The organism is Pseudonocardia sp. ICBG162 (genome assembly GCF_020496225.1).
Lineage (GTDB): Bacteria > Actinomycetota > Actinomycetes > Mycobacteriales > Pseudonocardiaceae > Pseudonocardia > Pseudonocardia alni.
This window is the reverse complement of sequence record NZ_JAHLJD010000013.1, coordinates 1,034,529-1,149,871: the sequence shown is the minus strand read 5'-3', so window position 1 is coordinate 1,149,871 and position 115,343 is coordinate 1,034,529. Positions and strand designations below refer to the sequence as shown.

80 protein-coding genes, 1 tRNA gene, 6 pseudogenes and 2 other annotated features (2 of these 89 cut by a window edge) are annotated in these 115,343 nt (G+C 73.6%); of the genes and pseudogenes, 55 read left to right on the top strand and 32 right to left on the bottom strand.

Going from position 1 to position 115,343, the window contains the following annotated elements; all coding sequences use genetic code 11:
* The 4 genes from KPL60_RS08395 to KPL60_RS08380 all read left to right on the top strand — a co-directional run.
* Positions 1-827, top strand: partial view of a LuxR family transcriptional regulator gene (locus KPL60_RS08395; RefSeq protein WP_226365462.1) — the final stretch only. The gene continues 2,083 nt to the left of window position 1, outside the view; only the last 827 of its 2,910 coding nucleotides appear in the window; the start codon falls outside the window, past its left edge; the stop codon is at positions 825-827.
* A gap of 73 nt (positions 828-900) precedes the next feature.
* The gene (locus tag KPL60_RS08390) at positions 901-1,674 is read left to right on the top strand and encodes a DUF5995 family protein (protein ID WP_226356536.1); all 774 of its coding nucleotides are present in this window, start codon (positions 901-903) and stop codon (positions 1,672-1,674) included.
* Positions 1,675-1,718: 44 nt separating this feature from the next.
* A complete protein-coding gene (locus tag KPL60_RS08385; RefSeq protein WP_226356537.1) occupies positions 1,719-2,426 on the top strand; it encodes a response regulator transcription factor in 708 nt (235 codons plus the stop codon).
* A 27-nt stretch (positions 2,427-2,453) separates the two neighbouring features.
* A tRNA-Pro gene (locus tag KPL60_RS08380) sits at positions 2,454-2,527 on the top strand.
* A 368-nt stretch (positions 2,528-2,895) separates the two neighbouring features.
* On the opposite strand, the pseudogene KPL60_RS08375 reads toward KPL60_RS08380, so the two are convergent.
* Together KPL60_RS08375 and KPL60_RS08370 are read right to left on the bottom strand one after the other, a co-directional pair.
* A pseudogene (locus KPL60_RS08375) lies at positions 2,896-4,152 on the bottom strand (IS3 family transposase).
* Positions 3,737-3,868 (bottom strand) — a sequence feature (AL1L pseudoknot). Its footprint overlaps the pseudogene before it by 132 nt.
* Positions 4,153-4,926: 774 nt before the next feature.
* Positions 4,927-5,928 (bottom strand): hypothetical protein, encoded by a 1,002-nt coding sequence (locus KPL60_RS08370; protein ID WP_226365461.1) that lies wholly within the window; start codon positions 5,926-5,928, stop codon positions 4,927-4,929.
* 537 nt (positions 5,929-6,465) lie between these two features.
* Between KPL60_RS08370 and KPL60_RS08365 the strand changes: the two genes are divergently transcribed.
* Positions 6,466-6,801, top strand: a complete 336-nt coding sequence (locus tag KPL60_RS08365; protein ID WP_226356728.1) for a helix-turn-helix domain-containing protein — start codon at positions 6,466-6,468, stop codon at positions 6,799-6,801.
* A gap of 4 nt (positions 6,802-6,805) precedes the next feature.
* On the opposite strand, the gene KPL60_RS08360 is transcribed toward KPL60_RS08365, so the two are convergent.
* From KPL60_RS08360 to KPL60_RS08330, 8 genes and pseudogenes are all read right to left on the bottom strand, one after another.
* Positions 6,806-7,711 carry a shikimate dehydrogenase gene (locus KPL60_RS08360; RefSeq protein WP_226356542.1) on the bottom strand — a complete coding sequence of 302 codons (906 nt, stop codon included), beginning with the start codon at positions 7,709-7,711 and terminating at the stop codon, positions 6,806-6,808.
* Positions 7,708-8,682, bottom strand: coding sequence for an MsnO8 family LLM class oxidoreductase (locus KPL60_RS08355; protein ID WP_226365460.1), 975 nt, complete (start codon positions 8,680-8,682; stop codon positions 7,708-7,710). Before KPL60_RS08355 ends, KPL60_RS08360 begins: the two co-directional genes overlap by 4 nt.
* On the bottom strand, positions 8,679-9,572 hold the full coding sequence (locus KPL60_RS08350; protein WP_226356544.1) for a hypothetical protein: 894 nt from the start codon (positions 9,570-9,572) through the stop codon (positions 8,679-8,681). Before KPL60_RS08350 ends, KPL60_RS08355 begins: the two co-directional genes overlap by 4 nt.
* An 11-nt stretch (positions 9,573-9,583) precedes the next feature.
* Positions 9,584-11,002: an ABC transporter ATP-binding protein gene (locus KPL60_RS08345; RefSeq protein WP_308016700.1), complete on the bottom strand. Its 1,419-nt coding sequence runs from the start codon at positions 11,000-11,002 to the stop codon at positions 9,584-9,586.
* A gap of 77 nt (positions 11,003-11,079) precedes the next feature.
* Positions 11,080-11,196 (bottom strand): annotated as a pseudogene (locus KPL60_RS34585) (ABC transporter ATP-binding protein); the annotation flags it as partial.
* The gene (locus KPL60_RS08340; protein WP_075306002.1) at positions 11,193-12,053 is read right to left on the bottom strand and encodes an ABC transporter permease; all 861 of its coding nucleotides are present in this window, start codon (positions 12,051-12,053) and stop codon (positions 11,193-11,195) included. The gene KPL60_RS08340 and the pseudogene KPL60_RS34585, both read right to left, overlap by 4 nt.
* A complete protein-coding gene (locus KPL60_RS08335; protein WP_226356547.1) occupies positions 12,050-13,018 on the bottom strand; it encodes an ABC transporter permease in 969 nt (322 codons plus the stop codon). Before KPL60_RS08335 ends, KPL60_RS08340 begins: the two co-directional genes overlap by 4 nt.
* A 69-nt stretch (positions 13,019-13,087) precedes the next feature.
* Entirely contained in the window at positions 13,088-14,710 is a 1,623-nt protein-coding gene (locus tag KPL60_RS08330; protein ID WP_226365459.1) for an ABC transporter substrate-binding protein, read from the bottom strand.
* A 389-nt stretch (positions 14,711-15,099) separates the two neighbouring features.
* Between KPL60_RS08330 and KPL60_RS08325 the strand changes: the two genes are divergently transcribed.
* Positions 15,100-17,754 carry a BTAD domain-containing putative transcriptional regulator gene (locus KPL60_RS08325; protein ID WP_226365458.1) on the top strand — a complete coding sequence of 885 codons (2,655 nt, stop codon included), beginning with the start codon at positions 15,100-15,102 and terminating at the stop codon, positions 17,752-17,754.
* A gap of 161 nt (positions 17,755-17,915) precedes the next feature.
* Positions 17,916-20,597, top strand: coding sequence for a LuxR C-terminal-related transcriptional regulator (locus KPL60_RS34580; RefSeq protein WP_226365457.1), 2,682 nt, complete (start codon positions 17,916-17,918; stop codon positions 20,595-20,597).
* Here KPL60_RS34580 and KPL60_RS08315 read toward each other — a convergent pair.
* Complete coding sequence (locus KPL60_RS08315) at positions 20,581-21,648, bottom strand: 3-dehydroquinate synthase (protein WP_226356551.1); 1,068 nt, start codon at positions 21,646-21,648, stop codon at positions 20,581-20,583. The genes KPL60_RS34580 and KPL60_RS08315 overlap by 17 nt on opposite strands.
* Positions 21,645-22,103 (bottom strand): type II 3-dehydroquinate dehydratase, encoded by a 459-nt coding sequence (locus KPL60_RS08310; RefSeq protein ID WP_226356552.1) that lies wholly within the window; start codon positions 22,101-22,103, stop codon positions 21,645-21,647. The genes KPL60_RS08315 and KPL60_RS08310 overlap by 4 nt, the downstream gene beginning before the upstream one ends.
* 210 nt (positions 22,104-22,313) lie before the next feature.
* Between KPL60_RS08310 and KPL60_RS08305 the strand changes: the two genes are divergently transcribed.
* From KPL60_RS08305 to KPL60_RS08265, 9 genes and pseudogenes are all read left to right on the top strand, one after another.
* Positions 22,314-23,480 (top strand): DegT/DnrJ/EryC1/StrS family aminotransferase, encoded by a 1,167-nt coding sequence (locus KPL60_RS08305; RefSeq protein WP_226356553.1) that lies wholly within the window; start codon positions 22,314-22,316, stop codon positions 23,478-23,480.
* The gene (locus KPL60_RS08300; RefSeq protein WP_226365456.1) at positions 23,477-24,574 is read left to right on the top strand and encodes a Gfo/Idh/MocA family protein; all 1,098 of its coding nucleotides are present in this window, start codon (positions 23,477-23,479) and stop codon (positions 24,572-24,574) included. The genes KPL60_RS08305 and KPL60_RS08300 overlap by 4 nt, the downstream gene beginning before the upstream one ends.
* Entirely contained in the window at positions 24,571-25,257 is a 687-nt protein-coding gene (locus tag KPL60_RS08295; RefSeq protein WP_226365455.1) for an HAD-IA family hydrolase, read from the top strand. The genes KPL60_RS08300 and KPL60_RS08295 overlap by 4 nt, the downstream gene beginning before the upstream one ends.
* 51 nt (positions 25,258-25,308) lie before the next feature.
* A complete protein-coding gene (locus KPL60_RS08290; protein WP_226365454.1) occupies positions 25,309-38,238 on the top strand; it encodes a type I polyketide synthase in 12,930 nt (4,309 codons plus the stop codon).
* 2 nt (positions 38,239-38,240) lie between these two features.
* Positions 38,241-43,439, top strand: a pseudogene (locus KPL60_RS08285) (type I polyketide synthase); the annotation flags it as partial.
* Between the two features lie 5 nt (positions 43,440-43,444).
* Positions 43,445-46,525: pseudogene (locus tag KPL60_RS08280) on the top strand (type I polyketide synthase); the annotation flags it as partial.
* Positions 46,512-47,285, top strand: coding sequence for an arylamine N-acetyltransferase (locus KPL60_RS08275; RefSeq protein ID WP_226356559.1), 774 nt, complete (start codon positions 46,512-46,514; stop codon positions 47,283-47,285). The pseudogene KPL60_RS08280 and the gene KPL60_RS08275, both read left to right, overlap by 14 nt.
* The gene (locus KPL60_RS08270) at positions 47,282-48,850 is read left to right on the top strand and encodes a bifunctional 3-(3-hydroxy-phenyl)propionate/3-hydroxycinnamic acid hydroxylase (protein WP_226365451.1); all 1,569 of its coding nucleotides are present in this window, start codon (positions 47,282-47,284) and stop codon (positions 48,848-48,850) included. The genes KPL60_RS08275 and KPL60_RS08270 overlap by 4 nt, the downstream gene beginning before the upstream one ends.
* Positions 48,847-50,037 (top strand): 3-deoxy-7-phosphoheptulonate synthase, encoded by a 1,191-nt coding sequence (locus KPL60_RS08265; RefSeq protein ID WP_226365450.1) that lies wholly within the window; start codon positions 48,847-48,849, stop codon positions 50,035-50,037. Before KPL60_RS08270 ends, KPL60_RS08265 begins: the two co-directional genes overlap by 4 nt.
* A 10-nt stretch (positions 50,038-50,047) precedes the next feature.
* Here KPL60_RS08265 and KPL60_RS08260 read toward each other — a convergent pair whose 3' ends face one another.
* Positions 50,048-51,472 carry an MFS transporter gene (locus tag KPL60_RS08260; RefSeq protein ID WP_226365449.1) on the bottom strand — a complete coding sequence of 475 codons (1,425 nt, stop codon included), beginning with the start codon at positions 51,470-51,472 and terminating at the stop codon, positions 50,048-50,050.
* A gap of 276 nt (positions 51,473-51,748) precedes the next feature.
* Here KPL60_RS08260 and KPL60_RS08255 point away from each other — a divergent pair, with 276 nt between their 5' ends.
* From KPL60_RS08255 to KPL60_RS08240, 4 genes and pseudogenes are all read left to right on the top strand, one after another.
* Complete coding sequence (locus KPL60_RS08255) at positions 51,749-52,639, top strand: ROK family protein (RefSeq protein WP_226365448.1); 891 nt, start codon at positions 51,749-51,751, stop codon at positions 52,637-52,639.
* Between the two features lie 50 nt (positions 52,640-52,689).
* Positions 52,690-53,394, top strand: coding sequence for a thioesterase II family protein (locus KPL60_RS08250; RefSeq protein ID WP_226365447.1), 705 nt, complete (start codon positions 52,690-52,692; stop codon positions 53,392-53,394).
* A gap of 193 nt (positions 53,395-53,587) precedes the next feature.
* Complete coding sequence (locus KPL60_RS08245) at positions 53,588-53,974, top strand: DoxX family protein (protein WP_226365446.1); 387 nt, start codon at positions 53,588-53,590, stop codon at positions 53,972-53,974.
* Between the two features lie 462 nt (positions 53,975-54,436).
* A pseudogene (locus tag KPL60_RS08240) lies at positions 54,437-55,693 on the top strand (IS3 family transposase).
* Positions 54,721-54,852, top strand: a sequence feature (AL1L pseudoknot). (Overlaps the previous pseudogene by 132 nt.)
* Positions 55,694-55,776: 83 nt before the next feature.
* Here the strand turns inward: KPL60_RS08240 and KPL60_RS08235 are convergent.
* Positions 55,777-56,787: a response regulator transcription factor gene (locus tag KPL60_RS08235; RefSeq protein WP_226365445.1), complete on the bottom strand. Its 1,011-nt coding sequence runs from the start codon at positions 56,785-56,787 to the stop codon at positions 55,777-55,779.
* 341 nt (positions 56,788-57,128) lie between these two features.
* On the opposite strand from KPL60_RS08235, the gene KPL60_RS08230 reads away from it, so the two are divergent.
* From KPL60_RS08230 to KPL60_RS08200, 7 genes are all read left to right on the top strand, one after another.
* Positions 57,129-58,277, top strand: coding sequence for a glutathione-independent formaldehyde dehydrogenase (locus KPL60_RS08230; protein WP_226365444.1), 1,149 nt, complete (start codon positions 57,129-57,131; stop codon positions 58,275-58,277).
* Position 58,278: 1 nt separating this feature from the next.
* Positions 58,279-58,848 carry a type 1 glutamine amidotransferase domain-containing protein gene (locus tag KPL60_RS08225; protein ID WP_226365443.1) on the top strand — a complete coding sequence of 190 codons (570 nt, stop codon included), beginning with the start codon at positions 58,279-58,281 and terminating at the stop codon, positions 58,846-58,848.
* A complete protein-coding gene (locus KPL60_RS08220; protein ID WP_226365442.1) occupies positions 58,845-59,330 on the top strand; it encodes a hypothetical protein in 486 nt (161 codons plus the stop codon). Before KPL60_RS08225 ends, KPL60_RS08220 begins: the two co-directional genes overlap by 4 nt.
* The gene (locus KPL60_RS08215) at positions 59,327-60,502 is read left to right on the top strand and encodes a zinc-dependent alcohol dehydrogenase (protein WP_226365441.1); all 1,176 of its coding nucleotides are present in this window, start codon (positions 59,327-59,329) and stop codon (positions 60,500-60,502) included. The genes KPL60_RS08220 and KPL60_RS08215 overlap by 4 nt, the downstream gene beginning before the upstream one ends.
* 246 nt (positions 60,503-60,748) lie before the next feature.
* The gene (locus tag KPL60_RS08210) at positions 60,749-61,438 is read left to right on the top strand and encodes a hypothetical protein (protein ID WP_226365440.1); all 690 of its coding nucleotides are present in this window, start codon (positions 60,749-60,751) and stop codon (positions 61,436-61,438) included.
* Positions 61,439-61,455: 17 nt separating this feature from the next.
* Entirely contained in the window at positions 61,456-61,890 is a 435-nt protein-coding gene (locus KPL60_RS08205) for a hypothetical protein (protein ID WP_226365439.1), read from the top strand.
* An 834-nt stretch (positions 61,891-62,724) separates the two neighbouring features.
* Positions 62,725-63,573, top strand: coding sequence for a GAF and ANTAR domain-containing protein (locus KPL60_RS08200; RefSeq protein WP_226365438.1), 849 nt, complete (start codon positions 62,725-62,727; stop codon positions 63,571-63,573).
* An 82-nt stretch (positions 63,574-63,655) separates the two neighbouring features.
* Here KPL60_RS08200 and KPL60_RS08195 read toward each other — a convergent pair whose 3' ends face one another.
* Positions 63,656-64,672: an NAD-dependent formate dehydrogenase gene (locus KPL60_RS08195; RefSeq protein ID WP_226365437.1), complete on the bottom strand. Its 1,017-nt coding sequence runs from the start codon at positions 64,670-64,672 to the stop codon at positions 63,656-63,658.
* Between the two features lie 260 nt (positions 64,673-64,932).
* Here KPL60_RS08195 and KPL60_RS08190 point away from each other — a divergent pair, with 260 nt between their 5' ends.
* From KPL60_RS08190 to KPL60_RS08180, 3 genes are all read left to right on the top strand, one after another.
* On the top strand, positions 64,933-65,514 hold the full coding sequence (locus KPL60_RS08190) for a universal stress protein (protein WP_226365436.1): 582 nt from the start codon (positions 64,933-64,935) through the stop codon (positions 65,512-65,514).
* Between the two features lie 104 nt (positions 65,515-65,618).
* The gene (locus KPL60_RS08185) at positions 65,619-66,230 is read left to right on the top strand and encodes a flavodoxin family protein (protein WP_226365435.1); all 612 of its coding nucleotides are present in this window, start codon (positions 65,619-65,621) and stop codon (positions 66,228-66,230) included.
* A gap of 198 nt (positions 66,231-66,428) precedes the next feature.
* Positions 66,429-66,893 carry an STAS domain-containing protein gene (locus KPL60_RS08180; protein WP_226365434.1) on the top strand — a complete coding sequence of 155 codons (465 nt, stop codon included), beginning with the start codon at positions 66,429-66,431 and terminating at the stop codon, positions 66,891-66,893.
* A 528-nt stretch (positions 66,894-67,421) separates the two neighbouring features.
* Here KPL60_RS08180 and KPL60_RS08175 read toward each other — a convergent pair.
* Positions 67,422-67,646: a hypothetical protein gene (locus KPL60_RS08175; RefSeq protein ID WP_226349876.1), complete on the bottom strand. Its 225-nt coding sequence runs from the start codon at positions 67,644-67,646 to the stop codon at positions 67,422-67,424.
* A gap of 232 nt (positions 67,647-67,878) precedes the next feature.
* Here KPL60_RS08175 and KPL60_RS35070 point away from each other — a divergent pair.
* Together KPL60_RS35070 and KPL60_RS08165 are read left to right on the top strand one after the other, a co-directional pair.
* Positions 67,879-68,163 (top strand): annotated as a pseudogene (locus tag KPL60_RS35070) (helix-turn-helix transcriptional regulator); the annotation flags it as partial.
* Positions 68,164-68,260: 97 nt separating this feature from the next.
* Complete coding sequence (locus KPL60_RS08165) at positions 68,261-68,704, top strand: hypothetical protein (RefSeq protein WP_226366084.1); 444 nt, start codon at positions 68,261-68,263, stop codon at positions 68,702-68,704.
* Between the two features lie 225 nt (positions 68,705-68,929).
* Here KPL60_RS08165 and KPL60_RS08160 read toward each other — a convergent pair whose 3' ends face one another.
* The 8 genes from KPL60_RS08160 to KPL60_RS08125 form a co-directional block, all read right to left on the bottom strand.
* Entirely contained in the window at positions 68,930-70,270 is a 1,341-nt protein-coding gene (locus KPL60_RS08160) for an MFS transporter (protein WP_226365433.1), read from the bottom strand.
* Positions 70,267-71,949 carry an AMP-binding protein gene (locus KPL60_RS08155; protein WP_226365432.1) on the bottom strand — a complete coding sequence of 561 codons (1,683 nt, stop codon included), beginning with the start codon at positions 71,947-71,949 and terminating at the stop codon, positions 70,267-70,269. The genes KPL60_RS08160 and KPL60_RS08155 overlap by 4 nt, the downstream gene beginning before the upstream one ends.
* On the bottom strand, positions 71,946-72,317 hold the full coding sequence (locus KPL60_RS08150) for a hotdog domain-containing protein (protein WP_226365431.1): 372 nt from the start codon (positions 72,315-72,317) through the stop codon (positions 71,946-71,948). Before KPL60_RS08150 ends, KPL60_RS08155 begins: the two co-directional genes overlap by 4 nt.
* A 56-nt stretch (positions 72,318-72,373) precedes the next feature.
* Positions 72,374-73,723: an enoyl-CoA hydratase/isomerase family protein gene (locus KPL60_RS08145; RefSeq protein ID WP_226365430.1), complete on the bottom strand. Its 1,350-nt coding sequence runs from the start codon at positions 73,721-73,723 to the stop codon at positions 72,374-72,376.
* A gap of 1 nt (position 73,724) precedes the next feature.
* Positions 73,725-75,284 (bottom strand): DUF6537 domain-containing protein, encoded by a 1,560-nt coding sequence (locus KPL60_RS08140; RefSeq protein WP_226365429.1) that lies wholly within the window; start codon positions 75,282-75,284, stop codon positions 73,725-73,727.
* Entirely contained in the window at positions 75,245-77,311 is a 2,067-nt protein-coding gene (locus KPL60_RS08135; protein WP_226365428.1) for a hypothetical protein, read from the bottom strand. The genes KPL60_RS08140 and KPL60_RS08135 overlap by 40 nt, the downstream gene beginning before the upstream one ends.
* A gap of 107 nt (positions 77,312-77,418) precedes the next feature.
* The gene (locus KPL60_RS08130; RefSeq protein WP_226365427.1) at positions 77,419-78,180 is read right to left on the bottom strand and encodes a Crp/Fnr family transcriptional regulator; all 762 of its coding nucleotides are present in this window, start codon (positions 78,178-78,180) and stop codon (positions 77,419-77,421) included.
* Positions 78,181-78,237: 57 nt separating this feature from the next.
* Positions 78,238-79,644 (bottom strand): pyridoxal-dependent decarboxylase, encoded by a 1,407-nt coding sequence (locus KPL60_RS08125; protein WP_226365426.1) that lies wholly within the window; start codon positions 79,642-79,644, stop codon positions 78,238-78,240.
* A gap of 111 nt (positions 79,645-79,755) precedes the next feature.
* Here KPL60_RS08125 and KPL60_RS08120 point away from each other — a divergent pair, with 111 nt between their 5' ends.
* A complete protein-coding gene (locus KPL60_RS08120; RefSeq protein ID WP_226365425.1) occupies positions 79,756-80,214 on the top strand; it encodes an Lrp/AsnC family transcriptional regulator in 459 nt (152 codons plus the stop codon).
* 77 nt (positions 80,215-80,291) lie between these two features.
* On the opposite strand, the gene KPL60_RS08115 is transcribed toward KPL60_RS08120, so the two are convergent.
* Positions 80,292-80,882: a TetR/AcrR family transcriptional regulator gene (locus KPL60_RS08115; RefSeq protein ID WP_308016697.1), complete on the bottom strand. Its 591-nt coding sequence runs from the start codon at positions 80,880-80,882 to the stop codon at positions 80,292-80,294.
* The gene (locus KPL60_RS08105; RefSeq protein WP_226365424.1) at positions 80,879-81,496 is read right to left on the bottom strand and encodes a TetR/AcrR family transcriptional regulator; all 618 of its coding nucleotides are present in this window, start codon (positions 81,494-81,496) and stop codon (positions 80,879-80,881) included. Before KPL60_RS08105 ends, KPL60_RS08115 begins: the two co-directional genes overlap by 4 nt.
* 362 nt (positions 81,497-81,858) lie before the next feature.
* Between KPL60_RS08105 and KPL60_RS08100 the strand changes: the two genes are divergently transcribed.
* From KPL60_RS08100 to KPL60_RS08060, 9 genes are all read left to right on the top strand, one after another.
* On the top strand, positions 81,859-83,406 hold the full coding sequence (locus tag KPL60_RS08100; RefSeq protein WP_226365423.1) for a class I adenylate-forming enzyme family protein: 1,548 nt from the start codon (positions 81,859-81,861) through the stop codon (positions 83,404-83,406).
* An 89-nt stretch (positions 83,407-83,495) separates the two neighbouring features.
* Entirely contained in the window at positions 83,496-84,254 is a 759-nt protein-coding gene (locus KPL60_RS08095) for an SRPBCC family protein (protein ID WP_226365422.1), read from the top strand.
* Positions 84,251-85,672 carry an aldehyde dehydrogenase family protein gene (locus KPL60_RS08090; protein WP_226365421.1) on the top strand — a complete coding sequence of 474 codons (1,422 nt, stop codon included), beginning with the start codon at positions 84,251-84,253 and terminating at the stop codon, positions 85,670-85,672. Before KPL60_RS08095 ends, KPL60_RS08090 begins: the two co-directional genes overlap by 4 nt.
* Entirely contained in the window at positions 85,669-86,814 is a 1,146-nt protein-coding gene (locus KPL60_RS08085) for a Zn-dependent alcohol dehydrogenase (protein WP_226365420.1), read from the top strand. Before KPL60_RS08090 ends, KPL60_RS08085 begins: the two co-directional genes overlap by 4 nt.
* Positions 86,811-87,608, top strand: coding sequence for an MBL fold metallo-hydrolase (locus KPL60_RS08080; RefSeq protein ID WP_226365419.1), 798 nt, complete (start codon positions 86,811-86,813; stop codon positions 87,606-87,608). Before KPL60_RS08085 ends, KPL60_RS08080 begins: the two co-directional genes overlap by 4 nt.
* Before the next feature lie 9 nt (positions 87,609-87,617).
* Positions 87,618-88,382 (top strand): SDR family NAD(P)-dependent oxidoreductase, encoded by a 765-nt coding sequence (locus KPL60_RS08075; RefSeq protein WP_226365418.1) that lies wholly within the window; start codon positions 87,618-87,620, stop codon positions 88,380-88,382.
* Positions 88,383-88,418: 36 nt separating this feature from the next.
* Positions 88,419-90,809, top strand: a complete 2,391-nt coding sequence (locus KPL60_RS08070; protein ID WP_226365417.1) for a xanthine dehydrogenase family protein molybdopterin-binding subunit — start codon at positions 88,419-88,421, stop codon at positions 90,807-90,809.
* Complete coding sequence (locus KPL60_RS08065) at positions 90,806-91,630, top strand: xanthine dehydrogenase family protein subunit M (protein ID WP_226365416.1); 825 nt, start codon at positions 90,806-90,808, stop codon at positions 91,628-91,630. Before KPL60_RS08070 ends, KPL60_RS08065 begins: the two co-directional genes overlap by 4 nt.
* Positions 91,627-92,151 carry a (2Fe-2S)-binding protein gene (locus KPL60_RS08060; protein WP_226365415.1) on the top strand — a complete coding sequence of 175 codons (525 nt, stop codon included), beginning with the start codon at positions 91,627-91,629 and terminating at the stop codon, positions 92,149-92,151. The genes KPL60_RS08065 and KPL60_RS08060 overlap by 4 nt, the downstream gene beginning before the upstream one ends.
* Before the next feature lie 58 nt (positions 92,152-92,209).
* Here KPL60_RS08060 and KPL60_RS08055 read toward each other — a convergent pair whose 3' ends face one another.
* The 3 genes from KPL60_RS08055 to KPL60_RS08045 all read right to left on the bottom strand — a co-directional run bounded on the left by KPL60_RS08055 (position 92,210) and on the right by KPL60_RS08045 (position 94,869).
* Complete coding sequence (locus KPL60_RS08055) at positions 92,210-92,356, bottom strand: DUF1059 domain-containing protein (protein WP_226349873.1); 147 nt, start codon at positions 92,354-92,356, stop codon at positions 92,210-92,212.
* Between the two features lie 123 nt (positions 92,357-92,479).
* Positions 92,480-93,637 (bottom strand): acyl-CoA dehydrogenase family protein, encoded by a 1,158-nt coding sequence (locus KPL60_RS08050; protein ID WP_226365414.1) that lies wholly within the window; start codon positions 93,635-93,637, stop codon positions 92,480-92,482.
* Positions 93,637-94,869 carry an acyl-CoA dehydrogenase family protein gene (locus KPL60_RS08045; protein ID WP_226365413.1) on the bottom strand — a complete coding sequence of 411 codons (1,233 nt, stop codon included), beginning with the start codon at positions 94,867-94,869 and terminating at the stop codon, positions 93,637-93,639. The genes KPL60_RS08050 and KPL60_RS08045 overlap by 1 nt, the downstream gene beginning before the upstream one ends.
* 153 nt (positions 94,870-95,022) lie before the next feature.
* Between KPL60_RS08045 and KPL60_RS08040 the strand changes: the two genes are divergently transcribed.
* The 6 genes from KPL60_RS08040 to KPL60_RS08015 all read left to right on the top strand — a co-directional run bounded on the left by KPL60_RS08040 (position 95,023) and on the right by KPL60_RS08015 (position 104,525).
* Positions 95,023-95,847 carry a mycofactocin-coupled SDR family oxidoreductase gene (locus tag KPL60_RS08040; RefSeq protein ID WP_226349870.1) on the top strand — a complete coding sequence of 275 codons (825 nt, stop codon included), beginning with the start codon at positions 95,023-95,025 and terminating at the stop codon, positions 95,845-95,847.
* A gap of 14 nt (positions 95,848-95,861) precedes the next feature.
* On the top strand, positions 95,862-97,316 hold the full coding sequence (locus KPL60_RS08035) for an aldehyde dehydrogenase (protein WP_226349869.1): 1,455 nt from the start codon (positions 95,862-95,864) through the stop codon (positions 97,314-97,316).
* A gap of 34 nt (positions 97,317-97,350) precedes the next feature.
* Positions 97,351-98,874 carry a class I adenylate-forming enzyme family protein gene (locus KPL60_RS08030; RefSeq protein WP_226349868.1) on the top strand — a complete coding sequence of 508 codons (1,524 nt, stop codon included), beginning with the start codon at positions 97,351-97,353 and terminating at the stop codon, positions 98,872-98,874.
* Positions 98,875-98,987: 113 nt separating this feature from the next.
* Positions 98,988-100,538: an aldehyde dehydrogenase family protein gene (locus KPL60_RS08025; RefSeq protein WP_226365412.1), complete on the top strand. Its 1,551-nt coding sequence runs from the start codon at positions 98,988-98,990 to the stop codon at positions 100,536-100,538.
* A gap of 94 nt (positions 100,539-100,632) precedes the next feature.
* Positions 100,633-102,900 carry a molybdopterin dinucleotide binding domain-containing protein gene (locus KPL60_RS08020; protein ID WP_226365411.1) on the top strand — a complete coding sequence of 756 codons (2,268 nt, stop codon included), beginning with the start codon at positions 100,633-100,635 and terminating at the stop codon, positions 102,898-102,900.
* Complete coding sequence (locus KPL60_RS08015; RefSeq protein ID WP_226365410.1) at positions 102,897-104,525, top strand: 4Fe-4S binding protein; 1,629 nt, start codon at positions 102,897-102,899, stop codon at positions 104,523-104,525. Before KPL60_RS08020 ends, KPL60_RS08015 begins: the two co-directional genes overlap by 4 nt.
* Positions 104,526-104,598: 73 nt before the next feature.
* Here the strand turns inward: KPL60_RS08015 and KPL60_RS08010 are convergent, their stop codons facing one another.
* The gene (locus KPL60_RS08010; RefSeq protein WP_226365409.1) at positions 104,599-105,519 is read right to left on the bottom strand and encodes an alpha/beta fold hydrolase; all 921 of its coding nucleotides are present in this window, start codon (positions 105,517-105,519) and stop codon (positions 104,599-104,601) included.
* The gene (locus KPL60_RS08005) at positions 105,516-106,412 is read right to left on the bottom strand and encodes an enoyl-CoA hydratase-related protein (RefSeq protein ID WP_226365408.1); all 897 of its coding nucleotides are present in this window, start codon (positions 106,410-106,412) and stop codon (positions 105,516-105,518) included. Before KPL60_RS08005 ends, KPL60_RS08010 begins: the two co-directional genes overlap by 4 nt.
* A gap of 239 nt (positions 106,413-106,651) precedes the next feature.
* Between KPL60_RS08005 and KPL60_RS08000 the strand changes: the two genes are divergently transcribed.
* From KPL60_RS08000 to KPL60_RS07980, 5 genes are read left to right on the top strand one after another with little or no spacing between them, the layout of a single operon-like run.
* Positions 106,652-108,106 (top strand): aldehyde dehydrogenase, encoded by a 1,455-nt coding sequence (locus KPL60_RS08000; RefSeq protein WP_226365407.1) that lies wholly within the window; start codon positions 106,652-106,654, stop codon positions 108,104-108,106.
* Positions 108,103-108,906 (top strand): crotonase/enoyl-CoA hydratase family protein, encoded by an 804-nt coding sequence (locus KPL60_RS07995; RefSeq protein ID WP_226356740.1) that lies wholly within the window; start codon positions 108,103-108,105, stop codon positions 108,904-108,906. The genes KPL60_RS08000 and KPL60_RS07995 overlap by 4 nt, the downstream gene beginning before the upstream one ends.
* Positions 108,906-110,123, top strand: a complete 1,218-nt coding sequence (locus KPL60_RS07990; RefSeq protein WP_226356741.1) for a thiolase family protein — start codon at positions 108,906-108,908, stop codon at positions 110,121-110,123. The genes KPL60_RS07995 and KPL60_RS07990 overlap by 1 nt, the downstream gene beginning before the upstream one ends.
* Positions 110,120-110,539: a Zn-ribbon domain-containing OB-fold protein gene (locus tag KPL60_RS07985; RefSeq protein ID WP_226356742.1), complete on the top strand. Its 420-nt coding sequence runs from the start codon at positions 110,120-110,122 to the stop codon at positions 110,537-110,539. The genes KPL60_RS07990 and KPL60_RS07985 overlap by 4 nt, the downstream gene beginning before the upstream one ends.
* A gap of 36 nt (positions 110,540-110,575) precedes the next feature.
* Positions 110,576-111,175 (top strand): TetR/AcrR family transcriptional regulator, encoded by a 600-nt coding sequence (locus tag KPL60_RS07980; RefSeq protein ID WP_226356743.1) that lies wholly within the window; start codon positions 110,576-110,578, stop codon positions 111,173-111,175.
* An 11-nt stretch (positions 111,176-111,186) separates the two neighbouring features.
* Here KPL60_RS07980 and KPL60_RS07975 read toward each other — a convergent pair whose 3' ends face one another.
* Positions 111,187-111,834: a TetR/AcrR family transcriptional regulator gene (locus tag KPL60_RS07975; protein ID WP_226356744.1), complete on the bottom strand. Its 648-nt coding sequence runs from the start codon at positions 111,832-111,834 to the stop codon at positions 111,187-111,189.
* A 271-nt stretch (positions 111,835-112,105) separates the two neighbouring features.
* Between KPL60_RS07975 and KPL60_RS07970 the strand changes: the two genes are divergently transcribed.
* Both KPL60_RS07970 and KPL60_RS07965 read left to right on the top strand, forming a co-directional pair.
* Positions 112,106-114,508: a CaiB/BaiF CoA-transferase family protein gene (locus KPL60_RS07970; RefSeq protein WP_226365406.1), complete on the top strand. Its 2,403-nt coding sequence runs from the start codon at positions 112,106-112,108 to the stop codon at positions 114,506-114,508.
* A gap of 117 nt (positions 114,509-114,625) precedes the next feature.
* Positions 114,626-115,343, top strand: the 5' portion of a protein-coding gene (locus tag KPL60_RS07965) for a cytochrome P450 (protein WP_226356749.1). It continues 539 nt past the right edge of the window; 718 of the gene's 1,257 nt are visible here — the first part of the coding sequence; it begins with the start codon at positions 114,626-114,628; the stop codon falls past the right edge of the window.

The window sequence follows — 115,343 nt, the reverse complement described above, 5'->3', positions numbered from 1 at the left end:
GCCTGCCCAAGCAGCGGCTGCCGCTGCTGATCCTGCGGGCCGGGCTGGAGATGTGGCGGGGCAACCCGGAGCTGGCGTTCGCCCACGTCGGGAAGGGGCTCGACGTCGTCGAGTCCGGCATCGACGACGTCTTCGCGGTCGCGCCGCTGCTCTGGCACGGTGCCCGCGCGCACGCCCAGGCCGTCCTCGCCGGACGTCCCCCCGACGCCAGCGGGCTGCGACGGCTGCGCCGCCACCGGCGCGACCTCGTCGACCGCGGGGACCGCTCCGCCCCCGCGCTGCGCGGGGTGATCGCGAGCTACGAGGCCATGTGCTCCGCCGAGGACGCCCGGATCACCGCCGGGTCCGACCCGGGCACCTGGCGGGGCGTCGCCGACCTGCTCGACGGCCTCGGCCAGCCCTACCCGGGCTCCTACGCCCGGCTGCGCAGCGCCGAGGCGCTGCTGGCGGGCCGGCGCACCGAGGACGGCACCGCGGACCTGCGCCGCGCCGCCGAGCTCGCCGCGGGCCTGCGGGCCGGTCCGCTGCTCACCGAGATCGCCGAGGTCGCCCACCGGGCCCGGATCGAGGTGCCCGAGCTCGCCGCGGTCGCGACGGACGGTCATGCCCCAGTCGCCGTGGACGGCCCGCTGGCCCGGCTCACCGACCGGGAGCGGGAGGTGCTGGAGGTCCTCGCCGACGGCGCCACCAACAAGCAGATCGCGGCCCGGCTGTTCATCACTCCGAAGACGGTCGGCGCCCACCTCGCCTCGGTCTTCGCCAAGCTCGACGTCACCAACCGCACCAGCGCCGCGGCGGTCCTCCGCGAGCACCGCACCGACATCTAGGTCATTCGCCCTGTACCTTCGCCGGGCCCGCTCGACCAGGCTGATCACCGGATCGAGCGACACGGAGGCAACGATGACGGCCACCATCGAGACGCCCTCCGGTGAGGGCACGGCCCCGGCGGGCCGGGCGCGCGTCGCTGCGCTGCTCGCGACGCCACCGGAGACGATCGACGGCGTCGTCGCGCACCTGGAGCACCTCCAGGAGATCCTCGAGTGCGAGTACGGCCCCGGCGACGGCGTCGCCTCGTTCAACCGGCTCTACCTGCGCATCACCCGCGGCATCCGCGACCAGCTCGACGACGACCTGTTCGCCGACCGGGACTTCCTGGTCCGGCTCGACGTCGAGTTCGCCCGCCGCTACTTCCGGGCCCTGCACGCCGAGGCGACCGGGGGGACCCCGCCGCGGTCCTGGGGGGTGCTGCTGGAGCGCCGCCACCACGAGCGGATCTCCCCGGCGGAGTACGCGGTGGTCGGGGTGAACGCGCACGTCAACTTCGATCTGGCGCCCGCGGTCGTGCGTACCTGCACGGTCCTCGGGCGCAGTACCCCCGGCCCGGCCGAGCGGGCCGACTACCGGGCCGTGAACGACGTGTTCTCCCTGCACATGGTCCGCCTGCTCGACGGCTTCGACCGGAAGGAGCCCGGCGAGATCTCGCTGTCCGAGCAGCTGCTCGGCTGCGTCGCCGACGTGCCGGTGGTGCTGGCCCGCGACGTCGCCTGGCGGCAGGCCCTCGAGCTGTGGGAGCTCCGCTCGCGGCCGATGGAGTACGAGAACGAGGTCGCGGCGCTCGACCGCCGGACCGCGCTCCTGGGGCGTGGCCTGCTCACGCTGGGAGCCCTGACGTGACACCCGCCCGAGTGGGGGGCGGGCGGGTGTCACACCCCCGGCCGGTGGCGGTCGCGCCGCTCGGGACGGTGCTGATCATCGACGACCACGAGCTCGTCGGGTCGTCGCTGGCGCTGGCCCTGCGCGCCGAGGGCGAACCGGCCTCGTTCCGCCCCGCCCACTCGCACGTCGACGTGCACCGCGCGATCGCCGGGGTCGAGCCCGGACTGCTGGTCCTCGACCTCGACCTCGGCCGCGACGCCGAGGGCCGCCGGATCGACACCATCCCGCTCATCCCGGGGCTGCGCGCCCAGGGGTGGCGGGTTCTCGTGCTCTCGGGCAGCTCCAGCCCCACCCGCATCGGCGCGGCCCTGCACCAGGGCGGCTTCACCTGGGTGTCGAAGACGGCCTCGATGCCCGCACTGGTCGTCGCGATCCGGGAGGCCCGCGTCGGGCGGTCGCTGCTGCACGCCTCCCACCGCGACGAGCTCGTGCAGCGCTACGTCGAGTGGGACCGCCGTCAGCGCGCCGTCCGCGGACGCATCGCGACCCTGACCCGCCGCGAGCGGGAGGTCCTCGAACTGCTCGCCGGTGGGGTGCGGGCGCACGCCATCGCCGAGCACTTCGTCGTGTCGCTCCCGACGGTCCGCACGCAGGTCAGGGCGGTGCTCGCGAAGCTCGACGTCGGGTCGCAGCTGGAGGCCGTCGCGCTCGTGCGCAGCGTCGACGCCACGGACGACACCCCCGGTGGGGTGCTGCCGTGGGTACGGTAAGGTTCTACGTGCCCCGCGAGGGGTGGCCGGGACGTGGCGCAGCTTGGTAGCGCACTTGACTGGGGGTCAAGGGGTCGCAGGTTCAAATCCTGTCGTCCCGACGGTCGGAATGAGGCGGTATCACCTTCGGGTGGTGCCGCCTTCTCTGTATCTGACCTGCTGAATCGTCGGGTCCGATGATCCTCGGATGATCGTTCTATCTGATCATGGTTGAGTCCATTGTGGTCTCATCGTGGAGCAAACGTGGAGCACGCTGCTCCCCGGTGCGAAATGGGGTCAGGGTTCTGCTCCACGATTGTTGTGCCGTTCGGGTGAATCTGGTGCGGTGTGCTGCGGTTGGGTGCAGACCGGTGCCGGACCGTGAGCGCGCGCTCGTGGTGGTCGATCGGGTGTGGGCGTCGGGTAAAGGGGTCGGACCCGGGAACCGGTGGTGGCTTCGCCGCCCGGCAGGGTGTGAACCGCCCCGGGTTCAGTGGAGGCTGGGTTCTGCCCGTTCAGCATGCTGCTGCGGGGCGTGATTGCGGTAGTAGGTGGCTTCGGCTTCGGTCGGTGTGATCATCCCGAGTTGGCCGTGCAGGCGCCGATGGTTGAACCAGTCGATGTACTCAAGGGTGGCGATCTCGAGGTCGTCCACGCCGCGCCACGGGCCCCGCGGACGGATCAACTCGGTCTTGAACAGGCCGTTGAAACTCTCCGCCAGAGCATTGTCGTAGGAGTCCCCGCGACTACCGACCGACCCGACCGCGCCTGCCTCGGCGAGGCGTTCGGTGTAGCGGATCGCCAGATATTGCACCCCGCGATCGGAGTGGTGCACCAGCCCCGAGATGTCGGCCTGTTGCAGCTCACGACGCCACAACGCCATCTCCAGAGCGTCGAGGGCCAGGTCGGTGCGCAGATGCCGGGCCAGTTGCCAGCCGACCACCATCCGGGAATACACATCGACGACGAACGCGGCATAGACCCAGCCCGAGAACGTGCGCAGGTAGGTCAGATCCGCCACCCACAACCGGTTGGGCCCTGGCGCCCGGAACCGGCGTTCAACCAGATCCGCCGGCCGCTGCGCGCCGTGCTCGACAACCGTGGTGCGCACCGTGCGGCCCCGGACCGCACCGCGAATCCCGAGCTCACGCATCAGGCGCTCGACGGTGCAGCGCGCCACCCGGGTGCCTTCCCGGTTGAGCGCGGCCCAGATCTTGTCCGCCCCATAGACCCGGTAGTTCTCGGCGAACACCCGCCCGATCTCAACCTTGAGGACCTCATCGCGGCGCGCCCGCAACGAGAGCGGACGGGTCTTGGCCGCGTAGTAGCTGCGGGGCGATCGGCACGCCGGCCGCGGCCAGCACTGTGCAGATCGGCTCGACCCCGAACCGGTCGCGATGGGTGTCGATGTAGTCGATCACTTGCTGCCGCTGGGGCGGTCGAGCTCCGCCGCGAAGAAAGCCGACGCCGTGCGGAGAATCGCGTTCGCCCGCCGCAGCTCAGCGTTCTCCTTCTCCAGAGCCCGGATCCGGTCCCGCTCCGAGGTCGACGTCCCCGCCCGCACGCCCTGATCGATCTGGACTTGTTTGACCCAGCCCCGCAACGTGTCCCGATTGATCCCCAGCTGCTCCCCGACCCGGGTGCACGCCGCGGTCACGTTCACCTGCTCCTCGCCCTCGACCAGGTCCAGGACCAACCGGACCGACCGCTCCCGAATCTCATCGGGGTACTTCTTCGGCGCTGGCATGACTCCAACCCTTCCGTGGGTTCAGAGCCTCCATCAAGACCGGGGCGGTTCACCCTCCCGGACGGCCGGGCCTGACCTTCCACGGACTCCGCCACAGCCACAAAACCTGGATGATCGCCGACCAAGTCCCCGACATCGCCCAAGCCCGACGCCTCGGACACATACTCGGCGACAAGATCGCCCAGACCTACTCCCACATCGCCGCAGAAGTCGACGCACGCCTCCTCCAAGGACTCCAAGACCGATGGGAGAAGGCGGTTGCTGAATGCGGAGAAGTCCCGGACTGGCGTACGGCGCCCCACCGGATGAGTGCTGATTAACCGACCTGGTGTGCAATCCGGACGCGATTCGACGGACGACTTCGCATCACCGTCGTGGCGACGCCGCTTGACTCGATGCTTCGTTAGCGAACTGGCTGAATCTAGGGATGGCGGAGTTTCGTTTAGTACGATTTATCTCATCGTCCGGTGCGACGGAAAGCCACAAGGGCAAGCGGTGCGAGTAGCATGATGGCTCCAGTTGAACAAATTGGAGCATGGGTCTGTCGATGAGCGAGCGACGACGGTGACCCGAACATGTACGGTGGAATGACGTTGTCGTCCGCGGGGCGGGTAGCGGCGCTGGCGTGGGCGGAGCGGGAGGGGACCGGCGAGGCTGGCATGTGACCCCGCTCGGTCGGGTGAAGCACCGGCTCGAATCGAGCTTGTGTTCGATCGCCACTTTGGGGGCGGCCCAGTCGCCGACGGGGGGAAGCACCGGCGGCCTAGCCTCCTTCTACGCGTCGGGGCTGCGCAGGGGGACTGGTCCAATCATCGTCGTCGTGCTGGCGGCCGCGACAACAGTGCCGAAGGTGTCGGCACTGAGCTCCTCCGTCGATGCCTCCAACAGGTGCGGCTGTGCGAAGACCACCATGGAGTCGAGGGCATCCTCAACGGTGAGGTCTCGGCGCTCCGCCCACGCCCGCCCGACTTCGCGGTGCTGCGGGTTCGGGAGGTTCTTCGCCTCGGGCGGGCTGAAGTCGTCCACCATGAGCACCTGAACGATGCGCATGCCCTCGTGGAACGTCTGCATGAACGAGTAGTCGTGCGGGATGGGGCAGATGACCAGGCCCTTCCCTTCGTCGAGACGCACCGCATCCGACTTCTCACCCTGCGCAGGCACGATGGCAATGCGCAGGCCCTCCGCGGTTTCGAGACGACGCGGCTGGATCTTGATGGTGGTGCCGACCCAGTGCTCGCGCTCGGGCGACCCGAGGAAGAGATCGGCCTTCCAGAGGCCCTGGATGCTCCGGGGGAGGGCGGGGTGCGTGCTCTTGCGTCGGAACGCTGCTGCCAGGTTGTTCATATGCCGGGCGAGCTTGATCGGCTGTCCGCGCTTGCCGGACAGGACTCGGCTCTCGGCGGTGATGAGATCGCGCTTCGTGTCGATGATCTGCTTGGCGCCGTCTTTCTCGATAGCGAAGAGGATCGATGCCGGGGCGCCCTGTCGAATGCGGCACAGCGCGAGGGCGTCGGTGACGCGCTCCGTGACTACCGGCTCATGCGTGGCGACCGCCTCGTGGATGGCGTACTCGAACGCCACTCCGAGATCGCCATCGTTGGCCTTCCGGACGCGACCGAGGTGCTTCAGCTTGATGCCCTTGGGGCCGCCATGCGGTTCGAGCTGTTCCGCGGACACCGAGTGGAGGAGTCCGGCAACGATCGGGCGTGTGACGGCGATGAGGGCCGATACGTCGTCCGCGACCGGATTGGCCTGCCGTTCCTGGCGTAGTTGCATGTGTCCCCTGGACGTCGTCGCGACCTTATCGAGTGGTCTGGTGCGGTATGACCGTTGACCGCCCGGTGGCCGGTGAGGGTAGTCGGGTGGCCAGGTGTAGCAACCGCTCGCCCATTTGGATGCACCCGCTGGGAGAACGCCGCGCCTACCGGTGTACGGCTTGAACTCTCGGCAGGCCGGTCTGATGAGCGAGAGCAGCAGCATGCACGCCGATCCCAGGACGTGACCCGGGTTCCTGCACTTCTGCAGGTGGCGCGATCTCGTGGAGGGGGACGTGGACGATCAGTTTGCGCTGTCCCGGATTCCGAACCGTCCGACCATGCGTGCGTCGGCGCTGTTGTCAGCTCCAGCAGGGCATTCGGACCCTGTGAGGTGGTAGGTGACGACGTCGTCGTGATCGCCATGATTGCCTCGTTCTGCTGTGGATCCGCCGCTTGGTTACGTACAATTACAGAGGTGTCGAGTAGTGACCACGAGGCGGCGGCCGACCAGAGCGGTCGCACCGGGCCAGCCGGCGGGCATGACGCCGTCCGCCATGTGTGCCCGTTGAACGAGGTCCTGGACCGGGTCAGCGGGAAGTGGGCGATCGGCGTCCTCACGCTCATCGGCGCGGAGGAGGTCGCGCGCTTCACCGAGCTCGAGCGCGGCATCCCGGGCATCAGCAGACGGATGCTGACCTTGACGTTGCGGAACCTCGAGCGGGACGGGTTGCTGACCCGCACGGTGTACGCGACGGTGCCGCCCAGGACGGAGTATCGGTTGACCGAGGCGGCTCGGGAGCTCGCGCAGACCCTGTCGCTGCTCACCGACTGGGCCAAGCGGCACCAGACGCACATCCAGGTGTCCCGCCTCGACTACGACGGGGCCCACTGACCTCTCACGGGTGAGTCGCCTCGAACCGCCTCAGCATGCGGTCGGCGTCGGCCCGTCGGCCGGTGAGGACCTCGAACCCGTCCGCCGCCTGCAGCACGACCATCGGCCCACCCCCCAGCACGCGGCAGCCTGCCCGCTCGGCCCCGATCAGCAGGGCGGTGCGGCGTGGCCGGTAGACGATGTCACTGACCCACAGACCTGGGTGGAGCGCAGACGTGGGCACCGGATGTCCCTCGTGGCCGGTCATGCCGACCGGCGAGGCGTTCACGATCCCGGTGACGTCGGTGAGCAGAGCGGGCAGGTCGTCGGGCCGACCCGTGCGTACGGTCCGGTCCCGGTGTCGTCGTCGGAGCGTCGCTGCGAGCGCCGACGCCCGGTCGTGGTCGATGTCGACCACCCAGAGGTGTGCGACGCCGATCGAGAGCAGCGCGTGGGCGACCGCCGAGCCCGCCCCACCGGCACCGACCAGCACGACGGAACGCAGGTCGTCGTCGGTCAGTCCCCCTGGCAGACAGGTACGGAGGCTCCGCGCGTACCCGGACCAGTCCGTGTTGTGACCGATCGCGTGTCCCTGGTCGAAGACGACGGTGTTGACCGCGCCGATGGCGGCCGCGTCGGGGGTGATCGCGTCGAGGAGGGGGATGATCGTCTGCTTGGCCGGGTGGGTGACGGTCACCCCCTGCCAGCCCGCGGCCCGGACCTCCCGCAGGACACCGCCCAGGACCTCGACACCGTGACCGAGTTCGTCGAGATCGAGGAGGGCGAACGCCGCCCGGATGCCGTGGGCGGCGGCCTCGGTCTCGTGCAGCAGGGGTGAGGCGGACGTCGTGATGCCGGACCCGATCAGTCCGGCCCGGTAGGTGGTCGATGGGCTCCCCAGGAGCTCGGGGTCGAGCACGGTCGTGGTCATCGCGACGGGCCGGCCACGGCGGAGCGGATGCGGTCGCCCTCGCCGAGCGCGGCGACGATGCGGCCGAGACTGCCCAGCTTGTCCTCGCCGTCGGTCAGGTTGGAGGTCAGCATGAGCTCGTCTGCCCCGGTGGTCTCGGCCAGTGCGTGCAGGCGTCGTCGCACCGTCGCCGGCGAACCGACGGCCTGCTCGTCGAGCAGCCGGGCGGCGTCGTCGAGCTGCTCGGAGGTCCAGGGCAGGGCGGCCGCCACGTCGGGAGCGGGGAACGGGCTCCGAGGGTCGAGCCCCGCGACACCGAGCGCGGGTGCGAGCGCAGGGGCGACGAGCCACCGGGCGTGGGCGTCGTCCTCGCGGCAGACGGTGTGGACGGTGAGCATGGCGTGCGGGACGGAGCGGGTGGGCCCCGGACGGAAGTTGCTCCGGTAGGTCTCCAGCGCCCGGACGGCGTCGGTGGGGCCGAAGAAGTGGTGTGCGAAGGCGTACGGGAGACCCCGCTCGGCGGCGACGAGTGCGCTGGCGACGCTCGAGCCCACGAGCCAGACCTCGGCGGGGGCGCTCGCGTGCGGCAGGGCCGATCCGAGCGGGTCGGTCAGATGGCCGCCGAGCTGGTCGAGCTGCGCGTCGAGGGAGACCGTGGTGCCGCCGCCCCGCCCGACACCGAGATCGATCCTGCCGGGGTACAGGGCTGCGAGGACCCCGAACGCCTCGGCGACGGCCCGTGGCTGCCGCCCGGAGAGCAGGACGGCTCCGGAACCGATGCGCAGGGTGCGGGTCCGTGCGGCGATGGCGGCGATGAGTACCTCGGGGGTGGAGCTCGCGATGCCGGGCATGCCGTGGTGCTCGGCGACCCAGAACCGGGTGAAGCCGAGCCGGTCGGCGCGGCGGGCGAGGTCGACGGTGGTGGCGAGTGCCCGTTCCGGGGACTGCCCCTCACCGACCGGGGCGAGGTCGAGCAGGGACAGAGGAATCATCGGGGGCCTCCGGAGCGGACGCCCGCCGGGCCGGGGAGGGCGCCGACGGCGACCGTGAGTTCGGAGACCTGGACGGCCTGGGCGCGGACCTCGGCGTCGGTGACACCGCGACGGCGGTCGTGCAGGCGCTGGGCCTGTTCGACGGCCTGGTCGGCCCGTCGTATCGCGGCGGCGGTGGCGGCGGTCGTGCCGTAGGTCGTGCGGGCGGCGAGGGCGATGTCGAGCAGGACGAGGTCGAGGGTGGGGGCCAGCAGCCCGTTGTAGGGGCGGGGCTCGAACCGCTTGTCCACGTGTCCCAGGGCACCGGTCCAGGGGATGTCCGCGTCGCTGACCTCGATGCGGGCGCCATCGTGACCCGGGACGCTGATCCCCGGGTGGGAGGTGTAGGCGAGAGCGCTGATCGGTGTCGCCACGTCGGAGCGGGCGCCCTGCAGAATGGTGATCGTCGAGACGTCGGCGCCCACGGCGGGTGCGATGCGGCCGTCGAAGAGCATGGCCTCGCCGTCGTCGACGACGGTGAGCTCCGCGGCGCAGGGGTCGGACGCGCCGCAGTAGAACCACCTGCTCCGGGTGGAGACCTCACCGATGTGGTCGATCTTCTCGTCGGTGCCGATGAACTCGGCGATCCAGTACCAGACGTAGTGGCGTCCGAGCAGCTCGGCGATGGTGGGGTCGACGCGGGCGATCTCACGGACGACCCGGTGCGCGACGCGCCACGGTTGCTCCGCGCCGCCGTGGCGGGCGGGACCGAGCAGGGTGGTCAGGCCGTTGTCGGCGAGTGCGGCCACGGCGTGCCGGCGACGAGCGGCTCCGTCGGTGTCGGGCAGGTCCTCGGCGAAGGAGCGAGCGACCTTCTCCCACCAGGCGGCATCATCGGCTGTGTCGGGCACGGGTGCACTCCTCAGGGGTGGGACGGCGTCGTCACCGGCCGGTGGCGACGGGGATCGGGGACCGCATCGAGCAACGCCCTGGTGTAGGCGTCCTGCGGGTCGGACAGGACCGTGGCGGCAGGCCCGTGCTCGACGAGACGGCCGGTGCGCATGACGGCGACGTCGTGGGCGATCTCGCGCGCGACGGCGAGATCGTGGGTGATGAACAGGTAGCCGATGCCCCGGTCACGCTGCAGCCCGGAGAGCAGATCGAGGATGCGTGCCTGGACGGACACGTCGAGTGCCGAGACCGGTTCGTCGAGGACGACGAGCTCGGGGTCGAGGGCGAGGGCCCGCGCGACGGCCACCCGCTGGCGCTGACCGCCGGAGAGCTCCGCAGCCCGCCGGTGGAGGGCGTCGGCGGGGAGGTGCACGACGTCGGCGAGCTCGGCCGCACGTCGTCGACGATCGGCGGAGCTGCCGATGCGGTGCGCGTGCAACGGGTCCGCGATGATCGCCTCGACGGTCAGGCGCGGGTTCAGCGCCGTGAACGGGTTCTGCTGCACGAGCTGGACCCGGCGGCGCAGCGCGCGCAGCTCGGGCCCACGGGTGGTGGTGACGTCGAGACCGTCGAGGGTGATCCGGCCGGTGTCGGCGTCGACCAGCCGCAGCACCAGCCGTCCGACGGTCGTCTTCCCGGAACCGGACTCGCCGACCAGCGCAAGGGTGCGCCCGCGGGAGACGGTGAGGTCCAGCGCCTCGACCGCGGGTCGCTCGGCCGCCCGGCCGGTGCGGGACGGGTAGGTCTTGCCGACCCCGTCGAGCACCAGGAGCGGCGGCTCGTCGGCGTCGCGACCGACACGCTCGCTCACGCCGTCGCGCCGCGGTGCGGCGGCGGCCAGCTCGCGGGTGTAGGGGTGGCGCGGAGCGTCGAACACCTGGGCGGGATGGCCGGACTCGACGAGCTCTCCGGCCCGCATCACCAGCACCCGGTCCGCGCGCTCGGCGGCGACCGCGAGGTCGTGGGTGACGAGCAGCAGGCTGGTGCCGCTCTGCGCAGTCAGGGCCGCGAGATGGTCGAGGATCTGCTTCTGGACCGTCACGTCCAGCGCGCTGGTGGGCTCGTCGGCCACGATCAGCGCCGGGCCCCCGGCCAGCGCGGCCGCGATGAGGACCCGCTGGCGCATCCCCCCGGACAGCTCGTGCGGGTACCGGTGCGCGACCCGGTCCGGATCGAGTCCGGCACGGGCGAGCGCCTCCCGGGCGAGGGCCGCGGCTGCGCGCCCCGTGGCGAGACCGTGGATCTCCAGGACCTCGGCGACCTGCCGTCCGACCCGCATGACGGGATCGAGCGACGCGCCGGGGTCCTGGGGGACGAGGGCCACGGTGCGGCCCCGCAGCCGGCGCAGCTCACGGTCGTCCGACGCGGCGAGGTCGGTGCCGCGAACCACGACCCGTCCGGCGGTGACCGCCGCCCCGGGGGCAGCAGTCCGAGCGCGGCGTGGGCCAGGGTGGACTTGCCCGAGCCGGACTCGCCCACGAGCGCGACCGTCTCACCCGGGTCGACGTGGAAGGACACGCCGCGCACGGCCTCGACGGACCCGTAGCGGACCGCGAGACCCTCGACCGTCAGCACCGGGTTCATCGCGGTCTCCGTCCGACGAGCAGCGACAGCCGGTTCGCGGCCAGCACGGTGGCCACGATCGCCAGGCCGGGAAAGGTGGTGAGCCACCACGCCGTGCGGAGGGAGTCGCGACCGGCGGCGACCATGGCCCCCCACTCCGGGGCGGGGGGCTGGGCGCCGTAACCGAGGAAGCCGAGCGCGGACACGGACAGGATGGCGGCGGCGAGCTCGAGGGCGGCGAGGGCGAGCAGTGGGGTGACGGCGTTGGGGAGGACGTGGCGCAGGGTGAGCCGCAGCGGCCGGTTCCCGCTGACCTGCGCGGCCTCGATGTAGGGGGAGGTCCGTACCTTGAGGACCTCCGACCGCAGGACCCGGGCGATGCCCGCGATGCTGCCGAGCGAGACGGCGAACGCGACCGCGGCGGTACCCACGCCGAGCACGGTGATCAGCGCGAGCGACAGCAGGATCCCCGGCACGGCGAACAGGACGTCCACCACCCGCATGACGACGATGTCGACGGCCCCGCCCGCCAGCCCGGCCAGCAGCCCCAGCGCGGAGCCGAACAGCACGCCCATCGCCACCGCGAGCACCGCCGTGCGCATCGTGAGCCCGGTGCCGTGCACCACGCGGGTGTAGAGGTCCCGCCCCACCGCGTCGGTGCCCAGCCAGTGCTCGGCCGAGGGAGGTTCCAGCTTCAGCGCCGGCACTCCGGCGAGTGGGTCCCCCGCAGCGAGCAGGTGCGGGACGAACACCGCGACCGCGACCGCGAGCAGCCATCCGCAGGCGAGGACCAGGCCCATCGGCGGCCGGCGACGACGGCGTCCCCCGGCCGGTCGCTGCGGTGCCGTGACGGGGGGATCCTCGAGGGCGAGCGTCATGCCGCACCTCCCGGCACCGAACGGGCCGGCCGTCGGCCGGCGACCCGGATCCGGGGGTCGAGGACCGGGTAGAGCAGGTCGACCACCAACCCGGTCAGCACGAACACGATCGCGGCGAGGACGACGACGCCCTGCACCACCGCCACGTCCTGCTGCTCGACGGCCTGTGCCACGACCCGGCCCAGACCGGGCCGGGAGAACACGGTCTCCACGACCACCGCCCCCGACAGCAGCCCGCCGACGATCAGCCCGGTCATGGTCACGGTCGGCAGAGCGGCGTTGCGCAGGGCGTGCCGCAGCAGGACCCGGCCGGTTCCGGCGCCGCGGGCGCGGATGGTGTGGATGTAGGGCTCGGCCAGCGTGGCGTCGAGGCTGCGGGTCAGCAGCTGGGCGATCGTGGCGCCGGTCGGGACGGCCAGCGCCACCGCCGGCAGCACCAGCGAGGCGGGGCCCTGCGCACCGAACGCGGGGAACAGCGGTATGCCGAAGGCGAACCACTGGATGAGCAGCAGCCCGAACCAGAAGGCCGGAACCGCGACCCCGAGAGGCGGGAGCACGCCGAGCAGCTGGGCGAGCCACCGCCGACCCGTCCCGACGGTCACCAGCGCCAGCACGGTCCCGCCGACGACGGCGACCGTCAGCCCGGCGGCCGTCAGCTGCAGTGTCGAGAGCAGGGCCTCGCCGACCACGTCGAGCACCGGACGGTTGCTGACGACCGAGTGCCCCCAGTCCCCGACGGCCGCGGCGCCCAGGCGGGTCGCGTACTGGACGACGAGTGGACGGTCGAACCCGTACTCGTGGCGCAGACCGTCGAGCTGGGCTGGGGTGAGGAACCCGACGCCCGTGCCCGCCATCAGGGTCACCGGGTCCCCGGGCAGCACGTAGAGCACCGCGAAGGTGATGGTGTAGGCGGCCCAGACCACCAGCAGGGCCTGCCCGAGGCGGCCCAGGACGTAGCGAGTCAAACGGAGCGCTCCCAGTTCGTGACCGTCAGGGGATCACCGGCTCCCGTGCGGGCGGGAGCCGGTGATCGCTCAGGTGGGGTCCTTCCAGGCGCCGACCAGCAGGTCGGGCCGCGAGTCCGCGCCGAGCACCACGCCGTGCACACCCCTGGTGGTGGCGACGATCCCGGTGTTCTCGTAGACCGGGACCTGGTAGTACTGCTCGGCGATCCGCTTCTGCACGTCCGCGAGCACCCCGAAGCGGACGGCCTGGTCGACGGAGGCGAGCTGGCGGGTCAGCAGGCCGTCGAGGGTCGGGTCCTTCACCTTGTAGAAGTTGGTGCCGCTCGCGGAGTACACGGTGCGCAGGATGTCCGGGTCCGACGCGCCGCCGGCGATCCACGCCGCGTCGAACGCGCCGCTCTGCCAGGCGGCCAGGAAGTCCGGCGCCGCCCCACCCGAGAGCACGAGCTCGACGCCCGCGGCGCGGAGCTGCTGCTGCAGCACCTCGACCGCGCTCTGGGTCTGGCCCGACGTGTTCATGTAGATCAGCTTCAGGGACAGCCGGTTCCCGTCCTTCGCCCGGATGCCGTCCGGGCCGGCAACCCACCCGGCGGAGTCCAGGTCGCGCCCGGCCGCGGCCGCGTCGAACCCGAACCACGAGCTCTGGTCGGACCACCCGGGGGTCGCCGCGGACAGGATGCTGGTGCCCACCGCGAACTCGTCGGTCACCGCGGTGTCGCGGATCTGCCCGGCGTCCACGGCGTGGGCGATGCCCCGCCGCACGGCGAGGTCACCCGTCGCGGGCCGGGACACGTTGAAGTAGAGGCCGTTGACGTAGCCCGGCGTGGAGCGGCTCACCACGGTGCCCGCCCCTTCCAGCTCGCCCACCGCCGTCGGGTCGACACCGTTGATCACATCGACCGAGCCGGAGGTCAGGCTGCCCGACCGGACCGTCGACTCGGGCACGACCGTGAAGTCGATCGCGTCCAGGTGCGCTGCCCCGGTGGTGGCGAACCCGGCGGGTGCCCACGCGTAGTCGGGCCGCCGCACCAGGGTGGTGGAGACGTCCTTGGTGTAGTTCTGCAGGACGAACGGACCCGAGCCGACCACGCCCTTGCCGGTCGCGCGCTCGTCGTAGGGGATCCTCGTCGTCGCCTGCGACACGATGCCGAGCATCACGCCCGCCGTGTTGGCGGGGAACGCGGCGTTCGGTGTGGAGAACCGGACCGTCACGGTGTCGGCGTCGACCGCGTCGGTGGTCCGGTAGCCGCTGAAGAAGCTTGCCGTGCCGGGACTCTTCGCCTTGTTCGCGACCAGGTCGTCGAAGGTCGCCTTGACGTCGTTCGCGGTGACCTTGCTCCCGTCGGAGAACGTGGCGTCGTCACGCAGCTCGAAGGTGAACGCCGTCGCGTCGGCGTTGCTCGACCAGCTCTTCGCCAGCCACGGTTCGAGCTTCTTGCTGTTCGGGTCGAGGTACAACAACGAGTCGAACAACTGTCGGGTGACCGTCCACGAGTCGTTGCCGGCATTGTTGCCGGACGGGTTGAACGACAGCGGATCGGTGCTCAGGGCGTAGGTGAGCCTGCCGCCACTGACCGGTTCGCCGGTCGGGGGCGTCCCGCTCGCCGCCGGGCCGGTCGAGCAGGCGCTGAGCAGAACGGCGATGGCTGCCAGGGCGGCGCCCGCGCCGAGTGTGGCGCGTCGAATGGACACGGTCGGTGGTCTCCTCGTGCGGGAAAGGGTGCCGGCGGCCCAGTCGAGAACTCGGCTCGGCGGGACGAGGGGCTGGATTTGCGCCGACGCTACGTGAGCGGACGGCGACGAAACCCCTGTCCGGGCCCCTACCGACCCCTATCGACATTGTCCGGTCACATTCCCTGGTGTTCCGCGATCCGGGATTGTCGTCGTCGGGCGGCCACGGATGGGGGACGGGCCGTTATCGTGTCCTCGCGCGCCCGGGAGCACGGCCGCGACGACGGCCGACGAGAGGACCGACGCGATGTCGACCCACGCGCGATGTGCCGGCACCGGGACCACCGGCCCGAGTGCCGTCCGTCCCGGACCGTCATCGGGTACATCGGAGTTCGCGTCGGGAGTGTCGGATGCAGTTCAACGTGCTGGGGTCGATCGAGCTCCGCTCCGCCGGTAGAGCGCTCGCGCTCGGTGGGGTCCACCAGCGGGCGACGCTGGGCTACCTGCTGCTGAACGCGAACCGTACGGTGGCGACGAGCCGCCTGGTCGATGCGCTGTGGGGCGAGGACCCGCCGCCGACGGCCCGCAAGATGCTGCAGAACGCGGTGTCCGGGCTGCGGCAGCGGATCGCCGAGGCCGCGAGTGGCGCGGTGGAGGTGGAGCTGGTCACCCGGGCGCCGGGGTACCTGCTGCGGGTGCCGGAGACCCGGGTCGACATGCTGCGGTTCCAGGCGCTGACCGAGTGGGGGCGGACCCGGCTGGCCGTGGGCGACTGGGCGGGGGCCGCGCAGGCACTGCGGGACGGGCTGGGCCTGTGGCGCGGTCCTGCGTTCGCCGACCTCGCCGAGACGGGCATGGACTGGCCGGAGCTCGCCGCCCTGGAGAAGGCCCGGCTGGCGGCCTTCGAGGACCGTGTGGAGGCCGAACTCGCCCTCGGTCGGCACCAGGAGATCCTGCACGAGCTCGAAGCCGCCCGTGATGCCGAGCCCGCTCGTGAGCGGCTGTGCGGCCAGCTGATGCTGGCGCTCTACCGCTCGGGTCGCCAGACCGACGCCCTCGACGTGTTCCGTCGGGCCCGCAGCGCGCTGCGGACCGAGTACGGGCTGGACCCCGGTCCCGAGCTGCAGGAGCTGGAGCGGGCGATCCTGCACCACGACGAGGTGCTCACCCCGGTTGCGGCGCCCGGGGACACTCCGGCCCCGGCCGAACCGGCCACGCCTGCTGGTGTGCCCGAGACGGGTGCCGGTCCCGGGACGGTGTACGAGCGCAAGTGGGTCAGCGTGTTGCTGGTGCGGGCGGAGCCCGTGGACCGGGACGACGACCCCGAGGCGGTGGCCGAGCGCGCACGCGAACTGCGGGCGGTGCTGGAGGCGGAGGTGGGCATCTTCGGCGGGACCCTGCACAGTCGGCTGGGCACGACCTGGCAGGCGGTCTTCGGTCTGCGCCGCACCCACGAGGACGACGCCGAGCGGGCGATCCGGGCGGCCTGCTCGATCAGGCGCCGGCTCGACGGCAGCGCCGGACCCGTGGGACCTCGCGCGCGCGCCGGGTTCGCCGTCGCGACCGGCGAGGCGCTCGTGACCGCCCGGGCAGCGGGCGACGCGGAGGTGACCGGCGAGGTGGTCGACGGCTGCCTGCAGCAGCTCGCCGACCTGGGCCCGGGTGAGGTGCGGGTCTGTGCTGCAAGCCGGCTGGCCAGCCGGGGCGCGGTCGCCTACGCCCCGGACGGTCAGGTCCTCGGGGTACGACCGGAGCACGAGAACGCCACGTTCAGCGGACCGTTCGTCGGGCGCACCGCCGAGACGGCGATGCTGACACAGCTGGTCGAGGAGGTCGTCCGGGCCCGGCTGCCGCAGTCGGTGATGCTGTTCGGCGAGCCGGGCGTCGGGAAGAGCCGCGTGGTCCGCGAGTTCCGCACCCTGGTGGAGGGACGGGCACAGGTCGTCACGGGCCGGACACCGCGGTTCGGGTGGAACGCGCCGGTCACGCCACTCGCCGGCGTCGTGAAGGAATGCTGCGGCATCTCGGCCGCCGACGACGGCCCGACCGGGCTCCGCAAGCTCACCCGCGCCGTGCACGGCCTCGCCGACGACGCCCGCACGGCCGAGTGGATGGTGTCGGGCCTGCGCCCGCTCGTCGAGCTGTGCGAGAGCACCCGCGCCCCCGTCGAGGTCGAGCAGGTGGCGGCGGCGTGGATCCGCTTCATCGAGGAGTTCGCGCGGCGCAGGCCGCTGGTCGTCGTCCTCGAGGACCTGCAGACCGCGGACGCGGCGCTGCTCGACCTCGTCGAGGGGCTCGACCGCAGGCTCGGCCCGGTGCCGTTGCTCGTGCTGGCCACCGCGCGACCGGAGCTGGTCCGCCGGCGCCCGGGCTGGGGTGGCGGCACCACGGCCACCACGGTCCGGACCGTGGGACCGCTGTCCGACGACGAGATCCGAGAGCTGGTCGGGCTGCTGGACCGCCGCCTGCGCGAGGAGGCCGCGCCCGGAGGGACGGGCGGGTCGCCGCTGGTCTGCGGAGCCCAGCTCGTCGACCGGGTCGGCGGCAACCCCTTGTTCGCCAGCGAGTACGTCCTGATGCTGCGGTCCGACATCGAGGGCCGGGCTCCGGTGATCCCCACGCTCACGATCCCGTCCGCGGACGGCGGGGAGCCCGGTGAGCCGGGGACCGGGCGGATCCGGATCCCGCATGCCGTCCACACCATCCTGGCGGCGCGCCTGGACACGCTCCCGCAGCGGGAGAAGTCCGTGCTGCAGGACGCCGCGGTCATCGGTACCGAGGTGTGGGTCGGGCCGCTCCGCGAGATGAGCGGCGCCGACGAGCAGGAGGTCGCCGCCGTCCTCGACCGGTTGGAGCGGCACGGCCTGCTGATGCGCAGCGGACGGCGCCCCGACACCGGAGAGCTGGTGTACGCCTTCCGGCACCCCCTGCTGCGGCACGTGGTCGTGTCCCAGCTGCGTCGCCGGGACCGCCTCGAGCGGCGGACCCGGTGGGCGACGGCTCGTGGCCGCGCGTACGCAGGGGCCGAGACTCCCGTCCCGACGCGGGGTCGGCTCTCGGGGTGAACCCGGACCACGGCGGGCGATGACGGGACAGTTCCCGCCCAGTGGGTGCCCTCGGTGACGATCGGGGCGCGGGTCAGCCGATGGTGGCGAGGGCAGCGGCGTCCTGCGACGTCCGGCGTGTCACGACCCGCAACCCGGAGTGACGTGAAGGAGTCGTGGTCGTGGTCGGACGGGATGTGGTGGACCGCCGGATCGGGGAGCTGCTGGGCGGCGAGCCGTGTGGTGGATGCGCGCTCCTGGTCGAGGGGCCGGTCGGCGTCGGACGGACCGCGGTGCTGCGGGCGATCGCCGACCGTGCCGCGCAGCGCGGCCATGCCGTGCTGTCGGCGACCGGCTCGCGCGCCGAGCGGACCGTGCCGCTCGGGTTCGCCCGGCAGCTGGCCCCCCGCCGGTCACCGGACCCGGTGACGCCCGAGGACCGGGTGCTCCGGTTCGCGTCGCTGGCCGGGGACATCGTCGAGCAGGCGGGGGGAGCCGACTCGCGGCTGATGCTCGTGCTCGACGACCTCCAGCTCGCCGACCCCGAGTCCCTGGAGTTCGTGCTGTTCCTCCTCCGGCGGATACCCGCACGCCAGGTCGTGCTGGTCGCCGCGTTGCAGACCCCGGTCCCCGCCGCGGCGGACTCCGTGGCCTTCGTCGCGGAGCTGTCCCGGACGTTGCGGGTCGAGCGCCTGCGCATCGACCGCTTCTCCCCGGACGAGGTACGGGAGCACCTGGCCGCGCGCCTGGGCGCGGAGCGGGCGGCGGAGCTGGCCGGGCGCGCGGTCGCGCTGTCGGGCGGCAGTCCGCTGCTGCTCGACGCGCTGGTCGAGGACCACGTGCGGGGGGCCGCCCCGGCGTTGGAGGGGTACGCCCGGGCGGTCGCCGGCGGGATCCATCGCGGTGGACCCGTGGTGACCGAGGTGGCAGCCGCGCTGGCCGTCCTCGGACACTTCTGCTCGGCCCCGGCCGACTCGGTCACGGAGATCGCGCGGGTCGCCCAGGTCGGCCGGGAGGCCGCGGAGGTGTCCCTGCAGACCCTCGCGCAGGCGGGGCTGCCCGCCGAGCCGCGGTTCCCGGACGCCGCGGTGCGCGACGCCGTGCTCGATCGCGTCGACCCGGCGCGCCGGGCCGACATGCACCTCGCGGCCGCGGGTGTGGCGCACGAGTCCGGGCGGCCCGCCACGGTGGTCGTCGACCACCTCCTGGCGGCGGCGGACCGGTGCCGACCGGGCGCTCCGTGGGCGGTCGACGCGCTCGTCGAGGCGGCCGACCGGGCGGTGCTCGACGACGAGCCCGAACACGCGGCCCGGTGCCTGCAGGTGGCCCGGCGCCACGGCGCGGCGGAGCGGACGGCGTCGCTCGCGGCCCGGCTCGCCGCGGTGCTGTGGCGGGTCCGTCCGCTCGCGGCGCTGCCCCCGCTCGACGAGGCGCTGCGCCGGGGCGTCGGCGACCACGACGCCGCGGAAGCCGTGCGGCAGCTGGCGTGGCACGGCCGCATGGCGGAGGCCACCGCGCTCCTGGCGGACCTGGCGCGGCGCGCCGAACTGGACACGCCGACGCTGTCGGCGTTGGAGACGTGGGCGCGCCACCGCGCCCCCGGGGCGATCGCGGTGCCGAGGCAGCCGTGGGCGGGCCGGGCCCGGGAGACCCGGGTGCGGCCGGAGACCGACCCGTGGCTGCAGTCCGCGGCCCTGCTCGCCGACGCCCTCGAGCACGGGACCCCCGGTCACGTCGTGACACACGCCGAGATCGTGCTGCGCGACGTGCGGCACGGCCGGGGGAGCACCTGGTCCGAGGAGGCGATGGTGCTCGCTCTCGAGGTGCTGGCCCGGGCCGGCCGGGCGGCCGACGCGCTGGCCCGCGGGGAGCAGCTGCTGGCCGAGGGGCAGCCGGTGACGGGGCAGGCGAGGACCGCGGCGGTGCTGGCCGCGATCGCCCTCGAGCAGGGCGACCTCGCCGCGGCCACGCGGTGGGCCGCCGACGCCCTGCGCGTCCTGCCCGTGGCCGCGTGGGGGATCGAGGTCGGGGCGCCGCTCGGCGTGCTGGTGGATGCACTCGTCGGGACCGGGCGGCTCGACGAGGCCGCCCGGTGGTTGGTGAGCACGGTTCCGGCGGCGATGGACGTGGGGCTCGCGGGGTTGCGCTACCGCCTCGGCCGGGCCCGGTTCCGGATGGCGACGGGGCACCCCGCGGCGGCCTTGGCGGACTTCACCGAGTGCGGGGCGATGCTCACCCGCTGGGGACGTGACGTCGCGGGCGAGTCGGTCGCATGGCGCCTCGGGACCGCGACGGCCCGGCTGCAGCTGGGAGAGTCCGCCGAGGCGCGCCGGATCGCCCACGAGCTGGTCTCGACCCGGGACCCACGGACCCGCGCGTCCGCGTTGCGGGTACTCGCCGCGGCGAGCGCGGCGGAGCGTCGGATCGGCATGCTCACCGAGGCCCTGGAGCTGTTCGAGTCGGTGGGCGACATCGTCGGGCAGGCCTTCGTCCTGTCGGACCTGAGCGAGGCCTACCGCGCGGCGGAGGAGATCCGCACCGCACGGCTGACGTCGCGGCGTGCCCTGCATCTGGCCCGGGTCGCCAGCGTCGCCCCGCTCGTGCGGGAGCTGGAGCACGTCAGCGGGGCCGACCAGAGCGACACCGACGGTCCCGGGACCGTGGCCTCCGCCCTCTCGGACTCCGAGCGGCGGGTGGCGGGTCTGGCCGTGCGGGGCTACTCGAACCGCGAGATCGGGGCGCGCCTGTTCATCACGCCCAGCACGGTCGAGCAGCATCTGACCCGGGTCTACCGCAAGCTCGGCGTGCGCCGGCGTCGCGACCTCCCGCCGGACCTGTGGGCCGAGGTCAACCGGGCGAGCTGACCGGCCCGGTCCCGGCGGGGAGCGGGGAGGACGGCATGGCCCGCAGGGCCCGGGTCACCACGTCGACCGGGACGTCCGGCACCAGCTCGGGTCCGGCGGGCCCGTCGAGCACGAACGTCAGGCCGTGCGCGACCGCCTTCTTGTCCGAGCGCATGAGGGTGACGAGTCTGTCGACGCCGACCCCGTCCGGCAGCGTGGTCGGCAGCCCGTAGTGCGCCACGACCTCCCGGTGCTCGGCGGCCCGCGCCGCGTCGATGCGGCCGAGCTCGTGTGCCAGCACCCCGGCGAACACCGTACCGACCGCGACCGCCTCGCCGTGGCGGAGCCGGAACCCGGTCGCCACCTCCAACGCATGGCCGAGGGTGTGCCCGTAGTTGAGGACGTGACGGCGCCCCGCGTCCCGCTCGTCGCTCGCGACGACGGCGGCCTTCATCGCCACGCTCGTCGCGATCTGCTCTGCCAACGGTCGCCCGCGCAGGTCGCCGGTGCCGATGAAGTGGGCCCGGGCGATCTCGCCGAGCCCGTTGGTGTGCTCGCGGGCGGGAAGCGTGCGCAGGTAGTCGGTGTCGCACAGCACCGCGGCGGGCTGCCAGTAGGCGCCGACGAGGTTCTTGCCCTCGGGCAGGTTCACCGCGGTCTTGCCACCCACGCTCGCGTCGACCTGCGCCAGCAGCGACGTGGGCAGGTGGATCACGGGGACGCCCCGGTGGTACAGCGCGGCGGCGAGCCCGACGACGTCGGTCGTGGTGCCACCGCCGCAGGACACCACCGCGCCGGCCCGCGTGAGCCCGGCCGCGGCGAACTCCCGGCACAGGGACTCCACCTGGCCGAGGGTCTTGTCGTGCTCCCCGTCGGTCAGCGTGACCTCGACCGCCGGCACTCCGGGCGGCGGCACGGCCCCGGCAGGCCGGGCCGAGACGACCACGACCCGGTCGGCGCCGAGCCCGGACACGATGCGGGGCAGAAGATGCCGGACCCCGGATCCGATGTGGACGTCGTAGGAGCGGGCACCGAGGTCCACCCGCACCCGGTGCGCGTCGTCGCGGCTCACCGTGTGCCCGCCCCCGGCTCCGGAGCAGGGACCAGGTCGAGCAGTGCCCGGGCGGCGAGCCGGTAGCCGGTCGCGCCGAGCCCGACGATCACCCCGGCCGCCAGCGCGGACAGGATCGACTCGTGGCGGAAGGTCTCCCGGGCCCAGACGTTGGACAGGTGGACCTCGACCCATGGCCGCGGGTAGGCGGCGAGGGCGTCGCGCAGGCTCCAGCCGTGGATCATCAGGGCCCCGGGGTTCACGATCGCACCCACCGTGTCGTACCTGTCCTGCACCGCGCGGACCAGCTCACCCTCACCGTCGAGCTGTACCGACTCCACGGTCCAGCCTCGGCCGGCGACCTCGGCCGCCACGTGCTCGGCGATCTGGTCCAGCGTCGTCGTCCCGTAGATCTCCGGCTGTCTCGTCCCCAGCGTTCCCAGATTGGGCCCGTTCAACAGAAATAGCGATGGCACGGTTCTCCTCGCGGATGGTGTCGTAATGCACGAACAATTCTAGGAGAATCTTCCGGGGTTGGCGGCCGAGGCGATGAAATAGGGGTTCCTAGGGGGCGTTAGGGGCGGTGACGCCCCGATTTACCAGGGTTACTCTCGAATGGTCCCGGCAGGTGTCGGGCAGTTTCCCGCGATGTCGCGCATTCCACCGTCAGAGAGAAGTGATGCGTCATGGCCGACCACCTGCAGCCCGCGCCGGAGCTCCCGGCGTGGCCTCAGTACTCCGATTCCGAACGGACCGGTCTGATCCGGGCACTGGAACAGGGGCAGTGGTGGCGGATCGGGGGCAGCGAGGTCGACTCCTTCGAGCAGGAGTTCGCGCAGTACCACGGATCCGAGCACGCGCTCGCCGTGACCAACGGCACCCACGCCCTCGAGCTCGCCCTCGAGGTCCTCGGCGTCGGGCCGGGCACCGAGGTGGTGGTCCCCGCGTTCACGTTCATCTCGTCGTCCCAGGCGGCCCAGCGGCTCGGCGCCACGGCGGTCCCGGTCGACGTGGACCCGCAGACCCTCAACATCGACCCGGACGCGGCCGCCGCCGCCATCACGCCGCGGACCCGGGCGATCATGCCCGTGCACATGGCAGGCCTGGTCGCCGACATCGACGCCCTGAACAAGATCGCCGCGGACAGCGGGGTGTCGATCGTGCAGGACGCGGCGCACGCCCACGGCGCCCGCTGGCGGGGGAAGCGGATCGGTGAGCTCGGCTCGGTGGCGGCGTTCAGCTTCCAGAACGGCAAGCTGATGACCGCGGGCGAGGGCGGAGCCGTCCTGTTCCCCGACGCCGGGCTGTACGAGGAGGGCTTCGTCCGGCACAGCTGCGGGCGACCGCGGACCGATCGCGGCTACTTCCACCGCACCTCCGGGTCCAACTTCCGGCTCAACGAGTTCTCGGCGAGCGTGCTGCGGGCCCAGCTGGAGCGGCTCGACGGCCAGATCGAGACCAGGGAGCAGCGGTGGCCGCTCCTGCGCTCACTGCTCGCCGAGATCCCGGGGGTCGTACCTCAGGCCGACGACGAGCGCGCCGACCGGAACCCGCACTACATGGCGCTGTTCCGGCTGCCGGGCATCGGCGAGGAGCGCCGCAACCTGCTCGTCGACCAGCTGGTGGCGCGCGGCCTACCGGCCTTCGTCGCGTTCCGCGCCGTCTACCGCACCGCCGCGTTCTGGGAGACCGGCGCCCCGGACGAGAGCGTGGACGACCTCGCACGCCGCTGCCCGAACTCGGAGGAGATCACCGCCGACACCGTCTGGCTGCACCACCGGACCCTGCTCGCCCCGGAGGCCGACATCGAACGGGTCGCCGCGATCGTCGCCGAGACGGTGGCGGCACTGTGAGCGCAGCCGTCCGGGTCGCCGTCGTCGGTGCCGGGTGGGCGGCGCGGTCCATCTGGTTGCCCAGGCTCGCCTCGCTCCCCGGCTACGTCGTCACCGCCCTGGTCGACGCGGATCCCCGGGCGTCGGCGGCCGCTGCGGACCTGGCCCCCGCGGCGGCCCGGTACACCGGCGCCGACCAGCTCGATCCCGCCGCGATCGACCTCGCTGTCGTGGCGGTGCCCAACCACGCCCACGCCGCCGTCGCGAGCGGTCTGCTGCGGCGCGGGATCGCCGTCTTCGTGGAGAAGCCGGTCTGCCTGGACGCTGCACAGGCCGCCGAGCTGGCCGAGGCCGAGCGGGTGGGCGGGGCGGTGCTGCTCGCCGGCAGCGCCGCCCGCTACCGGGCCGACGTCCGTGCCCTGGTGGATGCCGCGGCCACGGTGGGCGAACTGCGCCACGTCGACCTCTCGTGGGTCCGTGCGCGGGGTGTCCCGGACGCGGGCGGCTGGTTCACCGACCGTCGGACGGCAGGCGGCGGCGCGCTCCTCGACCTGGGATGGCACCTCCTCGACGCCGCGACCCCCGTACTGGGACGGCTGGAGGCCGAGCACGTCGCGGCCGCGGTGTCCGGCGACTTCGTCAACGATCCCACCCGGCGGGCGGGATGGCGCCCCGACGCCGACACCCGCGAGCGGGCCCACGGTGACGTCGAGGACACCGTGCGCGCCTTCCTCGTCACCGGGTCCGGCGTGTCCGTGTCCCTGCGCGCGAGCTGGGCCTCGCACGAGGTGCGGGACACGACGGTGCTGACCGTCGAGGGGAGCCGGGCCGTCGTGCGGCTGCGGGCGACCTTCGGCTTCAGCCCCCATCGCGAGGGCGGATCGACCCTCACCACCACACGGGCCGGGGTGACCACCGAGCTCGACCCGGTCGACGAGCCGATCGGGAGCGAGTACGACCGCCAGCTCGTCGAGCTGCCGGCGCTGCTGCGCGACCCGAGCAGCCGCGGGGTGGCCATCGCGGAGGCCGAACGGGCCGTCGCCCTGATCGACCGGATCTACACCTCGGCCCGGGCCACCGAGCCGACCACGCTGGGAACGGGGAGCCGACCATGACGGTGCACACCGAGTCGTCGCACGTCCTCACGGTCGTCGGACCGACCACCCCCGCCGACGCCGTCGTCTTCGACCTCGACGGAGTCCTGGTGGACAGCTTCGACGTGATGCGCGAAGCGTTCGGCATCGCCTACGCCGAGGTCGTCGGACCGGGAGAGGCTCCGTTCGCCGAGTACAACCGGCATCTCGGCCGGTTCTTCCCCGACATCATGCGGATCATGGGGCTCCCCCTGGAGATGGAGGAGCCCTTCGTCCGGGAGAGCTACCGCCTCGCGGACCGCGTGTCGCTGTTCCCCGGGGTCGCCGATCTGCTGGCCGAGCTGGACGCCCGGGACGTGCCGCTCGCGGTCGCGACCGGCAAGGCGGGGGTCCGTGCCCGGTCCCTGCTCGACGGGCTGGGGGTGCTCGGCAGGTTCCGCCACGTGATCGGGTCGGACGAGATCAGCCGGCCGAAGCCCGCCCCGGACATCGTGCTCCGCGCGCTCGACCTGCTCGACGTCGCGCCGGAGCGGGCCGTGATGGTCGGTGACGCCGTCACCGACCTGCGCAGCGCACGCGGGGCGCGGGTCCGCTCGGTCGCCGCGCTCTGGGGCACGACCGAGGAAGCGGCGCTGCGGGCCGAGGGGCCGGACGTGGTCGCCACGGTCCCGACCGACGTGTTGGCGCTCGTCCGAGCCGCCTGAGCCCGACACCGCAGAGACGAGCCGCCGCGGCGGCCGGAGAGAACGAGGACCATGCGAAGCGATCTGATCCGCCCGCTGCCGGAGACCCTGCTGGCGCACGCGGCGGAGTCCGGCACCACCGTCGCTTTCCGGGACGCGCGCCGCGCGGTCACCTACGCCGAGCTCGAGGCCCGCACGGCGCGGCTCGCCGGGCACCTGGCGTCGGGCGGGGTGGGCCGCGGTGACCGGGTGGCGATCCTGCTGGGCAACGCGGTCGAGGTGATCGAGGGCTACCTCGCCGCGACCCGGGCGGCTGCAGTGGGTGTCCCGCTGAACCCGCAGGTCAGCGCGAGCGAGCTCGACCACCTGCTCGGGGACAGCGGAGCGCGGGTCGTCGTGACCGACCGGGCGCGGGCAGCCCTCGTGCGCCGCATCGCAGCGCGCGACGTCCGGGTCCTGGTGACGGGGGAGGGGCGGCTCCCCGACGGCACGGAGTCCTTCGAGGCGCTCGCCCGGACCGCGCCCGCGGTGTCCGCCCGCGACGACCTCGACCTCGACGAGCCGGCGTGGATGCTCTACACCTCCGGGACGACCGGGCTGCCGAAGGGCGTGCTCTCGACCCAGCGCAACGCCCTCTGGTCCGTCGCGTCCTGCTACGTGCCGATCCCCGGACTCTCGGCCGAGGACCGGGTGCTCTGGCCACTGCCGCTGTTCCACAGCCTGTCCCACATCGCGGGCTTCCTCGCCGTGGTCTCGGTGGGGGCCACCTCCCGCATCCTGGACGGGTTCGCCGCCGACGAGGTCCTCGCCGCTCTGCGGGAGGACCGAACCACCTTCCTGGCCGGCGTCCCGACCGTCTACCACCACCTGGTCGCGGCGGCTCGCGACACCGGCTTCACCGCTCCGGACCTGCGCATCGGGCTCGTCGGTGGCGCCGTGACCACCGCCGCGCTGCGGGCCGACGTCGAGGAGATCTTCGGCGTGCCGCTGCTCGACGCCTACGGCAGCACCGAGACCTGCGGCTCCATCGCCATGGTCCGGCCGGACGGACCACGGGTCGACGGCTCGTGCGGGCAGCCGGTGCCCGGGCTGGAGGTCCGGCTGGTCGACACGACGACGGGTGCGGACACCGCGACCGGCGCGGAGGGCGAGGTGTGGGTGCGCGGGCCCAGCGTCGCGGTGGGCTACCACCGCCGGCCCGAGGAGACCGCAGCGGCGTTCGGCGGCGGGTGGTACCGCACCGGCGACCTGGCCACACAGGACGGAGCCGGGTTCCTGACGGTCACCGGCCGGATCAAGGAGCTGATCATCCGGGGTGGGGAGAACATCCACCCCGTCGAGGTCGAGACCGTGCTGCGGCGCGGTGCCGGTGTCCGGGACGTGGCCGTCGGCGGCCGCCCGCACCCCGTGCTGGGCGAGGTCCCCGTCGCCTACGTGGTGCCAGGGCCGGACGGTCGCGACGGCCTCGACCCGGGCGCCCTCCTCGCGGCCTGCCGCACCGAGCTGTCGCCGTTCAAGGTGCCCGAGGAGATCCGACTGATCGCCGAGATCCCGCGCACCGCGTCGGGAAAGGTGACCCGCCACCTGCTCCTCGAGCGGCCCTCCCGGCTGGTCGCGACCGGTGCGAGCCACCACGAGCACCTCCTGCGCGTCGAGGACGGGCGCCTGGTCCGCGTGCCCGCCGGCGACACCGGCCCGGCGGCCCGGATCGCCGATCCCGTGCTGGTCACGGGCGCGGACTCGGCCGTGGCCGCGGCGGTCGCCACCCACCTCGTCGGTGCGCACGGGGTGCGCGAGGTCGTGCTGCTCAGCGACTGGGGCCAGGCCGACGGCGCCGGGCCGCTCGCCGAGGAGCTGCGCCGCCAGGGCGCCCGGGTCGTCGTCGTGGCCGGCTCGCCGAATGACCCCGAGCTGGTGCGCGTCGCCGTCGGCGCCGCGGGCGGTCGGTTCGGCACCGTCGTCCAGACACACCCGACCGCCGACCCGGGGCGGGTCGCGGCGGTCCTGGTGGACGTCGCGGCCTCGGCACCGGAGACGACCCTCGTGGTCCTGACCGCGCTGGCCCCGGGTGACGGCTACGGCACCGCAGGGGCCGCTCGCGCCCTGTCCGAGTGGGCGGCGGCCCGGCGTGGTGGCGGACTCCCCACCACGGTGCTCGCGGTGGGGCCGACGGCTCTCGACCCCACCGTCCTCGACACCCTTCCCGACACGGCACCCGGCCTCGGGGCGACCGTGCCGCTGGAGCCGGCGGAGCTGCTGTCGGCCTTCGATGCCGCCCTCGACCAGCCCCCCGGCGACTCGGTGATCCTGCGGCTCGACGAGCGCGCGGCGGCGGAGGTGCCCACACTGCGCCACCTCGTCGTCGAGCAGACGGGCCCGGGTTCGGGTGAGGGCCGGGCCCGGCTCGACGGGCTCACCGCGGCCGAACGGCGCCGGACGCTGGTCGGGGCCGTGCGCTCGGCCGCGGCCGAGCTCCTCGGCGTGCGCGACCCCGCCGACCTGCGCCCCGACCGGCCGTTCCGGGAACTCGGCCTGAGCTCGCTCGCCGCGGTCCGGCTGCGGACCGTCCTGGCCGCGCACTTCGGTGTCACCCTGTCCGCGACGGCGGCCTTCGACCACCCGACCCCGGACGCACTCGCCGACCACCTCGACGAGGTGCTGCGCGGCGGTCGCACCTCCTCCGTGGCGGTCCGGGAGCGGACGGCCGCGCCCGGCGAGCCCATCGCGATCGTGGCCGCGAGCTGCCGTCTGCCCGGTGGTGTGACCTCGCCCGAGGACCTCTGGCGGCTCGTCGCGGAGGAACGCGACGCGATCGGCGACTTCCCGGTCGACCGGGGCTGGGACGTCGAGGGCCTCTACGACCCCGAGCCCGGCCGTCCCGGGCGCACCTCGGTCCGACGCGGCGGGTTCCTCTACGACGTCGCCGACTTCGACGCGGACCTCTTCGGCATCTCCCCGCGCGAGGCCGCCGCGGCCGACCCCCAGCAGCGGTTGCTCCTGGAGCTGGCCTGGGAGGCCTTCGAACGCGCGGGGGTGGACCCGCGGTCGCTGCGTGGTGCCGACGTCGGCACCTTCACCGGCGTCATGCACCACGACTACGCGAGCCGCCACGACCAGGTCCCCGACGAGGTGGCGGGCTACCTCGGGATCGGGACGGCGGGCAGCGTCGCCTCGGGGCGGATCGCCTACACGCTGGGGCTGGAGGGGCCCGCGATCACGGTGGACACCGCGTGCTCGTCGTCGCTGGTCGCGTTGCACCTGGCGGTGCAGTCGCTGCGCAGCGGCGAGAGCACGCTGGCCCTGGCGGGCGGGGCGGCCGTGATGGCGACCCCGGGTGTCTTCCTGGAGTTCTCCCGGCAGCGCGCGCTCGCCCCGGACGGACGGTGCAAGGCCTTCGCCGACACCGCGGACGGGACGGGCTGGTCCGAGGGGGCCGGGCTGCTGCTGCTCGAGCGGCTGTCCGACGCGCGCAGGCTGGGCCATCCGGTGCTGGCCGTGGTGCGCGGCACCGCGGTCAACCAGGACGGCGCGTCGAACGGGCTGACCGCGCCGAGCGGCCCGTCGCAGGAGCGGGTGATCCGTGCGGCCTGGGCCGACGCCGGTCTCTCCGGGGCCGACGTCGACCTCGTGGAGGCCCACGGGACGGGGACGACGCTGGGCGACCCGATCGAGGCCCAGGCGCTGCTGGCCACCTACGGCCGGGAGCGGACGGCGGACCGGCCGCTGCACCTCGGCTCGCTGAAGTCGAACATCGGGCACACCCAGGCGGCCGCGGGCGTCGCCGGGATCATCAAGGTGATCGGTGCGCTGCACGCGGGGACGCTGCCCCGCACCCTCCACGTCGACCGGCCGTCCGCACAGGTGGACTGGACGAGTGGAGCCGTCGAGCTGCTCACCGAGGCTCGGCGGTGGACCGCGGCGACCGGGCCCCGGCGCGCCGCGGTGTCGTCGTTCGGGGTCAGCGGGACGAACGCGCACGTGATCGTCGAGGAGGTGCTCGACCCTGCGGTGGTGTCCGCGCCGCGGGTGGCACCTGCCGCCGTCCCCTGGATCGTCACCGGGCGGGGCGACGCGGCTCGGGAGGCGTTCGCGTCCCGGCTGCGGGCCGCGCTGGACACCGAGGACGCGGCCGGGAAGGAGCACACGCTCGCCGATGTCGGGTGGTCGCTGGCCACCGCGCGCGCGACGCTGGACCATCGCGGGGTCGTGGTCGCCTCCACCACGGGGGAGGCGCTGGCCGGGCTCGACGAGCTCGCCTCGGGCGCGCCCGCCGCGGTGGTCACCGGGGTCGCGGACGTCGCGGGCCGGACCGTGTTCGTGTTCCCCGGGCAGGGTGCGCAGTGGGTGGGGATGGGCACGGAGCTGGCCGAGTCCTCCCCGGTGTTCGCCGAGGCCGTCGACGAGGTCGCGGCCGCGCTGGCGCCGCTCGTCGACTGGGACCTGTGGGCGGTCCTGCGGTCCGAGCCGGGCGCACCGTCGCTGGAGAGGGTGGACGTGCTGCAGCCGGCGTCCTTCGCGGTGGGGGTCGGCCTGGCCCGGCTCTGGGGAGAGTTCGGGATCGTGCCGGACGCCGTCGTCGGGCACTCCCAGGGTGAGGTCGTCGCCGCGCACGTGGCCGGGGTGCTCGGCCTGGCCGACGCCGTGGAGGTCGTGGTCGCGCGCAGCCGTGCGATCGCCTCGGGGCCGGCGGGTCACGGGGGGATGCTCGCCGTCTCGCTCGCCGAGGACGAGGCGGTGGCCCGGGCGAGGGGCCGCGTCGAGCTCGCCGCGGTCAACGGACCCTCCGCGGTCGTGCTCGCGGGAGAGCGGACCGCCGTCGCGGACCTGGCCGCCGAGCTGGAGGCCGACGGTGTCCGGGCCCGGGTGATCCCGGTGGACTACGCGTCGCACACCGCGGCGGTCGACCCGACCCGGCCGGAGATCCTCACCGCGCTGGCCGGCATCCGGCCCGGCCGGGCCCGGATCCCGTTCTGGTCCACCGTGGAGGACGGGTGGGTCTCCGGCGAGGAGCTCGACGCCAGCTACTGGTTCCGCAACCTCCGCAGGCCGGTCCGCTTCGGTGCGGCCGTGGACGGGCTGGTGGGCGCCGGGTTCGCCGCGTTCGTCGAGGTGAGCCCGCACCCCGTGCTGACCTACCCGATCGAGGCGGGCCTGGAGCGCCTCGACGTCGCCCGTGCCGTCGTCACCGGCACCCTGCGCCGCGACGACGGCGGCCTCGGCCGGTTCCTGCGATCGGCGGCGGCGCTGTTCGTGCGGGGGCTGCCGGTCGACTGGGCGCCGGTCTTCGCGGGGACGGGTGCGGTGCGCGTCGACCTGCCCACCTACCCGTTCCAGCGGGAGCGGTTCTGGCTCGGGTCGACGGCGCCCGCCGGGGTGGCGGCGGCCGGGATCGAGGCGGCGGACCACCCGCTGCTCGACGCCGTGGTCCCCCTCGCGGGCCGCGACGCGAGCCTCGCCGTCTCGCGGCTCTCCGTCCGGGACCATCCCTGGCTCGCCGACCACGTGGTCGACGGCGCGGTCCTGCTGCCCGGCACGGCGCTGCTCGACGCGGTGGCCGCGCTCGCCGACCGGCTGGGCGCACCCGTGGTCGAGGAGCTCACGGTCTCCGCACCGATCGTCGTCCCCGCCGCGGGGGCGATCGACCTGCAGGTCGAGGTCGGCCCGGAGGAGGGTGGACGGCGCGCGGTGGCCGTGCACGTGCGGTCGCGGCCGGAGGAGCCGTGGGCCGAGCACGCCACCGGCACCCTCCTGGCCGACACACCCGCGCCGCGCGCGGAGACGACCGCCTGGCCGCCGGCGGGGGAGCCGGTCGAGGTCGCCGGGCTCTACGAGCGGCTGACCGTCGACTACGGGCCGGGCTTCCACGCGGTGCGCGCCGTGTGGCGCGACGACGAGCGGGTGCACGCCGAGATCACCCTGCCCGACGCGGTCGACGCCGCGGGCTACGGCCTCCACCCGGCGCTCCTCGACGCCGCCCTGCACCCGGTGCCGGTGACCGACCTGCTCGACGCCGGCCGGGGCGCGCGGCTGGCCTTCTCGTGGGCAGGCGTCCGCCGGTACGCCACGGGAGACCGGACACTGCACGTCACCCTCGTGCCCGCCGGGCCGGATGCGATCTCGCTCCGTGCGACCGACCCGTCCGGCGCCCCGGTGCTGGAGGTCGACCGGCTCGTCCTGCGGCCGGTCCCGGCGGCACGCGACGACTCGCTGTTCGAGATCGCCTGGGTGGTGGCACCCGGCGGTGACAATCCCGGCGAGCTGCGGCTCATGGCCCCGGACGAGGACCCGGCGGGCCTGGGGACCCCGGTCCTGGTGCCGGGGACCGGCCCGGTCGGGCCGAGCGTGCCGGAACGGGCGCGTGCCGCGGGGCTCGGTGCGCTGACGGCGCTGGCGAGGTGGCTGGGCGACGAGTCCGTGACCGACGTCGTCGTCGCCGTGCAGGCCGGTGACCCGGCGGGGGACGTCGTCGCCGGGCTCGTGCGCTCCGCGCAGTCCGAGCACCCCGGCCGGATCCGCCTGCTGGAGCTGGACCGGGTCGACGAGGCGGCCGTCCGGACCGGCCTCGCCGTCGACGGCGACGAACCGCGGGTCGCCGTCCGGGACGGGATCGCCCTCGTGCCGCGCATGCGCCGGGTGCAGGTGCCGGACGCCCGTCCGGCCGGCCTCGCGGGCGGCGCGGTGCTGGTGACCGGGGCGACCGGCGGGCTGGGTCGGCTGGTCGCCCGGCACCTGGTGACCGCACACGGGGTGTCCGAGCTGGTCCTCGTGACCCGCTCCGGAGTGCCGGACGCACAGCGCGAGGAGCTGGTCCGCGCCGGTGCCTCGGTGCACGTGGTGACCGGCGACGCGGCGGACCGCGCGGTCCTCGCGGAGGCCCTGGAGCTCGTCGGGGACCGGCTCGTCGGCGTGGTGCACGCCGCGGGGATCGTCTCCGACGGTGTCCTCGCCGCCCTCGACGCGCAGCGGTGGGACCGGGTCGTGCGCACGAAGGCGGACGCGGCCTGGCACCTGCACGAGCTGACCGCCGGTCGGGACCTGGCGGCGTTCGTCCTGTTCTCGTCGGCGGCGTCGACCTTCGGCGGGGCGGGACAGGCCAACTACGCGGCGGGCAACGCGTTCCTGGAGAGCCTCGCGGCCAGGCGCCACGCCGCCGGGCAGCCCGCGACCGCGCTCGCCTGGGGTCTGTGGGAGCAGCAGGCGGGGATGGGCGGCCGGCTCGCCGAGGCCGATCTCGCCCGGATGGCCCGGGTCGGCACCGTGGCGCTGTCCGACGAGGAGGGTCTCGCGCTGTTCGACCGGGCCCTGGCAGGTGACGCGCCCACACTGGTGCCGATCCGGCTCGACCTGGCCGCGGTGCGCGCCTCCGGCGAGGTGCCCGCGCTCCTGCGCGAGCTGGCCCCCCGCCGGGCGACCGTGCCGAGGACGGAAGGCCTGGCCGGACGCATCGCCGGTCTCCCCGAGAAGGAGCGGGCCGCCGCCGTCCTCGACGAGGTCCGGACCCACGTCGCGGACGTCCTCGGCCACGGTGCGGCGACGGCGGTCGACGCCGCGCGCGCGTTCAAGGACCTCGGGTTCGACTCGCTCACCGGGGTGGAGCTGCGCAACCGGCTCACCGCGAGCACGGGCGTGCGGCTCCCGGCCACCGTGGTGTTCGACCATCCGACCCCGGAGGCGCTGGCCGCGCACCTGCTGACCGAGCTCGTCGGCCTGCGACGTGGCGTGCCCACCGCGCCGACGCGTCGCGTCGCGACCCCGGACGACGACGCGGTCGCGATCGTCGCCGCGGGCTGCCGGTTCCCCGGCGGCATCACCTCCCCCGACGCGCTCTGGCGGTTCGTCGAGGCCGGGGGCGACGCCATCGGTCCCTTCCCCACCGACCGCGGCTGGGACCTGGACGCGGTGTTCGCGGCCGATCCCGACCGCGCGGGCACGACGTACGTCCGAGCGGGCGGCTTCCTCGACGACGTCGCCGGGTTCGACGCCGAGTTCTTCGGCATCAACCCGCGCGAGGCACTGGCGATGGACCCGCAGCAGCGGCTGCTGCTGGAGGTGTCCTGGGAGACCCTGGAGCGGGCGGGCATCGACCCGGCCGGGCTGCGCGGCAGCCCCACCGGCGTGTTCGTCGGCACCCACGGTCAGGACTACGGCACGGGTGACCAGCGCGGCGCGGGGGCCGACGAGGGCTACCTGGTGACCGGCAACGCGGGCAGCGTGCTGTCCGGCCGGATCGCCTACGCGCTCGGCCTGGAGGGGCCTGCTCTCACCGTCGACACGGCCTGCTCGTCGTCGCTGGTGGCGCTGCACCTGGCCACCCGCGCGCTGGCCGCGGGCGAGGTCTCGCTGGCGCTGGCGGGCGGGGTGTCGATCATGTCGACGCCCGACGGCATCGTCGGGTTCTCCCGGCAGCGCGGGCTGGCCGAGGACGGGCGCTGCAAGGCGTTCGCCGAGGGTGCCGACGGCTTCGGGATGGCCGAGGGAGTGGGGGTGCTGCTGCTCGAGCGGCTCTCCGACGCGCGCAGGCTCGGCCATCCCGTGCTGGCGGTGGTGCGCGGCAGCGCGGTGAACCAGGACGGCGCGTCGAATGGGCTGACGGCCCCGAACGGACCGTCCCAGGAGCGGGTCATCCGGGCCGCCTGGGCGGACGCCGGCCTGGCCGCGGCGGACGTCGACGTCGTCGAGGCGCACGGGACCGGCACCGCGCTCGGCGATCCGATCGAGGCCCAGGCGCTGCTCGCCACCTACGGCCGGGACCGTGCGGACGCGGCACCGCTGCTGATCGGGTCGGTCAAGTCGAACATCGGCCACACCCAGGCCGCCGCCGGTGTCGCGGGCGTCATCAAGATCGTCGAGTCGCTGCGGCACGGCCGGTTGCCCGCGACCGCGCACGTCGACCGGCCGTCGTCGCACGTGGACTGGACGAGCGGAGCCGCGGAGCTGCTGACCGCGCCACGGGAGTGGCCCGCGGGGGAGCGGACGCGGCGGGCGGGGGTGTCGGCCTTCGGGGTCAGCGGCACCAACGCGCACGTGATCCTGGAGGAGCCGCCGGCCCCCGAGACACCCGAGGCTCCCGAGCCGGTCGAGGAGCGGCCCGCCGCGACGCCGGTGCCCTGGCTGGTGTCGGGGCGGACCGAGCAGGCGTTGGCCGCGCAGCAGGCGCGGCTCGCGGACCTCCTCGACGAGCGTCCCGACCTCGCCCCCGCGGACGTCGCGCTGTCGCTGGGCCTGCGGTCGGCGTTCCACCACCGCGCGGTGGTCCTGGCGGCCACCCGCGAGGACGGGGTCGCCGGGCTGCGGTCGGGCGCCGAGGTCCTCACCGGGGAGGCCGACGTGACGGGCAAGCGGGTGTTCGTCTTCCCCGGCCAGGGCACGCAGTGGGTGGGCATGGGCGTGGAGCTCGCCGCGGCGTCGCCGGTGTTCGCCGCGGCACTGGACGAGGTGGCCGAGGCGCTCGCCCGGTACGTGGACTGGGACCTGTGGGCGGTGCTGCGCTCCGAGCCGGGAGCGCCGTCACTGGACCGGGTCGACGTGGTGCAGCCGGCGTCGTTCGCCGTCGGGATCGCTCTCGCGGGGCTCTGGCGTTCGCTCGGGGTGGAGCCCGACGCCGTCGTCGGGCACTCGCAGGGCGAGGTCGCCGCCGCGTACGTGGCCGGGGCGCTCACCCTGGACGACGCCGTGCGGGTCGTGGCGCTGCGCAGCCGGGTCATCGCGCAGCGGCTCGCCGGCCGCGGCGGCATGGTCTCCGTCGGTCTCCCCGCCGCCGACGCGGCCGAGCGGCTGCGGGCCTGGCCCGAGCTCGAGACCGCCGCGGTCAACGGCCCGGGCTCCGTCGTGGTGGCAGGTCCTCCGCAGGCCCTGGACGAGGTGGTCGCGGTGCTCGACGCCGACGGTGTCCGGGTGCGCCGGATCCCGGTCGACTACGCCTCGCACACCTCGGCGGTCGAGGCGGTCGAGGCCGACCTCGCCGCGGCACTGGCCGGGCTCGCCCCCCGGGCGGGCTCGGTGCCGATCTGGTCCGGCGTGGACGGTGGCTGGGTCTCCGGCGAGGCCCTCGACGCGGCCTACTGGTACCGCAACCTGCGCAGCCCGGTCCGCTTCGGGGAGGCCGTCGCCGGGCTGGTCGAGGCAGGGCACCGGGCGTTCGTCGAGGTCAGCGCCCACCCGGTGCTCACCTTCGACGTCGCCCAGGAGCTCGACCTCCACGACCAGCCGACGGTGGTGACCGGCACCCTCCGGCGCGACGACGGCGGTCCGGCGCGGTTCCTCGCCGCCACCGCGGCGCTCGCGGTCCGCGGGATCGGCGTCGACTGGTCCCCCCTGATCGAGGGCGCCCGGCCCGTCGCACTCCCCACCTATGCGTTCCAGCACCAGAGGTTCTGGCTGGACGCGGTGCCCGGCGGTGTCGGTGACGTGCGCACCGCCGGCCTCGACCCCGTGGAGCACCCCCTGCTCGGCGCGGTCGTCGGTCTGCCAGGGGCGGGCGGTGCGGTGGCGACCGGTCGGGTCTCGCTCGCGACCCACCCGTGGCTGGCCGACCACGCGGTCACCGGCACGGTCCTCGTGCCCGGTGCCGCGATCCTGGAGCTCGTCGCGCGGGTCGCCGACGAGGCCGGCCTGGCCGCCGTCGACGAGCTGGTGGTGGAGGCCCCACTGCTGCTGCCGGAACGCGGTGCCCTGCAGCTGCGGGTGACCGTGACGGCCGACGGCGGGATCGAGCTGCACGCCCGGACCGAGGACACCGGGCCCGACGGCGTATGGACGCGCCACGCCCGCGGCCGGGCGGTCACGGAGCCGTCCCCGGCGCCGGCGGACCAGGGCACGGTGCCCATGCAGTGGCCGCCCGGCGACGCCGAGCCCGTCGAGCTGGACGAGTTCTACCCGCGGCAGGCGCAGGCAGGGCTGGAGTACGGGCCGGCGTTCCGGGGCCTGCGGGCGGCGTGGCGGCGCGGCACCGAGGTGTTCGCCGAGGTCGCGCTCCCGCCGGAGCTGCGGGGCAGCTCCTTCGGGTTGCACCCGGCGCTGTTCGACGCCGCCCTCCAGTCGGCGAACCTGGGGGCCGCTCCCCAGGCCGGATCCGACGAGGTGCTGCTGCCCTTCGCATGGCACGGGTTCGCGCTGCGGCGGACCGGCGCGACCACGCTGCGGGTGTACGCCGCACCGAGCGCCGACGGCGTGCAGGTGAGTGTCGCGGACCCGACGGGCGCACCCGTGGCGTCGTTGCGGTCGCTGGTCCTGCGGCCCGCGCCGCGGGCCGGCCTGACACCGCGGGCCGGGGCGCTGTACCGCACCGAGTGGGTGCCCGTCACGGCGTCCGGCGGTGGTGACACGCCGCCCGTGCTGGACCTGAGGCCGGGCGCGGTCGGGACCGTCCTGGACCGGGTGCGGGCACTCACCGAGTCCGCCCTCGCCGGTGTCCAGACCCACCTCGCCTCCTCCGCGGCGGAGCCCCTGGTCGTCCTGACCGGTGGCAGCGACGACCCCGCGGCCGCGGCCGTCTGGGGACTCGTCCGGTCCGCGCAGACCGAGCACCCCGGACGGTTGGTCCTCGTCGACACCGACCAGCCGGAACCGCCCCTGACCACCCTGGTCGGGGCGGGTGAGCCCCAGCTGCGCCTCCGCGACGGGCAGCTCGCGGCGCCCAGGCTCGTCCCGGTGCCGTCCGCGCCCGCCACCCGGGGGTTCGGCGCGGGCACCGTGCTCGTCACCGGAGGCACCGGAACCCTGGGCGGCCTGGTCGCCCGGCACCTGGTCACCGACCACGGGGTGCGACGGCTGCTGCTCACGAGCCGCAGCGGGCCCGGTGCGCCCGGCGCCCGGGAGCTCCGGTCGGAGCTCGTGGCGCTGGGTGCGGAGGTGTCCCTCGTCGCCGCCGATGTCGGGGACCGGGCACAGGTCGCCGCGCTGCTCGATGCCGCGCCGGATCTGACGGGTGTGGTGCACACCGCGGGAGTGCTCGACGACGGTGTGGTCGAGAGCCTCACCCCGGCTCGGCTCGACACCGTGCTCCGTGCCAAGGCGGACGCCGCATGGCACCTGCACGAGCTGACCGAGGGTCGGGACCTCGCCGCCTTCGTGCTCTTCTCCTCCGGGGCGGGCACCTTCGGCAGCGCGGGCCAGGCGAACTACGCGGCCGCCAACGGCTTCCTCGACGGGCTCGCCCGACGGCGGGCGGCCGCCGGGCTCCCCGCCCTCTCGCTGGCGTGGGGGTTCTGGGAGCAGGCCAGCGCGCTCACCGGTGAGCTCGGCGACGCCGGGCGGGCCAGGTTGGCGCGCGGCGGCGAGGCCGGGCTGTCGAACGGGGAAGGCCTCGCCCTCCTGGACGCCGGCCTGGTCGCGGGGGAGGCCGCACTGGTCGCGACGGCGCTGGACCTCGGCGCGGTCCGGCGGCTCCCGGACGTCCCGCCCCTGCTGCGGGGGCTCGTCCGAGCCCCACGACCGACCCGCCACGCGGCACCGGACGGCGGTGACACCCCGGTGGACCTGCGGACCCGGCTCGCGGGCCTGGAGCCCGCGGCCAGGGAGCGTGCCGTGCTGGACCTCGTCCGTGGCCTGGCCGCGGACGTGCTGGGCCACGACGGGCCGGCGGCGGTGCGGCCCGGCCGGGCCTTCACCGAGATCGGCATCGACTCGCTCACGGCCGTGGAGCTGCGCAACCGGATCGCCGCGGCCACCGGCGAACGCCTTCCGGCCACGGCGGCGTTCGACCACCCGAACCCGGCCGCCCTCGCCGCCGTGCTCCGGGAGCGCCTCGGGGTCGACACAGGGTCCGAGGCAGGGGCCGACGCGGGGTCCGATGCGGGGTCCGCCCCGCCGCCGGACCCGGCCCTCGCCGAGCTCGACCGGCTGGAACGGGCGCTGGCAGCGGCCGACGGCGGCGTCCGGGAGCAGGTCGGGCTCCGGCTCGCCGAGCTGGCCCGCTCCTGGGCCGGGCGCACCGGTCCGGACGTCGAGACCGACACCGACGACGAACTCTTCGCGCTCCTCGATCAGGAACTGGGACGGTAGCGATGGCGGACGACGACAAGCTGCGCGAGTACCTCAAGGCCACGCTCGGCGAGCTGCGCCGGACGCGGGCCCGGCTGCAGGAGCTGGAGGACGCGCGCTCCGAGCCGATCGCGGTCGTGTCGGGCGCCTGCCGGCTGCCCGGCGGGGTGCGGACCCCGGAAGACCTGTGGCGGCTGGTGGCCGAGGGCCGCGACGCGATCGCGCCCTTCCCGGTCGACCGCGGCTGGCCGCTGGACGCGCTGTTCGACGACGACGCCGACCGGGTCGGCACCACCTACGCCACTGAGGGCGGATTCCTCGACGAGGCGGGCGGCTTCGACGCGGCGCTGTTCGGCATCTCCCCACGCGAGGCACTGGCGATCGACCCCCAGCAGCGGCAGCTGCTGGAACTGGCCTGGGAGGCCTTCGAACGGGGGCGGATCGACCCGACCTCGCTCCGCGGCGCCCCGGTCGGCGTCTACGCGGGCCTGATGTACCACGACTACGCGGCGAACCGGATCACGCTGCCGGAGGGACTGGAGGGCTACTTCGGGATCGGCAACTCGGGCAGCGTCGCCTCGGGCCGGATCTCCTACACCCTGGGCCTGCAGGGTCCGGCGCTCACCGTGGACACGGCGTGCTCGTCGTCGCTGGTGGCGGTCCACCTCGCGGTTCGGTCCCTGCGCTCGGGGGAGACCGACCTCGCGCTCGCCGGTGGCGCCGCGATCATGGGCACCCCCGAGGTGTTCGTGGACTTCGCCCGCCAGCGCGGCCTGGCCCGCGACGGGCGCTGCAAGGCGTTCGCCGACGGCGCGGACGGCACCGGCCTGGCCGAGGGCGCCGGGCTCCTGCTGCTGGAGCGCCTCTCCGACGCCCGCCGCCACGGCCACCCGGTGCTCGCGGTGATCCGCGGGACCGCGGTCAACCAGGACGGGGCCTCGGCCGGGCTCACGGCACCGAACGGCCCGTCGCAGGAGCGGGTCATCCGCGCCGCGCTGACCGACGCGGGCCTGACCACCGCCGACGTCGACCTGGTCGAGGCGCACGGCACGGGCACACCGCTCGGGGACCCGATCGAGGCCCAGGCCGTCCTCGCCACCTACGGGCAGGGCCGCAGCCCGCGGCGGCCCGTCCACCTGGGCTCGGTCAAGTCCAACCTCGGCCACACCCAGGCCGCGGCGGGGGTCGCCGGGATCCTGAAGGTGATCGGCGCGCTGCGCCACCGGACGCTGCCCAGGACCCTGCACGCCGAGATGCCGACGTCGAAGGTCGACTGGTCCGACGGCGACGTGGCGCTGCTCACCGAGAACAGGGACTGGGCCTCGCCGGACGGGCCCCGGCGGGCGGCCGTGTCCTCGTTCGGGGTGAGCGGGACGAACGCCCACGTCGTGCTCGAGGAGGTGACGCCCGAGGAGGCGCCCCGCACGGCACCGACGGGCGCGCCGGTGCCGCTCGCGATCTCCGGGCGATCCGCTGCGGCACTGCGGGCCCAGGCGGAACGCCTGCTCGCCGTCGCCGACCGGGACCCGCGCGCCCTCGGGTTCGGCCTCGCGACCACTCGGGCCGCCCTCGACGAGCGCGCGGTCGTGGTCGCGGCGAGCGCCGAGCGGACCGCCTCGGGCCTGCGCGCGCTCGCCGGCTCCCGGCCCGCGGCGAACCTGGTGACCGGCCGCGCGGACGTCGACGGTCGCACCGTCCTGGTCTTTCCCGGTCAGGGTGCCCAGTGGTCCGGGATGGGCGCCGCGTTGCTCGACGAGTCTCCCGTGTTCGCCCACGCCTTCGACGAGGCGGCCGCGGCCCTGGCCGAGCTGGTCGACTGGGACCCGGTGGCCCAGGTGCGGGCGGTGCCCGGACCGACCCGGGTCGACGTCGTCCAACCGCTGTCCTTCGCCGTGGCCGTGGGGCTGGCCGCGCTGTGGCGGGCCCACGGCGTGGTGCCGGACGCGGTCGTCGGCCACTCCCAGGGCGAGATCGCCGCGGCGTACGTGGCGGGCGTCCTGTCCCTGTCGGACGCGGCCCGGGTCGTCGTCGCGCGCAGTCGTGCCATCGCCGCGGGCCCGGCCGGGGGCGGCGGGATGCTGGCGGTCGGACTGCCCGAGGCGCTGGCGCGGAACCGGGCCGCGGGGCGGGCCGAGGTCGCCGCGGTGAACGGACCCTCGTCGGTGGTGCTCGCGGGCGAGCGGGCGGCCCTCGACGACCTGGCCACCGAACTCGACGCGGCGGGGGTGCGGGTCCGTCGCATCCCGGTCGACTACGCCTCGCACACCGCCGCGGTGGACCACACCGAGACGGAGATCCTGCGGGCTCTCGACGGGCTGCGACCGGGGCGGCCGCTCGTGCCCTTCTACTCCACGGTCGACGGGCGTTGGGTGCGGCCGGGCGAGCTCGACGGCGACTACTGGTACCGGAACCTGCGCCGGACCGTCCGGTTCGCCGAGGCGGTCGAGGCACTGGTCGCGGACGGGCACCGGGCGTTCGTCGAGGTCAGTCCGCACGCCGTGCTGACCGGCGCGATCGAGGAGGCGCTCGACGCGGCGGGCGAGCCGTCGGTGGTGACCGGGACGCTGCGCCGCGACGACGGCGGCCTCGACCGGTTCCTCGCCTCGGCCGCACAGCTCTGGATCCGTGGGGTCCCGGTGGACCTGCGGCCCGCGTTCGGTGCCGAACCCCCCGGGCCGGTCGACCTCCCCACCTACCCGTTCCGTCACGAGCGGTACTGGCTGCGCCCCGGCGACGGCCGGAACCTCCACCACCCCCTGCTCGACGCCGTGGTCTCGCTGCCCGAGACCGGTGGCGCGGTCGGATCGGGGGTCCTCTCCCTGTCCCGGCACCCCTGGCTGGCCGATCATGCGGTCGAGGGCCGGGTCCTGCTCCCCGCCACCGGGCTGCTGGAGCTCGTGCTGCCCGCAGCCGAGGAGTCCGGGTCCCCGGTCGTGGAGGAGCTGCTGGTCGAGGAGCCGCTGACGCTGCCGGACCGCGGCGCGGTCGAGGTCCGGGTGACCGTGGGCGAGGTCGACGGCACGGGCAGGCGTCCGGTCGGCGTCCATGCCCGACGACAGGACGGCCCGGACGACTGGACCCGCCACGCCCGCGGCTACCTCGGTGTCGGCGAGCACCCGCCCGGACAGGTCCTCGCGGACCCCGGGGAGCGGATCGCGCTCGACGCCTTCTACACCGACCTCGGTGACCGGGGGTACGGGTACGGCCCCGCCTTCCGCGGTCTGCGGGCGGCGTGGCGGACGACCGACGCGGACGAGATCGTCGTCGACGTCGCCCTGCCCGCGGAGGCGGTGACCGACGGTCCCCCGTTCGTCGTGCACCCTGCGCTGCTCGACGCGGCCCTGCAGGCCACCAGCCTCGTGCGGCCCGCCGAGGCCCGCCGTCGGTTGCTCCCCTTCGCCTGGGAGGGCGTGCGGGTACACGCGACCGGGGCCACCGCCCTGCGGGTGCGCGTGCGGCGGCTCGGCCAGGACGTCTTCGCACTCGTGGCCACGGACCCGGCGGGCGGGCTCGTGGCGACGGTCGAGGCGCTGACACTGCGGCCCGCCGCGGAGGCGACCCTGCGGCCCGCCGCGGAGGCGACCCTGCGGCCCGCCGCGGAGGCGGGACCGGCCCCGGTCGACGACCTGTACCGGGTCGTGTGGCGCCCGCTCGTCCTGGCAGGCGCGTCGGCCACGGACCTGCCGCCCGTCGTCGACCTCACCGCCGCGGACCCGGGAGCACCGCCCGCCGCCGCCCGGGCCGCCGCGACGACCGTGCTCGACGCGCTGCGCGCCGTCGAGGGTCCGGTGGTCGTCGTGACCGGCGCGGACCTCGACGACCCGGTCACCGGGGGCGTGTGGGGCCTGGTGCGCACCGCGCAGTCGGAGGAGCCCGGCCGGATCACGCTGGTCGCCGCCGCGGACGCCGCGGACCCCCTGCTGCCCGCCGTCGTCGCGTCGGGGGAGCCGCAGGTGCTGCTCCGCGCAGGCGAGGCCTTCGTGCCCCGGCTCGCCCGCGCGTCCGCCGGGGGCGCCGGTCGCCCGTGGGACCCCGACGGGACGGTGCTGATCACCGGCGGCACGGGCACCCTCGGAACCGCCGTGGCCCGGCACGTCGCCCGCACCCGTGGCGTCCGGCACCTCGTGCTCGTCGGCCGCACGGCGACGGAGGACCCCGCGCTGCGGGCCGAGCTGGCCGAGATCGGCACGCAGGTGCGGTTCGCCGCGGCCGACGTCGCCGACCGGGCGGCACTGGCGGCCGTGCTCGCCGCGGTCCCCGCAGGCCATCCGCTGACGGCGGTGGTCCACGCGGCGGGTGTGCTCGACGACGGCGTGCTGACCGCACTGACTCCCGAGCGGGTGGACGCGGTGTTCCGGCCCAAGGTCGACGGCGCCTGGAACCTGCACGAGCTGACCCGGGACGCCGACCTGGCGGACCTGGTGCTGTTCTCCTCGGGCGCCGGCACGTTCGGCACCCCGGGGCAGGGGAACTACGCGGCGGCCAACGGGTTCCTCGACGGGCTCGCCGCCCTGCGCCGCGCCGCGGACCTCCCCGCCGTCTCGCTGGCCTGGGGGTTGTGGTCGGAGACCAGCGGCCTCACGGCCGGGGCGGACCGCCGCCGGCTCGACCGCGCGGGGCTGCGCGGGCTCTCGACGGAGGAGGCGCTCGCGCTCTTCGACGCGGGCCTGGGCGGTGCGGACCCGGTGGTGCTGCCGACCCGTTTCGACGTCGCGGCCCTGCGCGGACAGGCAGCGGACGGGACGTTGCCCGTCCTTCTGAGAGACCTCGTCCGGGCCCCGCGCCCCACCGCCCCCACGGGCGCCGCCGGGACGCCGTCCGCACCCCCGGTGTCGCTGCGGGACCGACTCTCGGAGCGGACCGACGCCGACCGGGTGCGCGAGCTCGTCGAGCTGGTCCGCAGGCAGACCGCGGCGGTGCTCGGCCACGCCGACATCGACGCCGTGGCCGCCACCCAGGCCTTCCGTGAGGCCGGGTTCGACTCGCTCGCCGCCGTCGAACTGCGCAACCGGCTGGCCGCCGCGGCCGGGGTGGCACTGCCCGCGACGGTGGTCTTCGACCATCCGACGCCCACGGCGCTCGCCCGGCGGCTACGCGACGAGCTGTGGGGCGAGCCCGCACCGGACGTGCCGGCGGCCGCGGCGCCGGGCGAGATCGACCTCATCGAGTCCATGCAGGTCGACGACCTGATCGCACGAGCGTTGGGAGGTGCCGGCCGATGACCGACGACCGGTTGGTGGCGGCTCTGCGGGCCGCGTTGGTGGAGAACGAGCGGCTGCGCAGCGGCGCGGTGACGCGCGCGGAGCCCATCGCCGTCGTGGCGGCGGCCTGCCGGCTGCCCGGCGGTGTCCGTTCACCGGAGGACCTGTGGGAGCTCGTCGCCGCGGGCCGGGACGCGGTCGCGGAGTTCCCGACCGACCGCGGCTGGGACGTCGAGGCCCTCTACGACCCCGACCCCGGCGCGGCGGGCCGCTCGTACGTCCGGGAGGGCGGCTTCGTCGACGGCGCGGGGGACTTCGACGCCGGCTTCTTCGGCATCTCCCCGCGCGAGGCGCTGGCGATGGACCCGCAGCAGCGGTTGCTGCTCGAGCTGTCCTGGGAGCTCGTGGAACGGGCCGGCATCGACCCCACGTCGCTGCAGGGCAGCGACACCGGGGTCTACACCGGTGTGATGTACCACGACTACGCCTCCGGACTGCGCGAGGTGCCCGAAGGGTTGGAGGGCTTCCTCGGTACGGGCAACTCCGGGAGCGTGGTGTCCGGGCGGGTCGCCTACACCCTCGGCCTGCAGGGGCCCGCGATCACGGTGGACACGGCCTGCTCCTCCTCGCTGGTCGGCGTGCATCTCGCGGCGCAGGCGCTGCGGGCCGGCGAGTGCTCGCTCGCACTGGCCGGCGGTGTCGCCCTCCTCTTCGGACCCGCGCCGTTCGTCGAGTTCTCCCGCCAGCGCGGGCTGGCCCCGGACGGACGCTGCAAGGCCTTCGCCGACGCCGCGGACGGCACCGGCTGGGCCGAGGGGGCCGCGGTGCTCCTGCTCGAACGCCTGTCCGACGCCCACCGCAACGGCCACCCCGTGCTGGGGCTCGTCCGGGGCTCCGCGGTCAACCAGGACGGCGCGTCGAACGGGCTCACCGCCCCGAACGGGCCCGCCCAGCAGCGGGTGATCACGCGGGCGCTCGCCGATGCCGGACTCGGCCCGGCCGACGTCGACGCCGTCGAGGGGCACGGGACGGGGACCACGCTGGGCGACCCGATCGAGGCCCAGGCCCTGCTGGCCACCTACGGGCGCGACCGGCCCGCCGACCGGCCCCTGCTGCTCGGCTCGCTCAAGTCCAACATCGGCCACACCCAGGCGGCCGCCGGGGTCGCGGGGATCATCAAGATCCTCGAGGCGCTGCGGCACGGTGTCCTGCCGGCCACCCTGCACGTGGACCGGCCGTCGTCACAGGTGGACTGGTCCGGCGGCGCGGTCGAGCTGCTCACCGAGGCACGGCGGTGGCGACCGGGTGGGAGCCCGCGTCGGGCCGGTGTGTCGTCCTTCGGGGTCAGCGGCACGAACGCGCACGTGATCGTGGAGGAGGCCCCGCCCGGGCCCGTGGACGACGGCCCGACGGGCCCGCCACCCGAGACGGTCCCGCTCGCGGTGTCCGGCGTCGACGGCGAGGGACTCCGGGCCCAGGCCGCCCGGCTCGCGGACGCCCTGGACGTCGGAGAGGCCGGGCTCGCCGACGTCGCCCTGTCCCTCGCCACCGACCGGGCGGCTCTGGCCCACCGCGCCGTCGTCGTCGCCGGGTCCCGCGCGGAGGCGGTCTCGGGGCTGCGTGCGTTGGCCGTGGGCGACCCGGCCCCCCGGTTGGTCACCGGGTCCGCCCGGGTCGACGGCCGGATCGCCCTGGTCCTGCCCGGCCAGGGCGCGCAGTGGGAGGGCATGGGCGCCGAGCTCCTGACCTGGCCGCGCTTCGCCGAGGTGGTCGACGAGGTGGCCACGGCGCTGCGCCCGCACGTCGACTGGGACCTGCGCGCGGTGCTGACCCGGGCACCGGGCGCTCCCGGTCTGGACCGGGTGGAGGTGGTCCAGCCGGCGTCGTTCGCGGTCGGGGTGGCGCTGGCCCGGCTCTGGGAGTCCTTCGGGCTCCGCTCGGACGCGGTCGTGGGCCACTCACAGGGCGAGATCGCCGCCGCCACCGTGGCCGGTGCCCTGTCGCTCGCCGAGGGCGCGCTCGTCGTCGCGGCGCGCAGCAGGCTGATCGGGCAGACGCTGTCCGGGCACGGGGGCATGGCCTCGCTGGCACTCACCCCCGACGAGGTCGCGGACCGGCTCCGGCACCGGGCGGGCGAGCTCGAGATCGCTGCGGTGAACAGCCCGCGGTCCGTCGTCGTCGCCGGTGATCCCGACGCGGTGCGCGAGCTGGTCGCCGAGGTCGACGCCGAGGGCGGCCGGGCCCGGCCGGTCCCCGTCGACTACGCCTCGCACACCGCCCACGTCGAGAAGATCGAGACCGAGCTGCGCGAGGCGCTGGCGAGTGTGCGCCCGCAGGCGTCGACCATCCCCTTCTACTCGACCGTCGAGGGGGCCTGGGTCGACGGCACGGCCCTCGACGCGGACTACTGGTACCGCAACCTCCGACGACCCGTCGGCTTCGCCGACGCCACGTCGGCGCTGGTCGCACAGGGCTACCGGGTGTTCGTCGAGGCCGGCGCCCACCCCGTCCTGACCAGTGCGGTCCAGGAGAGCCTCGACGGGACCGGCGCGGTCGCGGCCGTGACCGGCTCCCTGCGCCGCGACGGCGGCGGACCCGCTCGCTTCCTGACCTCGCTGGCCACCCTGCACGTCCACGGGGTGCCCGTGGACTGGTCCCCGTTGTACGCGGGCACGTCCACCCGCCCGACCACCCTGCCCACCTACGCCTTCCAGCGCCGACGGTACTGGCTCGATTCGGAGAGTCCCCAGGTGACGACCACACCCCGACCGGAGACCGACACCGTGACCGACACCGACACCGACACCGACACCCTGACCGCCGGGCCGGATCTGGCCGTGCTCCCCGAGGACGAGCTCGTGGCCGCGCTGACCGAGATCGTGCGCGCCGCCGCCGCCGCGGTCCTCGGGCACCCCGGGCCCGAGGCCGTCGCACCGGACGCGGTGTTCTTCGAGACGGGGTTCACGTCCCTGACCGCGGTGGAGGTGCGGGACCGGCTGGCGGCGCGGACGGGCCTGGAGCTGCCCTCGCTGCTGATCTTCGACCACCCCACGCCGCAGCTGCTCGCCGACCACCTCGCACAGGAGCTCGCCGATGTTCGACGTTGACCGCTATCTCGCCGTTCTCGGGCAGCCGAGTCGCCCCGAACCGACCCGCGAGGCGCTCGCCCTGCTGCACCGCCGCCACCTGGCGACCCTGCCGTACGACAGCTCGCTCAACGCGGGCCGGGGGCTCGACCTGTGGGCCGGGATCGACATCGACGTCGACGCGGTCTTCGACGAGATCGTCACCGGAGATCGCGGCGGCGTCTGCTACGAGCTCAACGGCCTGTTCCGGGAGCTGCTGGCCCGGCTCGGCTACGAGGTGGGAGTGCTCGCGGCCGGGATCCGGCAGGCCGACGGCTCGTTCGGCCCGGACCTCGAGCACGTCCTGTCCTTCGCACGGGTCGAGGGCGAGCTGCTGCTGGTCGACGTCGGGTTCGTCGGGCCCTCCTACCTCGAGCCACTGCGGGTGAGCGAGCAGGTCCAGCACCAGTCGGGCGCCGACTTCCGGGTCGTCCCCGACGGCGGCTACCAGGTGGTGCAGCGGCGTGGCCGCGTCGGTGACTGGCAGCCCGTCTACCGGCTGCACACCGACCCTCGCGACCTGGCCGAGTGGCAGCGGCCGGACACCGGGCTGGAGGAGTTCGCCCGCCTCCTCGCCGGTGCGGGCACGGTCGTGCGGGGCCGGGCCACCGACAACGGCCAGAAGATCCTCATCGGGCGCAGGCTGCTCGTCGTCGACGACGGGAAGGACACACTGCGCGGACTGGTGACGCAGACGGACCTGGACGAGGCCGTGGCGGACATCCTGCGCCGCCCGAGGTGAGCGGGCCGCTGCAGGCCGACGTCGTCGTGGTCGGCTTCGGCCCGGTGGGGCAGGTGGCGACCCTGCTGCTGGCGCGCCCCGGACGCCGGATCGTGGTGCTCGAGCGTTGGCCCCGGCCCTACCCGATGCCGCGCGCGGTCTCCTTCGACGGCGAGTCGGGCCGGATCCTCGCCGCCACCGGCATCGGTGACCGGCTCGCCGAGGTCACGGAGCCCTCCCGGGACTACGTCTGGCAGAACGGCGCGGGCACCGTCCTGTTCGAGGTCGACGTCTCCGATCGCGGCCGGTCGGGCCACCCGGACTCCAGCGCGGTGTACCAGCCGGGCCTCGAGTCGGCCCTGGCCGAGCGCGCCGAGTCGTCGCCAGGGGTCACCGTGCTGCGGGGCCACGAGGTGATCGCCCTCGACCAGGACGCCGACCGGGTACGGGTGGTGACCGCGGGGCCGGACCCGCTCGAGGTCGAGGCCTCGTGGCTCGTCGGGTGCGACGGGGCCAACAGCACCGTGCGCGCGGCCCTCGACCTCCCCGTGACCGACTTCGGCTACTTCGACGACTGGCTGACCTGCGACGTCACCGTGCACGACGGACGGGTCCTCGAGCCGAACAACCTGCAGGTCTGCGACCCCGCCCGCCCGCGCACCGCGGTGTCGGCAGGACCCGGTCACCGGCGGTGGGAGTTCATGCGGCTGCCCGACGAGGACCCGGCGGACTTCGGCACGGCCGACTCGGCGTGGCGGCTGCTGGGGCTGTTCGGGCTCGACCCGGGCAACGCCACCCTCGACCGGCACGCCGTCTACACGTTCCAGGCGCGGTTCGCGAACGACTGGCGCTCCGGGCGGGTCCTGCTCGCCGGGGACGCCGCGCACCTGATGCCGCCGTTCGCCGGGCAGGGCATGTGCTCGGGGCTGCGGGACGCAGCGAACCTCGCGTGGAAGCTCGACCTCGTCCTGCGGGGCGCGGCCGCCGACTCGCTGCTGGACAGCTACACCGTCGAACGCCGGGCGCACGTGCAGCACGCCATCGGCATGTCGATGAACCTCGGCCGGGTCATCTGCCAGACCGACCCGAAGGCCGCCGCGGACCGCGACACGGCGATGGCAGCCGCGGCCGCGCGCCGGCGCGGGACACCGGCCGAACCCGCGGTCACCGCGCTGACCCGAGGCGTGCTCCGCAGGGACCCCACCGGGCTGGGCGGCGTGCTCGGCCCCCAGGGAACGGTCACGCGCGACGGCGTGACCGGGCTGTTCGACGACGTTGTCGGCACCGGGTTCGTCCTGCTGTCGACGCTGCCGGTCGAGGAGCTCCTCGATCCGGCACGGCGCACCCGGCTCGCCGGGCTCGGTGCCCACCTGGTGCAGGTCGCCCCGGCCGGGAGCGACGCCGCGGGCGTGCTCCAGGACCACGACGACGTGTACCTGCCGCTGTTGGCCGACGCCGGCGCGGTCGCCGCGCTGGTCCGTCCGGACTTCTACCTCTTCGGCGGGGCGAGCGACACGACCGGGGCGCGAGCCCTCGTCGACGACCTCCTCATCCACCTCGGTTCGGAAAGGCTCTCCCCGGTATGACCCCCCTGGCCCCCGTGCTGCCGACCGACCCGCTCGGTGCTGCCGCCGCGCGCATCGCCGCCGCCACCGCGCGACCCGCGCTCCAACAGCCCGACTGGCCCGACCCGGGCCGGGTCTCGGCGGTCCGTCGTGCCCTGGCGCTCATGCCGCCGCTCGTCGCCGCCGACGAGGTCGACGGTCTGCGCACCCACCTCGCCGAGGTCGCGCGCGGCGAGGCCCTCGTCGTACACGGCGGTGACTGCGCGGAGACCTTCGACGGCAACACCCGCGAGCACCTGCTGGGCAACCTCGCGACGCTGGGCGCCGTCGCCGACGTGCTGCGCGGCGGCGCGACCACCCCGGTCGTGCGGATCGCCCGGATGGCGGGGCAGTACGCCAAGCCGCGCTCGAACTCCTCGGACGCCGACGGCCTGCCGGTCTACCGGGGGGACATCGTCAACTCGGCGACCGGGACGCGCGCCGCCCGCGCGGCCGACCCCCAGCGGATGCTGCGCGCGTACGCGGACGCGGCGAGCGTCCTGGACCGCATCCGGACGCACCCGCAGGAGGTGTTCGCCGGTCACGAGGCGCTGCTGCTGGACTACGAGTCCGCCCTGGTCCGACGCTCCACGGCCGGCCTCTACGGGGGATCGGGTCACTTCCTCTGGATCGGCGAACGCACCCGGCACGTCGACGGCGCGCACGTCGCCCTGCTCCGCCTGCTGGACAACCCGATCGGGATCAAGATCGGGCCGGGAGCGACACCCTCCGAGGTCCTGACCTACCTGGGGCTGCTCGACCCGGGCCGCCTCCCGGGGCGGCTCTCGCTGATCGTCCGGATGGGCGCCGAGCGGGTGGCGGAGGCGCTCCCGCCGATCCTGGCGGCCGTCGCGGCCACCGGACACCCGGTCGCGTGGTTGTGCGATCCGCTGCACGCCAACACCGAGACCTCCGCCTCGGGGCTGAAGACCCGCCGGCTGGACCGCGTGCTGGCCGAGGTGCGCGCCTACGCCGCGGCGCACCGGGCAGCGCGCACCCACCCCGGCGGGCTGCACCTCGAGCTCACCGGTGACGACGTCACCGAGTGCGTCGGCGGTGCCGTCGCACCCGGTGACCTCGCCGACCGCTATCGCACCGCCTGCGACCCGCGGCTCAACCGCCCGCAGGCGGTCGAGGTCGCCGCGGTCGCCGCGCACGAGTTCGGCTGAACGGCCCCGCTCACGCGCTCGTCGCCTGCTGCTGGGGGGCGGTGCGCGAGGGGCGCAGGATGGCCGCGGCCAGGCCCACTCCCACGAGGGTGACCGCTGCGGCCACCCATCCGGCGAGCCGTAGTCCCGCGACGACGGCGTCCGGGGTCGCGTCGGGTTCCAGTCCGACGCTCGCCACGGCGACCAGGGCGGCGAGGCCGACCGCGGAGCCGAGGTACTGCGAGGTCGAGGCCAGGGCGGAGGCGACGCCCTGCTGGTCGGGTGCGACGCCGGTGGAGACGGAGACGAACAGCGGTGGGAACGCGAGCCCGGCGGAGGTGCCCCAGAGCAGCACGCCGGGCAGGACGGCCCAGTAGGAGCCGCCGACCGACATGCCGAGGGCGAGCACCACCAGTGAGGCGGTCACGCCGGTCATGCCGATGACGAGGGTGCTGCGGATGCCGAGCCTGCCCAGCAGCAGGGGGACCAGTGTCATCGATGCGAGCAGGCTGCAGATGCTGAGTGGCAGGAAGGCGAAGCCCGCGGTCAGCGGGGAGTAGCCCAGGACCGTCTGGAGGTAGGTGGTGAACAGGTAGTACTGGGTGCCGACGGTTCCCATGAACACGAAGATCACCGCGGTGGCGGCGACGACGTTGCGGTTGCGGAACAGGCGCAGGGGCACGAGCGGGTCGCGGGTGCGGGACTCCACGAGCACGAACAGGCCCACCAGCACGAGACCGAGTACGAGCGCGCCGACGCCGCGCGGGGTGAGCCAGCCGATCTCCGGACCCGAGACCAGGCCGAGCACGACGAGGGTGAACCCCGCGGTGGCGAGGACGGCGCCGGGCAGGTCGAACCCGCCGGCACTCGTCGTGTGGTCGCGGCTGAGCAGGGTCGGCGTCGCGGCGAGCGCGATGGCCATCAGGGGCACGTTGACGAAGAAGACCCATTCCCAGCCGAGCAGGCTGGTGAGCACCCCGCCGCCGAGGGCGCCGACCGCGGCGCCGGTCGCGCCCGCGGCTCCCCAGACCGCGAGGGCCTTGTTGCGTGCGGGGCCCTCCGCGAAGTGCGCGGTGACGAGCTTGAGGGTGGACGGGGTCAGCAGCGCCGCACCGAGCCCCTGTACCGCGCGGGCGAGCACGAGCACGGTCGGGCCGCTCGCGAGGCCCGCGACCAGCGAGGACAGTCCGAAGACCACGAGCCCGGCGACGAACATGCGCCGCGCTCCCAGCCGGTCCGCGGCCCGCCCGCCGAGCAGGAGGAAGCCGCCGAGGACGACGGTGTAGGCGCTGACGACGGTCTGCAGTGACTGTTCGGTGAAGCCGAGGTCGCGGCCGATCTCCGGCAGCGCGACGAAGACGATGTCGAAGTCGATCGCGGTCATGAACTGGGCGAACGCGAGCAGGGCCAGGGTGAGCCCCGGCCGGGGGACGGTGCGGGACGGAGCGGTGGACACGGGGGTCCCTTCGTCGAGACGGGTGTGCGTCTCGCAGCATCGGTGGGCAGCGCGACCGGCAGTAGAGGGAACATTCGGGTCGCTTGGGGAACAGCGATGTGACCGTCCTGGTCGGCGCGGGCCCGACGACGTCGCTGTGGCCCGGATCACCGAACGTGCCCGGCCGGTGACCATGGGATGAGCCCGCGATGGGCGTCGCCGCCGATGCTGACCTGCGACGGCGACCCCGAGCAGGTGAGGACGGACGATGCCCGACACACCCGTGCGGTGCGACCGGTGAGCATCCTGGCGATCGACATCGGCGGGACGAAGGTGGCCCTGCGTCGCGAGGGAGCCGGAACCCCACCGCACGAGACGGTCGTGCGGTGGTCAGAGGGGGCGAGCAGGTCCGACGATCTCGCCCTCCTACGCGCAGCGGTGGCCACGATGGGGAGCGGATCCCGCGCCGTCGGCGTGTCCCTCCCCGCGACCGTCGCCGTGTCGGGGACCGTGACGAGCTGGCCGAACCGCCCGAGCTGGGTGGGCCTGGACTGGGCCGGGTTCGTCGCGGATCTGTTCCCCGCGACCCCCACCGCGACCGCGGACGACGGAGATCTCGCGGCGCTGGCCGAGGCCGAGCACGCCGGCCGGTCGGATGTGGTCTACCTCGGGGTGGGGACCGGTGTGGGTGGCGGGATCGTCTCCGACGGCCGGCTGCTCCCTCGGTCGGGACGCGGATCCTGCGAGGTGGGGCACATGATCGTCGCGCTCGACGGCCCACGGTGCGACTGCGGCAGACGCGGATGCCTGCAGGGGATCGCATCCGGGCCCGCGGTGCTGCGGGCCGCGGGCGCCGCGTTCGGACAGGAGACCGGCCCTGAGCAGCTGCTCGACGGATGGCGCGCCGGTGCCCCGTGGGCGGACGGGGCGGTCCGGGCGGCGGGTCGGGCGTTGGCCGCCGCGGTCATCGGGGTGGGGGAGCTGCTGCGGGTCGATCTCGCCGTGATCGGCGGAGGGTTCGCCGCCGGTGTCACGGACCTGGCAGCCGTCGTCGCGGACGAGGTGGCGGGACACGCGCGGGTGGGGCATCCCGTCCCGGAGGTACGTGCGGCCGCGCTCGGGGGGACGTCGTCCCTCCACGGGGCGCTGTCGCTGGCCAGGTCCCTCCGGGCCGAGGCCGTGCCGTGAGCCCGGCTCCCGGGCCCGCGTTGGCGGCGGCTCGCCCCTGGCTGGTCCCCGTGCGTGACGTCGACCCCGCGGCGCCGTTGCTCCTGTGCTTCCCGCACGCGGGCGGTACCGCCGCCTACTTCCACCGCTGGTCGGTCGAGCTGGCGCCGGACGTGGCGGCCCTCCCCGTCCACTATCCGGGGCGTTTCGACCGCCGGTCCGAGGCCGCCCCCGACGACCTCATGACCCTCGCCACCGCGGTGGCCGATGTCGTCGCGCCGCTCGCCACGTCGCGGCGCACCGTCCTGTTCGGGCACAGCATGGGCGCCGTGGTCGCCCACGAGGTGAGCCGGGTGCTGCAGGCCCGCGGTGCACCGTGCGCCGCCCTGGTGGTGTCCGGACGACGGTCACCGCGGCCGGCCTGCACCGAGCGGTTGCCGGCCGACGACGAGGCCGTGCTCGCGGACGTCCGGCGGCTCGGCGGCCGCGGAACGGCGTTGCTCGACGATCCGGACGTGCGCGCGGCCTTCCTCCCGGTCATCCGCGGTGACTACCGGCTCCTGGACCGCCACCGGTTCCGGCCGGGCCCGCCGCTGGACATCCCGGTCACAGCGGTCGTCGGGGACGCCGACCCCCGCGCGACGGCCGCCGACGCGCACGGGTGGGGCGCTGTCACGACGGGGCCCTTCCGGCTGTTCACCCGCCCCGGCGGGCACTTCTACCTCGACAGCGACACACCGTTCCTGTTCGAGATGGTCAGGAGACTGCTCGACTGACCTGCTCCCGAGCCGATCCCGGCGCCGGGTGGTGGCTCCGATGGCCGTGTCGGCCGTGTCGATGGGCCGAGTGGACGAGCGATGACCCGGCGATGGGCGGTGGATGGGCCGCGGATCGGAGCATGGGCTCGACCGTCTGCGTCACCTGCGGTCCGACCTCGGGACGACACGTCCCGGACGAAGGGAGTCCTCCATGCGCGTCGCACTCGGTGTCCTGTCGGTACTCGGCGCGATCGCCTTCCTCGCCATCGGCGGCGGCAAGATCGTCTCGACGGCGACGTTCGTGGACCAGCTGGGTCTGCCGGCGGCGCTGGTGGTGGTCATCGGACTGCTCGAGGTCGCGGGCGCGCTCGGCCTGCTGGTGGGGCTCCGCGTGCGTGCCATCGGACTCGCCGCGTCCACCGGCCTCCTGCTCCTGCTCCTGGGCGCGGTCGGCTTCCACCTGCTGCGCGGTGACCTGATCCCGGCAGGCACGTCCGCGCTCTTCCTGCTCGTGGTCGCGGGCGCGCTGACGGCGCTCCACACGCTCCTGGCGCGTCCGGTGTCCGCTGCCCGGACGACCACGGAGCCCGCAGCCTGACCCTTCCGGGTACGGGAACCGGCGGTACCGCAACCGCGAAGGCCGCCCGGCCCGGTCTTAGTGTCTACCCTGCTCGCCCTGCTCGGCCCCGGAACGCAGTCGAGTGCCCAGTACTCGCAGCGGCGTGGAGCCGGAGGCCGGGGCATGGAAGGTCTGGTCGATGGCGGCGGTCATGCCAGTCTCATTGATGGCGACCAGTGTCGATGGTGCCGTGGACTCGCAGGGGCCCACGGTGAGGACTCCGCGGCCTGGTGTCGCAGCGGTCCCGGACGTCATGAGCCAGGGCTGTCCGATCGACCGTGCTTGCGTGAAGATCATTTACTGATCGATTGGCGCAATCGTGGAGCAAGGATGGTGAACGGGGCCGAGTTCGTTGGTATCGAACGGCGCCGTACTGCGCCACGTGACCTTGAACCGCCCCGGTCTTGATGGAGGCTCTGAACCCACGGAAGGGTTGGAGTCATGCCAGCGCCGAAGAAGTACCCCGATGAGATTCGGGAGCGGTCGGTCCGGTTGGTCCTGGACCTGGTCGAGGGCGAGGAGCAGGTGAACGTGACCGCGGCGTGCACCCGGGTCGGGGAGCAGCTGGGGATCAATCGGGACACGTTGCGGGGCTGGGTCAAACAAGTCCAGATCGATCAGGGCGTGCGGGCGGGGACGTCGACCTCGGAGCGGGACCGGATCCGGGCTCTGGAGAAGGAGAACGCTGAGCTGCGGCGGGCGAACGCGATTCTCCGCACGGCGTCGGCTTTCTTCGCGGCGGAGCTCGACCGCCCCAGCGGCAGCAAGTGATCGACTACATCGACACCCATCGCGACCGGTTCGGGGTCGAGCCGATCTGCACAGTGCTGGCCGCGGCCGGCGTGCCGATCGCCCCGCAGCTACTACGCGGCCAAGACCCGTCCGCTCTCGTTGCGGGCGCGCCGCGATGAGGTCCTCAAGGTTGAGATCGGGCGGGTGTTCGCCGAGAACTACCGGGTCTATGGGGCGGACAAGATCTGGGCCGCGCTCAACCGGGAAGGCACCCGGGTGGCGCGCTGCACCGTCGAGCGCCTGATGCGTGAGCTCGGGATTCGCGGTGCGGTCCGGGGCCGCACGGTGCGCACCACGGTTGTCGAGCACGGCGCGCAGCGGCCGGCGGATCTGGTTGAACGCCGGTTCCGGGCGCCAGGGCCCAACCGGTTGTGGGTGGCGGATCTGACCTACCTGCGCACGTTCTCGGGCTGGGTCTATGCCGCGTTCGTCGTCGATGTGTATTCCCGGATGGTGGTCGGCTGGCAACTGGCCCGGCATCTGCGCACCGACCTGGCCCTCGACGCTCTGGAGATGGCGTTGTGGCGTCGTGAGCTGCAACAGGCCGACATCTCGGGGCTGGTGCACCACTCCGATCGCGGGGTGCAATATCTGGCGATCCGCTACACCGAACGCCTCGCCGAGGCAGGCGCGGTCGGGTCGGTCGGTAGTCGCGGGGACTCCTACGACAATGCTCTGGCGGAGAGTTTCAACGGCCTGTTCAAGACCGAGTTGATCCGTCCGCGGGGCCCGTGGCGCGGCGTGGACGACCTCGAGATCGCCACCCTTGAGTACATCGACTGGTTCAACCATCGGCGCCTGCACGGCCAACTCGGGATGATCACACCGACCGAAGCCGAAGCCACCTACTACCGCAATCACGCCCCGCAGCAGCATGCTGAACGGGCAGAACCCAGCCTCCACTGAACCCGGGGCGGTTCAGGACGAGGTCCTCGTCCACGCCCGCGGCCCGGCAGACGGTGCCCCGCCCCGGCGTCCGGGGCGTCGACTCAGACGCGCGGATGAGGCGGGACGTAAAGGCCCTCCCGTTCGGCACGGACTGCGGCGAGTGTGCGCGTCGGTGCCTCGAGTTTGTCGAGGATGTGCTCGAGGTGGGCCGCCACGGTGCGGGGAGCCACCGCCAACGCGTGTGCGATCTCGTGATTGGAGCACCCCTCCACCAGCAGGCCCAAGACCTGGAGCTCACGCGGAGTCAACCCCCGGAGCCCGGATCCGGGGGTCAGCAGGGCGAGGCCGGTCAACGCCGGCGGGGTGTCCTCGGGCGCCCTGAGGGCGGTCACGCGCACGTGCCCGCCGGTCGTGGCCGGCCCGTTCGCCGGCCAGAGGAACGAGGAGTGCACGTACCCGTCGTCGATGCGCTCGCGGGCGACGGTCAGAACGGGCGAGGACGGGCTCAGCAGCGGGTCGTCCGCAAGACCCGGCAAGGGTCGGTAGCCCCCGTCGCGGCAGAGCAGGACACCGGCCGTGGCTCCGCGCACCAGACCTACGGCACTCAGGAGCGACCGCATCGGGTCGATGCCGTGTGCGAGAACAGGCCCGAGCCGACCGAGTCTGCGTCGCGTGACCGGGGACGGTGGATGCCGGTCGTCCGACAGCAGCGCCAGAAAGCCGACGTGCCGGCCCGTTGATGTGAAGAGGCCCAGGGCCAGCGCTTCGTTGATCCCGGACGGGGTCAGGAACTCGCCCCATGTCGCTAGCTCCTGTGCAGGGCAGGACAGGTACGACGGGCTCAGCGGGGGGCGTGCCCGATCCGTTGCGGTGACCTCGATGTCGCGTGCCGTGAGTGGCCCGGAGAGGAACTCCACGATCGGGCGGTCGAGGTCGAGGCTGGCCACGGAGTGGTACCCACTACCCGCCGGGTCGGCGAGCGCCAACCAGGCACCGTCGAACGGGACGAGCAGTCGCAGTGCCTCGAGAAGGTTCTGCGCACGTTCCGGGGTGGTGCCGGGCGAGGAGGCAGCCTCGGCCAGGAGCAGCTCTCCGGCCCGGTGCGAGCCCATGTGTCCTCCCAGGATGGTGCCTGTGGCTTCGCCCGCGCACCGGATGGCTGCCCGGTCGATGGGGACGGGTGGGGCGGGGCACCGGTCTTCTCGTCGGTCGCTTGGATGCGGGCGGAGCCACTACCCGGGGCGGGGCGAGGGAAACCCGCGGGCCGGAACGTCCCCCCGCCACGCGGCCCACGGTAGGACGTGGTGAGGGCCCGCGACCGCCTCTCATACCGGCCGGTCTGCCGCGCCGGTATCGGCAGGTCTGCCACTACCGGGCCTCGCGCTGCCGCCGCTGCAATGGGGATTCGCCGGGCCGGTGGCGGTCGGGTACATCGACGACGAAGGAGGCCGGCGTGCGAGCAGTGGTCTACGAGGGCCCGCGGCAGATCAGTGTCAAGGACGTCCCGGACGCGCGGATCGAGCGTCCGACCGATGTCCTGGTGCAGATCACGTCGACGAACATCTGCGGCTCCGATCTGCACATGTACGAGGGCCGGACCGACTTCGAGCCCGGTCGTTGGTTCGGGCACGAGAACCTGGGCCAGGTGATCGAGGTCGGTGACGGGGTCGACAAGGTTCGGGTGGGGGAGTACGTCGTCCTGCCGTTCAACATCGCCTGCGGGCACTGTAAGAACTGCGAACGGGGGCTCACGAACTACTGCCTGACCGCGCAGCCCGAGCCGAGCATGGCCGGCGCCGCCTACGGCTTCGCCGACATGGGCCCTTGGGCGGGCGGCCAGGCCGAGCTGCTCCGCGTGCCGTGGGGCGACTTCAATTGCCTGCGGCTGGGGGAGGACGCCCAGGAGCGTCAGGCCGACTACGTGATGCTCTCCGACATCTTCCCGACGGGCTACCACGCCACCGAGATGGCGGTTGTCGAGCCCGGTGATCAGACCGTCATCTACGGCGCAGGGCCCGTCGGCCTGATGGCCGCGCTCTCGGCGACCATCCGGGGGGCGAGCAAGGTGATGGTCGTCGACCGGCACCCCGACCGGCTGCGCCTCGCGGAGTCGATCGGCGCGATCCCCATCGACGACTCCACGGTGGATCCGGTACAGGCCGTCCTCGACGAGACGATGGGGCTCGGTGCGGACAACGGCTGCGAGTGCGTGGGCTACCAGGCGCACGACCCCTCCGGGGACGAACAGCCGAACCTCACCATGAACCGCCTGGTCGCCTCGGTGCGCTTCACCGGGAGGATCGGCACTGTCGGCGTCTTCGTCCCGCAGGACCCGGGTGCCTCCGACGACCTGGCCAGGCAGGGCAGGATCGCCTTCGACTTCGGCACGTTCTGGTTCAAGGGCCAGCACGTCGGCAGCGGCCAGGCGCCGGTCAAACGGTACAACCGCCGGCTGCGCGATCTGATCGCGGCGGGCAAGACCGAGCCGTCCTTCGTCGTGAGCCACGAGCTGCCCCTCGACCGGGCGCCGGAGGCCTACGAACACTTCGACAAGCGGGAGGACGGCTGGACGAAGGTCGTCCTGCACCCGGTGGGGAGCTGACATGGCAGGGGAGCTGGACGGACGCCGGGTCGCCATCCTGGCCGCCGACGGCGTCGAACGGGTGGAGCTCGAGCGTCCGCGTCGGGCGCTGGACGATGCCGGGGCCCGCACCGAGGTCGTCTCGATCGAGAACGGAGACATCGCCGCCCGCAACAACGATCTGGAGGACGCCGGGACCTTCGGCGTCGATCGCCTGGTGGGGGAGGCCTCGGTGGAGGACTACGACGCGCTGCTGCTGCCCGGCGGCACCGTCAACCCGGACAAGCTGCGGATGGAACCGGCCGCGGTCGCGTTCGTGCGGGACTTCGTGCAGTCCGGCAAGCCGGTGGCCTCGATCTGCCACGGTCCGTGGAACTTCGTCGAGGCGGACGTCGCCCGGGGCAGGCGGCTGACGTCGTTCCCGAGCATCCGCACGGACCTGCGCAACGCCGGGGCGGAGGTGGTCGACGAGCAGGTCGTCACCGACGGCAACCTCACGACGAGCCGCTCGCCCGACGATCTGCCCGCGTTCTGCGAGCGCATCGTGGCCGAGTTCGCCGGGCAGGCCGCCAGGACGGGAGGCCGCTCGTGACCACCACACTCGGGAACGTGGCCTCCGTGGCCGCTCGCGCGGGCGGCAGCGTCATCCGGCAGGTCAGATCCATCGTGGATCCGTCGTCCGCTCGCCCGGCGGGCGCCGACCGGCCGGCGTCCGGGTGGCTCGTCGTGACCCTTGCTGGCGAGCCGTCCGAGATCGATGTCGATCAGCTGCCCGCATTCCTGGCCCGGTTCGGCGACCAGCTGGAGGTGCGGGTCCGCGCCGCGCCCGGCGGCAGGAGGACCGAGTTCGCGGCCCGCCTGCGCGGCCGACCCTTCGGCAGCACGGCGGCCCGGCTGAGCGGCACCGACCCGCAGGCGGACCTGCGCTCCGCGCTGCGACGCGCGAAACAGGTCGTCGAGGTGGGCGAGGTGCTGGTGGTCGACCCCGCACCGCACGGCGACCGCACGGCGACCCCCGGCGGGACGCTGCTCGAGATGTGGACCAGAGCGGCGCCGAAGGCGGGTGTGCGATGAAGGCCGTGACGTGGCGCGGAGTCAACGAGATCGGCGTCGAGGACGTCGCCGAGCCCACAATGCTCAACGTTCACGACATCATCGTCGAGGTGGGGCTGAGCGCGACCTGCGGCTCGGATCTGCACCTGGTGGGGGGTTACATCCCGGCCATGCGGGCGGGTGACGTGCTCGGGCACGAGTTCATGGGCACGGTCGCCGAGGTCGGGCCCGGCGTGACGAAGCACCGGGTGGGTGACCGGGTGGTCGTGGTGTCGTTCATCGGCTGCGGGCAGTGCCGGTACTGCCGGGAGGGCCTGTGGTCGCTGTGCGACAACGGCAACCCGAACCCCGGGCTGACCGAGGCGATGTGGGGCCAGTCCATCGGCGGTTGCTTCTGCTACTCGCACGCGCTGGGTGGGTGGGCGGGTAGTCACGCGCGTTACATCCGGGTCCCCTACGCCGACCACGGGGCGTTCACCGTCCCGGACGGTGTCTCCGACGAACGGGCGCTGTTCGCCTCCGACGCGGCGCCGACGGGCTGGACGGGGGCTCACCAGGCCGGGGTGCGGCCGGGTGACGTCGTCGCGGTGTGGGGTGCCGGCGGGGTGGGCCAGATGGCTGCCCGGGCCGCCATGGTGATGGGTGCCGAGCGCGTCGTCGTCATCGACCGCTTCGACAACCGCCTGCAGCAGGTGCGTACCCACATCGGCGCGGAGACCCTCGACTACGAGGAGGTGGACGTGCCCGCCGAGCTGCGCGAGCTGACCGGCGGGCGGGGACCGGACGTCTGTATCGAGGCGGTGGGCATGGAGGCGCATCACTCCGGCCCGCAGTACCTCTACGACCAGGTCAAACAGCAGATGCGGCTGCAGACCGACCGGCCCACCGCGGTGCGGGAGGCGATCTACGCGTGCCGTAAGGGCGGGACGGTGTTCACCCTCGGCGTCTTCGCCGGCGTGGTGGACAAGTTCCCCCTCGGTGCGGTGATGAACAAGGCGCTGACCCTGCGTGGCGCCCAGCAGCACGGGCACCGCTACCTGCCGGAGATCCTCGACCTGATGAGCCGCGGCGAGGTGCGGACCGAACACCTCGCCACCCACGTGATGCCGCTCGACGACGGCCCCGCCGGCTACCGGATGTTCAAGGAGAAGGAGGACGGATGCGTCCGCGCGGTGTTCCGCCCGGGTGGGTGACGGGCCTGGGCGGCCGGTACCGCTGCGACACCCCGAGCAGGACGGCCCCGACGACGATGGGAGGAGGCTCGTCGCCATGGGCATCGCCGGGAACGGACGGGGGACGCCGAGAGGGGCGCCGACGCCGTGCCGGCACTGCGGCCGTGTGGGGGGACGTGGGCGGGTCGCCGCCGGGCGAGGGCCCCGGGAGCGGTACGGGCGCGTCCGGCACGGGTACGGCGACACGATCGGTCGAGGAGGGGCGCCATGGACGGTCGAGTGGGTGAACGGTCTCCCGGCCGGGAGAACGGCGGATCCGCCCGCGACGAGCCGCAGCGCGGGCGGCGGGTCCGGGTCGGGCTGCTGGCCGATCCCGGCGCACCGACAGACCTCGCCCGGTCGTTGGTGCCCGATCTGTCCGCGGTGCTCGCCGAGCAGGTCGACGAGACGATCGAATGGGTGGTGAGCGCCGACACCTGCGAGGTCCCGCTCGACGAGCAGGGCCGGGTGCCGCTGGAGTCGCTCGCGCGGGAGCAGCGCGCGCGCCAGGAGTGGGACGTCGTGATCGTGGTGACCGACCTTCCCCGGCGTCTGGGAACGCGGCCCGTCGCCACCGTTGTGAGCGACCGCGCGCCCAGCGGGCTGGTCTCCCTGCCCGGGCTCGGGGCAGTCGGTGTCCGTCGGCGGGCGCAGCGGGCCGTCGTCCATCTCGTACACGCGCTGAGCGGACACGCGCGCCACGCCCGTGGACGACGACCTGTGGACATCCCGCGGTGGAGCCCGTTGCGCCACGTCGAGGGCGAGGACGACACCGGCGCGCACCTCGCACTGGTCGGTCTACGCGGCAGGTTGCGGCTGCTCGCCGGCATGGTGCGCGACAATCGCCCGTGGCGCCTGGTCCCGTACCTGTCCACGGCCACCGCGGCGGCGCCGCCACCGGCGCCTACGCCATCGTGACCACGACGTTCTGGACGATGGCCACCTCGCTGTCGCCGCTGCGGCTGCTGCTCATCTCGGTGGTGGCGATCATCGCCATGGCGACCTGGCTGATCACCTACAACCATCTGTGGGATCGGCCGCCTGACCAGGACGCACGGGCCGAGGCGGTGCTGTACAACGCGGCCACGGCGATCACGATGATCATCGGGGTCACGTGCATGTACGTACTGCTCTACCTGGCCGGGCTACTCGCCGCCCTCGCGCTCATCGACCCCGGCTACTTCTCGGCACAGCTGCAGCGGCCCATCTCGATCGGTACCTATCTGAAACTGGTCTGGTTGGCGAGCTCGGTCGGCATCGTCGCCGGGGCGCTCGGGTCCAGTCTCGAGAGCGAGGAGGCCGTCCGGAACGCGACCTACGGCAGACGGGAGCTGGAGCGGCAGCGCGGCCGCGCTGCGGACTCGACATAGCTGGACGTCCGGGCGCCAGGAACTGCCGCCCGGACGCTGGGTCGGGTCCGGACTCACGACGCCGGGGGAGTACTCGCGCGGAGTCCGGCTCCGACGCACGTGCCGGGCGCTCGCGGCGGGTGGGCTGCTCCGGAGCGTCGATCGGACTCGGCGGTGCCGGGGGCCGGGGGCCGGGGTCAACGCCGCAACGTATGGCCCGGCGACGTACCGAAGGTCGCACGGTAGGCGGCGGCGAAGCGCCCGCGTTCGCAAGCCCCACCGGATCGCGATGGCCTCGACGGTGTCCGCGCGGGTCGGATCGGCGCGCTGCAGGTCGTGGTGGGGTGTCGAGGTGGCGGAAGCCGTCGGTGGAGATGCCGTCGTAGTCGACGGTGGTGCGCACCCGGCTCGAGCGCCATCTCCGCGCACACCGCCGCGAGCCGACACCGCCGATCTCGTACGTTCAAGTGTCGATGTTGCGGGCGCTGCTCACGGTGAACGGGGAAGACTCCGAACGGCAGGTGGACGGTCCTCCTGTGCCCGCTCCGAGACACCGGACACCCCCGTCCGATCTCTGACGATCGCTTCGGCCGCCTCACCGTGTGCACCCGGTGTCGGCGACAGACTGCCGCCGGGCCGACCGCAACTCGACGATCGGTCCCGCTCCCGGCGAGGAAGTTCATGACAGGCGACCGCGAACCGGTCGTCAGCTCCGAGCGGTTCGGTGCCGCTGGGCACATCGCCGTAGGGCCGCTACCGTCGTGCTGCCCGATGACCCGTCTGACTGCTCAGCACCGGTCCACACCTCGCGTCGCGCTGAGCGCCGACCAGCTGACAGGAGTGAGGTCCGACCGGATGAACTCCGACGACCCATCCGCCTCCGCGGCCGAGACGGTTCGCGACCTCGATGTCGGCCGCTCCGTCAGCGGATCCGCTGCGCGCTCGACCGACGCAGGTGTCGTGGCGGAGCTGGGTGAGTCACTGCGGGCGGCGTTGGCCACGTCCGCTCGTCGGCTCGTCGACACCCGGGTCGACTCGCCGCACAGCACGGCGATGCTGCATACCGTCGTCGCGAGCGCCCTGGACATGATTCCGTCGGCTGCGGGCGCGAGCGTGACGATGATCGACCGCCACGGAGCCATCACCACACACGCCCCCTCCGACGATCGGGTGGCCGGTGTCGACGAGTTGCAGGCGTCACTGGGTGAAGGTCCCTGCATCGACGCCCTGCGCAGCGTCGGCGACGGTGTCACCGACGTACCCGACCTGGGCGAGGGCGTCGTCCCGTGGCCGCGGCTGGTCCCGCACGTCCGCAGGGCGGGCTTCGCCGCGGTTCTGTCCTTCCAACTGTCCGCCGGTCGCTCAGCGGGCGCGCTCAACCTGTGGGGCCGTGAGCCGGGCGGCTTCACCGAGCACGAGCGGTTGCTCGGGGCGCTGTTCGCCGACCAGGCCGCGGTCGCGCTCGCCGGGGCGCGGCGGGCGACCGAGCTGACACGTGCTCTGATCAACCGTGAAGCCATCGGCAGGGCCAAGGGCGTGTTGATGGAACGTTTCCGCATCTCCGACGGCGAGGCGTTCACGATGCTGATCGAGTCCTCGCAGAGCACGAACCTCAAGCTCGCCGATGTCGCGAACTGGGTGATCACCGATGCCGAGACCGGCTACGCCGCTGAACGAGCAGCCGGGACCGTCGACCCGGCGTGAGACCACGCACGGCTCGCGGCCCTGACTCGTTCCTCGACGCACCCGGTGCCCTTCCCGCGGTGTGGAAGGGCACCGGGCGGGTTCACTCCTGCGGTGCGGCGACGACGTAGTCGTCGGGCAGGGGCTCCCCGGCCAGGTGTGCGTCGAGGACCTCGCGCACCCCGTCCGCGATGCGGGCCTGCGCCTCCACCGTCATGCCGGAGTAGTGGACGGTCAGGGCGTGGCGCGGCATGTCCCGCCAGGGGTGGTCGGCCGGCGCGGGCTGGGGGTACCAGGTGTCGCCGGCGTAACCCCCCAGCTGTCCGGACTCGCAGGCCTCGCGGACGGCGTCGGCGTCGGCGATGGCCCCGCGGGCGGTGTTGACCAGCCACGAGCCGGGTTTCATCGTCGCGAGCCGGTCGGCGTCGAAGAGCGCACCGGTGTCGGACGTCAGCGGTGTCGCGGCGCAGATCACGTCGGAAGTGCGCACCAGCTCGTCGAGCCGGGCGTAGCGGGCCCCGAGGGTCGCCTCCTCGGCCGGGCTCCGCCGGTGCCGCGCGTAGTAGAGGATCGTCACGTCGAAGGCCTTGAGCCGCAGCGCCGTCCGGGCGCCGATCGCGCCGAGCCCGAGAATGCCGACGGTCTTGCCCTCCAGGTCGTGTGCCTCCTGTGTGGCGTCGGCGACGTCCCAACGGCCCTCGGCGACCTGACGGTGGGCGGGCACGAAGTTGCGTACGAGCGCGAGGATCTGCAGCACGTTGTGCTCGGCCACGCTGACGACGTTGGAGCCGGTCACCTCGGTGACGCTGATGCCGCGGGCGGTGGCCGCGTCGGCGTCGATGTGGTCGGAGCCGACGCCCGCGGTGATGACGAGCGAGAGATGGTGCGCCTTCGCCATGCGGTCGTCGTCGAGATAGACCGGCCAGAACGGGGTGGTGATCAGCACCTCGGCGTCGGCGAGCTCGTGGTCCAGCTGCTCACCGGTGTCGCTGGTGGTCACCAGCTCGTGCCCGGCCGCGGAGAGGCGGTCGGCGAGGTCGAGTCCGCGGGCTGCGCTCGCGACGACATCGGGGTGGTGCTCGGGGTGGTCGTCCGGATAGAGGACGGCGACGACCTTCACGGGGTCCTCCTCACGAGGGGTGGCGTACCCGCGGCGGCTACCCGGGCCCGCCGCGGACAATCACCGGACGTGCGGCCGGTCCTGCATGTAGGCCCTGCAGGGGGTCCGATCGTGCCCGCTACGGCCCGGCCGGAACTCGACGGGGAAGGCATGCCGTGCCCCGGCCCGGGTAAGCGGCCCGTCCGGAGGAACTCAGGTCAGGAGGCTCGGTGCATCACTTCCCGAAGGACGAGTCCGTCATGGAAGCCGCGGACGGCCCTGTGGGTCGCGGAGGCCCGGACCCGCACCCGCACGATCCCGTCGACCGGATCGCCTCGGATCCGGACGCGCGCGCTCCCGGGCCGGATCCCGCCGAGCAGGCCGCGCGCGCGGGACGAGATCCCGGACCCGTCGTACTGGGCGGCCCGGACGTCTCGGCCGGGACCGAGATCGGGCCGGACACCGTTGTCGTCGGTGTGGACGGGTCGGCGGCCTCGCGCGCCGCGCTGCGCTGGGCGCTCGCCCACGGCGGCACGGCCCGCGTCCCGGTGGTCGGTGTGACGGCGTGGCACAGCCCCGTCCAGACCTCCCCGCGTCAGGCCGCAGGCCGGTCCGAGACCGCCGAACGGGCCCTGGCCGACGCCCGGGCCGCGGTGCGCGCCGCGCAGGCCGGAGCCGACGTCCCGGTGCTGACCGGCCACGGCCGAGCCGCCGCCGTCCTCACCGAGCACTCGGCCGGGGCTGCGATGCTGGTGCTCGGCAACTCCCGCCCGGGCGCTCTCACCGCTGCCGCGTCGACGGTCGTGGAGTGCCTGCGGACAGCGTCGGTGCCGGTCGTCGTCGTTCCCGGGGCAGGGGAGTGACGTCGAGAACGCAGTACTCGTGAGCGATGCCGCGTGTCGGTGGTGACGACGACCGAGCCGGCAACGCGGGCATGTCGCCGGCACACCCGGGTAGCCGAACCCGCATGACACACGACCTCAGCGCACTCGCCCTGGTGTGCAGCCTCAAGTCCGGATCCGAACCGTCGAGCAGCGAGGTGATGGCGCAGCAGGTGCTCGACGCGTTGCGCGACGAGGGCGTGGCAGGGGAGACCGTGCGGGTCGCCGACCACCAGGTGCTGCCCGGAACCGCCGCCGACATGGGGCCCGGCGACGAGTGGCCACAGATCCGCCGACGGATCCACGACGCCGACGTGCTGGTCTTCGCGACGCCGACCTGGGTGGGCCACCCGTCCAGCATCGCCCAGAGGATCCTCGAACGTCTCGACGCCGAGCTGTCCGAGACCGATGACGAGGGCCGTCCGGCCCTGTACGGCAAGGTCGCCGTCGTCGTGGTCGTCGGCAACGAGGACGGCGCCCACAAGATCGTCGCTGACGTGTTCCAGGCGCTGAACGACATGGGCCTGACCATCCCCGCGAACGGATCCACCTACTGGAACTCCGAGGCGATGAACCCGCGCGACTACAAGGACCTCGACGGAACGCCCGACGCCGTGGCCGCCACCATCGCGGCTGTGGGACGCAACGCGGCCCACCTGGCCCGGGTCCTGTCCGCCCAGCAGTACCCGGCCGGCTGAGCCGGGAGTAGGCGGCCCCCGGCTTCCACGTTCTCGGCGCGCCTACGGCAGCGTCATGGCGGTGAGTTCGGCGGTGGGGTGCTCGGCGCGACACCGGTCGAGGACCGCGTCGGCATGTCCGGCCCGCGGGTGCCTGTTCACCTCCGAGCCTCACGACTCACATCTGCTGAAGCACGCACCGTCCCCCTCGGAGGTTCCATGACTCCCGTGCCTGCGTCTTCCGATCAGTCCGTTGATCTGTTCGTCCGCAAGCGGTTCGAACGGCCCACCGCTGGGATGCCGACGAGCGCGCAACGAGATGTCGAAGCAGTCCGGCTCGGTGCCACCGTCGCTCGCACTCGTAGCGGATACACCGTGATCAGCTTTCACGGAGAGATCGACATATCCACCGGCGACGTCCTGGAAGAGATCTTGTCCAACGCGCTGTCGGCATCTCCCGGCGCCCGCATCGTGCTTGAGTTGAACCGCGTGAGCTTCCTGTCGGTGAGGGGGCTGGGGCTCATGCTCGACGCCCACCAGCAGGCCCGCCGCGGCAACGGAGAACTTGCACTCGTCGTGGACGAGGCCGCGCCCTGTGCGCGGGTCCTACGCATCCTTCCGACGGAGGCGCATCTCGTCGTGTTCTCCACGCTCAGCGCTTCCGTGTCGGACCTGCCCGCCTGATCGGGCCTGCAGACTCCCTCGAGTTCGCGAGAAGGTGGCTGAGATGGACGACTCGTCGGAAACGTTCCCGTGGTCACCGAGGAGTCCGGGAACGTCGGGAGCCTGGTCGTCGCCAGGACCGGACAGCTCCTTACCCTCCATGGGAGGTCCTCGCCGTCGGGGCCGGCCAGATCGTGTGGTCACATAAGTCCGATTACGTCTCCGGTCGGTACACCCTGGTTACACAAGATCATTAACTGATCGTTTGGAGCAATCGTGGAGCAAGCGCCCCGCTGTAATGTGGAATCTGATGCGTAGTACTGCGTAGTACTGCGTCGATCGACCTGCGTGAATGTGCGTTTCGCAGGTCGGGCCCAACAGGGAATGACCCTGGGGGTCAAGGGGTCGCAGGTTCAAATCCTGTCGTCCCGACGGTCGAACTGGGGCGGTTTCTCCTGTCGGAGGGGCCGCCCTTTTCGCTGTCTGCCTGGGGATACTCAGTACTTCGATACTCACAACGGTGATCTTCGGGTGCGATCGCCTACGGGGTCATTCCATGATCGAACCCCCGTTGTGTGCGCCCTGTGTGTGCGAGGGGTATTCGGTATGTGCGCCGAACGCCTCGCGGGCCCGCGCCGCAGCACGCGCCTCGGCCTCGGCCGCGTCGAGCGCGTCCTGCATCGCGTCCACGGCCTCCCCGGTTACGTCGGCGGTCAGGTAGGAGCACACGTCCGAGGTGATCGAGACGGCGCTGTAGCGCAGGGTCTGGCTCACGATCGGCAGGAGGACTCCCCCCCCGCGATCATCATTGACGTCGCGAGGTGCCGCAGTTCATGCACCCGCACCCGGGGGAGTCCCGCCGCGTCGGTGAGCGCCCGGAACTTCCGCAGTACGTACTCCGGGCGCAGCGGCGCGCCGTTCTCCCGGGCGAACACCAGGTCGTGACCGGCAGAGGCCTCGCCCCATCGCGCCCGGTCGCGGTCGTGCCGTTCACGCTGACGCCGCAGTGCCTCTACAGCCCGCGCGCGTTGCGCCGGGCCGCCCCGAGGGTTCCTCCCGCGCGGGCGTGGATCGTCGAGGCCTTGTCGTCGGCGAGGAGCGGGCCCGGCTGGCCCGGACCCTGGGCGCGCACGTGTTCGCCGAGCGGGCCCGCCGCGGGTGGACCCAGGCCCGGCTCTCCGAGCTGTCGGGTGTGGGGGTCGGGCTGATCGCTGACCTGGAGAACAGGCGGGCGCGTCCGTCGGATCGGACGACGGCCCGGCTGGCCGCGGCGTTCGCCTCGGACGGCGACGACCTGGCCCGCGCGGTTGAGGGCCCGTCCGTCGCCATCCACACACGGCGTAGTCAACCAGTGCCAGACCGGATCGCCAGATCAGTACGGTCGCCGGATGATCCTCGCCGCCGAGGCCGCCACCTCCGCCACCTCCGCCACCACACCCCTGTGGGTCACGGTCCTGACTCCGACCCTGACGCTCGTCGGTGTCCTGTGGACCCAGCGTGCGGCGGACCGTCGGGCCGATCGCGACGCCGAGCGTCGTATCGAGCATGAGCGCGAGCGTGCCCTTGTAGAGCGAGTCCACGTTCTGTACGCGGACCTGCTGAGAAAGCCATGGAGCTTCTCGAATCCGCTTCTGAGGGCACTGGCAGCTTCGATCGGACCTACATTGACTTCGTTGCCCTCCAGATTCAGGCCCAAGCGCTCGGTGAACCGTCTGTTGCTTCGATGGCAGGGGTCTTCTTCTCGAAGACCAACGAGCTGGATGAAGCTCGTCGTTCTGTCGATCATGGAAAGCTGCCGCCTGCCTGGGAGGCTGCTCTCGATTCGGCAGTAGACCACCAAACTGCCCTTATCGAGGTTATCCGGCGAGAGCTGGCGGTCCGTCCTACCCGTCTTGCCCGTTGAGCTTGTCGATAAACGAGCCGAACGAGTCCATGTCGTACTCGCGCTTGGCATCGAACCTGCACCCCGGACCGATGGCAACCCTCCATCGAACCCCGGCACGTCGACGGTCGTCGTCGACGTGCCGGAGAACGCGCCCGGCGCCCGTGACCCCTCGTCAGGGCGCGGGCACCGTGCCCTGACGACCCCCGGCGGAGGCCCCGGAGGTGGCGGTGACCATCTCGACGTGCCGGGTGTCGGGCAGGCCGAGCGTGCACAGCGCACTGACCAGGGCCAGGAACGCCAGGTAGAAGCCGATGGCCATGCTCCCGTAGGACGCGACGAGCGCGGTGGCGACCAGCGGTGTCACCGCGCCGCCCAGCACCCCGGCGAGGTTGTAGGCCAGTCCTGCTCCGGTGTAGCGGTACTGCGCGCTGAACAGCTCGGGGAGCATCGCCCCGACCGGCCCGTAGGCGAATCCGACCACCCCGAGCACCAGGCACATCCCGAGCCCGAACGACCAGACGGTGCCGATGTCGAGAACGGGGAAGGCGATCAGCCCGACGACCACGGAGGCGAGGTTCCCGGTGAGCACGAGTCGCCTGCGCCCTCGCCGGTCCGAGGCCACCGCACCGATGATCGTGGTGACGGCGAAGACGGCACCGCCGATGATGCCCAGTGCGAGCACCGTCGTCCGCGGGTGCTCCAGCACCGCGGTCCCGTACGTGGTCAGGTAGGTCACGCCGATGTAGAAGAACGCGAAGACGGTCGTCGTGACGAACGCGCCGAGGAACACCTCACGCGGCTGGCGGGTGACCGCCTCGAGGACCGGCAGCTTCGCCACCGAGCCGGACGCCTTCGTCGCCTCGAACGCGTCCGACTCCTCGATCCGGAGCCGGACGAACAGTCCCACCCCGATCAGCAGGGCGCTCCCGATGAAGGGCAGACGCCAGCCCCAGGCGAGGAACGCCTCGTCCGACATGGTCAGTGCGGTGACCAGGAAGGTGGCGCTGGCGAGGGAGAACGCGACCGACGGCCCCAGCTGGGGGTACAGCGCGTACTTCCCGCGCTGGGCCTTGGGGGCGTTCTCCGCGGTGAGCAGCGTCGCCCCCGCCCACTCGCCGCCGACCGCGAGGCCCTGCAGGATCCGCAGGACCACCAGCAGGATCGGTGCGAGGGCGCCGATCGCGCCGGTCGAGGGCAGCAGCCCGATCGCGACGGTCGACGCCCCCATGAGCAGCAACGTCGTGACCAGGGTGCGCTTGCGACCGATCCGGTCGCCGAAGTGTCCGAACAGGACCGACCCGAACGGTCGGGCGACGAACGCGACGCCGAAGGTGGCCAGTGCCAGCAGGGTTCCCTCGGCCGCCCCCAGCTCGGGGAAGAAGACCTTGTTGAACACCAGCGCCGCGGCGGTGCCGTAGATGAAGAAGTCGTAGAACTCGATCACGGTGCCGGTCATGCTCGCGAAGGCGACACGGCTCATCGGGTTGCGCTGCGTCGCGCCGGTGGAGGTCATGGTCTGGGCTCCGTAGGGATCGTCACCGCGTGGAGGTCACCGTGGTCGGCGTGGGCCGGGACGGTCGCGAGCTGCTCTCCGGAGCCGAGCTCGTCGATCGCGATCCGGCGCATGCGGAACTTCTGGATCTTTCCGCTCGCGGTGGTGGGGAAGGAGTCGGTCAGGCGCCACAGCGCCGGGATCTTGGACCGGCTGATGCGGCCCGTGCAGAACTCGACGAGCTCGGATACGGCGGGTTCGGAGCCGGGGTTCGGCCGGACCCAGGCCATGGCCTGCTCCCCGTAGTAGTCGTGCGGGACGCCGATCACCTGGGCGTCGCTGACCCCCGGATGGCCGCGCAGTACCTCCTCGATCTCGCCGGGGTGGATGTTCTCCCCGCCGCGGATGATGACGTCCTTGATCCGTCCCACCACGGTCACGACCCCCCGCTCGTCCATGACGGCCAGGTCGCCGGTGCGCATCCAGCCCGCCGGATCGATCGCCTCGGCGGTCGCCGCGTCGTCCGCCCAGTAGCCGCGCATGACGCCGTAGCCGCGGGTGTACTGCTCGCCGGGTGTCCCGACGGGCACGACCCGGCCGGTGGCGGGGTCGACGATCGTGACCTCGACGTGCGGGGTCGGCCGTCCGACGGTGTGGTCCCGCACGTCTGGCGGGTCCTCGGGCAGCGTCTGGGTGGAGATCGGCGAGGTCTCGGTCATGCCGCACACGGTGGACAGCCGCGGGACGTGCAGCCGGTCGCGGATCGAGGCCAGCAGCTCCGGCGGGCACGGTGCGCCCCCGATCAGCCCGCCACGCAGCGAGCCGACGTCCGAGCCGGCCAGGTCCGGGTGTTCGAGCAGCGCGCGGAACATGGTCGGCACGCCGTAGACGGCCGTGCACCGCTCGGCGACGATGCTCCGCAGGGTCCGCCGGGCGTCGAAGGGCCCCCCGGGCAGGACCAGCGTCGCACCGTGCGAGCCAGCACCCAGCGTGCCGAGCACCATCCCGAAACAGTGGAACAGCGGTACCGGCACACAGATCCGGTCCTGCTCGGAGAACCCGGCCTGCGCACCGACGAGGTGGCCGTTGTTGAGCAGGTTGTGGTGGGTCAGGGTGGCGCCCTTGGGCCGGCCGGTCGTGCCCGAGGTGAACTGGATCGCCACCGGGTCGCCGGGATCGACCCGCCGCTCGGCCTCCGCGACCCCGGTGGGCTCCGCGGCGTCGAACTCGGCCCAGTCCCGCTCGAAGGTCACCGCACCCTGCAGCTCGGGGCAGGTCGTCGCGACGTCGGCGACCAGCTCGGCGCAGTCGGTCCCGCGGTACCGCGCGGCGTGGAAGAGCAACCGGGTGCCCGAGTGCCGCAGCGCCTGGCCGAGCTCGGCCCGCTCGTAGGTCGGGTTCAGCGCGACGAGTACCGCGCCGATGCGCGCCGCCGCGTACTGCAGGACGACCCACTCGTGGCGGTTCGCCGCCCACACCCCGACCCGGTCGCCGTGGCCGATGCCGCGGGCCAGCAGCCCGCCCGCGACACGGCCGGAGCTCGCCCACAGCTCGGCGTAGGACGCGCGGGTCCCGAGCTCGACGTCCACCAGGGCGGTGCGGTCGCCGCAACGCTCGACCGTGCGGCGCAGGTTCTGCCCGATGGTCTCGTCGAGCAGCGGCCGCCGGGTGGATCCGCGCGCGTAGGACGGGGAGGTCATCGCGGCACCCTCCCGGGTGCGTCGCCGGCCCGGGCCGCCTTCTGGTCGAGGCGGGTGCCGAACGACGCGTCGTCGACGACGAAGCGGTCGTGCCGGCCGTGCGCGATCCGCTCGACGTCGTCGAACGCCTCGACGGTCGTCGTGATCCGCCTGCGGTCGATCTCGACGACGACGGCCGTCGCCGTCACCAGCTGCCCGAGCACGGTCGGGCGCAGGTGCACGATGTCCACGGTGGACCCGACCGAGTCCTGGCCGGGCCCCAGCAACGGGGCGACGGCGGCCGACGCCGCCTCCTCGAGCAGCCGCACCACCGACGGGGTCCCGAGGACGTGGTGACCGGCGCGCGCGACGCAGTCCGCCACCGTCACCCGGTGCTCGACGGAGCCAGGCGGGAGATCGGCGGGCGCGGGGCCGTCCGGCGGCATCACTTCACCCCGCCCCGGCGCTTCGGGTCCCACGCCGCCTCCAGGTTGCGGATGATGGCGGGGGAGTACATGCACCGCGCCTGGCCGATGGCCAGGTTCGCCATGTAGTGCCGGAAGGTCTCCAGCGGCTCGGCGGCGACCCGGATCTGGGTGCGGTTGGCGTTGACGCCCACGTGTCCGGTGGCCGTCAACGCGTCCACGGCGTTCGCGATGGCCGCCTGCATGCCCTCCTCGTCGACCACCAGGTCGTCGACGATCTGGCGGCCCTCGGGGGAGTCGACGTAGATGTCGCGGTTGAAGAAGATGCCCTGGCGGGCGACCTTCTCGCCGACGAAGCGCGGCAGGCGCATGTTGCCGCAGCCGGGCAGGAACCCCTCGCGGCGCGCCGGCAGGTTCACGTACGCGCCGGAGCGGGCGACGACCCGGTCCATGACCAGCAGGAACTGGCAGCCGCCTCCGATCGCGAAGGTGTCGACGGCGGCGATCCACGGCTTCTCGTGCTGGCGTTCGACGACCGACACCCGGCCGTCGCCCAGCGAGTGCCCCCGGAACCACTTGGTGATCAGGCCCAGCTCGCGCTCGATGAAGAACTCGATCAGCGAGACCTCGCCGTGGTAGAGCCGGGTGAGGTTGACCCCGGCGTCGAACACCCGCCGTCCCAGGTACTTCGGGTGCCGGGACTCGGCCCCGCGGAGCACGCCGATGTCGATCCGGTCGTCGAGCAGGATCAGGTCGGTCGCGATCTCCATGGCGCGGGTGGACTCGTCGTCCTCGGCGTTGAGGTACTTGTGGTGCTGGATCGTCAGGTGCCCGACGTTGCCGCGGCGTTCCACCAGGCTGGTGCCCAGGTCCACGCGGTCGGTGCGGCGCAGCTCGTCGAGCAGCTCGAGTGCCTCCGGCAGCGGCTGCGCCATCGCGTGCATGAGGTGGTGGCCGGTGACCGGGTCGTCGAGGACGTGGGAGATCAGGATGCCCTGGTCGTGCTCCCAGCCCTCCTTGTCCTTCTGCGGGTGCGTCCGCTCCTCGGCGATCCGTTCCCGGGTGGGCACCAGGCCGGGGACGAGATCGGCCGCGGCGTAGGCCAGCTCGGCGACGCGCAGTGTCCGGGTGCGTCCGTCGGTGAGGGTGTCGTACAGGGCGGCGACGTGCACCGCGAGGTAGTCCTCGCGGGCGGCGCGGCCCCGGTCGAGGATCGCCGACGCGGCCGCCTGCTGCGCCGCGGTGCGCTCCGGCCGGGCGGGGAGGCCGGCCAGCTCGCCGTCGAGGTCGGCGAACAGCTCGGAGACCAGGGCGGTGTCCTTGTCGAGGTCTCGGGTCAGCTGGATCGGGCTGGCTGGGGTGTCGGCCATGTCAGCGCTCCGTCTGTGTCAGCAGGGGAAGGGACAGGGTGTTGTGCAGCCGGCCGCGCAGGACCTCAGCACGTTCGCGGGCCTCGGCGGCCGAGCGCAGCTTGATGTCCTCGTAGCCGCGGATGCCCTCCGGCAGCCGGGCGATGTCCAGGACGGCGGCCTTGTTCTGCAGCTTCAGCGCGTCCATCGCGGTCCGGACGAGGTCGGTGTACCAGCCGACGAGGCTGCGCTCCTCGACGCGGACCCGGTCGCGGCCGAAGGGGTCCCACGCGGTGCCGCGCACCCGCTTGAGCCGGCTCAGCACGGCGAACACCGGATCGGCCACCCGGGCCGGCAGCGCGATCTTGTTCGTCATGCCCATCGCGCGCAGCACCGGCGGATGCAGGTGGTAGGAGATCCGCACCGGTCCGGCGAAGCGGCCCGACGCCCGCTGCTCCCGGCTCGCCCGCAGGTACAGGCGGGCGACCTCGTACTCGTCCTTGTAGGCCATCAGCGTGTGCAGGTTGCGGATCACCTCGCGGGTGATCGGCAGGCCGGCGGGTCCGCCCGTGCGCTCCCGTTCGCGTCGCGCGACGTCGCACACCACGTCGACGTAGCGGCCGGCGTACGCGGTGTCCTGGTAGGCGATGAGCTCGCCGATCCGCACCGCCAGCAGCCGCCGGTCCTCCTCGGCCAGGTCCGCGACCCTGGCGACGAGCGCGTCGTAAGCACCGCGGTCACGCGCGGGCAGCCGGTCGCGGGCGTGCGCACGTTCCTGCTCGGCGTCGCGGGGCGGCGGGGAGACCAGCGCGGCGACCCGGGCCGGGTCGGCCACGGCGAGCCGCCCGTAGCGGAACGCCTGCCGGTTCTGTTCCCGGGCCGTGCCGTTGAGCCGGATCGCCTCCTCGATCGCCTCCGACGAGATCGGGAGCAGCCCCGCCTGGTAGGCGGCGCCGACGGCCACCATGTTCGTGGCCATGTAGTCGCCGAACACGGTCTCGGCGACGGCACGGGCGTCCACGGCGACGGTCCGGGCGGCGAACCGGGAGATCGTGTCGACCATCGGGTCGACCGGCACGTCGAGCCGGCTGTTGCGGATCATCTCGCCGCTGGGCAGCAGCCCCGAGTTGACCAGTGCCGCGGTGTGCTCCGGTGAGCAGCGGTCCAGGTTGACCGGATCCGCCGCGGCCATCGCGTCGACGGCCAGGTAGAGGTCCGCACGGCCGACGCCGACCTTGTTCGAGTCGCTCCGCTCCCCGCGCGGGCTCAGCACCAGGCTGCTCAGCACGGCGCCCCACTTCTGCGCGGCCCCGGTCTGGTCGTAGCTGACCGCCTCGGCCCCGTCCACGAGCGCGGCCCAGGCCAGCATCGAGTTCAGGGTGAGCACGCCGGTGCCACCGACGCCCGGCACGAAGACGTGATAGGGCCGGTCCAGCGGCGGACGGTCCGGCTCGGGCACCGCGTCGGCCCCGAGGGGGGCGTAGGCCGGGGTCGCGAAGCCCTCCTCGCTGTGCACGGTGAGGAACGACGGGCAGTCGCCCTTCAGGCACGAGTGGTCCTGGTTGCAGGACGACTGGTGCACGGTGGTCTTCGGCCCGAACTCGGTTCGCTCTTGTGCAGCGACATGCAGTTGGTGACCTCGCCGCAGTCGCCGCAGTTCTCGCAGACGTCCTCGTTGATCATCACGAAGGTGGTCGCCTTGGGCGCGGTGCCCCGCTTCCGGCGACGGCGGCGCTCGTTCGCGCACTCACCGTCGTAGAGGAAGATCGTGACGCCGTCGGTCCGCTCGAGCTCGGCGAGCACGTCCTGCACCTCACCGGCGGTGTGCACCGAGGCGATGGCGGGCAGGTCCGCCCGGCGGTAGACGGCCGGGTCCTCGGCCACGATGCCGATCTTCGTGACGCCTTCCAGGGCGAGCAGGTGGGCCAGCTTGGGGACCTCGGACCGGCCGATCGGCTCCTGGGCGCCGGTGTTGGCGACCGCGCCGTTGTAGAGGATCCGGTAGGTCATCGACACGCCCGCGGCGATCGACCAGCGGATGCTCAGGTAGCTGGAGTGGAACAGGCTGCCGTCGCCCTGGTTCTGGATCACGTGCTTGAGGTCGGTGAACGGGCTGAGCCCGATCCATCCGACGCCCTCGCCACCGAGCGGGAAGGTGGCGTCGATCCGGCGTTCGGGCTGTTCCATGACCGCCGCGAAGATGTGGCAGCCCGGTGCGCCCCAGGCCACCCGGCCCTCGCCCACGACCGTGGAGACGTTGTGCGGGCAGCCCGAGCAGTAGTTCGGCGAGCGCTTCGAGGTCGAGGAGTAGTCGCGCTCCCGCACCGCGGTGAGCTCCTCGGTGCGCCGGTCGAGCACGATCTGCTCGCGCAGGCGGGGGCGCAGCAGCGGGGCGAGCCCCACGGCGACGGCATCGGCGTCGAGGCTGCCGTACTCGGCGAAGCGCACCCGGCCGTCCAGATCGCGCTTGCCGTGCACCCGCGGCGCCGCGGCCGTGTTGCAGAGGGCGACCTTGACCGCGTCCTCCAGGATCGGGCGCTTCTCCTCCACGACGACGACCTCGTCGAGCCCCCGGGTGGCCTCGCGGACGAAGGCGGAGTCCAGCGGATAGATCGCACCGATCTTGATCAGCCGGACACCCGCCGCCCGCAGGTCGTCGGTGCCGATGCCGAGATCGCGCAACGCCTGCAGGGTGTCGGCGTAGCTCTTGCCCGCGGTCAGCAGCCCGAGGGTGTCGTGCTCGCCGCGCACCGGGATCCGGTCGAGCCCGTTGGCCCGGGCGTAGGCCGTGGCCGCCGGATGGCGCTCGGTGAAGACGTGCCGTTCGGTCTCCACGACCGAGCCGGGGAAGAACGCGTGGTCCTGCCACTTGCGGAAGGGCCGCCCGTCGATCTCGAACTCGGGGGTGACGATCGCGGGCCCGTCCGGGGTGAGGTCGACCGTCTGACCGCCGTCGCAGAGCTGGCCGATCAGCTTCATCGCGACCCAGCAGCCCGAGTAGCGGGACATGCCCACGGCGTGCGCCGAGTAGCTCAGGAACTCCTCGACCGAGGAGGGGTAGAGCACCGGGATCCCGGCGTGGGCGAAGGCGTACTCCTGCTCGTAGGGCAGCGACGAGCTCTTCGCCTCGTGGTCCTCGCCGGAGAGCACGACCACCGCCCCGTGCCGCGTGGTCCCGGCGAAGTTGCCGTGCCGCAGCGAGTCGCCGGCGCGGTCGAGCCCCGGGCCCTTGCCGTACCAGAATCCGGTGACGCCGTCGTAGCGGCTGTGCGGGTAGCGCTCCAGCAGCTGGGTGCCCATCAGGGCCGCGGCGGCGAGCTCCTCGTTCTGGCCCATCCGGTGCACGATGTGGTGCTCGTCGAGCAGCTCGCGGTTCTGCTGCAGCGCGAGGTCGTAGCCGCCGAGCGGTGAGCCGGGGAACCCGGTGATGAACCCACCGGTGCGCAGGCCCGCACGCCGGTCGCGGCGTGCCTGGTCCAGCGGTGCGCGGACGAGCGCCTGGACCCCGGTGAGGAAGGTCCTGCCGCTCTCGAGCCGGAACCGGTCGCTCAGCGAGACGGTGCCCGCCGGGAGCGGCGTCCCGATGCGGCCGGCATCGACTGTCGTCATGAGTGCTCCACGTCGTCGTCGGTGGGGACGAGCGAAGACTGACGACTCCGGCCGGTCCGATCGGTAACGCGTGATACCGATCGACGGGATTTCCGGCCGGACCGGTGTCAGGGGCGGTAGCCGCCGGCGACCGCGCGCAGTGCGGACAGGTCGGGGACGACGATCTCCCGGCCCCGGCGCAGGACGAGCCCCTCGCCGATCAGGCGGGCGAGCTCCCGGCTCAGGGTCACCCGGGTGACGCCGAGGATCAGCGCGAGCTCGTCGAGGGAGTACCGGGTGCGCAGCCGGACGCCCTCGGTGCAGCGCACCCCGTAGGCCTCGACCAGGTGATCGAGGATGAGGGCGACCCGGCCGCGGGCCGGGAGGCCGTCGGCGGCGATGTGCATCGCGAAGAGCCGGGCCTTCCGCGAGATCCGCCGCGTGATCTCCATCAGGACCTCCGGCTCGCGCCGGCCCGCCTCGAGCACCGCGCTGCGGCTCACGGCCACCAGACGGCTGTCGACGGTGGCCACGCAGGAGGCGTACCGGGGGAGTCCGTCGAAGCACGTCGACTCCCCGATCCCGGCGCCCGGTTCGGCGTAGGACAGCACGCGTTCGGATCCGTCGGCGCGGGTGAGGTAGATCCGCAGCCGGCCCTCGATCACCTGGTAGAAGTAGTCGGACAGGGTGCCCTGCCGATAGACGAACTCGCCGGCCCGGAAGCGACGTGCCTCGCCCAGCGAGGCGATCTGCTGGGCGATCGAGGGCTCCTCGGTCAGCAGGAACGGCGAGGTGGTCGACACGGCCGCGGGCCGCGCCGCTCCGACGAGGACGTGCGGATCACGGTGCTGTGACATGGGGCCCCCGGCGTCGTCGACGGACGCGGCCATCGTACTAGCGCTCATTAGTCAGGGCGACCCTCGCGCGCCCCCGGCGGCGGGCCGGGCTCAGGCGCGCGAGAGCTCGGCGAGGCGGTCGACGATCGCGTCGATGTCGGCCCGGGTCGTGCGGTGGTTGGTGATGCAGACCCGGATCCCGTCCGCACCGTCGACGACGGCGGGGCCCAGCAGGGCCGTGCCCTCGTCGGCGAGCCGGGCCAGCAGTGCGGTGTGCTCCGGCCCCGACAGCCCCGGGAGGCGGATGCAGACGGCGGTCAGGGTCACCGGCGCCATCAGCTCCAGCCCCGGCTCGGCGGTGACCCGCTCGCCCAGGTGCGCGGCGAGCTCCAGCATCCCGGTCAGCGCCGACCCGAACGCGTCGGTGCCGAACGTCCGCAGCGCCGCCCAGATCTTGAGCGCCTTGAAGCTACGGGACAGCTGCGGGCCGTGGTCCATGTAGTCGTGCATCAACGGGTCCTCGGCGACGGTGAGGTACGACGAGGAGTAGGCGTAGGCCGCGCGCAGCGTCGCCGCGTCCCGCACGAGCAGGCAGCCCGCCTCCAGCGGGGCGAAGAGCAGCTTGTGGGGGTCCAGGGCGACGGAGTCGGCGCGCCGGATATCGCGGAACATCTCCGCGACCGGCTCGGCGAGGACGAACAGCGCGCCGTACGCCCCGTCGACGTGCAGCCACAGGTCCTCCGCCTCGGCGAGATCGGCGATCTCACCGAGCGGGTCGACCGAGCCGGTGGTCACCGTCCCGGCGGTGGCGACGACGCAGAACGGTTCGAGGCCGGCCGCGCGGTCCGCCTGCACGGCCTCGGCCAGCAGGTCGACGCGCATCCGCAGGCGGTCGTCGGTCGGGATGTGCCGCACGTGGTCCAGCCCGATGCCGAGGATCCCCGCGGCCTTGTCGACGCACCGGTGCGCCTCGGCGGAGGTGTAGAGCACCAGGGGTGCGCGTCCGGACTGCAGTCCCGTCGCCCGGAAGTCCGGCCGGCGGTCGTGGAGTGCGACGGTCAGGGCGTTGAGCGTGGCGATCGAGCCCCCGCCGGTGAGGATCCCGCCCGCGTGCTCCGGGTCGAGTCCGAACCGGCTCGCCAGCCAGCCGATCACGGTCCGCTCGATCACGCTGGCCGCGGGGGAGAGCTGCCAGAAGTTGCAGTTCTGGTTCAGGGTGGCCGCGACCGCCTCGGCGTAGGCGGCGATCCCGGTGGGCGGCCCGAGGACGTAGGCGAGGAACCGCGGGTGCGAGACGGCGGTCGAGTTGGGGACGATGCGCTCGTCGAGGTCGCGGAAGAAGCCCTCCACGCCGGTACCGGTCGCCGGGAATCCCTCGTGCATCAGCTCCCGCAGGGTGTCCCGGTCGATCTCGGGGACGATCGGCGTGTCGTCCAGGTTCTGCTCGTACCCGTCCAGGAACCGGGCGAGCAGCTCGTTCGCCCGGCGGCGCTCGGTGTCGTCGAGAATCAGGCTCATCGTCACTCCCCGGTGCGGCTCGGTGTTTCCGGGAGTCGATGTTATGCCCGCCATCGTGGTGACGGGTGCCAACTTCTGCCCTGACGCTCCGCGCGGATAGCATCATCTGCCATGGATCGGATCGATCGCGCAATTCTCGATCAGCTCGTCGCGGACGGCCGGATCTCCAACGCGGAACTCGCCCAGCGGGTCGGGCTGTCCCCGTCGCCGTGCCTGCGGCGGGTCCGGGCCCTGGAGGACGCCGGTGTCGTCACCGGGTACCACGCGGCGGTGAACCAGGCGGCGCTCGGTCGCGGCCTCCGCCTGCTGATCCACGTCGACATGGCCGATCAGCGACGCGACACCGTCGAGGCCTTCGAGGCGGCCGTGGGGGAGGTGGACGAGATCGTGGGCTGCCGGCGCATGTTCGGGAACCCGGACTACCTGCTCGACGTCGCGATCAGCGGGTTCGAGGCCTACGAGCAGCTCTACATGGAACGCCTGACCGCGCTGCCCGGCGTCGCGACGACCACGTCGCAGATCATCATGAAGGTGGTCAAGCGGTCCCCGGGGCACTCCCCGCTCGGCTGAGCGCGCGCCGCCGGTGCGGGCATCCGCCCACACCACCGACGGGCGCCCGGGGCCGATGCGGATCGCCCCGGGCGGTCTCAGCCCGACCGTGCCCCGACGATGCTCAGGGCGAACTCGGTGTACTCCCGCGCGACCTGGTCGGGCGTGATCGGGCCGTCGTCGGTGTACCAGCGGGCGATGCTGACGCACATCTCGCGGATGGCGAACGAGGCGAGCGCGGGGGAGTCGACCGAGAACTGCCCGGTCGCCATCCCGTCGGCGATGATCGAACGGAGCGCGTGCTCGTGCTCGCGGCGCAGGTCCTGCATGGCCGAGCGCGCGGGCTCGTCGAGGCTCGAGGTGTCCCGGTTGACCACGATCGCCTCCCGGCGGTGCGTCGCGTGCCGGCGGGAGTACGCCAGGACGGCGTGGTGCAGCCGGTCCAGCGGATCGTCCCGTCCCTCGGTGGCGCGCCGGAAGTCGTCGAGCACGCCGCGGACGGTGTCCCCGACGATCGTCTCCAGGAGCTCGTGCTTGGACCGCATGTGGTTGTAGAGGCTCGGGGTGCGGACCTCGAGGACCTCGGCGATCTGGCTCAGTGCGGTGCCGTGGTAGCCGCGCTCGGCGAACAGGGTCAGCGCCGCGTCGACGACGGCCGCGTTGCTCGCGCTCTCCCGCGCGGCCGTCACGGGCGGTACCTCACGACCCGCAGTGCGAACTCCGCGTACTCGTCGGCGACCTGCTCGGCGGTCCGGGGGCCGTCCTCCCGGAACCAGCGGGCGATGCTGACGCTCATCTCCAGGATCGCGAAGGACGCCAGTCCGGCGTTGCCGACCGAGAACGACCCGTCCTCGACGCCGCGGGAGATGACGGCGCGGACCGCGGTCTCGTGGTCGCGGCGCCGCCGGCGCATCCGGCTCAGCGCCGGTTCGGGCAGGCTCGTGGTGTCCCGGTTGACCACGAGGGCCTCGCGACGGTGGGTGGCGTGGCGGCGGGCGTAGACGCGGACCGCGGCGCGCAGCTGGTCGGCGGGGGTGTCGAGACCGCGCACGGCCTCGTCGAACTCGGAGTGCACGTCGTCGAGGGTGCGTCCCACGAGGGTCTCCAGCAGTTCCTGTTTGGACGACATGTGGTTGTACAGGCTCGGCGTGCGTACCCCGAGCGCGGCGGCGACCTGGCTGACGGCGGTGCCGTGGTAGCCGCGCTCGGCGAACAGGGTCAGCGCCGCGTCGAGGACGGACTCGGTGGTGACCGCCGTCCGCTCGGTCCGCGGCCCGTTGCGACGCACATCGGCCGGCGCCATGTCCACCACCTCGGATCTGTCGGATGCCGCCGGTCGGCCGGGGTCCCGCCGTTCATGCTAACGCCGGCTAGTTTCGCGGGCCCGCGCGCTCCATCCACGTCGTCGGGACGTGTGGCCACTCCGGCGGGATCGTGCCCGGCGGTGCAGGGGATTGCCCGCCCGCAGCAGGGAGTCTACGGTGACGTCCACAGACTTATGAGCGTTAGCTAGTCGAGCTGTCGGTCGTCATCTCGACGGGCCTCGTGTCCGTCGGCAGGGGCGGGCTCCCGGACCGGCCCCGGTGCCGGAGGGACCCGCGCCCTGCGGCGCGGCCCCTGCGCGCCCGCTGCCCGGGACACGACCGGGAAGGAAGGAGTGCGTCGATGCTGCGAACCGAGTACATCGCCACCGTGGCGGAGCTGATGGCGGTCCACGAGGCGGCCCGGCCCGAGCGGGTCGCCTTCGCCGACGACGACCGCACGGTCACCTACGGCGCACTGGCCCGCACGACCGCCCGGCTGGCCGGTCATCTCCAGCAGCTCGGGATCGAACCCGGCGACCGCGTCCTGCTCCACCTCGACAACCGGGTCGAGGTCGCGGAGTCCTACCTCGCGGTCCCGCGCACCGGCGCCGTCGCCGTCTGCGCGAACCCGCAGGCCGCCCCCGCGGAGGTCGCGCACATCCTGTCCGACAGCGGTGCACGGATCGTCGTCACCGACCCGGAACACCTGCCGGTCGTCCGCCAGCTGGCCGCCGGGGCGGACCTCCTCGCGGTGATCGTGGTCGGCGGGGTGCCCGCTGCCGGCGAGCTCGCCTACGCGGACCTCGTGGGTGCCGACGCCGCGCAGCCGCCCCGGGACTGCCTGGGACTCGACGACGTCGCCTGGATGCTCTACACCTCGGGCACCACCGGCCGGCCCAAGGGCGTGTACCTCACCCAGCGCGGATGCTTCTGGGTGGTCGCCGCCTGCTGGGCGCCGATCGCCGGCCTCGGCCCCGACGACGTGGTGCTGAGCGCGCTGCCGCTGTTCCACTCCTACGCACTCGTGCTGTGCGTGCTCGGGGTGTTCGCCGTCGGTGCGAGCGAGCGGATCCTGCCGCGTTTCTCGGTGTCCGACGTCGCCGCCCGGTTCTCCGGGGGACCGGAGGGTGACGTGACCGTGTTCCCGGGCGTCCCGACGATGTTCCACTACCTGCTCGACCGGGTCGGCGACCGGGGGATCGACGCCCCGGCGCTGCGGCTCTGCGTGTCCGCCGGCGCGATCCTTCAGGCCTCGGTCACCGAGCGGTTCGAGGCCGCGTTCGGGGTCCCGCTGCTCGACGGCTACGGGATCACCGAGACCTCGACCATGGTCACGATGAACTGGCCGACCGGCAGTCGCGTCATGGGGTCGTGCGGCCTGCCGCTGCCGGGGCTGACCGTCCGGCTCGTCGACCCGGCCACGGCCGCGGACGTCGGGCCGGAGGAGGAGGGCGAGCTGTGGGTCCGGGGGCCGAACGTCACCCCCGGCTACCACGGTCTTCCGGAGGCGACCGCCGCCGTGCTCGTCGACGGCTGGTACCGCACCGGTGACCTGGGCCGGCGCGACGCCCACGGCTACCTGAGGATCAGCGGCCGGACCAAGGAGCTGATCATCCGGGGCGGGGAGAACATCTACCCGGCCGAGGTGGAGGAGGCGCTGGCGGCCGCCGCGGGGGTGCGCGACGTCGCGGTCGTCGGGATGGAGCACCGGCATCTCGGCGAGGTGCCGGTCGCGTTCGTGGTCCCCGCCGGCCCGGGGCCGCTCGACCACGCGTCGGTGCTGGCCTCCGCGCGTGCACGGCTCTCGGCGTTCAAGGTGCCCGACCGGCTGATCGAGTGCAGCACCATCCCGCGCACCGGATCGGGCAAGATCCTGCGCTTCCAGCTCCGGCAGCAGCTCGGCGGCTGAGTCCGTCGCGGTGACCCGGGCCGGGTTGGCCCGGGGCCGATCATGTCCTACAGTGACTAAAGAGCGTTAGTTAGTAAGGAGCGAGCAGGATGGACCTGACGCACACGTTCACCGTCTCCGAGCCCGTGGACCGGGCCTGGGCGGTGATCACGGATCTCGAACGGGTCGCCCCGTGCCTGCCCGGCGCGACCATGCTGGGTCGCGACGGCGAGGCCTACCGCGGCGCGGTCGCGGTGAAGGTCGGCCCGGTGACCGCCCGCTACGAGGGGGTCGCCCGGTTCACCGAGCGCGACGACGCGGCGCGCCACGCCGTCATCCGGGCCGAGGGGCGCGACGTCGGCGGTCAGGGCAACGCCGCCGCGACCATCGACATCCGGCTGCGCGAGCAGGGCTCCGGCACCGAGGTCGCCGTCGTGACCGACCTCGACCTCGCCGGGCGGGTCGCCCAGTTCGGCCGGGGCGTGATCTCCGACGTCAGCAGCAAGCTGGTCGGGCAGTTCGCCCGCCGGCTCGAGGCGGAGATGGCCGGCGGCCCCGCCGGCGTCGCCCCCGGCGGCGCGCCGCCGGCTGGCACCCGGCCGGGCGCGCCGGCACCGCATCCGCAGGAGTCCGAACTGCTCGACCTCCTCGCCACCGGTGGCGGCGTCGTCGGGGCGGTCGTCGGGTCGCTGGCCCGGCGGCACGCGCTTCCCCTCGGCACCGCCCTGCTCGGGCTCGTGCTCGGCGTGCTCGTCGGGCGCGCCCGGCGGCGCCCGGGCCCGCCACACCACGCCGGGCAGGCGGGAGCGCCGGTCCTCCAGCTCGTCCTGCCCGGCACCCACATCCGTTTCCCGGAGGAGAGCCGATGACCGACATCGCCCAGCAGGACGTCCTGCGCGAGCCCCACCTCTACATCGGCGGGCAGTGGACCGCCGGCCGCGGAGCCGATCTCGAGGTCGAGAACCCCGCCACCGAGCAGACCACCGGCGTGGTCACCCAGGCCGGCGCCGAGGACGTCGGGTCGGCGGTCGCCGCCGCGCGCGAGGCGTTCGACGGATGGGCCACGACGCCGGTGGGGGAGCGGGCCGCGGTGCTGCGCCGGGCCCGGGACATCCTCGCCGACCGGGCCGACGAGCTCGCGACGATCATCAACCGGGAACAGGGCTCGCCGCCGAAGGTGGCCCGCGCCCTGCACGTCGACGTCCCGATCGCCGTCGTCGACGCCACCCTCGACGCGCTGGAGAGGTTCCCGTTCCGCAGCGAGCTCGGGAACTCGATCGTGCTGCGCGAACCGGTCGGCGTCGTCGGCGCGATCACGCCGTGGAACCTGCCCCTGCACCAGGTCGTGGTGAAGGTCGTCCCCGCGCTGGCCGCCGGTGCGACCGTGGTGCTCAAGCCGGCCGGGCTCACCCCGCTGGCCGCCTTCGCCCTCGCCAGGGCCTTCGACGACGCCGGCCTCCCACCAGGCGTGTTCAACCTGGTCCCGGGCAGCGGCCGGGTCGTCGGCGACCTCCTGGCCCGCCACCCGCACGTCGACCAGGTGTCGTTCACCGGATCGACCCCGGTCGGCCGGACGATCGCCGCGGCCGCCGCGGAGACCGTCAAGCGCGTCACCCTGGAGCTCGGTGGGAAGTCCGCCTCGGTCGTCCTGGCCGATGCGACCGACGACCAGCTCGCGACGGCGGTGAAGGTGACCGTCGCCAACTGCTTCCTCAACGGGGGCCAGACCTGCACGGCGCTGTCGCGTCTCGTCGTGCCCCGGGAGCGGCTCGCCGAGGTGGAGGAGCTCGCCGCCGCGGCCGCCGCGAAGTACACCCCGGGCGGACGCCTCGGCCCACTGATCTCCGCCGGGCAGCGCAAGGAGGTCGAGTCGTTCCTCGTCCCCGGTGCGGGCGGCGACCGGGCGGTCACGGTGACCGGGGACGTCGACCTGCCGGACCGCGGGCACTGGGTCGTCCCGACCGTCGTCTCCCGGGTCGATCCGGACTCGCGCCTCGCGCAGGAGGAGGTCTTCGGCCCGGTCCTGTCGATCCTCGCCGCGGAGTCCGACGACGACGCCGTCCGGATCGCCAACCACAGCATCTACGGCCTCGGCGGCGCGGTGTGGGGCGGCGACGACACCGCACTCGCCGTCGCCGGGCGGCTGCGCACCGGCCAGGTCGACGTCAACGGCGGTGGGTTCAACCCCGCAGCGCCGTTCGGCGGCTACAAGCAGTCCGGCGTCGGACGGGAGATCGGTGAGCACGGCATCGCCGACGTGTGCGAGACCAAGGCGGTGCAGCGATGAGCGCCCGGACCACCGCGCCGGACCGGTCCGAGGCCGGGTTCCCGCACCGGACGCGGGCCGCGGTGCTGCGCGAGGTCGGTACGCCGATGGCCGTCGAGACCATCCGGCTCCGTGCGGTCGGCAGCGGCGACGTCCGGGTCCGCATCGACCGGACCGGCGTCTGCCACTCCGACCTGTCCCTGGCCAATGGCACGCTCGGCCAGCCGTTGCCCGCCGTCCTCGGGCACGAGGCCTGCGGCACCGTGGTGGAGACCGGCTCCGCGGTGACCGACCTGGCGCCGGGGCAGCGGGTCATCCTGCTGTGGATCACCCCCTGCCGGGAGTGCTTCGCCTGCACCCACGGGCAGCCCCACCTGTGCGAGAGCGGCTCGTCGCGGGCGGGGGAGCCCTACGCGCTCACCGAGGACGGCCTGCCGGTCCATCCGGGCCTGACCGTCGGCTCGTTCGCCGAGCAGACCGTCCTGCCCCGCGCCGCCGTCGTACCGGTGCCGGACGACATCGACACCGTCGACGCCGCGCTCCTCGGGTGCGCGGTGACCACCGGCGTCGGCGCGGTCACCCACACCGCTCGCGTCGAGCAGGGGGCGTCGGTCCTGGTCATCGGGCTCGGCGGGGTCGGGCTGTCGGTGCTGCAGGGCGCGCGGCTCGCCGGCGCCGGGACGGTGGTCGCGGTGGACCGCAACCCGGACAAGGCCGAGCTCGCCTCCGCCGCCGGGGCGACCCACTTCGTGGCCGCGGACGAGGGGACAAAGAAGGCGGTCCGGTCGCTGACCGGGGGCCGCGGCGCCGACCACGCCTTCGACTGCGTGGGCTCGTCGCGCACGATCCGGGACATGTGGTCGCTCACCCGCCGGGGCGGGACCGCCACGGTCGTCGGGATCGGCGCGAAGGACGACCTGGTCTCGTTCTCCGCCCTGGAGCTGTTCCACTTCGCCCGCACCCTGCGCGGCTGCGTCGCCGGTTCGGTCGACGCGGCGACCCAGATGCCCACGTTCTTCGAGTGGGTCCGCACCGGGCGGATCGACCTGCGCGGTCTGGTCACCGGTCACGGCCCGCTCGAGTCGGTCGGCGACGCCCTCGACGAGCTCGCGGCCGGCCGCGGGGTCCGCACCCTGCTCTCCCCGGGCGGTGACGGCACATGAGGATCGGCACGATCCAGGTCCTCCCGGTCCTCGACGGCACCGGGCGGGAACCGGCCGCCGAGGTACTGACCCGGCCCGGCGTCCCGGACGCGTGGGCCTGTCACGGCGACCAGCTCGACGAGCACGGCATCCTGCACCTCGACCTCGGCGGGTTCCTGGTCCGCACCGGCGACCGGACGGTCCTGGTCGACGCCGGCGTCGGCACCATCGACAACGGCCGGTATGCCGGCGGCCGGTTCCTCGACTCGCTGCACGGCCACGGCGTCGCCCCCGAGGACGTCACCGACGTCGTGTTCACCCACCTGCACTTCGACCACGTGGGCTGGGCGACGCGCAAGGGCGCGGTCGTCTTCCCGAACGCGACCTACCGGGTCCACGAGGCGGACTGGGCACACTTCGTCGACTCCCCGGACGCCGATCCGGGTGCCGTCCGCAAGCTCACGCCGCTGACCGAGCGGCTCGAGACCTTCGACGCCGACACCGTGCTCGCCCCCGGCCTCAGCACGCGGCACACCCCCGGCCACACCCCCGGCTCCACCGTGTTCGTGGTGGCCGACGGCGACGAGCGCGCGTTGCTGCTCGGCGACGTCGTGCACTCGGTGGTCGAACTGCACGAGCGCGACTGGGAGGCGGTCTTCGACGTCGACCCGGTCGCCGCCCGGGCGGTCCGCAACGCCGTCGCCGACGAGGTCGCGGACTCCACCGACGTCGTCGTCGGCGCCCACTTCCCGGGTCTGCGGTTCGGCCGGGTCGTCACCGCCTTCGGCAACCGCACCTTCCAGCAGATCGTCTAGGAGCACCTCATGGATCTTCAGCTCACCGGGACGAACGTCCTGATCAGCGGCGCCGGCCAGGGGCTGGGTCGCGCCCTCGGCCTCGGGTTCGCCGCGGAGGGCGCCAACGTCGCCTTCCACTACCACTCCTCCGCCGAGGGGGCCGAGAAGTCCGCGGCCGAGGCCGCCGAGCTCGGCGTCCGCTCCATCGCCGTGGGCGGGGACCTGCGCGACGCCGGCGCGGTCGCCGCCATCGTGGCGCGCACCGAGGACGAGCTCGGCCCGATCGGCGTGCTGGTCAACAACTCCGCCGTGACGAAGAAGCAGCGCTTCCTGGAGTCGACGCCGCAGGACTGGGCGCCGCAGGTCGACGTGACCGTCACCGGCACCCTGCAGCTCACGCACGCGGTGGCCACCCGGATGGCCGAGCGCGAGGCCGGGTCGATCGTGAACCTGATGGGCGACTCCGGGCGGGTGGGCGAGTCGGGGCTGCTGGTGACCGCCACCGCACGCTCCACGACCGTCGGCCTGACCCGCTCGCTGGCCAAGGAGCTGGCCCGGTACGGGATCCGCGCGAACGCGGTGTCGCTGGCCCTGGTGCGCACCGACAACTTCGACGCCCACGCCGGCACCCCGGAGGCGGACACGATGAAGAAGATCCTCTCCGCCTACCCGCTGCGCCGGTTCGGCCACCCGGACGACATCACCCCCATGGTGCTGCTGCTCGCCTCACCGCTGTCGTCCTGGACGACCGGGCAGGTCGTGTCGGTCAACGGCGGCTATGCGATGCCCTGACCGGCCGGATCCGGCACGCTGCAGCGAGGAGGACCGATGAGTGAGGACACCGTGGTCGACGAGGACCGCGCGGGCGTCGACGCCCCCGCCCCGGCCGGGACGGGCTCCCTGGGCCGCAACGTGCGGCGCAAGGAGGACCACCGGCTGATCACCGGGCGGGGCCGGTTCGTGACCGACGTCGAGCTGCCGCGGATGCGGCACGTGGCGTTCCTGCGCAGCCCCTACGGCCACGCCCGGATCACCGGCACCGACACCGCGGCCGCCCGCGAGGCCGGGTTCGGGGTCTTCACCGGCGCCGACTTCGCCGACGTCGAGCTGCGCGCGCAGTCCGCGCTGCCCTCCTACGTCGAGACCGCCCAGCCGGTACTGGCCCACGAGACGGTCCGGTTCGCCGGCGAGGCGGTGGCGGCCGTCGTCGCCCGGGACCGGTACCGGGCCGAGGACGGCCTGGAGCTGGTCACGGTGGACTACGAGCCGCTGGCCCCGACGGTCTGTGCCTGGGCGGCACCGTCGGCACCCGTGCACGCCGAGGCACCGGACAACGTCCTGCTCGAGCGGCGGTTCGACGCCGGCGACGTCGACGGCGTCCTGGCCTCCGCCGCGCTCGTCGTCGAGCGGGAGCTGATCACCAACCGCCATGCCGGCAACCCGATGGAGTGCCGTGCCGGCGTCGCCGTCTGGGACCCGGGGGACGGCAAGCTGACCTTCTGGAACGGCACCCAGGTCCCGCACATCGCCCGCAACCTGATCGCGGAGCTGATGGGCCTGCCCGAGAGCAAGGTCCGGGTGATCGCCCCCGACGTCGGCGGCGGGTTCGGCGTGAAGGCGGTGATCTACCCGGAGGACCTCGCGCTGTGCCTGATGGCGCGGGAGATGCCGGGAATCCCGCTCAAGTGGGTCGAGGACCGGGCCGAGCACCTGCTCGCCGCGACCCACGCCCGCGACCACCGGTATGTGATGAGGGCCGGATTCGACGCCCGCGGCACGCTGCTGGCCGTCGACGCGGACGTGACCTGCAACGTCGGCGCCTACTCCGTGTACCCGTGGACGGCCGGCATCGAGCCCCTGATGGCCGGCGGGCTGCTCAGCGGGCCGTACAAGCTGGACCACTACCGGTGCACCGTCCGTGGTGTCGCGACGAACACGGCGCCCTCGGGGCCCTACCGGGGCGTCGCGCGCCCGGCGAGCGTGTTCGCGATGGAGACCATGTTCGACGCGGCGGCGGCGCAGCTGGACATCGACGCGATCGAGATCCGCCGCCGCAACCTGATCACCCCGGACGACGTCCCCTACCGGATGCCGTCCCGGCTCGTCGACGACTCCGGCCACTACGGCGAGTGCCTCGACACGGCCCTCGAAGCCCTGGACTACGACGCCGTCCGCGCCGAGCAGCGCCGTCGCCGGGAGAACGGCGGGTCCCCGATCGGGATCGGGGTCGCCGTCTACAACGAGCTCACCGGGCTGGGCCGGGCCGCCAGCGCCGGTCCCCGGATGCCGTTCCGGACCGGCCACGACGCCTGCACCGTGCGGGTCGACCCGGACGGCCGGGTCACCGTCCTGTCCGGGGTGACCTCACAGGGCCAGGGGCTCGAGACCACGGTCGCCCAGATCGTCGCCGACGCCGTCGGCGTCCGGTACGAGGACGTCGAGGTCCGCATCGGCGATACCGACGAGTCGCTGTGGGGCTTCGGTGCGTTCTCCTCCCGCCAGGCGGTGATCGGTGGGGGAGCCGCGCACAACACCGGCACGGCGGTGCGGCAGAAGATCATCACGCTCGCCGCCGCACTGATCGAGGCCGCCGAGGGGGACCTGCGGGTCGCCGACGGCGAGATCTACGTCGTCGGGGAGCCGAAGCCGCAGATCACCGTCGCCGAGGTCGCCCGGGTCGCCTACCTGGAGTCGAACCGCCTCCCGGACGGGATCGCCCCCGGCCTCGACGCCACGACCTTCTACGACCCGATCCGCGGCGCGTTCGCGGCCGGAGCGCAGGTCGCCGCGATCGAGGTCGACCGGACCACCGGTGAGCTGCGGATCCTGTCCTACGTCTGCGTCGAGGACGCCGGGCGCGCCCTGCACCCGCAGATCGTCGACGGGCAGATCGCCGGCTCGATCGCCCAGGGCCTCGGGGGCGCGCTCTACGAGCACCTCGTCTACGACGACGACGGAAACCTCTCGACCGGGACGCTGCTGGACTACCTCATGCCCACCAGCGCCGAGATCCCCGACATGGTCATCGGCCACGTCTCGCGGCCCGCCGCGAACCCGCTCGGGGTCCGGGGGGTGGGCGAGGGCGGAACGCTCGGCCCGAACGCGGTCCTCGCCGGGGCGCTGCGCGATGCGCTGGGGATCGAGGTCGACGAGCTGCCGGTCAGCCCGGCGCGGGTCTGGAAGGCGCTTGCCGGTGTTCCGAGGGAGGTGGGCACATGAAGTGCGCCCCGTTCGACTACGTCCGCGCGAGCAGCGTCGAGGAGACCGTGAAGGTCCTCGGTGAGGCCGACGGCGACGGCAAGATCCTCGCCGGGGGGCAGAGCCTGGTCCCGGTGCTCGCGCTCCGGATGGCCCGTCCCGCGGTGCTGGTCGACGTCAACCGGATCCCGGGTCTGTCGTCGATCCGCCGGATCGACGACACCGTCGAGGTCGGCGCCACCGTGCGGCACAGCAGGCTCGTCGAGCAGACCGAGCACCCGCTCCTCGCCGAGGCCGCCCGCTGGATCGGGCACACCGCGATCCGGTCCCGCGGAACGACCGGCGGCAGCATCGCCCACGCCGACCCGGCGGCCGAGCTGCCCGTCGTCGCGGTCGCGACCGGCGCGGCGGTGACCGTGACCGGGCCGCGGGGCTCGCGCGAGATCGACGCCGAGGCGCTGTTCGTGAGTGCCCTCACCACGTCCGTCGAGGAGGACGAGATGATCACCGCGATCCGGTTCCCACGGCCGGACCGGTGGGGCTTCGCCGAGTTCGCCCGCAGGCACGGCGACTTCGCCCTGGTGACCGCCGTCGTCACCGAGGTGCGTGGCCGGCCCCGGATCACGTTCGGTGGCGTCGGGCCGGTCCCGCACCGCGCCGCCGCCGCCGAGCAGGCACTCGCCGACGGGCGGCCCGCGGCCGAGGTCGCGCACATCGCGGCCGAGGAGATCGAGCCGACCGCGGACCTGCACGGCTCGGTCGAGTTCCGCCGCGCGATCGCGGCCGAGATGACCCGCCGCGCGCTCGCGCAGTTCGATTCCGTCCGGGAGCAGAACCGATGAAGATCAGCTTCAGTGTCAACGGCGAGCGGGCCGAGCTCGACGTGGAACCCCGCCGCACCCTCGCCGACGCCCTCCGCGAGGACTGCGGCCTGACCGGGACCCACCTCGGCTGCGAGCACGGCGTCTGCGGTGCGTGCACGGTCCTGGTCGACGGGGAGCCGGTGCGGGCGTGCCTGGTGTTCGCCGTCCAGGTCGACGGAGGCTCGGTCAGCACCGTCGAGGGTCTGCAGGGCCCGGACGGCCGGTTGCACCCGGTGCAGGAGGCCTTCGTGGCCTGCCACGGCCTGCAGTGCGGGTTCTGCACCCCGGGAATGCTCATGTCGGCCTGCCACCTGATCGACACGAGTCCGGATGCCGATCGGGAGGCCATCCGGGCCGAGATGTCGGGCAACATCTGCCGGTGCACGGGCTACCAGGGCATCGTCGACGCCGTCGAGCGTGCCCGCGACGAGATGACGGGCTCGCCCGGTCGCGGTCGGGATGCGGTGCCGCCGTGGGAGGTCACGTACCCCGAGGAGTAGCCGGCAGCGGCGGTCGCCCCCGCTCCGCGTTCGGCGGCCCGCGGACCGATCGGGACCGTCAGTACGCGATGAAGAGGATCTCGTCGCGGCTGTACTCGTGGCCGGGGTGGAACTCGGCGAGATGTTCCTGGGTCAGGCGGACCAGGTCGTCCTCGTCGGTACCGGTGATCCGGGCCCCGCAGGGGCAGGTCAGGTTTCGCTTCATGGTCGTCCCATCGTGACGTGACATCGGTCCACCGCGGATGCCGGCGGACGCCCGATCCCGGTCCGGGCGCCTCGCCCGGGGGAGCGGACGCCGGTTCCGCCGGGTGTCCACGGTGCACCCTGCTCAGCTGTCGGCGCCACCGGGCGCCGGGGAGAGCCGCGCGTAGCGCGACCGGTGGTCGTCGGCGGTGCCGAACTCGCGTTCGACGACGGTCAGCCGGGTGAAGTGATGGCCGATGGCGAGCTCCTGGGTCATCCCCATCCCACCGTGGAGCTGGACCGCGTTCTGACCGACGAAGCGTGCCGCCCGGGCGACGGTGACCTTCGCCGCGGACACCGCGCGGGCGCGCTCGGCGGGCGGTGCTTCCAGGCGCAGCGTGGCGAGGTAGGTCGCCGACACCGCCTGTTCGAGCTCGAGGTACATGTCGACCATGCGGTGCTGCAGGGCCTGGAACGAGCCGATCGGCTGACCGAACTGGCGGCGTTCCTTGGTGTAGGCGACGGTGTCGGCCAGCACCGTCCGCAGGGAGCCGACGGCCTCCGCGCAGACGGCCGCGACCGCCTCGTCCAGCGCGGGGGACAGCACGGTCCAGCCCTGTCCCTCGTCGCCGAGCAGCGCATCGGGCGGGAGCCGGACGCCGTCGAGCTCGAGGTCGGCCGCGTGCCGGTCGTCGATCGTGCGGTAGGGGTGCACGCGCATCCCGGCCGGCGGCGCGGCCGCGTCGAACGGTACGGCGAACAGGGAGATGCCGTCCTCGTCGCGACGGTCCCCGGCGGTGCGGGCGCTCAGCAGCAGGTGCGTGGCGTGCGGTGCGCCGACGACGACGGCCTTGGCCCCGTCCAGCACCCAGTCCCCGCCGTCGCGGCGGGCGGTCGTCGTGACGTCGTGCGCGGTGTGGCCCGATCCCGGTTCGAGCAGGGCGGGCGCGATCCGGGCCCCGCCCGAGGCGAGGGCCGTGAGGAGCGGAGCGGCGTCCACCCGCCGGAGCACGCCGCCGCCGAGCACCACGCTCTCCACGTAGGGCTCCAGGACCCGGGCCCGGCCCAGCTCCTCGGCGATGACCATCGTCTCGACCGGGCCGCCGCCGGAGCCGCCCACGCTCTCGGGCAGCGCCGCGCCGAGGATGCCCAGCTCGTCGGCGAAGGCCCGCCACAGCTCGGGCCGGTGACCGGCGTCGGAGCCGAGGGCCGTGCGGCTGGTCGCGATGTCGTGCCGGTCGGCGAGGAAGCCGGCGAGCGCGTCGCGCAGCAGTGTCTGCTCCGCGGTGAGGGTGAAGTCCATCAGAGTCCCAGAGCTGCCTTCGCGATGATGTTCCGCTGGATCTCGTTGCTGCCGGCGTAGATGGAGCCGGCCCGGTCGTTCAGGTAGCGCAGCGGCGCGACCGCCTGCCAGGCCTCGCCCCCGACGTAGCCGTCGGCCGGTGGTGCGAACTCGGAGACCGCGCCGCCCGGGCTGGTCGCGTGCGGCTGGTAGGCCCGGCCCCGTGGCCCGGCCGCCTCGAGCAGCAGCTCGGTGAGGGTCTGGCTCAGCTCCGTCGCCAGGATCTTCAGCATCGACGACGCCGTGCCCGGGTTGCCGCCCGCGGCCACGGTCGACAGCACTCTGAACTCCAGGACCTCGAGCACGTCGATCCGGATGCGGGCGTCCGCCAGCCTGTCGGCGAACACCGGCGAGTCGATCAGCGGTCGCCCGTCGGCACCGGGCTGGGTGCTCGCCGCGCGGACCATCTGCTCGGCCATGACCTGCAGGCCGGGCGCGGCGGCCACCCCGCCGCGCTCGAACTCGAGCAGGTACTTCGCCACCGTCCAGCCGTCGTCGATGCGGCCGATCACGTTGGTCTTGGGCACCCGGACCCGGTCGAAGAACTCCTGGTTCTGCACGACCTCCCCCGAGGTCATGACGAGCGGGCGGACCTCGATGCCCGGCGAGGTCATGTCGATCAGGAGGAAGGTGATGCCCTGCTGCTTTCTGCCAGTACGGCTGGTCCGCACCAGGCAGAACATCCAGTTGGCCTCGTGCGCGTGCGTGGTCCAGATCTTGCTCCCGCTGCACACGAGGTGGTCGCCGTCGTCCTCGGCCGTCATCGACAACGAGGCCAGGTCGGAGCCCGACTCGGGCTCGGAGTAGCCCTGGCAGAAGAAGATCTCGCCGCTGAGGATCCGCGGCAGGAAGTATGCCTTCTGCTCCGGGGTCCCGAACTCGACGAGCACGTGGGCCACCTGGGAGATCCCCATCGGTGACAGGGGCGGCGCCCCGGCGAGCACGGACTCGCGGGTGAACAGGTAGTGCTGGGCGACCGACCAGTCGCAGCCGCCGTGCTCGACCGGCCACGCCGGGGCGGCCCAGCCGCGTTCGTGCAGGATCGCCTGCCACCTCATGCTCGCATCGTGATCGGCGTACACGCTGGTCATCAGGCTGCCGGCGCGCCGCAGGTCCGGTGTGAGCCGCTCGTCGAGGAACGCCCGGACCTCGTCCCGGAACGCCAGATCCTCCTCCGACCACCGAAGATCCATGTCTGTGCCACTCCCGCCGCCGTGCCGTCGGCCGGAAGCTAACACGTGTGGACAACGCTCACCTAATGCCAATAGGCTGCGGCTCGTTCGCGGTGACGGGGCCGTGGTCGAACCGGACCCCGGCCGTCCCCCCCGGCATGAGGGAGCACTTCCATGGGCAGGCTCGACGGCAAGGTCGTGTTCATCACCGGAGCGGCACGGGGGCAGGGACGGTCCCACGCCGTCCGGTTCGCGGAGGAGGGGGCCGCGGTCGTCGCGGTCGACATCTGCGAGCAGATCCCGACCGTCTTCTACCCGATGGCCACCAAGGACGACCTCGACGAGACCGTCTCGCTCGTCGAGGCCGTGGGTGGCCGGATCGTCGCCCGCGTCGCCGACGTCCGTGACCGCGCGGCACTCCAGGACGCCCACGACGCGGGTGTGCAGGAGTTCGGCCACATCGACACCGTCCTGCCGAACGCCGGGATCATGCCGGTGATCAACGAGGGCGAGCAGCGTCAGGCCTGGTTCGACGGGATCGACACCCTGCTCACCGGGGTCTGGCACACCATGGAGGTCTGCCTGCCGGGGATGGTCGAGCGGGGCCGCGGCGGTTCGGTCCAGATCACCAGCTCCGCGGCCGGGCTCTCCGCGATCGGGCTGAGCACGGTCCCCGGGCAGGCCGCCTACTCGGCCGCGAAGCACGGCGTCGTCGGGCTGATGCGGCTCTACGCGTCCCAGCTGGCGAAGCACTCGATCCGGGTGAACACGGTGCACCCCACCGGCGTGAACACCCCGATGGTCGTCAACGAGCCCTACGGCGCGTTCACGGAGGCGTTCCCCGAGATCGCGGGCAGCCCGAACTACCAGAACCCCATGCCGGTCCCCCTCGTCGAGCCGGTCGACATCAGCAATGCGCTGGTCTACCTGGCCTCGGACGAGGGCCGGTACGTGACCGGGGTGACCTTCCCGGTCGACGCCGGCTACCTGAACCGCTGAAGGGACACATGCTCATGGACGTGCGGAACGAACTGCTGATCGACGGGGAATGGCGGAAGCCGGCGTCGCCGGTGCGGATCCCCGTCATCTCGCCCTCCACCGACGAGGTCATCGGTGAGGCGCCCGATGCGAACGCCGACGACGTCGACGCGGCCGTGCGGGCCGCCCGCCGCTCGTTCGACGAGGGCGTGTGGCGGCACCTCCCGATGGCCGACCGGGTCGACGTGCTCGCACGCGCGATCGACCTCATCGAGCCGAGGCTGGACGAGATCGGGCGACTGGTCACCGCGGAAATGGGGCTGCCGAGCACCTTCGCCGCCATGCAGATCCCCGGCGCCCTCGGCGTCGGCAGGTTCTTCCTGGACGTCGCGCGCGGCAGCAGCCTGACCGAGCTCCGCACGACGATGCACGGACCGGCCGCCGTCATCAAGGAGCCGGTCGGCGTCGTCGCCTCGATCGCGCCGTGGAACGGCCCGTTCAACATGGCCGTCTCCAAGCTCTGGCCCGCCCTGGTCAGCGGCTGCAGCGTCGTCTACAAGCCCGCTCCGGAGACCCCGCTCGACGGGTTCTTCATCGCCGAGGCGCTGACCGAGGCCGGGGTCCCGGCCGGGGTCTTCAACTACATCACCGGGGACCGCGACGCGGGCCGCGCCCTCGTCGCACACCCGGGTGTGGACAAGGTCAGCTTCACCGGGTCGACGGCGGCCGGGCGCCAGATCGGCAGGGAGTGCGGTGGCAGCTTCAAGCGGCTGCAGCTCGAGCTCGGCGGCAAGTCCGCCGCGATCGTGCTCGACGACGCCGACCTCACCACCACGATGACCGGGCTCGCCACGGGGTCGTTCTTCAACACCGGCCAGGTCTGTGCCGCCTACAGCCGGGTCCTGGTCCCGGGCAACCGCTACGACGAGGTCGTCGGCGCCCTGGTCGCGACCGCCGAGTCGTTCGTGGTCGGTGACCCGTTCGACCCCGCCACCACGATGGGCCCACTGGTGTCGAAGCGGCAGCAGGAACGGGTGCTGGGCTACATCGAGACCGGCCGGGCCGAGGGGGCCACCGTGGCCACCGGCGGTGGCGTGCCGGCCGGCATGGACACGGGGGCCTACATCCAGCCCACCGTCTTCACCGGGGTCGAGAACGGGATGCGGATCGCCCAGGAGGAGATCTTCGGGCCGGTCGCGTCGGTCATCCGGTACGACACGCTCGACGAGGCGATCGCGATCGCGAACGACTCGGAGTACGGCCTGCACGGCGCCGTCTTCACCGCGGACCCGGAGCGGGCCGCGCACGTCGCGCGCCGGGTCCGGACGGGCACGTTCAGCGTCAACTCCTTCACCTACAACACCGAGGCGCCGTTCGGCGGGATGAAGTGCTCGGGGGTCGGTCGCGACACCGGTCCGGAGGCCATCGACTCCTACTACGAGCTGAAGGCCGTGAACCTCACCGAGGAGACGGCGCCGCTCTTCTCCTGACCCACCCGTCCACCACGACTCCTGGAGAACGATCGTGAGCGGTACCGTCGTCGATGCCCTGACCTGGTGGGCCCGCACCGTCCCGCACCATCCCGTCATCGACTTCGACGGCGACGTCGTCACCTACGCCGAGCTGGACTCGTGGTCGGACGGGGTCGCGACCGGGCTGCGCGAGCGCGGGATCGGGCGCGGTGACCGCGTCGGGATCGTGGGGGCGAACAGCCTCGAGTGGTGCGTGGCCGCCGTCGCCGCCTGGAAGACCGGTGCGGTGGCCTGCGGCTTCAACCAGCGGTTCCGGGCCGGTGAGCTGGCTGCACTCGTCTCCCTGTGCGAGCCGGCCGCGGTGTTCGGTGCCACCGAGCAGCTCGACGTGCTGCACGAGGTGCGCGACTCGGGCGCGGAGTTCACCGTGCTCGACCTCGGGGAGGTCGTCGGTGCGGCGCGTGGCGTCGCCCATCCGCCGGTGGGGGCCTTCGACGCCGACCCGGACGACCCCACGGCCATCGTGTTCACCAGCGGGACGACCGGCACCCCCAAGGGGGTGGTGTTCACCCACCGCACGATCGCCGGGGTCGTGCACGAGTGGTCGCTCGGCGAGCCGGTGGCACCGAACGACCTGCGCGTGCTGCTCGTCCTGCCGATGTTCACCGCGGCGGGGGTGATCTGGGGGCTCGCGCGCAGCGTCGTGCAGGGCGGCACGATGCACCTGCAGCCGCGGTTCGACCCGCCCCGGGCGCTGGAGGTCCTGCGCGACGCCCGGATCACCACCTTCACCGGCCCGCCGATCCTGTTCGAACAGGTGGCCGGGGTCGCCGGTTTCGCCGACACCCGCCTGGACCACCTCACGACGGCCTGGGTCGGTGGTGCGCGGGTCCCGGTCCCGCTGCTGGAGCGGTGGCGTCCCCGGGGTGTGGCGCTGCGCCAGATCTACGGTCAGACCGAGATCGGCGGAACGGCCACGGCCATGTCCGCCGAGGGGGCCGCACGGCACCCGGACCGGTGCGGCTGGGGCGGCCCCCTCACCCGGGTACGGGTCGTGGACCTGGAGGGGCGGGACTGCGCACCCGGTGAGGTCGGCGAGATCCTCCTGCGCGGTCCCGGGATGTTCCCCGGCTACTGGCGCAACGAGGAGGCGACCGAGCAGGCCCTGCGGGGCGGCTGGCTGCACACCGGAGACCTCGGCACGCTCGACGAGCAGGGGCTGCTCGCCTACGTGGACCGGATCGGCGAGATGATCAACTCCGGCGGCCTGAAGATCTCCCCGGCGGAGCTCGAGACGGTCATCGCCCAGGTGCCGGGGGTCGGGGAGGTCGCGGTCGTGCCCGTGCCCGACGCGAAGTTCGGCGAGACGCCGGCGGCGGTCGTGTGCGCCGACGGCGAGCTCGACCCGGCCGGTCTGGTGGCGTTCTGCAACGAGCGGCTGGCCGACTACAAGGTGCCCCGGTACGTGATCGCGCACGACGGCCCGTTGCCGCGCATGGCCAGCGGCAAGATCGCCAAGCGGGACCTGCGGGCGGCCTACGCCGACGCGCCCGCGCGGTTTCCCCGGGTGCGCTGAACGACCCGTGTCGCGACAGGTGTCGAGTCGTTACAGATGACGTAATCTGTCTCATCGATACCAAGCTGGGTGCCGCGGGCAGCCGGCCGAGGACACGGACTCGAAGGAGAGCCATGAGCGCGACGACCGAGCGGGACCCCCGGTCCACCGCCCACGCGGGTGCCGAGCGCGAGGTGCGGTGCCCGGCCGACGGCCGGGTCGTCGGCACCGTCTCGTGGCAGGGCGCCGACGACGTCGTCGCCGTGGCCCGGGACCTGCGTGCGGCGCAGCCCGCGTGGGAGGCACTCGGGCCGCGGGAGCGCAGCCGGCACCTGTGGCGCTGGCTGGACTGGCTGCTCGACAACGAGCGGCGGGTGATCGGCCTCGTCCAGGCCGAGACCGGCAAGTCGTGGTCCGACAGCGCGGTCGAGATGCAGGTGGCCGTCGACGTCATCAACTACTTCACCGGCAACGCGGAGAGGTTCCTGGCCGACCGCAGGGTCGCCCCGGCGGGTCTCCCCAACAAGGTCCGCCGGCTGCGGGTCCGCCACCGCCCCTACCAGCTCGTCGGGCTCATCACGCCGTGGAACGGCCCGCTCGCCGGGCCCATGATGGACGTGGTGGGCGCCCTGGTCGCCGGCGCCGCGGTGCTGAGCAAGCCCTCCGAGGTCACCCCGCTCACCTGGGCCGCCGCGGTCGAGGGGTGGAACGAGATCGGCGGGCCCCCGGTCCTGGCGTGCGTCATCGGCGACGGCACCGTGGGAGCCGCGGTCGTCGAGCAGGTGGACATGGTCATGTTCACCGGGTCCGTGGCCACCGGGCGGCGGATCGCGGCCCGGGCGGGCGAGCGGCTCATCCCGTGCAGCCTGGAGCTGGGCGGGAAGGACCCGATGATCGTGCTCGCCGACGCCGACCTCGAACGTGCCGCGGGCGGTGCGGTGTGGGGCGCGATGATGAACGGTGGCCAGGCCTGCATCTCGGTCGAGCGGGTCTACGTCGAGGCTCCTGTCCACGACGAGTTCGTCGCGAAGGTCGTCGAGAAGGTCCGCGCGATCCGCCAGGGCATGGACGCCCCCGGGGCCTTCGCCACCGAGATCGGCTCGATGGTGACCCCCGCCCAGCTGGAGGTCGTCGAGCGGCACGTCGCCGACGCCGTCGCCAAGGGCGCGCGGGTGCTCGTCGGTGGGCGGCGCGGAGCGGGGGAGGGCAGCTACTTCGAACCGACCGTGCTGGTCGACGTGGACCACTCGATGGACTGCATGCGCGAGGAGACCTTCGGCCCGACCCTGCCGATCATGAAGGTCGCCGACGAGCACGAGGCGCTGCGGATGGCCAACGACTCCGACTTCGGGCTGTCGTCCAGCCTGTGGACCCGGGACCGGCGCCGGGCGGACCGGCTCTCCCGGCTCATCGAGGCCGGGTCGGTCTCGATCAACAACGCACTCGTCGCCGTGTTCCAGATGCCGGTCCCGATGGGCGGCTGGAAGCAGTCCGGGCTCGGCACCCGCTTCGGCGGCGCCGAGGGCGTCCTGAAGTACTGCCGGCGCCAGTCGGTCGTCTCGGAACGCATCGAGCTCACGGCCGAGCTCAACTGGTTCCCGGTCGTGCCGGCCCGTTCGGAGCTGATGGGCAGGATCGTGCGGTTCCTCGGGGCCCACGACTGGAAGCGCCGCCTGGGGCGGTGAACCCGTGCTGCCGGGTGGTCGCGCGGCGACCACCCGGCAGCACGGAGGCCGCGGACCGTGCACGGGACCGGCCCGACGACAGGGGGGACCCTTCATGTCTCATGCTGGAACGGCGGCGACGCCGGTCGACCCGACCGGCCACCGTCCTCGGATCTGTCCGCTCTGCGAGGCGACCTGTGGCCTGCTCGTCGAGTTCGACGGCCGGCTCGCGCGCTCGGTCCGGCCGAACCCGCACGACCGGTTCAGCCACGGGTACGCCTGTGCCAAGGGGCTGGGGCTCGCCCGCCTCGACGGTGATCCGGACCGGCTGACCGTCCCCCTGGTCCGGCGCGACGGCCGGCTGCGGGAGACGAGCTGGGAGGAGGCCTTCGCCGAGATCGGGCGGCGGCTGCCGCCACTGGTCGCGGAGGACCCGCAGTCGGTGGCCGTCTACACCGGCAACCCCGCGGCCCACCACCTGGACCACACCCTGTACCTGCCCGCGTTGCTCGGCGCCATCGGCTCCCGCAACCTGTTCTCGCCGGCCAGCATGGACACGTGGCCGAAGAACCTGGTGACGGCGCTGCTGTACGGCACCGGGATCGGGATGTCGCTCCCCGACATCGACCGCACCGACCATCTGCTGCTGCTGGGCAGCAACCCGGTCGTCTCCAACGGCAGCACCGTCTGCGCCCCCGGGTTCGCCCGGCGGCTGGACGACCTGCGCGGGCGCGGCGGCACCCTGACCGTGGTCGACCCCGCACGGACCCGTACCGCCGAGATGGCCGACCGGCACCTGGCGATCCGGCCGGGCACCGATGCGCACCTGCTCATGGCGTTGCTGTCGGTCATCGACGCGCGGGGACTGGCCGACCCCGGCCCGGCCGGGGCCCACGTCGACGGCCTCGACGAGGTCCTGGCCCTCGCCCGCCCGTTCACCCCCGAGCGGGTGGCGCCGGTGTGCGGCGTCGGGGCGCGGGAGATCGAGGACCTCGCGATCGGGTTCGCGACGGCACCCGCGGCGGTGGCGCACTCCCGGATCGGCACCTGCACACAGGAGTACGGGTCCCTGGCCAACTGGCTGGTGGAGGTCCTGAACATCGCCACCGGCCGGCTCGACGTGCCCGGCGGGGCCATGTTCGCGACACCGCCGGCCGGTGGCCCGACGACCTGGCCGCGTGGTCCCGCCCGGCCGCAGTCCGGCCGCTGGCGGTCACGGGTCCGCGGGCTCCCCGAGATGCTCGGCGAGCTGTCCGTCGCCTGCCTGGCCGAGGAGATCCTCACTCCCGGCCCCGGGCAGGTCCGGGCGCTCATCACGATCGCCGGGAACCCCGCACGCAGCGTCCCCCGGAGTGCGGAGGTGGAGCGGGCGCTGCGCGAGGTCGGGTTCCTGCTCTGCCTCGACACCTACCTGAACGAGACGACCCGGCACGCCGACGTCGTCCTGCCGGCGCCGCACATGTTCGCGCACGGTCACATGGACCTGACCCTCAACCACTTCCAGATCCGCACCGTGGCGCGCTACAGCCCGCCGGCGCTGGACCCGGCCCCCGGGGAGATGCCCGAGTGGCACCAGGTGCTGAGGATCGCCGCGATCGTGCGCGGCACGCCGGACCTCGCGATCGAGACCATGGACGACGAGATCGCGGCCCAGGCCGCCCGGCGGGCCGGACGGTTGTGCGGCATCGGGGCCGAGGACGTGCTCGCGGCGGTGGCCCCGCGCCGCGGACCGGAGCGGCTGGTCGACATGCGGGTGCGCAGCGGGCCCTTCGGGGACCGGTTCGGAGCCGAGGCCGACGGGCTCACCCTCGCGCGCCTGGAGACCACACCGGACGGCGTCGACCTCGGGCCGCTCGAGCCACGGTTGCCGGACGTGCTGCGGACCCCGGGCTCGCGGGTCGACGTCGCCCCCGCGGTGCTCACCGGCGACGTGCCCCGGCTGTGGCAGAGCCTCCGCACCGTCCCCGCCACCGAGCTCCGCCTGATCAACCGACGGCAGCACCGCGGCATGAACTCGTGGCTGCACAACGCCCTGCCCCATCGCGACGACGGGCCCGGTGGCCTGATGATGCACCCGGCCGACGCGTCCCGCCTCGGCCTCGTGCACGGCGAACCGGTGCAGGTCGGGACCGGGTCCGGCACCGTCGTGGCCGAGCTGCGCGTGAGCGGGGACATCCGGCCGGGCGTGGTGAGCCTGCCGCACGGGTGGGGCCACACCGGCGAGGGGCTGCGGATGACCCGGGCGGCCGCGGCCCCCGGCGCGAACGTCAACCGGCTCGTCGACGACCGGCAGCTCGAACCGCTCACCGGGACGCCCGTCTTCAACGGCGTGCCCGTCACCGTGCGGTCCGCCGGGATCGCCGCCCCGGAGGGCGACCGATGACCCACGTGATCACCCGGACCTGCTGCAACGACGCGGCGTGCGTGGAGGTGTGCCCGGTCGACTGCATCCGGCCCCGTCCCGGCGACCCGGGGTTCAGCACGGCCGAGAACCTCTACATCGACCCGTCCTCGTGCATCGACTGCGGCGCGTGCGCGGAGGTCTGCCCGGTCGGCGCGATCGTCACCGACCGGGTGCTCGACGACGCGGGCCGGGCCGGCATGGCCCTGGCCGAGTCGTGGTTCGCTCAGGTGCACCCGCCCCGCCTGCCCGGTCGTGTGCCGGCCCGGACGACGCCCCGGCCGGCGGGCGGACTGCGCGTCGCCGTCGTCGGCACCGGCCCGTCCGGCTACTACGCGGCCCAGGAACTGCTGGAGCGCACGGCGGGCGAGGTGCAGGTGTCGATGTTCGACCGGCTGCCGGTCCCCGGCGGGCTCGTCCGCTACGGGGTCGCGCCGGACCACGGCGCCACCAGGACCTTCGGCGACGGGATGGAGCGCCTGCTGCGCCGTCCACAGGTCCGGCTCCACCTGAACGTCGAGGTGGGGCCGCACGTCTCCGCGGCGGAGCTGCTCGACCGGCACCACGCGGTGGTGCACGCGGTCGGTGCGGCGGGGGAGCGGCGCCTCGGCATCCCCGGCGAGGACCTGCCCGGGAGCCACTCGGCCCGCGACCTCGTCCACTGGTACAACGGCCATCCCGATCACGCCGGGTGGGCCCCGTCGCTGGACACGACGCGTGCGGTCGTGATCGGCAACGGCAACGTCGCGCTCGACCTCGCCCGCATGCTCGTGACCGACCCCGAGGAGCTCGCGACCACCGACATCGCGCCCCCCGCTCTGCACGCCCTGCGCCGCAGCCGGATCCGGGAGGTGCAGGTGGTGGGACGACGGGACCCGGCGCGGGGTGCGTTCAGCACCCCGGAGCTGCTGGGCCTGGACCGCATCGGTGGTGTGCAGGTCCTCGTCGCGGACTCCGAGGCGGTGTCCGGGCCCGCGCCGGAGTTCGCCGCACGGACGAAGGCCGAGGTCGTCGCCCGGTTCGCCGGGCGGGTCGCGGACCCCGCACGCCGCCGCATCGTGCTGCGGTTCGGGCGCACCCCGCGCGAGATCCTGGGCGGGGACGGGGTGCGCGCGGTCCGGTTCGGCACCGCGGACGGCGGGACGGAGGACGTGGAGTGCGGCCTGGTGCTGCGGGCCACCGGGTTCCGCGGCGTCCCGGTGGCGGGTCTGCCCTTCGACGACGAGCGGTCCGCCGTCCCCCACGAGGCGGGCCGGGTCCTGGCCGGCCCCGTGGGCCCGGTGGTGGCGGGCCACTACGTGACGGGCTGGATCAAGCGCGGCCCGTCCGGGGTGATCGGCACCAACCGGACGTGCGCCGCCGAGACCGTCGGCTCGCTGCTCGCCGACCACGCGGCGGGCGGGCTCGTCGATCCCGCGCCGACCGCGGCCGAGGACCTCGACCGGCTGCTCGCGGCCCGCAGGCCGGAGCGGATCGGCCTCGCCGGGTGGCGGGCGATCGACCGCGCCGAGCGGCTCGGCGGGCGCGGGGCCGGCGCCCCGCGCCGCAGGATCGTCACGGTGGAGGGCCTGCTCGCCGCGGCCCGTGCGGAGCCCGGTCACCGGTGACCCGGTCCGTCCGGTGTGGACGGTCCGGGTCGTGCCCCGGTGGTCCCGCGGCGGGTGGCGCCGGGGGCCGTCGCTAGGGCCGCTCCGGCCCGGCCGCGCGGCCGTCGGCGTCCTCCGCGACGTGGCGCAGGAACGCGAGCAGGTTCCCGGTGAAGACGTCGTTGTCGTCGCCCGCGACCATGTGCCCGGTGCCCTCGACCTCGAGATACCAGGCCGACGGCACCAGGTCCAGGAACTCGCGGGCGCCGTCCCGGCTGACCACGTCGGACCCCGTCCCGCGCACCAGCATCGTCGGCACCCGCAGGCTGCGTGCGGCGGCCACGGCCCTGCGCTCGTTCAGGTCCAGGGTCTCCGGGGTGGTCTGCCGCTCGGCCACCATCCGGGGATCCCAGTGCCAGTACCAGCGGCCGTCACGGTGGCGCAGGTTCTTGCGCAGACCGGCGGGGTCGCGCGGCCGGGGACGGTGTGGGTTGTAGGCGGCGACGGCGTCGGCCACGGCATCGAGGGAGGCGAACCCGTCGTGTCCGGCCCGCATGAACCGGGTCACCGCGGAGGTGCCGGTCCGCTCGGTCCGCGGCGTCACGTCCACCAGGACGAGCCCCCGCGCCAGACCGGGGTCCTCGCCGAGGGCGAGCAGGGACGTCATCCCGCCCAGTGAGGCACCGACCAGGACCGGTGGCTCGCCGAGCCGTTCGACGGCGGCACGTAGGTCGCGGACGTGGGCGTCGAGCAGGTAGTCCCCGTCCGGGGCCCACCCGCTCTCGCCGTGTCCACGCAGGTCCAGCGACAGCACCGCCCAGCCCGCTCCGGCCAGCCGACGCGCCGTCCGCCGCCAGGAGTGCCGGGTCTGGCCACCGCCGTGCAGCAGCACCGCGGCGCCGCGCCGGTCCCGGCCGCTCGGTGCCCGGAGGTCGCCGACCAGCACGATGCCGTCGCTCTCGATGCGGACCACGGTGTCGTCCGGCTCGTTGCGGACGTCGGTCGAGGCGCTCACCGGGCGCCTCCCGAGGTCGCCGAGGGCCATTCGGGCACCAGGTGCATCCGGTCGTCGACCCGGTCGGGGAAGCGGGCGGGCCGCTTCTCGAGGAACGACGAGACGCCCTCCGCGACGTCACCACCGCGGCCCAGCTCGTCGATCACCAGGGTCTCCAGCCGGTGGGCCTCCCACGGGTCCGCGGCCCCGAGCATGCCCCAGAGCAGCCTGCGGGACAGCCCGACCGAGGCGGCCGAGGTGTTGTCGGCGATCTCGGCCGCCAGCGCGAGCGCCACGTCGAGGAGCTCCGCCCCGGGCACGACGCAGGAGACCAGGCCACCCGCGAGTGCCTCGTCGGCGCCGAACACACGCCCGGTGCTCACCCACTCCATCGCACGGGAGATGCCGACGATGCGCGGCAGGAACCAGGTCGACGCGGCTTCCGGGACGAGGCCGCGACGGGCGAACACGAAGCCGAAGCGCGCGCTGTCGGACGCGATCCGCACGTCGGACGGGAGGGTCATGGTGGCCCCGACCCCGACGGCGGCCCCGTTGACGGCGCTGATGACCGGTTTGCGCGAGGCGGCGATCCGCAGCGCGACGACGCCCCCCAGATCCCGGGCCACACCGTCGATCGTGCCGTGTCCGGTGGCCGCGTCCGGCGGGCCGAAGGCGAAGGTGTCGGTGCCCCGTCCCAGGTCGGCCCCGGCGCAGAACCCGCGCCCGGCCCCGGTGAGCACCACGGCGCGGACGGCGTCGTCGGCGTCGGCCCGGTCGAGGGCACCGACCAGCTCGGCGGCCATCGTGGAGGTGAACGCGTTCATCCGGTCCGGCCGGTCGAGCGTGATCACCGCCGTGGCGTCACTCCGGTCGTACCGGATCTGCGTGGTGTGCGCGGTGTCGGTCGTCGTCATGGCCTTCCTCCGGCTGTCGTGGCCCGTGCCGGGCGAGTCGAACGGTTACGACGGTGTCGGTGGCCCGAGCCAAACCATAAGGCTGTAGGTTTTCTACCGCGCGGCACGGCGGTCCGGTAGGGGCGGTGCCGCTCAACATGGTGAGACATATGACGTTGAGTGTCGCAGAGACCGGCGGATAGCGTCCGGCACTCCGGACGCGATGCGGCGCCCCCGGGGCGCGGAAGGAGACGCGGTTCGTGACGAACGATCTCGCCGGGACCGTCGAGCGGAGCTCGTTCTTCGTCGGCGGTCGGTGGCGCCCGCCGGCGGGGACCGAGCGCGTGGACATGTTCGAGGCCGCCACCGGCTCCCCGTTCGGCGTCGCCGCCCTGGCCGGCACCGCCGACGTCGACGCCGCCGTGTCCGACGCGCTGCACGGCCCCTGGGGCCGTGCGACCGGCGCCGAGCGGGCCGCGACGATGCGTCGGCTCGGAGTCGCGCTGACGGCCCGCGCCAAGGGCACCGCCGCGCTCGTCAGCCGGGAGAACGGGATGCCCCGGTCGCTGTCGATCGGCGCGAACGGGTTCGCCCCGCCGATGATGCTCGACTACTACGCGGGCCTGGCCGAGCAGCTCGACGTCGACGACCTCCGCTCGGGGACGCTGGCCCGGGTCCGTGTGCGGCGCGGGCCGGTCGGTGTCGTCGCCGCGGTCACCCCCTGGAACTACCCGCAGGCGCTCGCGGCCATGAAGATCGCCCCGGCGCTGGCCGCGGGCTGCACCGTCGTGCTCAAGCCGGCACCCGAGACCGCGCTCGACGCCTACGTGTGGGCCGAGGCGGCCCTCGAGGCCGGCCTGCCCGACGGCGTGCTGAACATCGTGCCGGGTGGCCGCGAGGCGGGGGCGCACCTGGTCGCGCACCCCGGCGTCGACAAGGTCGCCTTCACCGGGTCCACGGCCGCGGGCCGGGCGATCGGCGAGGTCTGCGGACGGCTACTGCGGCCGGTCACGCTGGAGCTCGGCGGCAAGTCCGCGGCGCTGCTGGCCGAGGACGCCGACCTGGACGCGTTCCTGGCCGCGTTGCCCGAGGTGTCGCTGGCCAACAACGGCCAGACCTGTCACGCGTGCACCCGCATCCTCGCCCCCCGCCACCGCTACCGGGAGATCGTCGACGCGATCACCGACACCGTGCGCTCCCTGCCGGTGGGCGACCCGCTGGACCGCGACACCCGGATCGGGCCGCTGGTCAGCGGCGCGCAGCGCGACCGGGTGCTCGGGCTCGTGGCGGCCGGCCGCGCCGCCGGTGCCCGCGCCACCACCGGTGGTGGTGTCCCGGAGGGCCGCGAGCGGGGCTGGTTCGTCGAGCCGACGGTGTTCGCGGACCTCGACAACGACGCCGCGATCGCCCGGGAGGAGATCTTCGGCCCCGTGCTGTGCGTCCTGCCCTACGACGGCGAGGACGACGCGGTCCGGATCGCCAACGACTCCGAGTACGGCCTCGGCGGCACCGTCTGGACCACCGACCCGGGACGGGGACAGGCGCTCGCGGACCGGATCCGGTCCGGCACGGTCGGCGTCAACCACTACGCGCTCGACGTGCTCGGGCCCTTCGGCGGGATCAAGGCGAGCGGTCTCGGCCGGGAGCTGGGCCCCGAGGGACTGTCGCCCTACGTCGCCCTCAAGTCCGTCTACCTCACCCCGGAGAGCCGATGACCGCCACCGAGAACGTCGAGCAGGCCGCGGCACTCTACGAGCGTCGCGGGCACATCGGCCTGATCACCCTCAACCGTCCGCGTGCGATGAACGCGGTCAACGCCGACCTGTCGGCCGCCGCGGGCGACGCGCTCGCGGCCGCCGCCGTCGACGACGAGGTGCGGGCGATCGTGATCACCGGGGCCGGCCGCGGCTTCTGCGCCGGTGCCGACCTCAAGGAGGTCGCGCGCGGACGGAGGATCGACGACCGCGACCACCCGGAACGCGGTTTCGCCGGCCTCGTCCGGCAGTGGGTCGACAAGCCCACCATCGCCGCGGTGAACGGCTTCGCGCTGGGCGGGGGCACCGAGATCGTCCTGGCCTGCGACCTCGCGGTCATCGACGAGACCGCGTCGCTGGGGCTCCCGGAGGTCACCCGCGGTCTCGTCGCGGCCGCCGGCGGGGTCATCCGGCTCGCCCGGCAGATCCCGCAGAAAGTCGCGCTCGAGGCCGTGCTCACCGGGGAGCCGATCAGCGCCGCACGCGCCCACGAGCTCGGTCTGGTGAACCGGGTCGCGCCCGCGGGCACCGCGCTGGAGGTGGCGCTGGCGACGGCCGGGGTCGTCGCCGGCAACGCGCCGCTGTCGGTGCGGCACAGCAAGCGCGTCGTGCACCGGTCGCGCGACGCCGGCTCGGACTGGGACGACGCGGCCTGGGCGCTCAGCGACGAGGCGATGACGACGGTCTTCGGCAGCCGGGACGCCCGTGAGGGGCCGACCGCGTTCGCCGAGAAGCGCGCCCCCCGCTGGGAGGGGCGCTGATGACGGGCGCCGCGATCGCCGGTCTCGGTCTGACCGAGATGGGCAGGGTCTACGGCCGCTCCTCCACCTCGCTCGCCGCCGAGGCGGTGCGCACCGCGGTCGCGGACGCCGGCCTCGGACTCGCCGACCTCGACGGACTGCTGGTCAGCTCCGGGATCAAGCAGGACGTGGGTGTGGGGCTCGCCGCCGTGCTCGGCCTGCACGAGCTGTCGGTGCTGAACCAGGTGAACGCGTTCGGTGCCACGGCGGGCGTCATGGTGGCGCAGGCGGCCCAGGCGATCGCGGCCGGTGCGGCCACGACGGTGGCGTGCGTGTTCGCGGACAGCCCGCTCCGGCCGAAGGAGTCGGCCGGGTCGAGCTACGGCAACCCGGGCCGGCGGTCCGGCGGCGGCGCGGCCGTGCGCGGACTCGCGGGGTGGTCGGTGGCCTCGGGTGCGACCAACCCCACCATCCTCTACGCGATGTGCGCCCAGCGGCACATGTCGCGCTACGGCACCACCTCCGAGCAGCTCGGCGAGATCGCGGTCGCGCAGCGGGCGTGGGCACGGCACAACCCGCTGGCGCAGATGCGTGACCCGATCACTCTCGACGACCACCGGGACTCGCGGTGGATCGCCGAGCCGCTGCACCTGCTCGACTGCTGCCTGGTCAGCAACGGCGCCGTCGCGGTCGTGGTCACTTCGGCCGACCGTGCGGCCGACCTGGCCCGGCCCCCGGTGCACCTGTGGGGTCACGGCCAGGCGCACGCACCCCGCCGGATGCAGGCGGGATCGGAGTGGGGCCTGGTCACCCCGGCCGCCCGGTCGGGGCCGCAGGCGATGGCCATGGCGGGGATCGGCGTCGACGACGTCGACGTCGCCGAGATCTACGACTGCTACACCTTCACCGTGCTGGTGACCCTGGAGGACTACGGGTTCTGCGCCAAGGGCGAGGGCGGCGGTTTCGTCTCGGGCGGCCGGCTGGCACCGGGCGGGTCGCTGGCCTGCAACACCGGAGGCGGCCAGCTGTCGTCGTACTACATGTGGGGTTTCACCCCGTTGTCGGAGGCGGTCGTCCAGGCCCGCGGAGCCGGCGGCGCGCGACAGGCACCACGCAACGACGTCGTCCTCGTCAGCGGGAACGGCGGCATCCTCGAGCACCACTCCACGCTGGTGCTCAGCCCGCACCGCCGGGACAGCGGTCCGGCACGGACCCACGGTGGGAGGAGCCCGCGATGACGAGGTTCCCGAAGGTCGAGCGCGACCCGGCGACCGCAGCCTTCTACGACGCCGCCGCGCGGGGGGAGCTGCTCGTGCAGCGGGGGCCGTCCGGCACCGTCCTGCCCCCGGAGGCGCGCACCGACCCCTCGGACGGTTCGGCCGATCTCACCGGGACCGGGGTCTCCGGGGACGCCACGCTGGTGAGCTGGGCCGTCGTCCACCGGGCCCCGCTCCCCGTGCTCGCGGAAGCGGTCCCGTACGTGAGCGCGGTCGTCGAGCTCACGGAGGGCCCGTGGCTGGTCGTCCGGCTGGTCGGGGACACCGGCGCGCTGCGGGTCGGGGACGCGCTGCGGGCACGCTTCGTGGTGTCGGGCGGACCCGACGACCCGGGGGAGACGTTGCCGGTGTTCGAGAAGGTCGGTCCGGGCCGCTAGGCTCGTCGCGAGGTGGAACGATCCGGGAGGTCACGGGTGGCACGGGGACGAGGTCCGTTCGCGGGTGGGCCGGAGCAGGCCAGGACCCGCCTGGTGGCCGCGGCCGAGGAGTGCTTCCTCGACTACGGCGTCCGCCGGACCACGATGGACGACGTCGCCCGCCGGGCCGGGGTGTCGCGCCCGACGGTCTACCGCTACTTCTCCGACCGGGACGCGCTGATCGTCGAGGTGGTCACCCGCCGGGCCCGGAGCTTCGGTGTCCGCGCCCGCGAGTACATCTCCGGCCGTCCCGACTTCCCGGCGAAGATCGTCGACGGGCTGGGCTACCTGGTCCGCGGCGGCCGGCGGGACCCGATCCTGCGCGCCCTGCTCCAGCCGGACAACCTCAGCGCGACCAGCGGCATCCTGACCGCGGGGAAGGTCGCCGAGCAGCTGACCCTCGAGGTCTGGGAGCCCATCCTGGTGGCCGCCCAGGAGGCGGGCGAGATGCGGGCGGACATCGACCCGCGCGAGCTCTGCGGGGTCATGGCCGACCTGGAGTTCATGATGATCGGCCGCGAGGACCTCTTCGCGCCGGGCGGGCCGGGGGTACGGGAGCTCGTGGGCGACTTCCTGCTGCCCTCGCTCGTGGCCTGAGGCGCCCGCGGTCAGCCGGCTACGGGCACCTCGGCGCGGATCCCGGCCCGGTGGAGGGCGGGCGCGACGTAGGTGCGCAGCAGCGCACGCCGATCGTCGTCGGTGACCGACGGCCGGCTCAGCCGGCTGAGCAGCACGAGCTCGATGAAGGTGAGCCAGGTGCAGAAGTCGGCGACGTCGAGCTCGGCGCGGACCTCGCCGTCCTCCTGCGCCTGTCGCAGGATCGGGGCCCACAGCTCGGTGGTGAGGGTGACCGGGAGCCGGGCGGCGTCCGGGTGGTCCTGCATCCCGTCCATGAACTCCAGGCTCACCAGCTGCTGCACCAGGGGGTCGCGGCTACCCGCGTCGACCAGGAAGAGCATGCCGTCGACGAGCTTGTCGTCGATCCGGCCGCGGGTGTCGATGAACCGCCGGGCCCGGTCGAGCAGATCGCGCGCCCGTGACAGCAGCACCCCGAGGACGAGGTCGTCGCGGTTGGCGTAGTGCCGGTAGACGGTCGGACGGGAGACCCCTGCCTCCCGGGCGATGTCGTCCATCGTCGCCTTGGTGATGCCGAGCCGCAGGTAGCACGCCTCCGCCGCGAGCAGGATCGCCGTCGCGGGGTCGGAGACCCGGTTGCGGGGCGCCTGACGTCGGCCACCGCTCGGGGTTCTCGACATGTCACCTCATTCTCCTGCGATCGGTCGTCAGGATACACCGGCGACCGGGACCGGCCGGGGAACGTCGGGCCGCGCGCGGCGTCCGGTGGTCCGTCCGGTCCCGTGCCGGGTCCGCCGTCCTCCGGATCGATCGTGACACGCGAGACGAAGAACGGGAATTGTCGCCCGTAGTGACAGCGACCACCGACAGCGCGCGACAGCTAACCTACGATGTGTAGGTAAGGAGTGATCGGGTCGCGACGAGGCGGCGACGACCGAAGGGATGCAGGGCGTGAGCGGTACGACCACCCAGCACGACATCCTCCCGCTGGCCGGGATGCGCGTCATCGACCTGGCGGAGGGGGCGGGGGAGGGCTGCGGCCGGTTCCTGGCCGACCTGGGCGCCGACGTCCTGCGGATCGAGCGGCCGGGCGGGTCGCCCGGCCGCGCCGACCCCATCGGCTTCGGTCTGGGCAACGCCAACAAGCGGAGTGCGGTGCTGGACCTCGACGGGGCCGACGGGGCCGGGCGGTTGCTCGCCGCGGTGGCGGGTGCCGACCTGCTGATCGAGTCGTTCCGGACGGCGGAGGCGCAGGCCCGCGGACTGACCCCGGAACGGCTCCTCGAGGCCAACCCGGAGCTCGTCGTCGTCTCGATCACCGACTTCGGGCGGACCGGGCCCTACCGTGACCGTCTCGCCGACGAGGACGTCCTCGCCGCGGCGGGCGGCGTGCTGTGCCGCTCGGGCAGGCCCGGCCACGTTCCGCTGCTCCCGCCCGAGGGGGTCGTGGGCCAGGTCGTCGGTGTGCACGCTGCGTGGGCGGCGCTCGTCGCCTACGTCAAGCGGCTCCGTACCGGCCGGGGCGAGCACGTCGACGTGTCCGCGCACGAGGCCGTGGTGCACGGCGTCGACCCGGCGTTCGGTGCCCAGGGGACCGCCGCGGCCGGCCGGGCCGAGAGCTTCCCGCGTGACCGTCCGGACGCCGCGGACTTCTACCCTGTCTTCCCCTGCGCCGACGGGCACGTCCGGATCTGCCTGCTCGCGACCCGGCAGTGGCGCGCGATGTTCGGCTGGCTCGGCGAGCCCGCCGAGTTCGCCGATCCCCGGTTCGACGCCATCCCGGCCCGCTTCGCCGCGGCCGGGCGGCTGCACCCGCTGATCGCCGCCCTGTTCGCCGGCCGCAGCCGTGACGAGCTGGTCGCGGAGGGCACCGCACGCGGCATCCCGATCGCCGGGATGCTCGACGCCGACGAGGTGCTCGCCGCCGATCACTTCCGCGAGAGCGGTTCCCTGGTCGACGCCGAGCTGGGCGACGGGCTGCGGGCCCGGGTGCCGTCCGGCTACGTCACCGTCGACGGCGTGCGTGCGGGTCTGCGCGCCCCCGTGCCCGCGCCCGGCACCGACACCCTCGGTTTCGCTCCGGCGCCCGTGCGTGATCTCGGCCTGCCCGGGCAGGCCGAGGGCGAGCGGCCGCTGGCCGGGCTGCGGGTGCTGGACCTGGGGATCATCGTGTTCGGCGCCGAGCTGGGACGGCTGTTCGCCGACCAGGGCGCCGACGTGATCAAGATCGAGAACAGCGCCTTCCCGGACGGGCTGCGGCAGACCCGCAAGGGGGGCGGGATGAACCCGTCGTTCGCCTGGGCGCAGCGCAACAAGCGCGGGCTCGGGCTCGACCTGCGCAGCGCCGAGGGCAGCGGGCTGTTCCGGGACCTGGTGGCCCGCGCCGACGTGGTGCTGGCGAACTTCAAGCCCGGCACCCTGGAGTCGCTGGGCTTCTCCCACGCGGAGCTCGCCGCGGTCAACCCGCGCATCGTCGTGTCCGACAGCAGTGCGTTCGGCTCGCGCGGCCCGTGGCGCGGACGGATGGGCTACGGCCCGCTCGTGCGGGCGGCCTGCGGCCTCTCCGAGCTGTGGCGTGACCCCGCTGCCGACTCGTCGGCGCCCGAGGCGTTCTGCGACGGCTCCACGGTCTACCCCGACCACGTCGCCGCCCACGTCACCGCGGTGGCGGTGCTGGCCGCCGTGATCGGGCGGTCCCGCACCGGCCGGGGTGCCGCGGTCGACACCGCCCAGGCCGACGCCGCGCTCATGGCGCTCGGCCCGACCCTGGCCCGGGCCTCGTTGCGTCCCGGCACGGAGACGGCCGAGGGCAACGCGCGTCGCGGCAGGGCGCCCGCCGGGGTCTTCCCCTGCGCCGGCGACGACGAGTGGTGCGTGGTGTCGGTCGCCGACGACGTCCGGTGGCGGCGCCTGGTCGCCGCCACGGGTCTGCCCGACGACCCGGACCTGCGGACGGCGGCGGGCCGGCTCGCGCGCCGGTCCGAGATCGAACAGGCGCTGGGCCGCTGGACGGCCGAGCGCAGCCCGGACGAGGTCACCCGCGTCCTGCAGGACGCGGGTGTCCCGGCCGCGGGGATGCTGCGCCTGCCCGACGAGCTGACCGATCCCCAGCTCGTGGCCCGCGAGGCGTTCGGGGTCCTGGAGCACGCGCAGCTGTCCGCCCCGGTGCCCACGGGCGCACGCATCGCGCGGTTCTCCTCGGTGCCCGACCCGGAGCTGCGGCCCGCGCCGATGCCGGGTGAGCACACCCGCGAGATCTGTGCCGAGGTGCTCGGATCGGGTGCGGACGAGATCGACGGGCTGGTCGCCGCGGGCGTGCTCCAGGCGCCCGTCGAGGCGCCGGCGGACCGGTAGGAGCCCGGTCACCCGCTTCGGGGGTCGACGACATCTCCCCGTGTCTCTACGTTACCTTGAGACAACTTCCGTCGTTTGTCATGTTGCGTGTCACCGTCGACCGAACAGGAGCGACCCATGACCACCACGAAGGCCGAGCTCGAGCCCAGCCTCGTCGTCGATTTCGACATCTACGACCCCTCCCTCACGATGCCCGTCGACCGGATGCAGGAGAAGGCGGCCGAGCTGGCCGCCATCGGACCCATCGTCTGGTCCACCACCCACGGCGGGCACTGGCTCGTCACCTCCTACGAGCACGTCCACGCGATCCTGCGCGACCCGCAGACGTTCTCCAGCCACCCGAACAACCTCGTCGACGCCGGGCAGGGCAAGTTCCTGCCGATCGAGCTGGACCCGCCGGAGCACACCTCGTACCGGCAGGCGCTGCAGCCGCTGTTCAGCCCGAACCGGATGCGGCAGCTGGAGCCGCGCATCCGCGAGATCGTCGTCGAGCTCCTCGCCTCGTTCCAGGCCGACGGGAAGGTCGAGTTCGTCGAGAAGTTCGCCCACGAGCTGCCGACGCAGGTGTTCCTGGCCCTGATGGGCTGGCCGCTCGAGGACGCGGGCCTGTTCACCGAGGCGACCGAGATCGCCCTGAACGGACGCCCGGGCGACACCCCCGAGCAGGCCAACGAGTCGCGGACCGCGGCGGCGTACGAGATGTTCGGCTACTTCATGAAGGTCATCGCGGGCCGGCGGGCGGCGATGGAGGCCGGTGAGGCCTCGGCCGACGACGTCACGAACGCCATCATCGCCACCTCCATCACCGACGTCGACGGCGTCGAGCGCCCCCTCA

Excerpts from the sequence above, each read along its gene's own strand:
- KPL60_RS08045 (WP_226365413.1), bottom strand. The coding sequence starts at position 94,869 with ATGGATCTTCGGTGGTCGGAGGAGGATCTGGCGTTCCGGGACGAGGTC.
- KPL60_RS08355 (WP_226365460.1), bottom strand. The coding sequence starts at position 8,682 with ATGATTCCTCTGTCCCTGCTCGACCTCGCCCCGGTCGGTGAGGGGCAG.
- KPL60_RS08055 (WP_226349873.1), bottom strand. The coding sequence starts at position 92,356 with ATGAAGCGAAACCTGACCTGCCCCTGCGGGGCCCGGATCACCGGTACC.
- KPL60_RS08065 (WP_226365416.1), top strand. The coding sequence starts at position 90,806 with ATGAAGTGCGCCCCGTTCGACTACGTCCGCGCGAGCAGCGTCGAGGAG.
- KPL60_RS08305 (WP_226356553.1), top strand. The coding sequence starts at position 22,314 with ATGGCCGACCACCTGCAGCCCGCGCCGGAGCTCCCGGCGTGGCCTCAG.
- KPL60_RS08075 (WP_226365418.1), top strand. The coding sequence starts at position 87,618 with ATGGATCTTCAGCTCACCGGGACGAACGTCCTGATCAGCGGCGCCGGC.
- KPL60_RS08360 (WP_226356542.1), bottom strand. The coding sequence starts at position 7,711 with ATGACCACGACCGTGCTCGACCCCGAGCTCCTGGGGAGCCCATCGACC.
- KPL60_RS08160 (WP_226365433.1), bottom strand. The coding sequence starts at position 70,270 with ATGACCTCCACCGGCGCGACGCAGCGCAACCCGATGAGCCGTGTCGCC.
- KPL60_RS08265 (WP_226365450.1), top strand. The coding sequence starts at position 48,847 with ATGACCCCCCTGGCCCCCGTGCTGCCGACCGACCCGCTCGGTGCTGCC.
- KPL60_RS07995 (WP_226356740.1), top strand. The coding sequence starts at position 108,103 with ATGACCGCCACCGAGAACGTCGAGCAGGCCGCGGCACTCTACGAGCGT.
- KPL60_RS08020 (WP_226365411.1), top strand. The coding sequence starts at position 100,633 with ATGTCTCATGCTGGAACGGCGGCGACGCCGGTCGACCCGACCGGCCAC.
- KPL60_RS07985 (WP_226356742.1), top strand. The coding sequence starts at position 110,120 with ATGACGAGGTTCCCGAAGGTCGAGCGCGACCCGGCGACCGCAGCCTTC.
- KPL60_RS08290 (WP_226365454.1), top strand. The coding sequence starts at position 25,309 with ATGCGAAGCGATCTGATCCGCCCGCTGCCGGAGACCCTGCTGGCGCAC.
- KPL60_RS08275 (WP_226356559.1), top strand. The coding sequence starts at position 46,512 with ATGTTCGACGTTGACCGCTATCTCGCCGTTCTCGGGCAGCCGAGTCGC.
- KPL60_RS08095 (WP_226365422.1), top strand. The coding sequence starts at position 83,496 with ATGGACCTGACGCACACGTTCACCGTCTCCGAGCCCGTGGACCGGGCC.
- KPL60_RS08100 (WP_226365423.1), top strand. The coding sequence starts at position 81,859 with ATGCTGCGAACCGAGTACATCGCCACCGTGGCGGAGCTGATGGCGGTC.
- KPL60_RS08215 (WP_226365441.1), top strand. The coding sequence starts at position 59,327 with ATGAAGGCCGTGACGTGGCGCGGAGTCAACGAGATCGGCGTCGAGGAC.
- KPL60_RS08235 (WP_226365445.1), bottom strand. The coding sequence starts at position 56,787 with ATGGGCTCGCACCGGGCCGGAGAGCTGCTCCTGGCCGAGGCTGCCTCC.
- KPL60_RS08325 (WP_226365458.1), top strand. The coding sequence starts at position 15,100 with ATGCAGTTCAACGTGCTGGGGTCGATCGAGCTCCGCTCCGCCGGTAGA.
- KPL60_RS08245 (WP_226365446.1), top strand. The coding sequence starts at position 53,588 with ATGCGCGTCGCACTCGGTGTCCTGTCGGTACTCGGCGCGATCGCCTTC.
- KPL60_RS08120 (WP_226365425.1), top strand. The coding sequence starts at position 79,756 with ATGGATCGGATCGATCGCGCAATTCTCGATCAGCTCGTCGCGGACGGC.
- KPL60_RS08200 (WP_226365438.1), top strand. The coding sequence starts at position 62,725 with ATGAACTCCGACGACCCATCCGCCTCCGCGGCCGAGACGGTTCGCGAC.
- KPL60_RS08210 (WP_226365440.1), top strand. The coding sequence starts at position 60,749 with ATGGACGGTCGAGTGGGTGAACGGTCTCCCGGCCGGGAGAACGGCGGA.
- KPL60_RS08070 (WP_226365417.1), top strand. The coding sequence starts at position 88,419 with ATGAGTGAGGACACCGTGGTCGACGAGGACCGCGCGGGCGTCGACGCC.
- KPL60_RS08155 (WP_226365432.1), bottom strand. The coding sequence starts at position 71,949 with ATGACCTCCCCGTCCTACGCGCGCGGATCCACCCGGCGGCCGCTGCTC.
- KPL60_RS08130 (WP_226365427.1), bottom strand. The coding sequence starts at position 78,180 with ATGGCCGCGTCCGTCGACGACGCCGGGGGCCCCATGTCACAGCACCGT.
- KPL60_RS08205 (WP_226365439.1), top strand. The coding sequence starts at position 61,456 with ATGGCCACCTCGCTGTCGCCGCTGCGGCTGCTGCTCATCTCGGTGGTG.
- KPL60_RS08145 (WP_226365430.1), bottom strand. The coding sequence starts at position 73,723 with ATGGCCGACACCCCAGCCAGCCCGATCCAGCTGACCCGAGACCTCGAC.
- KPL60_RS08295 (WP_226365455.1), top strand. The coding sequence starts at position 24,571 with ATGACGGTGCACACCGAGTCGTCGCACGTCCTCACGGTCGTCGGACCG.
- KPL60_RS08225 (WP_226365443.1), top strand. The coding sequence starts at position 58,279 with ATGGCAGGGGAGCTGGACGGACGCCGGGTCGCCATCCTGGCCGCCGAC.
- KPL60_RS08090 (WP_226365421.1), top strand. The coding sequence starts at position 84,251 with ATGACCGACATCGCCCAGCAGGACGTCCTGCGCGAGCCCCACCTCTAC.
- KPL60_RS08185 (WP_226365435.1), top strand. The coding sequence starts at position 65,619 with ATGACACACGACCTCAGCGCACTCGCCCTGGTGTGCAGCCTCAAGTCC.
- KPL60_RS08340 (WP_075306002.1), bottom strand. The coding sequence starts at position 12,053 with ATGACGCTCGCCCTCGAGGATCCCCCCGTCACGGCACCGCAGCGACCG.
- KPL60_RS08015 (WP_226365410.1), top strand. The coding sequence starts at position 102,897 with ATGACCCACGTGATCACCCGGACCTGCTGCAACGACGCGGCGTGCGTG.
- KPL60_RS08040 (WP_226349870.1), top strand. The coding sequence starts at position 95,023 with ATGGGCAGGCTCGACGGCAAGGTCGTGTTCATCACCGGAGCGGCACGG.
- KPL60_RS08125 (WP_226365426.1), bottom strand. The coding sequence starts at position 79,644 with ATGAGCCTGATTCTCGACGACACCGAGCGCCGCCGGGCGAACGAGCTG.
- KPL60_RS08005 (WP_226365408.1), bottom strand. The coding sequence starts at position 106,412 with ATGACGACGACCGACACCGCGCACACCACGCAGATCCGGTACGACCGG.
- KPL60_RS08085 (WP_226365420.1), top strand. The coding sequence starts at position 85,669 with ATGAGCGCCCGGACCACCGCGCCGGACCGGTCCGAGGCCGGGTTCCCG.
- KPL60_RS08050 (WP_226365414.1), bottom strand. The coding sequence starts at position 93,637 with ATGGACTTCACCCTCACCGCGGAGCAGACACTGCTGCGCGACGCGCTC.
- KPL60_RS08105 (WP_226365424.1), bottom strand. The coding sequence starts at position 81,496 with ATGGCGCCGGCCGATGTGCGTCGCAACGGGCCGCGGACCGAGCGGACG.
- KPL60_RS08060 (WP_226365415.1), top strand. The coding sequence starts at position 91,627 with ATGAAGATCAGCTTCAGTGTCAACGGCGAGCGGGCCGAGCTCGACGTG.
- KPL60_RS08025 (WP_226365412.1), top strand. The coding sequence starts at position 98,988 with ATGAGCGCGACGACCGAGCGGGACCCCCGGTCCACCGCCCACGCGGGT.
- KPL60_RS08135 (WP_226365428.1), bottom strand. The coding sequence starts at position 77,311 with ATGACGACAGTCGATGCCGGCCGCATCGGGACGCCGCTCCCGGCGGGC.
- KPL60_RS08035 (WP_226349869.1), top strand. The coding sequence starts at position 95,862 with ATGGACGTGCGGAACGAACTGCTGATCGACGGGGAATGGCGGAAGCCG.
- KPL60_RS08370 (WP_226365461.1), bottom strand. The coding sequence starts at position 5,928 with ATGCAACTACGCCAGGAACGGCAGGCCAATCCGGTCGCGGACGACGTA.
- KPL60_RS08080 (WP_226365419.1), top strand. The coding sequence starts at position 86,811 with ATGAGGATCGGCACGATCCAGGTCCTCCCGGTCCTCGACGGCACCGGG.
- KPL60_RS07990 (WP_226356741.1), top strand. The coding sequence starts at position 108,906 with ATGACGGGCGCCGCGATCGCCGGTCTCGGTCTGACCGAGATGGGCAGG.
- KPL60_RS08180 (WP_226365434.1), top strand. The coding sequence starts at position 66,429 with ATGACTCCCGTGCCTGCGTCTTCCGATCAGTCCGTTGATCTGTTCGTC.
- KPL60_RS08390 (WP_226356536.1), top strand. The coding sequence starts at position 901 with ATGACGGCCACCATCGAGACGCCCTCCGGTGAGGGCACGGCCCCGGCG.
- KPL60_RS08165 (WP_226366084.1), top strand. The coding sequence starts at position 68,261 with ATGATCCTCGCCGCCGAGGCCGCCACCTCCGCCACCTCCGCCACCACA.
- KPL60_RS07975 (WP_226356744.1), bottom strand. The coding sequence starts at position 111,834 with ATGTCGAGAACCCCGAGCGGTGGCCGACGTCAGGCGCCCCGCAACCGG.